This is a genomic window from Acinetobacter sp. 161(2023) (genome assembly GCF_037027805.1).
Lineage (GTDB): Bacteria > Pseudomonadota > Gammaproteobacteria > Pseudomonadales > Moraxellaceae > Acinetobacter.
Genome location: NZ_JAZEYD010000010.1, coordinates 1 through 115,343 on the forward strand (window position 1 = coordinate 1; position 115,343 = coordinate 115,343).

General features: G+C 38.0%; 108 protein-coding genes, 3 pseudogenes and 1 riboswitch (1 of these 112 running past the window's edge). Of the genes and pseudogenes, 87 read left to right on the forward strand and 24 right to left on the reverse strand.

Annotated features, from left to right (window positions below):
- The 7 genes from WA249_RS10890 to WA249_RS10920 form a co-directional block, all read left to right on the forward strand.
- Positions 1–771 (forward strand): efflux RND transporter periplasmic adaptor subunit (locus tag WA249_RS10890; protein WP_336168655.1); only part of this gene is annotated, 771 nt, incomplete at its 5' end.
- Positions 768–3,929 carry an efflux RND transporter permease subunit gene (locus WA249_RS10895; RefSeq protein WP_336168658.1) on the forward strand — a complete coding sequence of 1,054 codons (3,162 nt, stop codon included), beginning with the start codon at positions 768–770 and terminating at the stop codon, positions 3,927–3,929. The genes WA249_RS10890 and WA249_RS10895, both read left to right, overlap by 4 nt.
- 105 nt (positions 3,930–4,034) lie before the next feature.
- Positions 4,035–4,823 (forward strand): COG4705 family protein, encoded by a 789-nt coding sequence (locus WA249_RS10900; RefSeq protein WP_336168660.1) that lies wholly within the window; start codon positions 4,035–4,037, stop codon positions 4,821–4,823.
- 27 nt (positions 4,824–4,850) lie between these two features.
- On the forward strand, positions 4,851–5,291 hold the full coding sequence (locus WA249_RS10905; protein ID WP_336168661.1) for a hypothetical protein: 441 nt from the start codon (positions 4,851–4,853) through the stop codon (positions 5,289–5,291).
- 55 nt (positions 5,292–5,346) lie between these two features.
- Positions 5,347–6,012: a response regulator transcription factor gene (locus WA249_RS10910; RefSeq protein ID WP_336168664.1), complete on the forward strand. Its 666-nt coding sequence runs from the start codon at positions 5,347–5,349 to the stop codon at positions 6,010–6,012.
- Positions 5,988–7,331, forward strand: coding sequence for an ATP-binding protein (locus WA249_RS10915; RefSeq protein ID WP_336168666.1), 1,344 nt, complete (start codon positions 5,988–5,990; stop codon positions 7,329–7,331). Before WA249_RS10910 ends, WA249_RS10915 begins: the two co-directional genes overlap by 25 nt.
- Before the next feature lie 129 nt (positions 7,332–7,460).
- Positions 7,461–7,724 (forward strand): hypothetical protein, encoded by a 264-nt coding sequence (locus WA249_RS10920; RefSeq protein ID WP_336168668.1) that lies wholly within the window; start codon positions 7,461–7,463, stop codon positions 7,722–7,724.
- A 300-nt stretch (positions 7,725–8,024) separates the two neighbouring features.
- On the opposite strand, the gene WA249_RS10925 is transcribed toward WA249_RS10920, so the two are convergent.
- From WA249_RS10925 to WA249_RS10935, 3 genes are read right to left on the reverse strand one after another with little or no spacing between them, the layout of a single operon-like run.
- The gene (locus tag WA249_RS10925; protein WP_336168669.1) at positions 8,025–8,939 is read right to left on the reverse strand and encodes an alpha/beta hydrolase; all 915 of its coding nucleotides are present in this window, start codon (positions 8,937–8,939) and stop codon (positions 8,025–8,027) included.
- The gene (locus WA249_RS10930) at positions 8,923–9,822 is read right to left on the reverse strand and encodes an alpha/beta fold hydrolase (RefSeq protein ID WP_336168671.1); all 900 of its coding nucleotides are present in this window, start codon (positions 9,820–9,822) and stop codon (positions 8,923–8,925) included. Before WA249_RS10930 ends, WA249_RS10925 begins: the two co-directional genes overlap by 17 nt.
- Before the next feature lie 21 nt (positions 9,823–9,843).
- Complete coding sequence (locus WA249_RS10935; protein WP_336168672.1) at positions 9,844–10,896, reverse strand: sugar phosphate isomerase/epimerase family protein; 1,053 nt, start codon at positions 10,894–10,896, stop codon at positions 9,844–9,846.
- Positions 10,897–11,076: 180 nt separating this feature from the next.
- Between WA249_RS10935 and WA249_RS10940 the strand changes: the two genes are divergently transcribed.
- From WA249_RS10940 to WA249_RS10950, 3 genes are all read left to right on the forward strand, one after another.
- Complete coding sequence (locus WA249_RS10940; protein ID WP_336168673.1) at positions 11,077–11,676, forward strand: TetR/AcrR family transcriptional regulator; 600 nt, start codon at positions 11,077–11,079, stop codon at positions 11,674–11,676.
- A 778-nt stretch (positions 11,677–12,454) separates the two neighbouring features.
- The gene (locus WA249_RS10945; protein ID WP_442891966.1) at positions 12,455–13,006 is read left to right on the forward strand and encodes a TetR/AcrR family transcriptional regulator; all 552 of its coding nucleotides are present in this window, start codon (positions 12,455–12,457) and stop codon (positions 13,004–13,006) included.
- A gap of 44 nt (positions 13,007–13,050) precedes the next feature.
- The gene (locus tag WA249_RS10950) at positions 13,051–13,536 is read left to right on the forward strand and encodes a hypothetical protein (protein WP_336168675.1); all 486 of its coding nucleotides are present in this window, start codon (positions 13,051–13,053) and stop codon (positions 13,534–13,536) included.
- Here the strand turns inward: WA249_RS10950 and WA249_RS10955 are convergent.
- Positions 13,533–14,231, reverse strand: a complete 699-nt coding sequence (locus WA249_RS10955) for a DUF1826 domain-containing protein (protein WP_336168677.1) — start codon at positions 14,229–14,231, stop codon at positions 13,533–13,535. The two genes, WA249_RS10950 and WA249_RS10955, sit on opposite strands and share 4 nt — an antisense overlap.
- 450 nt (positions 14,232–14,681) lie before the next feature.
- On the opposite strand from WA249_RS10955, the gene WA249_RS10960 reads away from it, so the two are divergent.
- Positions 14,682–16,061 (forward strand): EAL domain-containing protein, encoded by a 1,380-nt coding sequence (locus WA249_RS10960; protein ID WP_336168678.1) that lies wholly within the window; start codon positions 14,682–14,684, stop codon positions 16,059–16,061.
- Between the two features lie 79 nt (positions 16,062–16,140).
- A pseudogene (locus WA249_RS10965) lies at positions 16,141–16,353 on the forward strand (TetR/AcrR family transcriptional regulator); the annotation flags it as partial.
- An 87-nt stretch (positions 16,354–16,440) separates the two neighbouring features.
- On the opposite strand, the gene WA249_RS10970 reads toward WA249_RS10965, so the two are convergent.
- Positions 16,441–17,343, reverse strand: coding sequence for a LysR family transcriptional regulator (locus tag WA249_RS10970; protein WP_336168679.1), 903 nt, complete (start codon positions 17,341–17,343; stop codon positions 16,441–16,443).
- A 112-nt stretch (positions 17,344–17,455) separates the two neighbouring features.
- Between WA249_RS10970 and WA249_RS10975 the strand changes: the two genes are divergently transcribed.
- The 7 genes from WA249_RS10975 (at position 17,456) to WA249_RS11005 (ending at position 22,475) form a co-directional block, all read left to right on the forward strand.
- Entirely contained in the window at positions 17,456–17,872 is a 417-nt protein-coding gene (locus WA249_RS10975; protein WP_336168680.1) for a GlcG/HbpS family heme-binding protein, read from the forward strand.
- Positions 17,869–18,651, forward strand: a complete 783-nt coding sequence (locus WA249_RS10980; RefSeq protein WP_336168682.1) for an SDR family oxidoreductase — start codon at positions 17,869–17,871, stop codon at positions 18,649–18,651. The genes WA249_RS10975 and WA249_RS10980 overlap by 4 nt, the downstream gene beginning before the upstream one ends.
- Positions 18,652–18,740: 89 nt before the next feature.
- Entirely contained in the window at positions 18,741–19,778 is a 1,038-nt protein-coding gene (locus tag WA249_RS10985) for an FUSC family protein (RefSeq protein WP_336168683.1), read from the forward strand.
- A gap of 366 nt (positions 19,779–20,144) precedes the next feature.
- Positions 20,145–20,849 carry a hypothetical protein gene (locus WA249_RS10990; RefSeq protein WP_336168685.1) on the forward strand — a complete coding sequence of 235 codons (705 nt, stop codon included), beginning with the start codon at positions 20,145–20,147 and terminating at the stop codon, positions 20,847–20,849.
- 222 nt (positions 20,850–21,071) lie between these two features.
- Positions 21,072–21,389, forward strand: coding sequence for a hypothetical protein (locus WA249_RS10995; protein WP_336168687.1), 318 nt, complete (start codon positions 21,072–21,074; stop codon positions 21,387–21,389).
- A 181-nt stretch (positions 21,390–21,570) separates the two neighbouring features.
- The gene (locus tag WA249_RS11000) at positions 21,571–21,765 is read left to right on the forward strand and encodes a hypothetical protein (protein WP_336168890.1); all 195 of its coding nucleotides are present in this window, start codon (positions 21,571–21,573) and stop codon (positions 21,763–21,765) included.
- 251 nt (positions 21,766–22,016) lie between these two features.
- On the forward strand, positions 22,017–22,475 hold the full coding sequence (locus WA249_RS11005; protein ID WP_336168689.1) for a hypothetical protein: 459 nt from the start codon (positions 22,017–22,019) through the stop codon (positions 22,473–22,475).
- An 85-nt stretch (positions 22,476–22,560) separates the two neighbouring features.
- Here the strand turns inward: WA249_RS11005 and WA249_RS11010 are convergent, their stop codons facing one another.
- From WA249_RS11010 to WA249_RS11025, 4 genes are all read right to left on the reverse strand, one after another.
- The gene (locus WA249_RS11010) at positions 22,561–23,448 is read right to left on the reverse strand and encodes a hypothetical protein (protein ID WP_336168690.1); all 888 of its coding nucleotides are present in this window, start codon (positions 23,446–23,448) and stop codon (positions 22,561–22,563) included.
- Complete coding sequence (locus WA249_RS11015) at positions 23,445–24,512, reverse strand: GNAT family N-acetyltransferase (protein WP_336168692.1); 1,068 nt, start codon at positions 24,510–24,512, stop codon at positions 23,445–23,447. Before WA249_RS11015 ends, WA249_RS11010 begins: the two co-directional genes overlap by 4 nt.
- A 9-nt stretch (positions 24,513–24,521) precedes the next feature.
- On the reverse strand, positions 24,522–25,961 hold the full coding sequence (locus tag WA249_RS11020; protein WP_336168694.1) for an aspartate aminotransferase family protein: 1,440 nt from the start codon (positions 25,959–25,961) through the stop codon (positions 24,522–24,524).
- Positions 25,962–26,039: 78 nt separating this feature from the next.
- Positions 26,040–26,795: a MipA/OmpV family protein gene (locus tag WA249_RS11025; RefSeq protein ID WP_442891967.1), complete on the reverse strand. Its 756-nt coding sequence runs from the start codon at positions 26,793–26,795 to the stop codon at positions 26,040–26,042.
- Positions 26,796–27,225: 430 nt separating this feature from the next.
- Here WA249_RS11025 and WA249_RS11030 point away from each other — a divergent pair, with 430 nt between their 5' ends.
- The 6 genes from WA249_RS11030 to WA249_RS11055 all read left to right on the forward strand — a co-directional run bounded on the left by WA249_RS11030 (position 27,226) and on the right by WA249_RS11055 (position 31,733).
- On the forward strand, positions 27,226–27,939 hold the full coding sequence (locus WA249_RS11030; RefSeq protein WP_336168697.1) for an MtnX-like HAD-IB family phosphatase: 714 nt from the start codon (positions 27,226–27,228) through the stop codon (positions 27,937–27,939).
- The gene (locus WA249_RS11035) at positions 27,936–28,820 is read left to right on the forward strand and encodes an alpha/beta hydrolase (protein WP_336168698.1); all 885 of its coding nucleotides are present in this window, start codon (positions 27,936–27,938) and stop codon (positions 28,818–28,820) included. Before WA249_RS11030 ends, WA249_RS11035 begins: the two co-directional genes overlap by 4 nt.
- Positions 28,817–29,176, forward strand: a complete 360-nt coding sequence (locus tag WA249_RS11040) for an EamA family transporter (RefSeq protein ID WP_336168699.1) — start codon at positions 28,817–28,819, stop codon at positions 29,174–29,176. The genes WA249_RS11035 and WA249_RS11040 overlap by 4 nt, the downstream gene beginning before the upstream one ends.
- Entirely contained in the window at positions 29,173–29,571 is a 399-nt protein-coding gene (locus tag WA249_RS11045) for a DMT family transporter (RefSeq protein ID WP_336168700.1), read from the forward strand. Before WA249_RS11040 ends, WA249_RS11045 begins: the two co-directional genes overlap by 4 nt.
- A 328-nt stretch (positions 29,572–29,899) precedes the next feature.
- On the forward strand, positions 29,900–30,844 hold the full coding sequence (locus WA249_RS11050) for a DUF4424 family protein (protein ID WP_336168701.1): 945 nt from the start codon (positions 29,900–29,902) through the stop codon (positions 30,842–30,844).
- Between the two features lie 91 nt (positions 30,845–30,935).
- Positions 30,936–31,733: an SDR family NAD(P)-dependent oxidoreductase gene (locus WA249_RS11055; protein ID WP_336168702.1), complete on the forward strand. Its 798-nt coding sequence runs from the start codon at positions 30,936–30,938 to the stop codon at positions 31,731–31,733.
- On the opposite strand, the gene WA249_RS11060 is transcribed toward WA249_RS11055, so the two are convergent.
- Complete coding sequence (locus WA249_RS11060; RefSeq protein WP_336168703.1) at positions 31,730–32,332, reverse strand: HvfX family Cu-binding RiPP maturation protein; 603 nt, start codon at positions 32,330–32,332, stop codon at positions 31,730–31,732. The genes WA249_RS11055 and WA249_RS11060 overlap by 4 nt on opposite strands.
- 164 nt (positions 32,333–32,496) lie before the next feature.
- Between WA249_RS11060 and WA249_RS11065 the strand changes: the two genes are divergently transcribed.
- From WA249_RS11065 to WA249_RS11125, 13 genes are all read left to right on the forward strand, one after another.
- A complete protein-coding gene (locus tag WA249_RS11065; RefSeq protein WP_039254988.1) occupies positions 32,497–32,805 on the forward strand; it encodes an HvfA family oxazolone/thioamide-modified RiPP metallophore in 309 nt (102 codons plus the stop codon).
- Positions 32,806–32,874: 69 nt separating this feature from the next.
- A complete protein-coding gene (locus tag WA249_RS11070; protein WP_336168704.1) occupies positions 32,875–33,738 on the forward strand; it encodes an HvfB family MNIO-type RiPP peptide maturase in 864 nt (287 codons plus the stop codon).
- A complete protein-coding gene (locus tag WA249_RS11075) occupies positions 33,689–34,450 on the forward strand; it encodes an HvfC family RiPP maturation protein (RefSeq protein ID WP_336168705.1) in 762 nt (253 codons plus the stop codon). Before WA249_RS11070 ends, WA249_RS11075 begins: the two co-directional genes overlap by 50 nt.
- Positions 34,447–35,067 carry an RNA polymerase factor sigma-70 gene (locus WA249_RS11080; RefSeq protein WP_336168706.1) on the forward strand — a complete coding sequence of 207 codons (621 nt, stop codon included), beginning with the start codon at positions 34,447–34,449 and terminating at the stop codon, positions 35,065–35,067. Before WA249_RS11075 ends, WA249_RS11080 begins: the two co-directional genes overlap by 4 nt.
- Positions 35,061–35,240, forward strand: a complete 180-nt coding sequence (locus tag WA249_RS11085) for a zf-HC2 domain-containing protein (protein ID WP_336168707.1) — start codon at positions 35,061–35,063, stop codon at positions 35,238–35,240. Before WA249_RS11080 ends, WA249_RS11085 begins: the two co-directional genes overlap by 7 nt.
- Before the next feature lie 91 nt (positions 35,241–35,331).
- Positions 35,332–36,243: a LysR family transcriptional regulator MumR gene (gene mumR, locus WA249_RS11090; protein WP_336168708.1), complete on the forward strand. Its 912-nt coding sequence runs from the start codon at positions 35,332–35,334 to the stop codon at positions 36,241–36,243.
- 342 nt (positions 36,244–36,585) lie between these two features.
- Positions 36,586–37,839: an NRAMP family divalent metal transporter gene (locus tag WA249_RS11095; RefSeq protein WP_003650999.1), complete on the forward strand. Its 1,254-nt coding sequence runs from the start codon at positions 36,586–36,588 to the stop codon at positions 37,837–37,839.
- Positions 37,840–37,873: 34 nt separating this feature from the next.
- Positions 37,874–38,638: a LamB/YcsF family protein gene (locus WA249_RS11100; protein ID WP_336168709.1), complete on the forward strand. Its 765-nt coding sequence runs from the start codon at positions 37,874–37,876 to the stop codon at positions 38,636–38,638.
- Positions 38,639–38,640: 2 nt separating this feature from the next.
- Positions 38,641–39,456 (forward strand): putative hydro-lyase, encoded by an 816-nt coding sequence (locus WA249_RS11105; protein WP_336168710.1) that lies wholly within the window; start codon positions 38,641–38,643, stop codon positions 39,454–39,456.
- 32 nt (positions 39,457–39,488) lie between these two features.
- Complete coding sequence (locus tag WA249_RS11110; protein WP_336168711.1) at positions 39,489–41,072, forward strand: urea amidolyase family protein; 1,584 nt, start codon at positions 39,489–39,491, stop codon at positions 41,070–41,072.
- Positions 41,072–42,790 (forward strand): acetyl/propionyl/methylcrotonyl-CoA carboxylase subunit alpha, encoded by a 1,719-nt coding sequence (locus WA249_RS11115; protein WP_336168892.1) that lies wholly within the window; start codon positions 41,072–41,074, stop codon positions 42,788–42,790. The genes WA249_RS11110 and WA249_RS11115 overlap by 1 nt, the downstream gene beginning before the upstream one ends.
- Before the next feature lie 303 nt (positions 42,791–43,093).
- Positions 43,094–44,314 (forward strand): chloride channel protein, encoded by a 1,221-nt coding sequence (locus tag WA249_RS11120; protein WP_336168712.1) that lies wholly within the window; start codon positions 43,094–43,096, stop codon positions 44,312–44,314.
- A 109-nt stretch (positions 44,315–44,423) separates the two neighbouring features.
- The gene (locus tag WA249_RS11125) at positions 44,424–45,332 is read left to right on the forward strand and encodes an SEL1-like repeat protein (protein WP_336168713.1); all 909 of its coding nucleotides are present in this window, start codon (positions 44,424–44,426) and stop codon (positions 45,330–45,332) included.
- Here the strand turns inward: WA249_RS11125 and WA249_RS11130 are convergent.
- A complete protein-coding gene (locus WA249_RS11130) occupies positions 45,318–45,815 on the reverse strand; it encodes a hypothetical protein (RefSeq protein ID WP_336168714.1) in 498 nt (165 codons plus the stop codon). The genes WA249_RS11125 and WA249_RS11130 overlap by 15 nt on opposite strands.
- A 979-nt stretch (positions 45,816–46,794) precedes the next feature.
- Between WA249_RS11130 and WA249_RS11135 the strand changes: the two genes are divergently transcribed.
- Entirely contained in the window at positions 46,795–47,349 is a 555-nt protein-coding gene (locus WA249_RS11135) for a TetR/AcrR family transcriptional regulator (RefSeq protein ID WP_336168715.1), read from the forward strand.
- Between the two features lie 53 nt (positions 47,350–47,402).
- On the opposite strand, the gene WA249_RS11140 is transcribed toward WA249_RS11135, so the two are convergent.
- From WA249_RS11140 to yddG, 3 genes are all read right to left on the reverse strand, one after another.
- Positions 47,403–47,636: a hypothetical protein gene (locus WA249_RS11140; protein WP_336168716.1), complete on the reverse strand. Its 234-nt coding sequence runs from the start codon at positions 47,634–47,636 to the stop codon at positions 47,403–47,405.
- Between the two features lie 418 nt (positions 47,637–48,054).
- Positions 48,055–48,486 (reverse strand): SRPBCC family protein, encoded by a 432-nt coding sequence (locus tag WA249_RS11145; protein ID WP_002114206.1) that lies wholly within the window; start codon positions 48,484–48,486, stop codon positions 48,055–48,057.
- Positions 48,487–48,614: 128 nt separating this feature from the next.
- Positions 48,615–49,547 (reverse strand): aromatic amino acid DMT transporter YddG, encoded by a 933-nt coding sequence (gene yddG / locus WA249_RS11150; protein WP_336168717.1) that lies wholly within the window; start codon positions 49,545–49,547, stop codon positions 48,615–48,617.
- A gap of 203 nt (positions 49,548–49,750) precedes the next feature.
- Between yddG and WA249_RS11155 the strand changes: the two genes are divergently transcribed.
- From WA249_RS11155 to uca, 4 genes are all read left to right on the forward strand, one after another.
- A complete protein-coding gene (locus WA249_RS11155; protein ID WP_336168718.1) occupies positions 49,751–50,701 on the forward strand; it encodes a 3-hydroxyacyl-CoA dehydrogenase NAD-binding domain-containing protein in 951 nt (316 codons plus the stop codon).
- A 284-nt stretch (positions 50,702–50,985) separates the two neighbouring features.
- Positions 50,986–51,081: riboswitch (guanidine-I (ykkC/yxkD leader) on the forward strand.
- A 28-nt stretch (positions 51,082–51,109) separates the two neighbouring features.
- Positions 51,110–51,850, forward strand: coding sequence for an urea amidolyase associated protein UAAP1 (locus WA249_RS11160; protein ID WP_336168719.1), 741 nt, complete (start codon positions 51,110–51,112; stop codon positions 51,848–51,850).
- Positions 51,851–51,865: 15 nt separating this feature from the next.
- Positions 51,866–52,519, forward strand: coding sequence for an urea amidolyase associated protein UAAP2 (locus WA249_RS11165; RefSeq protein WP_003651023.1), 654 nt, complete (start codon positions 51,866–51,868; stop codon positions 52,517–52,519).
- Positions 52,520–52,522: 3 nt separating this feature from the next.
- Positions 52,523–56,128 carry an urea carboxylase gene (uca, locus tag WA249_RS11170; protein ID WP_336168720.1) on the forward strand — a complete coding sequence of 1,202 codons (3,606 nt, stop codon included), beginning with the start codon at positions 52,523–52,525 and terminating at the stop codon, positions 56,126–56,128.
- Between the two features lie 40 nt (positions 56,129–56,168).
- Here uca and WA249_RS11175 read toward each other — a convergent pair whose 3' ends face one another.
- The gene (locus WA249_RS11175) at positions 56,169–56,705 is read right to left on the reverse strand and encodes an NAD(P)H-dependent oxidoreductase (protein ID WP_336168721.1); all 537 of its coding nucleotides are present in this window, start codon (positions 56,703–56,705) and stop codon (positions 56,169–56,171) included.
- Positions 56,706–56,798: 93 nt separating this feature from the next.
- Here WA249_RS11175 and WA249_RS11180 point away from each other — a divergent pair, with 93 nt between their 5' ends.
- A complete protein-coding gene (locus tag WA249_RS11180) occupies positions 56,799–57,149 on the forward strand; it encodes a winged helix-turn-helix transcriptional regulator (RefSeq protein WP_336168722.1) in 351 nt (116 codons plus the stop codon).
- Between the two features lie 73 nt (positions 57,150–57,222).
- On the opposite strand, the gene WA249_RS11185 is transcribed toward WA249_RS11180, so the two are convergent.
- Entirely contained in the window at positions 57,223–59,166 is a 1,944-nt protein-coding gene (locus tag WA249_RS11185; protein WP_336168723.1) for an AAA family ATPase, read from the reverse strand.
- Between the two features lie 265 nt (positions 59,167–59,431).
- On the opposite strand from WA249_RS11185, the gene WA249_RS11190 reads away from it, so the two are divergent.
- The 4 genes from WA249_RS11190 to WA249_RS11205 are packed head-to-tail and all read left to right on the forward strand — an operon-like array spanning position 59,432 to position 62,839.
- On the forward strand, positions 59,432–59,557 hold the full coding sequence (locus WA249_RS11190) for a hypothetical protein (RefSeq protein ID WP_114271554.1): 126 nt from the start codon (positions 59,432–59,434) through the stop codon (positions 59,555–59,557).
- A 4-nt stretch (positions 59,558–59,561) separates the two neighbouring features.
- Positions 59,562–59,996, forward strand: coding sequence for a CopG family ribbon-helix-helix protein (locus WA249_RS11195; RefSeq protein WP_001118705.1), 435 nt, complete (start codon positions 59,562–59,564; stop codon positions 59,994–59,996).
- A gap of 12 nt (positions 59,997–60,008) precedes the next feature.
- Positions 60,009–61,820: an allophanate hydrolase gene (atzF, locus tag WA249_RS11200; protein ID WP_336168724.1), complete on the forward strand. Its 1,812-nt coding sequence runs from the start codon at positions 60,009–60,011 to the stop codon at positions 61,818–61,820.
- On the forward strand, positions 61,817–62,839 hold the full coding sequence (locus WA249_RS11205) for an ABC transporter substrate-binding protein (protein WP_336168725.1): 1,023 nt from the start codon (positions 61,817–61,819) through the stop codon (positions 62,837–62,839). Before atzF ends, WA249_RS11205 begins: the two co-directional genes overlap by 4 nt.
- Before the next feature lie 51 nt (positions 62,840–62,890).
- On the opposite strand, the gene WA249_RS11210 is transcribed toward WA249_RS11205, so the two are convergent.
- From WA249_RS11210 to WA249_RS11225, 4 genes are all read right to left on the reverse strand, one after another.
- Positions 62,891–63,772: an ABC transporter ATP-binding protein gene (locus WA249_RS11210; protein ID WP_336168726.1), complete on the reverse strand. Its 882-nt coding sequence runs from the start codon at positions 63,770–63,772 to the stop codon at positions 62,891–62,893.
- Positions 63,772–64,716 (reverse strand): ABC transporter permease, encoded by a 945-nt coding sequence (locus WA249_RS11215; RefSeq protein WP_336168727.1) that lies wholly within the window; start codon positions 64,714–64,716, stop codon positions 63,772–63,774. Before WA249_RS11215 ends, WA249_RS11210 begins: the two co-directional genes overlap by 1 nt.
- Positions 64,717–64,818: 102 nt before the next feature.
- Positions 64,819–65,220 (reverse strand): hypothetical protein, encoded by a 402-nt coding sequence (locus WA249_RS11220; protein WP_336168728.1) that lies wholly within the window; start codon positions 65,218–65,220, stop codon positions 64,819–64,821.
- The gene (locus WA249_RS11225) at positions 65,213–66,553 is read right to left on the reverse strand and encodes an MFS transporter (protein WP_336168729.1); all 1,341 of its coding nucleotides are present in this window, start codon (positions 66,551–66,553) and stop codon (positions 65,213–65,215) included. Before WA249_RS11225 ends, WA249_RS11220 begins: the two co-directional genes overlap by 8 nt.
- 98 nt (positions 66,554–66,651) lie before the next feature.
- On the opposite strand from WA249_RS11225, the gene WA249_RS11230 reads away from it, so the two are divergent.
- The 25 genes and pseudogenes from WA249_RS11230 to WA249_RS11350 all read left to right on the forward strand — a co-directional run bounded on the left by WA249_RS11230 (position 66,652) and on the right by WA249_RS11350 (position 98,836).
- Positions 66,652–67,545: a LysR family transcriptional regulator gene (locus WA249_RS11230; protein WP_336168730.1), complete on the forward strand. Its 894-nt coding sequence runs from the start codon at positions 66,652–66,654 to the stop codon at positions 67,543–67,545.
- Between the two features lie 101 nt (positions 67,546–67,646).
- Positions 67,647–70,277, forward strand: coding sequence for a type VI secretion system Vgr family protein (locus tag WA249_RS11235; RefSeq protein ID WP_336168731.1), 2,631 nt, complete (start codon positions 67,647–67,649; stop codon positions 70,275–70,277).
- Positions 70,274–71,215: a hypothetical protein gene (locus tag WA249_RS11240; RefSeq protein WP_336168732.1), complete on the forward strand. Its 942-nt coding sequence runs from the start codon at positions 70,274–70,276 to the stop codon at positions 71,213–71,215. The genes WA249_RS11235 and WA249_RS11240 overlap by 4 nt, the downstream gene beginning before the upstream one ends.
- Before the next feature lie 4 nt (positions 71,216–71,219).
- Positions 71,220–73,997, forward strand: coding sequence for a T6SS effector BTH_I2691 family protein (locus WA249_RS11245; RefSeq protein ID WP_336168733.1), 2,778 nt, complete (start codon positions 71,220–71,222; stop codon positions 73,995–73,997).
- A complete protein-coding gene (locus tag WA249_RS11250) occupies positions 73,998–74,789 on the forward strand; it encodes a putative type VI secretion system effector (protein WP_336168735.1) in 792 nt (263 codons plus the stop codon). It abuts the gene before it with no gap.
- Positions 74,790–74,791: 2 nt separating this feature from the next.
- Positions 74,792–74,986, forward strand: a pseudogene (locus tag WA249_RS11255) (putative type VI secretion system effector); the annotation flags it as partial.
- Between the two features lie 740 nt (positions 74,987–75,726).
- A complete protein-coding gene (locus WA249_RS11260) occupies positions 75,727–76,416 on the forward strand; it encodes a hypothetical protein (RefSeq protein ID WP_336168737.1) in 690 nt (229 codons plus the stop codon).
- A gap of 16 nt (positions 76,417–76,432) precedes the next feature.
- Positions 76,433–76,936 (forward strand): type VI secretion system contractile sheath small subunit, encoded by a 504-nt coding sequence (gene tssB / locus WA249_RS11265; protein WP_199965092.1) that lies wholly within the window; start codon positions 76,433–76,435, stop codon positions 76,934–76,936.
- Positions 76,929–78,410, forward strand: a complete 1,482-nt coding sequence (gene tssC / locus WA249_RS11270) for a type VI secretion system contractile sheath large subunit (protein ID WP_336168739.1) — start codon at positions 76,929–76,931, stop codon at positions 78,408–78,410. Before tssB ends, tssC begins: the two co-directional genes overlap by 8 nt.
- Positions 78,411–78,459: 49 nt before the next feature.
- Positions 78,460–78,963 (forward strand): Hcp family type VI secretion system effector, encoded by a 504-nt coding sequence (locus WA249_RS11275; protein ID WP_336168742.1) that lies wholly within the window; start codon positions 78,460–78,462, stop codon positions 78,961–78,963.
- A 78-nt stretch (positions 78,964–79,041) separates the two neighbouring features.
- Positions 79,042–79,518 carry a type VI secretion system baseplate subunit TssE gene (tssE, locus tag WA249_RS11280; protein ID WP_002048404.1) on the forward strand — a complete coding sequence of 159 codons (477 nt, stop codon included), beginning with the start codon at positions 79,042–79,044 and terminating at the stop codon, positions 79,516–79,518.
- A 16-nt stretch (positions 79,519–79,534) separates the two neighbouring features.
- A complete protein-coding gene (tssF, locus tag WA249_RS11285; RefSeq protein ID WP_336168744.1) occupies positions 79,535–81,346 on the forward strand; it encodes a type VI secretion system baseplate subunit TssF in 1,812 nt (603 codons plus the stop codon).
- On the forward strand, positions 81,310–82,308 hold the full coding sequence (gene tssG / locus WA249_RS11290) for a type VI secretion system baseplate subunit TssG (RefSeq protein WP_336168747.1): 999 nt from the start codon (positions 81,310–81,312) through the stop codon (positions 82,306–82,308). The genes tssF and tssG overlap by 37 nt, the downstream gene beginning before the upstream one ends.
- The gene (locus WA249_RS11295; RefSeq protein WP_336168749.1) at positions 82,305–83,714 is read left to right on the forward strand and encodes a hypothetical protein; all 1,410 of its coding nucleotides are present in this window, start codon (positions 82,305–82,307) and stop codon (positions 83,712–83,714) included. The genes tssG and WA249_RS11295 overlap by 4 nt, the downstream gene beginning before the upstream one ends.
- Before the next feature lie 30 nt (positions 83,715–83,744).
- Complete coding sequence (tssM, locus tag WA249_RS11300) at positions 83,745–87,563, forward strand: type VI secretion system membrane subunit TssM (RefSeq protein WP_336168750.1); 3,819 nt, start codon at positions 83,745–83,747, stop codon at positions 87,561–87,563.
- Between the two features lie 37 nt (positions 87,564–87,600).
- Positions 87,601–88,560, forward strand: coding sequence for a type VI secretion system-associated protein TagF (gene tagF / locus WA249_RS11305; RefSeq protein ID WP_336168752.1), 960 nt, complete (start codon positions 87,601–87,603; stop codon positions 88,558–88,560).
- 2 nt (positions 88,561–88,562) lie between these two features.
- Entirely contained in the window at positions 88,563–89,330 is a 768-nt protein-coding gene (locus WA249_RS11310; RefSeq protein WP_336168754.1) for an OmpA family protein, read from the forward strand.
- A gap of 16 nt (positions 89,331–89,346) precedes the next feature.
- The gene (locus WA249_RS11315; protein WP_336168756.1) at positions 89,347–89,610 is read left to right on the forward strand and encodes a PAAR domain-containing protein; all 264 of its coding nucleotides are present in this window, start codon (positions 89,347–89,349) and stop codon (positions 89,608–89,610) included.
- 147 nt (positions 89,611–89,757) lie between these two features.
- The gene (tssH, locus tag WA249_RS11320; protein WP_336168758.1) at positions 89,758–92,439 is read left to right on the forward strand and encodes a type VI secretion system ATPase TssH; all 2,682 of its coding nucleotides are present in this window, start codon (positions 89,758–89,760) and stop codon (positions 92,437–92,439) included.
- Between the two features lie 21 nt (positions 92,440–92,460).
- Positions 92,461–93,555 (forward strand): type VI secretion system protein TssA, encoded by a 1,095-nt coding sequence (gene tssA, locus WA249_RS11325; RefSeq protein ID WP_336168760.1) that lies wholly within the window; start codon positions 92,461–92,463, stop codon positions 93,553–93,555.
- Positions 93,556–93,571: 16 nt separating this feature from the next.
- Entirely contained in the window at positions 93,572–94,936 is a 1,365-nt protein-coding gene (tssK, locus tag WA249_RS11330; protein WP_336168761.1) for a type VI secretion system baseplate subunit TssK, read from the forward strand.
- A 17-nt stretch (positions 94,937–94,953) separates the two neighbouring features.
- A complete protein-coding gene (icmH, locus tag WA249_RS11335; RefSeq protein WP_336168763.1) occupies positions 94,954–95,760 on the forward strand; it encodes a type IVB secretion system protein IcmH/DotU in 807 nt (268 codons plus the stop codon).
- 12 nt (positions 95,761–95,772) lie between these two features.
- Positions 95,773–96,372, forward strand: a complete 600-nt coding sequence (locus WA249_RS11340) for a hypothetical protein (protein ID WP_336168765.1) — start codon at positions 95,773–95,775, stop codon at positions 96,370–96,372.
- Between the two features lie 7 nt (positions 96,373–96,379).
- Positions 96,380–97,333, forward strand: a complete 954-nt coding sequence (locus WA249_RS11345; RefSeq protein ID WP_336168767.1) for a M15 family metallopeptidase — start codon at positions 96,380–96,382, stop codon at positions 97,331–97,333.
- Positions 97,334–97,678: 345 nt separating this feature from the next.
- Positions 97,679–98,836, forward strand: coding sequence for a winged helix-turn-helix domain-containing protein (locus WA249_RS11350; protein WP_336168769.1), 1,158 nt, complete (start codon positions 97,679–97,681; stop codon positions 98,834–98,836).
- Positions 98,837–98,874: 38 nt separating this feature from the next.
- Here WA249_RS11350 and WA249_RS11355 read toward each other — a convergent pair whose 3' ends face one another.
- Positions 98,875–99,330: a GNAT family N-acetyltransferase gene (locus WA249_RS11355; RefSeq protein WP_336168771.1), complete on the reverse strand. Its 456-nt coding sequence runs from the start codon at positions 99,328–99,330 to the stop codon at positions 98,875–98,877.
- Positions 99,331–99,441: 111 nt separating this feature from the next.
- On the opposite strand from WA249_RS11355, the gene pdxR reads away from it, so the two are divergent.
- Positions 99,442–100,926: a MocR-like pyridoxine biosynthesis transcription factor PdxR gene (gene pdxR, locus WA249_RS11360; protein ID WP_336168773.1), complete on the forward strand. Its 1,485-nt coding sequence runs from the start codon at positions 99,442–99,444 to the stop codon at positions 100,924–100,926.
- A 285-nt stretch (positions 100,927–101,211) separates the two neighbouring features.
- Here the strand turns inward: pdxR and WA249_RS11365 are convergent, their stop codons facing one another.
- Positions 101,212–101,871, reverse strand: coding sequence for an epoxyqueuosine reductase QueH (locus WA249_RS11365; RefSeq protein WP_336168775.1), 660 nt, complete (start codon positions 101,869–101,871; stop codon positions 101,212–101,214).
- Between the two features lie 445 nt (positions 101,872–102,316).
- Between WA249_RS11365 and WA249_RS11370 the strand changes: the two genes are divergently transcribed.
- The 3 genes from WA249_RS11370 (at position 102,317) to WA249_RS11380 (ending at position 103,862) form a co-directional block, all read left to right on the forward strand.
- On the forward strand, positions 102,317–102,610 hold the full coding sequence (locus WA249_RS11370) for a hypothetical protein (protein WP_336168777.1): 294 nt from the start codon (positions 102,317–102,319) through the stop codon (positions 102,608–102,610).
- A gap of 191 nt (positions 102,611–102,801) precedes the next feature.
- The gene (gene soxR / locus WA249_RS11375) at positions 102,802–103,269 is read left to right on the forward strand and encodes a redox-sensitive transcriptional activator SoxR (protein WP_336168779.1); all 468 of its coding nucleotides are present in this window, start codon (positions 102,802–102,804) and stop codon (positions 103,267–103,269) included.
- 158 nt (positions 103,270–103,427) lie between these two features.
- Complete coding sequence (locus WA249_RS11380) at positions 103,428–103,862, forward strand: I78 family peptidase inhibitor (protein ID WP_336168781.1); 435 nt, start codon at positions 103,428–103,430, stop codon at positions 103,860–103,862.
- Between the two features lie 74 nt (positions 103,863–103,936).
- Here WA249_RS11380 and WA249_RS11385 read toward each other — a convergent pair.
- Positions 103,937–104,048 (reverse strand): annotated as a pseudogene (locus WA249_RS11385) (hypothetical protein); the annotation flags it as partial.
- Between the two features lie 484 nt (positions 104,049–104,532).
- Here WA249_RS11385 and WA249_RS11390 point away from each other — a divergent pair.
- Positions 104,533–105,912 carry an L-serine ammonia-lyase gene (locus WA249_RS11390; protein ID WP_336168783.1) on the forward strand — a complete coding sequence of 460 codons (1,380 nt, stop codon included), beginning with the start codon at positions 104,533–104,535 and terminating at the stop codon, positions 105,910–105,912.
- Positions 105,913–105,954: 42 nt separating this feature from the next.
- On the opposite strand, the gene paaZ is transcribed toward WA249_RS11390, so the two are convergent.
- Complete coding sequence (paaZ, locus tag WA249_RS11395) at positions 105,955–108,057, reverse strand: phenylacetic acid degradation bifunctional protein PaaZ (protein WP_336168785.1); 2,103 nt, start codon at positions 108,055–108,057, stop codon at positions 105,955–105,957.
- 265 nt (positions 108,058–108,322) lie between these two features.
- Between paaZ and paaA the strand changes: the two genes are divergently transcribed.
- The 9 genes in view from paaA to pcaF are tightly spaced (at most 32 nt apart) and all read left to right on the forward strand, a layout consistent with a single transcriptional unit that may run on beyond the window.
- The gene (gene paaA, locus WA249_RS11400; protein WP_336168787.1) at positions 108,323–109,261 is read left to right on the forward strand and encodes a 1,2-phenylacetyl-CoA epoxidase subunit PaaA; all 939 of its coding nucleotides are present in this window, start codon (positions 108,323–108,325) and stop codon (positions 109,259–109,261) included.
- Between the two features lie 32 nt (positions 109,262–109,293).
- Positions 109,294–109,584 (forward strand): 1,2-phenylacetyl-CoA epoxidase subunit PaaB, encoded by a 291-nt coding sequence (gene paaB / locus WA249_RS11405; protein WP_309455440.1) that lies wholly within the window; start codon positions 109,294–109,296, stop codon positions 109,582–109,584.
- Between the two features lie 12 nt (positions 109,585–109,596).
- Positions 109,597–110,352, forward strand: coding sequence for a 1,2-phenylacetyl-CoA epoxidase subunit PaaC (gene paaC, locus WA249_RS11410; protein ID WP_336168790.1), 756 nt, complete (start codon positions 109,597–109,599; stop codon positions 110,350–110,352).
- Between the two features lie 16 nt (positions 110,353–110,368).
- Positions 110,369–110,869, forward strand: a complete 501-nt coding sequence (gene paaD, locus WA249_RS11415; RefSeq protein ID WP_078224502.1) for a 1,2-phenylacetyl-CoA epoxidase subunit PaaD — start codon at positions 110,369–110,371, stop codon at positions 110,867–110,869.
- 23 nt (positions 110,870–110,892) lie between these two features.
- On the forward strand, positions 110,893–111,954 hold the full coding sequence (gene paaE, locus WA249_RS11420) for a 1,2-phenylacetyl-CoA epoxidase subunit PaaE (protein ID WP_107881558.1): 1,062 nt from the start codon (positions 110,893–110,895) through the stop codon (positions 111,952–111,954).
- An 8-nt stretch (positions 111,955–111,962) separates the two neighbouring features.
- Entirely contained in the window at positions 111,963–112,736 is a 774-nt protein-coding gene (locus tag WA249_RS11425) for an enoyl-CoA hydratase-related protein (protein ID WP_336168792.1), read from the forward strand.
- Positions 112,736–113,527 carry a 2-(1,2-epoxy-1,2-dihydrophenyl)acetyl-CoA isomerase PaaG gene (gene paaG / locus WA249_RS11430; protein WP_174764898.1) on the forward strand — a complete coding sequence of 264 codons (792 nt, stop codon included), beginning with the start codon at positions 112,736–112,738 and terminating at the stop codon, positions 113,525–113,527. Before WA249_RS11425 ends, paaG begins: the two co-directional genes overlap by 1 nt.
- 2 nt (positions 113,528–113,529) lie before the next feature.
- Positions 113,530–115,068: a 3-hydroxyacyl-CoA dehydrogenase gene (locus tag WA249_RS11435; RefSeq protein WP_336168793.1), complete on the forward strand. Its 1,539-nt coding sequence runs from the start codon at positions 113,530–113,532 to the stop codon at positions 115,066–115,068.
- Between the two features lie 12 nt (positions 115,069–115,080).
- Positions 115,081–115,343 carry the start of a 3-oxoadipyl-CoA thiolase gene (gene pcaF, locus WA249_RS11440; RefSeq protein WP_336168795.1) on the forward strand. The gene runs 946 nt beyond the window's last position, so only the first 263 of its 1,209 coding nucleotides appear in the window; its start codon is at positions 115,081–115,083; its stop codon lies off the right edge, out of view.

The window sequence follows — 115,343 nt, forward strand, 5'->3', positions numbered from 1 at the left end:
ATGAATACTACACAAGCACAATCTGCCGTGGTATTTGCCCAAGGCGAACGCCAACGGGTTGCCAGTTTGGTGAATGCACGTTTGGCGACCCAGTCGCAACTTGCTACTGCTGAAAAAGCTCTAACTGACGCTAAGGCAGCATTAAATGCTTTGCAGCAACAGGGTGGAGCACGCAAAACACAAACTATTCATGCGACTGCTGATGCACAGGTCAACAGCATGAGTAATCAGGTGGGAGACCATGTACCTGCGGCAACTACAATTATGCAGTTGGGTAAAACTGCAATGCCGCAAGCAGTGATTGGGGTTGCTCCAGACATGCTGAACCGTTTACGGGTGGGGATGCCAGTGAGCATTAGCCCAGCACTTGCTACAGGGCAGACAGAATCTTTGCAAGGGAAGATCCTACGTATTGATGGTGCAGTCAATGCCCAGACAGGCCGTGTTGATATTCCAGTACAACTCAAACATAGTTTATCAGGACGCTGGCGTATTGGTGTTCCAGTTAAAGCCACCTTGCAATTAAACAGCTTGCAACAGAAGGGGCAAAATGGCTGGGTTGTACCACGCAATACAGTTTTGCAGGATCAACAGGGACATTATATTTATCAAGTGAAAAAAGATCATGCAGTGCGTGTGCCAGTGCAATTAGGTGTACAAACCAATAAAGAAAGCATGATTTATGGGCAGGTAGACCCTAACATTAAAATTGTAACCTTGGGCAACTATACCTTGAAGAGCGGCATGCGTGTACAGGAGCAAACTCGATGACTGTATCGCCACCACCAAATAGTCAGGACGAGAAAAGCGATGGCATAATGCAATGGATGCAACGGCATTACCGTTCCTTAATGTTTTTAGTCATTATCTTAGGGTTGGCTGGTATTGCAGCATCAGTCAAATTACCTGTTGCGTTATTTCCACACGTGGACTTTCCTCGAGTTGTGGTGTCTCTTGATGCAGGTGATCGCCCTGTTGAACCAATGACGCAAAATATTACCATTCCTGCTGAAAATGCCATTCGGCAAGTACCCAATATCACCAATATTCGTTCAGTGACCAGTCGTGGTAGTGCGGAAATTTCCGTCAATTTTGACTGGAATGTCGATATGTCGATGGCAACGTCACAAGTCAATCAAGCTATTGGTCAATTGGTGCCTAAGTTGCCAGCAGGCGTACAAGTTAATGTACGTCGTATGGATCCAACTGTTTTTCCGATTCTCGCCTATAGTCTACGCTCCGATACTTTGTCGCAATCTCAGCTGAGGGTACTTGCCTATAAACAGTTGCGACCAATGTTGGCGACAGTGTCTGGGGTGTCACATGTTGAAGTGGAAGGCGGTACACAGGATGAATATCAGGTCATGGTTGATCCTGCGGTCTTACAAACGATAGGCTTGAGCATTAATGATGTCTCTACTGCCTTGGCTTCTGCCAATGTCGTGACAGCAGATGGACGACTAGAAGATCAGTACAAACTCTTTTTGGTAATTACGAATACACCTCTTAAAGATGAAGCTGATATTGGTAATGTCGTAGTTAAATCTGGATCTGATGGCCTAGTTTTACTCAAAGATATTGCCACTATTAGTAAGCGTCCAGCACAGCAAGTGACGCGGGTAAATGCCGATGGTCATGATGCAGTTTTACTGAATGTCTATCAGCAACCTACGGGTAATAGCATTCAAATTGTCAAAGATGTGGCGGCTAAATTGGCATCAGCACAATTACCTTCTGGAGTACATCTGACGAGTTGGTACGATCAAAGTCAGTTGGTCTCTGCTTCTGCACGTAGTGTACTCGATGCTATTTTAATTGGTATGGCATTGGCGGGCATTGTACTGCTGATTTTTTTGCGTAACTTCAAAATTACTTTGATTGCTGTCGTGATGGTGCCTTTAACACTGGCGTTGACCACTATTTTACTCATGTATCTAAACATGAGTTTTAATATCATGACTTTGGGGGGGATGGCTGCTGCTGTCGGGCTGATTATTGATGATGCTATTGTGATGGTAGAACATTTAGTGCGTCGCCTACATGAGCGGGCCATCGTGTTGGGAGATGAACAGCAAACGGATCGAGAACAAGTCCGTCAGGGCATTATGTCTTCAGCACAGGAATTTTTGCGCCCGTTGGCTGGCTCATCAGCCTCTACGATTGTTATTTTTATTCCGTTGGCTTTTTTGACAGGTATTACTGGGGCATTCTTTAAAGCTTTATCACTGACAATGGCATCAGGTTTGGTTATTTCCTTTTTGCTGACTTGGTTTGTTGTGCCAATGTTGGCAGATATTTTTCTTAAAGATAAAGATATACGTCCGCATCAGCCGAGTCGTTTTGCTGAAATAATAATGAACCGTTATCAGCAATTACTACAGGCATTGATTTGCCGGCCACTGTTAGTGCTATTGCTGGTTTTACCCTTATTGGGATTGGGTGGTTTTGCGTTTACCAAGGTGGGTTCCGGTTTTATGCCTGCCATGGATGAGGGTGGTTTTATTTTAGATTACCGCACACCTGCGGGAACGTCGCTTACGGAAACAGATCGCTTATTGCATCAGGTTGAGCAGATTATTCAGAAGAATCCAAACGTATTGACCTATTCACGTCGGACTGGGAGTGGTTTGGGAGGCGGTCTGGTTGAACCCAATCAAGGAGACTTTTTTGTTCGTTTAAAACCGCAACCGCGCGAGCCAATTGAGGCGGTGATGGAAAGCGTGCGTAGTGAGGTTGAACAACAAGTACCAGGTGTTAATGTTGAATTGGCTCAATTGATGGAAGATGTAATTGGCGATTTAACTGCTGTACCACAACCGATTGAAGTCAAACTATTTTCAGATGATGCTGAACTACTTCAAAAGGTTGCCACCAAAACAGCTACAGCAATTTCGACAGTAAATGGTGTAGTAGATATCAATCCCGGCATTATTCCAGCGGGTGATGCCATTGAAATTCATGTCAATGCACCAGCCGCTGCACTGGCTGGCTTGACCACGGATATGATTAATCAAGCCGTACAAGATGCGATGTCAGGTCGGATCGCTACGCAAATTGCGCAATCTACCAGCAGTGTTGGTGAAACTCCAGTCCGTGTCTGGGTTCCAGAAGAACAAAGACAAACCTTACTGGATCTACAAAATCTTACCTTACATTCACCGAATGGCCCTATCGTGCGATTGCAGGATGTTGCAACGCTTGAACATGTTGCAGGGCAGTCTGAGGTTACACGTGAGCAGATGCAGCGTATGGTTGCAGTAACAGCGCGTATCAGTGGGCGAGATTTAGGTTCGGTTGTTGCAGATGTTGAAAAAGTTGTTAATGCGAAAGGCTTTTTACCCGCTCATGTTCGAGTTGAAATGGGTGGTTTATATGCTGAACAGCAAAAAGCATTTAAAGGGCTAATGGTGGTATTCGCTGCGGCTGTTTCTCTGGTTTTCTTACTGTTACTGTTTTTATATGAAAGCTTTCGTATCGCTTTCTCTGTATTACTTATTCCACTATGTGCTGTGTCGAGTGTTTTTATTGGTTTATGGTTAACCGGCATTGAGTTGAATATTTCAGCCATGATGGGTATGACCATGATTGTGGGGATTGTAACGGAGGTCGCTATTTTCTTCTTTTCAGAATATCAGCACTTGCGTTCTCCGTCAGAACAAAGCATGCGTAGTGAAGATGATCAACCATCAAGCCATTTAACGCAAATGTTTACCCTGATTGAAGCTGGGAAAAATCGTATGCGTCCTATCGCAATGACGACGTTGGCGGCTATTTTAACTTTACTGCCCTTAGCATTTGCATGGGGTGAAGGCTCTGCAATGCAACAGCCTTTAGCGATCGCTATTATTTCTGGACTAATTGTGCAGTTTCCATTGGTATTGATTGTAATGCCAGTGGTATTTAGTGTGTTATCTAAGCACCAGAAATAAGCCAAAAAGAAAAGGCACATATTCTTTATCAGAATATGTGCCTATGTTTCAGCTAAGTCAGCCTTATTAAACTGCTTGCAAGTCCATTTAGTTTGGTAAAACACTATGAGTAACTTGCAAATGGCCAATACTAGTGGTTGGCTGAATAAAGTTCCAGAAGTTACCTTGTCGTTCTGGATCATTAAAATTATGTCAACCACTGTGGGTGAAACAGGTGCTGACTTCCTAGCGGTGAATGCTGGCCTAGGTCAGAACATTACGTGCGCCATTATGGCGGCTTTACTGTTCATTGCCCTGACCATTCAGTTGCGTACTCAACGCTATGTACCATGGATTTACTGGTTGACCGTTGTATTGGTAAGCATTGTTGGTACACAAATTACTGATTTATTAACGGACGGTTTAAATATCAGTTTATATCTCAGCACATCTGTATTTTCAGTTGCACTCGCTGTGATCTTTTTCATTTGGTATCGAGTTGAGCGAACCTTATCTATTCATAAAATCGTATCGCGTAGACGAGAGCTGTTTTACTGGGCTGCTATTTTGTGCACTTTTGCACTTGGTACAGCAGCAGGAGATTTGGCAACTGAAGCATTAGGTTTAGGGTTCATCTGGGGCGCTGTGCTGTTTGGTACATTAATTGGCGGCAGTTTTATTCTGTGGCGTATGGGAGCAAATGCCGTACTCACTTTCTGGATAGCCTATATTCTAACTCGCCCATTTGGTGCTGCGCTCGGTGATTTCCTAACTCAAGATCATATATATGGTGGATTAGGTTTGGGAGCGATGTGGACCAGCATCATTTTCCTTTCTGTAATTGTTATTTTAGTCACCAAAGCTCAGTTTAATTCCTATGTAACACAGAACCAATCTGTTCAAGCCAAACACTAATTTTCTTTATTTTTTTAGGTGAAAACTATGAAAACACAACGCTCATTGATTCGTCCACTTGCAGTTGTTGCATCAACAATTATTGTGACCTTAGCTGTAGGATGTGCTAAACATTCTGGTACTCCAAATACAGATGCAAATGCTCAAGGTACTCAAGCTTCCCAAGCTCATACAGCGTCTAAGTTGGGTGATTTAACTTCATTTCGTAATATTGCATTTGAAGTCAATGTATTCGTTGATAAAGGTGATTTACCTGCTGCTAAAGCACGAATTAAAGATTTAGAGTTGGCGTGGGATTCTGCGGAAGCTGGATTAAAACCAAGAGCAGCAGATGATTGGCATGTGCTAGATAAGTCAATTGATCAAGCTTTAGCAGCAGTACGTGCCGATCCAGCTAAGCAAGCTGACTGTAAAAATGCCATGACTCAATTATTAAAAACTTTTGATATGCTTCAAGCACAAGGCTGATTTATAAGTATATATAGATGATCATTTGAATGGACAGATATAAAGTGGAGTTCCGATGCGAGTACTATTAGTTGAAGATGACCCGATGATTGGTGATGCAATTCAGAGTGCTTTAAAAGATGCCTCTTATGCAGTAGATTGGGTTAAAAATGGACAAGTGGCGCTCAGCACTCTGAACAGTCAACATTATGATGTCATTCTTCTTGATCTGGGATTGCCAAACAAAGATGGGTTAGACGTACTCAAAAGCATTCGTGCCCAGAACAATCCGATTCCTTTATTGATTATTACTGCACGTGACGGACTCAATGATCGTTTAGATGGACTCGATAGCGGCGCAGATGATTACGTATTAAAACCTTTTGATATGGCTGAATTGCTGGCTCGTATTCGAGCTGTGCTTCGGCGTAAAGTGGGCAATCCGACACCCACACTGGGTAATGGTATAGTCTTACTTGACCCAGTAACCAAAGAAGCATCCGTGGATGGTGGAGTTCCGACTCAGTTATCGAACCGTGAATTTGCACTACTTCATGCGTTACTGCTTAGACCAGGCGCGATTTTATCCCGTAGTGAATTGGAAGATCGTATTTATGGTTGGGGAGAGGAGGTTGAAAGTAATGCGGTTGAATATCTGATTCATGCCTTAAGACGAAAATTAGGAACTGAGGTCATTAAAAATATTAGGGGCGCTGGATGGATGGTATCAAAAAAAGTCTAAATAATTCGATTCAACTCAAATTATCCTTCACTTTATCTGTCTCAATTTTACTTGTTGCTCTGGTCGCAGGGGTTTGTTCATTTGTATTTGCTTTTGATGAAGCGCATGAGTTACAGGATGATATTTTGCGGCAAGTGGCTCAGCTCATTGACCAAAAACAGTTGTCATCTAGCCTTGCACCCATAACTCATCTCAACGGTAGTGATGCAGAGGCTCAAGTCATTATCCAGCACTTGAAAGCCAATCAGTCTAGTGTAGATAAAGATACAAGCGGAATTTTACCCATATCACCAACACTGCCCGATGGTTTACACACCCAAGAAGCTGGAGATAAAACTTTTCGTGTATTGGTCAAAACACTGATTAGTGGTGACCGGATTGTTGTTGCTCAGCCATCGAGTTTAAGAAATGAAATCGCGTATGACAGCGCCTTTCGTACAGTCATGCCTTTTTTAATTTTTATACCTGTCTTGCTGTTCCTTGTTTCCCATTTAGTCCGAAGCATGTTTCGGCCTATTGCCACACTTTCAAATGAAATAGACCAGCGAGCTGAACAAGATTTACGTCCAATTGAAAGCACTCATTTACCAACAGAAATACGTCCCTTTATTGTTGCGATCAATTCATTGTTCACACGTGTAGAACAATCTATGGAAACACAGCGCCGTTTTGTTGCAGACTCAGCCCATGAATTACGTTCACCACTGACAGCGCTATCTTTGCAAGCTGAAAGATTGTCAGATGCCGATATGTCTAATGTTGCTAGAGAACGCTTGAATGTGTTGCAAAAGGGAATTAAACGAGGACGAAGCCTGTTGGAGCAACTTTTAACTTTGGCTAAGGTTCAGACCAATGTTGAATCTCCGAAAGCATGGGTTTCGGTTCAGGGTGTTTATCGTCGCGTATTGGAAGATCTGATGCCATTGGCAGAAGAAAAGCAGATTGATATTGGTATTGAAGGCGTTTCAGATGCTCAAATATGGGCCAATGAGCTAGAGCTAATGACTGTTGTTAAGAACTTGGTTGATAATGCTATTCGCTATACGCCGTCGGCAGGGCGAATTGATTTGTCCGTACAACAAGAAAATCGACAAGTGATTTTGCAAATTCAAGATAATGGGCCGGGCATTCCTGTGAATGAAAGAGAACGAGTATTAGATCCATTTTACCGAATACTTGGCGGTGAGCAGGTGGGTTCTGGTTTAGGCCTATCTATTGTAAATACGCTTGCCGCACGTTGGGGAGCAAAAATCGATTTCAGTTTCACTGATAAAGAAACACAAACTGGACTACAGGTTAATATTTATATCCCTGTTTAGGGGGTGTTTAATTAGTGCGTAAACTTAAATCTCAATTTAACAATAGGTTTTAACAGATTATCACTTGTTCCTCGCTATGCATTTATGTATTACTTTAAATTCGGGTACTAGAATAAAAAGGAATTTATCATGAAGTACATTAAGTATATTTTAACCGCTTTACTGATCGCTTTTGCGGTCCCAACCTTTGCAAAAGACCATGCTTACCACGGTTCGCATTATGATCATGCCTATCATGGTTCGCATCATGGCTATGGTCATGCTTATCGTGGCTCACATCATGGTTATGGACATGATTATTATGGTTCACATCATGGCAAGGGTTACTATCACAATAAAGCACATGGCGATCATGGGTCTGATCGACATAGCCACGGACGTGGTCATCGATAATTTAATTCACTACAAAAATCCCGCAATATTCTGCGGGATTTTTTATGATGTAATCACCACTTTATAAACCCCTCTTTAATAATAATTCACTCATTATTTACTCTTATTTTAAATGGAACATTGCAGCTCGTCACAAAAGACAATTTAGCGGCTAGAGTTCAGTTCACGGTGTCATAAGCAGAACTTGGATAACCAACATCTATAGTCAAAAGTAAGCTGGGCCACTCCGAATGTTTAATTAAACAATTTTAAAGAGTGGTCCGACTAACCGAAATGCTTAAATGATGGAAATAAATCTATCTACATGTGAATTTTACTATAGATCGATTTTACCTTTTCGGGGCTAATTGCCAGCATGTGAATCGCGCCGTGAATCATTCCTTCCAACAAATGAAAGTTTACTTGAATACCTGCATCCCACAGTTTTTGAGCATATCTTTCGCCATCATCCCGAACAGGGTCATATTCACAAACAAAAATGGTTGCATCAGGCAGTCCCTCTAAAGACTGCGCGAGTAACGGACTTACAAGTTCATTCTGTTTTTCACTTTCATGTGGCACATATTGATCCCAGCAATAAACCATTGTAGATGACTCCAAACCATAACCTTCGGCGTATTGGTCATAAGATTTGCTACTCATCGTGGCATCTAAGGCAGGGTAGAAAAGAAGTTGATGGCTCACCTTAATTTCTGGGTGTTGTTTTGCCATTAGACATGCAGCAGTCGCTATGTTTGCGCCCGCGCTATCTCCACCTACAGCAATACGGTTTGGATCAATTCCAAATAGTGAAGCGTGCTCATGGATATAGCGAAATGCCGTAAAAAAATCATTTAAAGGGGTTGGGAACTTAAACTCTGGAGCCAAGCGATAGTCCACAGAAAATACAACCTGTTGAGTAGTTTCTGCTAATAACCGACACGAGCGGTCCCATGCGTCTAAACTTCCCAGACACCAACCTCCACCATGCGCAAAAACCAAAGCAGGCCTTTGCTCAGCATTTTCGAGTGAATAGGGAACATAAACACGAACTTCAATTTCGGCACCATCTGAAACAGCAACATAAAAACTTTGTTGATAGCTTGCATCATGCTGAATGCCTTGCTGATCAATAATGTCTTTATTTACTTGATCTCTGAGTTCTTGTAACGAGTTTGCAGCCTGTGTAGTTGGTCTAGACTTAAGCCAGCTTTCAATTTCAGCAAGTAGAGGCATGGCTTTTTTCCTGCTGCAAAAAATCTAAAATGAGCGAGCTAAATATTTCTGACTGTTCTTCCATAATGAAATGACCGCAGTCTTTTACAATTGCACTCGATAAATGCGGTGAAACCTTTTTCATGGTTTCATAAGGCGCATTATCGGTAGCATGTTCAGCGCCTATGGCTAAAACAGGCATGTCTAAACTTTTAGTTTCTCTGATTTTATTTTGACGAATGGTCTCTGGAATAGAGCGATAATAATTAAAACCCGCTGTTAAACGACCCGGAATTTTATAGGCTTCAATATAAGTTTCAGTCGCCACTTTATCTTTGTGCCACGACCATTTATCAAACATATAATTTAAATAAGTATCTTCGCGGCCCGCGATTAAGGCTTCGGGTAAGTCTAGGGTTTGGTTAAACATGAAATGCCAAAGAAAAATATTTTCACTCGGTTCAACAAAAATAGGTGGTGCGGGCGCTAAACCGGGAATCACTGCTTCTGTTACCGCAAGACGAGTCACTGACTCAGGAAAGTCAGATGCAAGTGCATAGGCAACCCACATGCCAATGTCGTGACCAACAACCGAATAAGTTGGATACTCAAGTTCAGTCATGAGCATTGATAAAATTTTAGCGATACGCCCCGTATCGTAACTTCCATCCAGTGGAGCTGAATTTCCTGTTCCGGGTAAATCAACAGCGATGGCTTGATAACCCTGTTTTGCCAGTTCAATCATGACTTTGTGCCACGCGTACCATGTTTGCGGCCAGCCCGGAATCAGTAATACAACTGGACCTTCCCCTAAGGTCACGTAGTGTAATTTTTTACTTTCGATGTGAATGTAATGATGTTGGAATTCGTTATGTGAGTTTTCATTGAATAATTGAGTTTTCATGTTGAGTTCTCTTACGGTTCCTTAAATCCCTAATAACTGATTAATTTGAGTCTGATTAACGGGAGCAGCCGCAAAGTCATCAAATACTTTATCGGTGACATGAATAATATTTTGCTTAATGAACTCGGCACCTTCGCGTGCGCCATCGTCTTTATTTTTTAGGCAACATTCCCACTCTAATGTGGCCCAGCCTTCGTAGTCGTAATGTGCTAACTTTGAAAAAATCGCTTTAAAATCAACTTGACCATCACCCGTAGAACGGAATCGAGCCGCTCGATTTCCCCAGCTTTGATAGCCGCTATACATTCCTTGGCGGCCTGTTGGGTTAAATTCGGCATCTTTAACATGAAACATGCGAATGAAATCTTTATAGATATCGAGATATTCCACATAGTTCAGTTGCTGTAAAACAAAATGGCTTGGGTCAAAAAGAATATGGCAACGAGGGTGGTTGTGAGTTCGCTCTAAAAACATTTCAAATGTAATGCCGTCATGCAAATCTTCACCGGGGTGAATTTCATAGCAAAGGTTGACGTCTTGTTCATCACAAGCATTCAAAATCGGAAGCCAGCGACGCGCTAATTCATCAAATGCCGTTTCGATGAGTCCAGACGGTCTTTGGGGAAATGGAAATACATAAGGCCATGCTAGCGAGCCAGAAAATGTCCCCATATCTTTAAGACCTAAACGGGCAGATGCTTGAATTGAAGCGAGCATTTGCTGTTTTGCCCACTCGGTTCTAGCTGCTGAATTACCATGCAAATGAGATGGGGCAAAGTTATCGCACATTGAGTCATAAGCAGGGTGAACAGCCATTAGCTGCCCAAAAATATGAGTCGTTAACTCACTAATTTTTAAGCCATGATTGCTTAAAGTACCTAATATTTCATCACAATAATCTTGGCTTTCGGCTGCCAAATTGACATCAAATAAACGTTTATCCCAAGCAGGAAGTTGTACTGCTTCAAAGCCTTGGTTTGCTGCCCAAGCAGCAATATCTTCTAGACGGTTAAAAGGGAAAACATCATCACTAAATTGAGCAAGATGAATACTAGGGCCTTTGATGGTTTTCATAATAAAACCTAATTAGTTGTTGATCGACAAACAATAGGCTTAATTTTTGATAAAAACAACTTTTTATTTGAAAATCAAAACAAAACGGAAGTATTTTGAATAAATCTTATTGATTTATTTGTGAAAATATTTTTTTCGAATAATAATAAAAAGACGTACTAAATTTGATAAAGGGTCATTATGGCTGGTAGACCAAGAGAGTTTGATCGAGAAGAAGCCCTCGTAAAAGCGAGAGATTTTTTCTGGCTTCATGGCTATGAAGGCACATCAATGTCAGATTTAGTTGAAGTTTTGGGGATCGCCTCAGCTCGAATTTATAAAGCATTTGGCTCAAAAGAGGCTTTGTTTAGAGAGGCTGTAAATCACTATGAAAAAAATGAAGGTAATTTCGCACTAAATGCTTTAAGGCAAAAAAATATTAAAGATGCAATAAACCAATTATTTCAAGATGCACTAGCGCTTTACACTCAAACCAACCATTCCTATGGTTGCATGGTGGTGTCAGCAGCGAGTGTGCTAGGCGAAGAAAACCAAGCTGTTTTGGAATGGATGAAAGCACAGCGTATTGCACGAGGCCAAAGTCTGGTCGATCGATTTGTTCAAGCAAAATCAGACGGTCAATTGGTCGCAGATGCAGACCCTAAAACTTTAGGGCAATATTACGCGCTCGTTCTACATGGATTATCTGTTCAAGCAAGAGATGGATATTCAAAAGAAGAACTTGCTCAAGTGATTAATTTTGCATTAAAAAATCTAGAGCAATATGTTGTGAGTGTTTGATTGATTTTGACATGTTTAATTTAAGATATGTTGGCAGAACTCCCAATATAAGAACTCTGCCTTTCTACCCAAGAATCCAATTTTGGGTATTTCAATACTTGGTGTCAGCTCACCATTAATAATTTTATATTCATAGCCATTTGACCTTATATAAGCATTTTATAAACCCCAATTTAACAATAACTCACTCATTATTTACCCTTACTTTTTAATGATCTATTTTAATACGATTGTCATTTCGTGTGCTTGACTGCAATAGGACAGAGCACTATCCTTTGCCTGCTGGCCTACATTGCCAGCCGGCTTTGACAGGCTGAATGAAAGATCGCATCAGAGTTATTCCGTCTGAGGAATAGTCTTATGTGTAAACTCCTCGTCTCCCTTTTTGTAGCGGTAGGACGGAAGGGGGACACCTTCGGGTGTGCTGGTTATATCTTTCACCAGTCTGTCAACCCTCTTTCGTTCTGCCACCATAATTTCTATTCATGTCGGCAGAACTCCAAATAAAAAGGAGTTGGCTTTGCACATCCATTATTTCTTGGCTCTCGATGCCAAAAGCTATAACGACACAGCTTAAAACTTTTAAAGCAGCTTGGTCACCCTAAGGTTTTCAGGCTTTAAGTCATTACGGCTCAAAAAAACTTGCATCAACAATAAAACTTGAGATGTGCCAAGCACAGTCTTTACGGCTTTGCTGTGCCTTTTTTTCTCCCAAAAAGGGCACAGGCTTTTTATCTCATTTAGAAACAACAAAAATTTATTTTAAAACGGTAAAACTATGCCAAATTTAATTCTTTCAACACGTGCCATACAGGTCGTAAATAAATCGATTCATTTGTTTCATCATCACGGATTTCATACCGTGGGTATCGATAAAATTATAAAAGAGTGCGAAATTACAAAAGCGACTTTTTATAACTACTTTCACTCCAAAGAGCGGTTTATTGAAATCTGTTTAATCGTGCAAAAAGAACGTTTGAAAGAAAAAGTAGTTTCAATTGCTGAGCACATGCACTACCCAAGCGCAATTGATAAACTCAAGGCACTTTATTTTTTACATACCGATGTAGAGGGGTTGTACTATTTATTATTTAAAGCCATTTTTGAAATTAAACTAACTTATTCAAATGCTTACCAAGTCGCAATTAAATATCGAACATGGTTAATCAATGAAATCTATAGTCAGCTCATAAAACTAAAAAATGATGCTACCTTTCATGATGCCAAACTATTTTTATATATGATTGAGGGCGCAATTATTCAGCTTTTAAGCTCAGATCAGGTGGATGAGAGAGAAAGGATGTTTGGATTGTTTTTTGGTGACAAGTGATGAATTTTGAAACGAGTATTGAAGCAACTTAGGAATAAAAGGATATGCTAATTCAATTAGAACTAATATCGGAAGTCGATATTGCGCAGTTGCGACAATATGATGATGAATATGACAACGAAATTAGTGTGTTGACTGACATTTGTGCTGAATTTTCTAAAAATAAACGCAATAACTTTAAGATTCTGGCTTTCTCAGCTGAGCTTTGGCCTGTAGATATCGAAACTGATTTGGTGGTTTTTTTAGAACAACTGCCTATTTGTATAAGAGAAATAAGCTTAGGGCAGGATTGTTCAATTGATTTATATGAGCAGGGAGTAAATAGAGAAATTTTATTTAAATTTAATCATGGAAACTATAATTGTTATGGGCAAAGTCATGATGGAACTTGGGTACCTAGCTATACAGAAAATATTAGCCAATCAGATTTGTTGAAAATGTTAAAAGCTTTTTTAGATCATTTCTTGTCAGCTTTAAAATTTAGGCATTCTAATAAATATCTCGTACAGTGGTTAAGCGATAATATTTAACATATTAATAGCAATCGATATTCACCATCTTTTTCAACGGGTGCCCGATGAACACACGGCAAAACTTTTTGAGTTGGGTGGTCGACTGCTAAACGCCAAATATGACCCGTGCCTAAATTTACAGGTTGGGCATCGGGTTTAGGCTGATAATGCAAATCAAAAAAATACTCTGCCAAAAAGGCTTCAAATTCAGCATCTGGGCCGTCATGTAATTCTTTGAGTTTTTCTCTGATTTCTGGAATTAAAACTTTTTGTTCAACCTGATCATTGGGCACAATATCGCTGGCAGCGCCGTGATAGGTACACAAGAATGTATCCGTTTCAATCGGGGAACGATCAACATGAAATGAATATACATCTGTTGAAATGAAATCTAGCTCTTCATCACGTTCGTAATGTTGAAGTAAATTTAGTACAGGTGAGGCGCCGAAATCAGATAACTGCTGGATATCTTCTAAAATCGTTTCCCGTGCCAGATTGCCTCTTTCTGAAAGCTCTAACGCTAAAAGATCTTCAATGGAAACTTCTGTAATATTCTCTTTTAAATCAAGTTTATTCACAATTTCTTTAAAGTCACCCGCCAAATTTCTGTGCCAGCAAAGCGCATTTGTCTTTCCTTCGAACTTTGTATCTATAAGTTCAGAAAAACTAGAAACTTTTCTAATTTGAGTGCTGTCAGAAAACGCATTCTTCATAGGAGAATTAAATAAAATAAAAGAGTATGGTTAATATTATAGCCTGAGCCTTTAGCTAAATAGCTAATCGACTGTCTGAAGCAAGGATTTATTTATATTTAGGTTCATAGCAAGAAGTTCACAAAATTAGAATTAAATATTTAAATTAAATAGAGATTTCAAATATTCTTAATATCAATAAATAAAACAATATATGTTAAAAACTGTACAGTTCTAATTTTTCACTATTTAAGCTCTGTACCTTAGTAGCAGAGGCATGTATCGTTAAGCGAAGATACTTTAAAATTAGAAAATGTTGGAAAGTCAAATCGTTCAATGAATAACCAGACTGCACCACCACGATTAAAATAACACCTAATCTCAAGATGAATAGTAAAAATAACAAGGGAATAAGACATGACGTTTTATTGAAAGATTGAAGTGGTGTATCAATGATCAAGATGGGGGTCTATGGCGAAATATTTTACGGTTGATTTAGTTATGGTAGCTTCCTCTTACTTCAAAAAACAAAAGAAGAATTACCACCCTGTAAAGGACCAGCAACTTACTATTGCAGCTAAAGCAAATATCTTTATTTGCCTTATATTCTGCTTGTTTTGGACAATATATTTCGCATTTGCACAAATGTGGCTGATTGTCTATATGGACGTGTTTTTCACTTTAGTATCCCTATTTAGTCTTTTTTTAATTTATAAACGTCGGATTTCAGCAGGTATTCTGCTATCCCAATTTGTTTTGCTTGTTTTCCCGGTCATTTTTTGCCTATTTCTTGATGTAGCAACAATTGATCGGCCTCGGGTAGCTCATTTATTTTTACCCGCAGGTGCGATATTAGGGTATTTAAATTACCGTAGAGACCCAAGTTTTTTACAAGTTGTTTTGATCCTACTGTCGATTGCATGCTTTATATTTTTTAGCGGCAGTTCTTTTACTATCGATAGTGCCATTCCTTTGTCGGAAAATATTCGTGATCATGGTGGATGGATTGCAACTTGTGTTGCCACACTCATGATTTGTATTTCAATTTACACCATGCAATTAGAGATACAAATAGAAAATAGTATGGTGCAAGATCTACGTTTAGCGCTTTCTAAAAAACAATTTGAACTTTTTTTCCAACCACAAATCAATTCTTCTGAAACCTTGATTGGGGCGGAAGCTTTATTAAGATGGCATCATCCTGATTTAGGATATATTCCCACAAAAGATTTTATTCCAGCGGCCGAAACTTTTGGGTTAATGCCCGAGATTGGGGAGTGGGTATTAGTTCAAGCCTGCAAAGTTTTACAAGATTGGAATAAACAAGAAGAGACCAAAGATCTTACGCTTTCAATCAATATTAGTGCTGATCATTTTATGCAACCAAACTTTGAGCAAACGGTAATTGATTTGCTTCAGAGGTATGACATCAATCCATCGCGGCTCATATTAGAAATTACTGAAACTATTGCTTTAATTAATTGCGTAAGCATGATCGAAAAAATGAATTTCTTGTCTAAACATGGCGTTCAACTTTCTCTTGATGATTTTGGTACAGGTTATTCATCTTTAAGCTATTTACAAAAAATGCCCATTAGCCAAATCAAAATTGATCGTAGTTTTGTACAGGCTGCTTTAGATGATAAACGCAGCAATAAATTAGTCACTGGTATTATTAAAATTGGTCTGGATTTGAACCTTCGAGTGCTAGTAGAAGGCATAGAAACGCCTGAACAATTTAATGCTTTTAAAAATAATGGGTGCACGGAATTTCAAGGTTATTTATGGGGCTGTCCAATGCCTTTAATTGACTTCATAAAACAATTGCCCCATTTCAATAAAAAAGTGTAAGGACAATTTCAATAAGAACCCAGAGTAACTAATATCCATAATTAAAAGTAAGTTGAGCCATCCCAAAAGTGTAATTAAACACCCAAAGGCCTATCAGACCGTAGTTGACTATCGAAATTGGTTTATTAATGAAATCTATAAACTGCTTTTAACAACCAACCCAAATGCTTCAAAACAAGATGCACACATGTTTTTGTTTGTGATTGATGGAGCAATGGTTCAGCTTTTAGACCCGAATAAACCAGATGAAAGAGAGCGGTTGCTTGAGTATTTTTTGTTGGGGTTTGGGTGAGGGACCAAAAAGAAAAATCTCAAAAAATAATTCTATATACATAGTAGATAGACCAAGGCTATTAAATTATATATTTCTTGAAGCAAATTAAGGTTGGATTGGCTTGAGTTTTCTCTTTATATATTCAATAGCCTGAGTCACTTTTGCTGATTTCGTATTTTTCTGTGTAGTAACTGCCCATATGTTCATGGTGCCAACATTCCAGTCATCGAGTACTTTAACGAGTTTACCCTCTGATAATGCTTGTTCAGCTTCAAATGTACTTAAACAACAAACACCATAGCCTTGTTCACACATTTTATGAAGAATTAAAGTATTGTTGGTAAGGTACTTGGGCTTAATTTCCGCATAGTAACTTGTGTAAGTTGATTCATGAAAAAAATATTTTTGAATCATCGTATCGTTAGTTGCATATTGTAAATGTAGCCAGTTTTCATCACCTAACTCATTAGGATGAGTGGGCATTCCATGTTTTTCTACCCAAGCAGGGGAAGCATAAAGTTTCATATGCATTTCAGAGATTTTGTGAGCAATAAATGAAGAGCTTGGCATTTCCCCAACACGTATAGCCAAATCAATCCGTTCTGTAATCAGATCGATATATTGATCTTGAACCTGAATGTTTAAATTAAGATGCGGTAGAGCCTGAGACCAGTCTTTTAAGCTTTCTATAAAATAATTTGATAAACCGACTGGTGCTGAAATTCGTAACTCTCCAAAAGGTTCTTTTTTTTCGGTATCTAATAATGCTTGAGCATTTTCTGCTGCTTGAGCAACTTGTTTGCAATAAAAATAATATCGCTGTCCAATTTCGGTTAAAGATAATTTTCTTGTTGAGCGATGTATTAAGGTAATTCCACTAATTTTTTCTAAATATCGAATTTGTTGACTTACAGCAGATGGGGACATATTGAGAATTCTTGCCGCACCACTCATCGATCCTTGTTCCACTACTTTAGTAAAAATAACCATACGTTTGTAATGATCCATTTTGAACCCTGGCTTCAAGCTGTTTGAACTTCAAAGCTACTATTATGAACTTACTTATTCAAATACTATTTTTATGAATCAAGAAGAGTATTCGATGGGAAGGTAAATCTTTATGAAACATATTTGGGCAAAGAAAATGATTTCATTCGCAGTAGATTTAGCCAGTCAACAGCAACTCAGCTTTTGTTTTGCAATCTATGATGAATCTGCAAATTTACTTGCTTTCCAAAGAATGGATCATTCAATGCTAGGGTCAATTGACCTTGCTTTGATGAAAGCTAAAACAGCGTGCTTATTTCGGACAGAAACTCAAAAGCTTGGACAGCTATCACAACCGAATATGCCCATTTGGTCTATAGAGTTTAGTAACGGAGGCCTAAGTACAATCGCTGGTGGTGTGCCACTTCTAAATCAGGCTGGAGAGTTTATAGGAAGTATCGGTGTCTCTGGTGGAACAGCAGAACAAGATAAAGAAATGGCACAAATGTGTTCAGAATATTTTCTAAAAAATGTAGGGTTTACGCAATGAAAAAAGTATTAGTAACTGGTGCTGGAACTGGATTAGGAAAATTAATGGCAATTGCGCTTGCTAAGGCAGGTAATCAGGTAATTGCTTCAGTTTACGCTGTATCTGAAATAGAAAGCTTAAAAGAATTTGCAGTAAAGCAAAATGTTAATTTAACAGTTGAAAAGCTAGATATTTCAAATGCAGAAGATCGAGAAAGGGCAGCCACTTGGAATGTCGATGTACTGATTAATAATGCAGGTATCGCAGAAACTGGTCCATTAGCAGAAATACCAATGGAACATTTTACAAGAAACTTTGAGATCAATGTTTTTTCAGCTTTAGCTTTAACGCAAAGCATTATTCAAAATATGGTGAAATCTAATATTGCTGGACAAATCATTTTTATTTCATCTGTTGCAGGGTTAATCACAAAAGCATTAACAGGTCCGTACTGCGCAACAAAACATGCCATAGAGGCAATGGCAGAAGTCTTGAGTGAGGAACTCAAAGACTACAATATTAAGGTGACGGTCGTTAACCCTGGGCCTTACGACACTGGCTTCAATGATGCCCAAATGCTAGAAATGAAAAAATGGTACGATCCAAAGAAAAACTTTACCCAGTTGACTGAAGACAGCTTCAAATTTCCTTTAGAACAGTATAGTCCTGAGGAACTTATTGAGCGTATTGTGAAAGTTGTGTCGGGTGAGGTGAAGCTATTTAGAAACTTATTACCTGAGAGTTTTGTTGATATTGTAAAAGACTATCAGGCTGATTTGTGGGTTAAAGAAAATAATTAAAAAAGAGCTGTTCCTCTAGTTAAATTAGTGGAACAGCTTTTAACTCAACATCCTGCATATACCTTACTTAATTTTATTTGGTAATAATAATGAGTAGATTTATCAAAATATTAAAACAAGAATTAATAGGATTATTTTTACTACAAAAAAGTGATCGGACTTGGGAACTTCCTTTAACAGCAGCCTTAGCAACAAGTTTACCAATTTTTTTAGCTATATATTTTGGACATATTGAATATGGTTTGATCTCAAGTTTAGGTGGAATGATATTTCTCTATACGCCGAATAATACACCTTTACACTACCGTTTTTTAACAATGACCTGTGCAACAGTAGGTATTAGTTTTAGTTATTTAGTTGGTTTACTGAGTCACTCATTAGAATTTCCTTTATTTATTATTTTTTCTCTGATGACATTTGTTATTTTGATGATATGCCGATTTTTTAGATTGGGTCCACCTGGTGGATTATTCTTTATTATTGCATTAAGTGTTGGCACAAACTCAAATATAGCGATTTCACAAATTCCATTTAATGTGGGAATGATGTTTTTGGGTGCACTATTTGCAAGCTTTTTAGCTATGATTTATAGCGTATTTATGGTGCAGAAAAAGAGAGAAAAATTATCTACACCTTCTTTTAATTATGATTTTAACTATGTAATTAGTGAGTCTATTATTATTGCTTTATTTGTCGGTATAGCAGTCTTCTTTTCTAAAATATTTGAGTTAAAAAATTATTATTGGGTTTCTGTAAGTTGTTTGATCGTATTGCAACAGTCTAATTTTAGAGATGTTTTTAGTAAAATTTTACATCGTGTACTTGGTACAATGATTGGAGGAGGAGTTACAGTTTTAATATTATCTCAACTATTAAATGGATGGGGCATCGCTATAGCTGTTATGTTGTTAATGTTTGTTGTTGAATATTTTATTACGCGGAATTATGCATTAGCAGTTATTTTTATTACCCTTTTAACTATTTTACAAGCCGAAGCTAATAATTTAATTTTAGAGAGTGCTAATTTTGATTTGTATTCAATAACCTTTACTAGATTTATAGATGTATTGCTGGGGTGCTTTATTGGTTTAGTTGGTGGATATGTTATACATAACCGAATGTCTTAATTTTAAAATATCTTATTCTTATTAAATGAAAAAATTGTATAAAAATCAAAAAACTAGCAATAATTTTAATACTTTTAGGCAATGGTCAGTCTTCAGTTCAGATTGTCATGAAATTTTAACTTGATATTTAGCACAGGTAATCTTAAAATCCCGCCAACTAATTTTTAGGAGCTTCATTGTGAGTACTTGCTCGAGTGACAGTAGTCGATCGGTAATAGTTTAAGTATCCACTGAAGTCTTTATAGACCTCTTTTTGTGGATACAAGAAGAGGTTTTTTATTTCCATCTTTTCATTTCTATTATTAACCCATGATCTAATCATGACTGGTTGCAGTACTTGCATATGCTCCCTCACTTATAGGAGTGATGCCAGTGTTATTTACTTTTAAGAAACGCTCACTTATTTCTGGTTTCTGCTTAATGGCATTATCTAATTCTGGCCATAGTGGACGTCCTATGGTTGTTGATGATGCAACCCTTGTTTCCCCAAAAACTTGCCAACTAGAAACATGGACGCAGCATAATTCTGACAGCAAAGAATATTGGGCAAAGCCTGCTTGTAATTTTGGCGGTAATTTTGAATTTTCTGCTGGCTTGGGAAAAGTAAACGATGATGCTGAGCACTTGAGCTATGCAACTGTACAAGGTAAAACCTTATTAAAGCCTTTAGAGACCAATGATTGGGGAGTGGGGTTTTCTTTTGGAACTCAAATTAATACGAAAGATTCTTCGAAGAAAGATTGGACTGCCAACGTTCCATTAAGTATTTCTACACTGGACGATAAATTTTTAATACATGCCAATGTTGGTTGGTTACGTGAAAATACTACACATAGAAACCAGACCACGTGGGGGATTGGCACGGAAACACAACTTGCTCATCCATTAACTTTCACTGCTGAAGTATATGGTAATGATCGGAACGACTCCTTTTATCAAACTGGTTTAAAATACATGATTTATAAGGACCTTGTTCAAATAGATGCAAGTTATGGCAACCGAATTTCTAATCACGATAATTCTTTTTTCTCAGTCGGTTTTGTATTTCAAACAAAACCATTTTTATATTAATTATTTAGAAATATCCTAATAAATTCTTTTTTAAAAAGTGCTCTTTTTAAAATGAAAGGGCACAATTTTTCCTTTTAATTGATGATGAAAATTTCACTTAATCTATCAATAAATGTGACAGAATCTAACTTTTTATATCGTGTAAATACCGCTATCTTGATTAGGCTTGAACACAACATCTTAAAGTGTTCCTCTTTTAGTTAGATTTTAGGTATTTAAAAAATGAATAAAATGCACGTAACTTTAGCGGTAATTATTGGCTTAATTATTGGTGGAGTATTAGGCTCTGTAGGTTACTCTAAAACTGCTGCGCGTTATGATGCTATGACCACAGCATGTGTCATGGTAAACCAAGCAGTTGAACATGGCATCTTGAAACCTGAACAGGTAAAAGAGCTAGGGGAGTTAACAGGTCAAAGTCTTAAAAAAGATTATGCATCAGTTGCATCTAAGTTCAAATTCTCTGAAAAGCAATTAGGTAACGCATCTGAAGGTTCTAATTGTAGTCAGTTTATTGTTGGGGTGAATGCCGCAAAATAACGCGTAGGAAGCCCACAGAGTGTGGGCTTTTTTATAAAACCTCTTTGGATTGGTTAACATAAGCGACAAGATCAACCGAACATATGATCTATAGGCTGCTATAATAATGATCACCGCAAAATTTAAGTTAAGCTTGCTCTAGGCAGGCTTTTTATATGTGCAAACCAATCTTCTAGGAAATATGAAACGTTATTTAAAACAAACTCAGCCCACTACTTCTCATTGGACCACAGAGCAAGACTGCTTCTTGATAGAAAATAATTCACTCTCAATTCAGAAACTCATCGAACATTTACCCTTTTCTGAAAAAGAAATAAGAGTACGTAGATCTGTTCTTGGTTTAGTCAGAAGAGATAAACAGATGAAAACATTTTAGTTTTACCAAACGGTAAAAATAATATGAAAGTAAATGTTTCTAATTATCTCTATTCAACCATTCATTTTGCGAAAGAGTTATCAAAACCATAATTTTTTTCGGTGTTTTTTTGGTGCAATTTACGTAAAGCTTTAATTACTTACAAACTACTCCCATAAGGCTACTTATAATTACATTGCTTTAAGCATAATCAAAGGCAGAAAACATTCATAGATCAGCACTTTATAACAATAGTACGGAGAGAGAGGTCAATGCCAAAGTATCTAGCTGTAGCCGAAAAGGTTTATAAAAATATTAAAAAAGATAGCTTATTCACTGATGACATTACTCAGAACCTTAACTGTTTAATGAGTCAGATTCGAAAAGCCATCAAGGGAACGGAGTTTAAGCTCAAGTACAATTATATAGACTTTGAAGAAAACTTAACCAAACCATTAAGTGAGTGCAAGGTCCAGATTGATCTGAGTGTTATGCCAAAGTTTGTAAATGAGGGTGAATACCTTCTTTGGTTAGCTGGTTTTATAGAGCGAATCACAGACGGAGGAAAACCTAAATTACCACCTATTTCTCAATTTCTGCCACCAGATTTTAAGATATCGAAAGATGTGTTTCCTGTGACTGTTAATCCTCCAAAAGAGGAGCATGCAGATATGATTATTAGCTATTTTAAATCGAAAGATTTTCTGAAAATCGAGAAAACTCCTTCATAAAAGAATATAGAAGTATTCGTCCACCATACTTCTATATAACTGCTGGTTTTTACTCAGCGACCGCCTTCTGGGGCGGTTTTTTTTATTAATCTGACCAAGCTGAATCTATGGCATTAATCAACCGTAAGTTCAACGCTTTCTGTTCTAACTGCCAATTTGAGAGTTCTTCGGCAGTCGGTTCTTGCTGCCCATCGGAGGCTGCTAAAAAACGTTTAAAATAATTTTTATAATGATAGGCAGAAACATCACCTGTAATATCCGCCGCAACTAAACGACCTTTACATGCTTCAATTAAGCTCTGCAAATGAATTTCCAAAAATTTCCCTTGGTCCCAGTTCGTCATTACGACTTCGCTTGAAAGTACATCCTTATCAATCGATAAATAAATAGCGGAGTCCGATGCTTTTATTTCGGTTAGAAATGCAGATAACAGTTCATCTGGATGATCAAAATTTTGCCATGCATTCTTTTTGCCTGTAAAACGAACCCATGAAGCATTTTGCTGGATACTCCAGTAATGCAGTTTCCCTTTATATAACGGCGACCAATGGTTTTCTACTGCATGCAGCCATCCAATATCACTTGAACTAATTCCTAGTACATCAATTCTGGCAACTTGTGGAAGCTTGCTTGCCCAATACACCCACGAACCACAGTGAATACCAAAAGGGTAACGCATATTGTCAGGATGATTATCACAGACAATCAGGTGAAGTGGTTCTTCAGTTGGCAGTCTTTCTAATAAGAGTTGGGTCACGTGATGGTAATCACCACTGCCTAAGAGGACACAACCCAATTTTTCAGGCAAATGTTGGTTAAGGTGAGCACGTAATTCGTCGAACTCTTTTAGTTTACAACCAAAGCGAATCACTTCTTGCCATGACGTTAGATCAATGCGTACTGCATCATCAGGATCACCAGCAGAATCATCAAAGTTTAAAACGATAGGTGTTCTGTTATTTACCAGATTCATGATCGTATTTCCTGTTTAACGTGCCAATGATGATCTGCTTCAAATAAAGGTCGTAATTTCTTTAAAATAAAACGTAAGACAGGGGAATGTATCCATACTAGATGTCGAGTAAATGTAAATTTAGCGCCTAGTTGAGCTTTGACTTCAGGATCTGTCCAGCCCGCAATGTAAAATTTGAGGTTATTGGCTAATGCATAATCTAAATTTACGAACCAGCTAATAAAATATAAATTGTATTCTTTTGCGAATGGGTAATTGAGCCCAATATATTTATCAACTAGATTGTCTTTATATTCATAACAAATGTTATAGCCGACTAGGGTTGTATCTGCCCAATATAAAAATACTTTACCGCCGCTGTTTGAATCTTGAAGAATTTCTGAAAAAAACTCAGGGCTGAGTAGGTCAAAATGTATTTCGCTTTGCTGATAAACGGCAAGATAGAGTTGATATAAATAGGTTCTAAACTCATGATTATTAAACTGTTCATCGCCCGTAGAAAATTGTTCAATATTTAATTCATTTAAACTTTTGAGTTTACGTTTAAAGTTTTTACGACGGGGTCTAGATAATCTTGATAGATATTCTTCACGGCTTGAAAAATCGATAGGAACGTAAGCTAAAGCTTGCCCTTCAACAGATAAAAAACCCTTTTTTTCTGCATCTTGAATAAAATTTTGACTGTAATTATTTTCAAGTTCGCTAAGTAAAGGTGAACCTAAAGGAAGATCTTTAATAATACCTAACTTAATTTTTTGGTCATTATTTTTTAAAAAATCTGTTATCGAGTCTAGAGAAAGTTCTTTAGGTAATAAGCTGTATTCTGTGACAGTTGTCCCGATAAAACATGTTTTAAAATGAAGAATTTTTCCCCAGATCGAATACCCTGGCAATGCTTTAATTTTTTTAAGAAGGTCTGTATCTAGAGTCGTTAATAAATCAAACTCTGTATAAAAATAAGGCAAAAAATTGTTAGGAGAATGAACCTGAAAACTTAAAGGTGGATGCTTTAAAAAAGCATCCACCACTGCCTGAGGTTCTAACTGATTCAGGTTTTTAGTCATAAAGTAATTTTATATTTCCCGTTTAGCTCGAATTAATACTTGGTCAAGTAAAACCATTGCTTGATCGATTTCGGCTCTCGAGATTTCTAGTGATGGTGCAAATGTAATAACGTTTTTGTAATAACCGCCTACATCTAACACCAAACCACATTGTTGTCCTTGGTATTCAAGGGTACCTGAAAGACCGATATCGACCATTTTATCCAATAATTCTTTGTTTGGAGTAAAGCCATCAGCCTGACAAATTTCTGCGCGTAATGCTAGTCCTAATCCATCAACATCACCAATTTCTGGATGACGTGATTGTAAGTCTTTTAGACCTTCTAGGAAATAGGCACCACTTTCCATGATTTGTTTTTCATAGTCTTTTTCAGCCAACATGTGCATAACTTCAAGACCAACTGCTGTACCAAGCGGGTTAGACGCAAAAGTTGAGTGAGTTGAACCAACTGGGAAAATTTCAGGATTAATCATTTCTTCTTTTGCCCAAATACCAGCAAGAGGATTTAATCCGTTGGTTAACGCTTTACCAAATGCAACAACGTCTGGCTTAATATCGAAATGTTCGAAAGACCATAGTTTACCAGTACGGTAGAAGCCCATTTGGATTTCGTCGACAACCAACAAAATACCGTGATCATCTAGAACTTTTTTCAAACCTTTATAGAAGTTCTTCGGTGGAATTACGTAACCACCAGTACCCTGAATCGTTTCAATATAGAAAGCAGCAAATTCACTTTCACGAACTTTAGGGTCCCAAACACCGTGGTATTCATTTTCAAAAAGACGTGCAAACTCACCAACTAACTTATCTGCATATTCTTCTGGTGTCATACCTTTAGGACGACGGAAAGGATATGGGAATGGAATGAATTGAGCACGCTCACCAAAATGACCATAGCGGCGACGGTAGCGATAGCTTGAAGTAATTGAAGATGCACCTAAAGTACGGCCATGGTAACCGCCTTCAAAAGCGAACATACGGCTTTTGCCTTTAGTAAAGTTACGTACAACCTTTAATGAGTCTTCAATCGCTTGTGAACCACCAACGTTGTAGTGAACACGGCCTTGTACACCTGTCTTTTTAAGAATGTCTTCAGCAATAACTTTACTGAGTTCAATTTTAGTTGGGTGTAAATATTGGCTGGCAATTTGAGGAAGCTCATGAATTTGCTTGATAAGTGCCTGATCTAAACGAGGGTTTTTATAACCAAAGTTGACCGCCGAATACCACATTTGTAAATCTAGATATGGAATATCTTGGTCATCAAAAATATAGCTGCCCTGACAATCCGTAAAAATCTTAGGTGGGTTTACATAGTGTACTGTATCGCCGTGTGAACAATACTTTGCCTCATCTGCTAAAAGTTGTGCCTCATTAAGTCGAACGCGGTCCTTCGAACTTGTTGCAGAAGTGCTTTCTTGCTTGAATGTATGATTGTTGTTCATACTTCTATTCCTTTTACGGTTGGTGTTTTCAGTGTGTATGTTTTAGATACAGAGGCTGAGTGAAAAAAGTTGTTATATTTAAAAGGTAAAGGTAAGACCCACAGCAGGAGTAATATCTGTGCGTTTTTTTACCATTGGACTTTTAAACTGTTCGTTTGATAGATAATTAAATTCGACAGAACTAAAAGCATTCACATGTTTGGAAAGTTGGTAGTTGGCTGTCATGCTCACAAAAGGCGATATGCTTTGGCCCGGTTGATATGCTGCAATACCACTACGTTTACTTTCAGCATCACTTACGCCGTAGTAGTATTGGTTATATTTTGCATTGTTCCACTGAAAACCTGCTTCCGGATAGACTGTTAAATTGCCTTTGTCTAGTTCCGCAAGGTAAGAGGCCCTTAAAATAGTTCCTTTACTACGGGATAAAACATCGGTATTAAGCCGTGCTTTAAATCCACCGTAAGGTGTAATTCGCATATAACTTGCACCAGCTAGAACAGACCATTTCCGTTTGTCTAGTAAACGTAGTTCGCCGCTTGGATCGTATGAGTTGCCATCATAGTGACCATCTATGCGTAATTGATTTTTGTCGTCTTTGAATAAGTAATAGCCGGCATCGTCGCCTTCAATATAGAATTTATCATTGTCATAGAAAATAGTAGGCAAAAGCGTTTGAGACGTTTTATGACCTTTATAAGCCTGGAAATTTACAGAATAGTTAAAACCCATTGTTAAATCTGGTGATGAGCTTTCTTCTGCATAAGCCGTATAGTAAAAAAAGCAGTTGCTTATTACTATTGCTATGGCGATTTTTTTCAATGGTTTAAGCATATTTAGTCTTTCTAGGGTGAAGAAAAAACGATGTTTAGTCGTGTTCTGTTCAAATTTTTTTTGAATATAAAAGTTAATTCTTATACAAATCTTAATAAAAAATTAAATCTAACTTAATTTTGTATTTTTTCGTCAAATCACTTATTTCGAATCAAAAATAGACTTTATAAGAAGGATGAATGATTCATTTTAGTGTGTATCCTAGTTTGAAAAACAATGATTAGTAAGTTTTTCTTTTAAATAAAAGGTGTTTTTTTGCAAATTTTAAATCATCTGGGCTCTATCTATACTTTTGTAATTGATGGAATAATATAATACTTTATTCAAATTTTTTTTGAAGACTTTTAATTAAAGAAATTTTAAGATTTGCATCCTAAAGTCAGAATGTAATTTTTATAAAAATTCTTAAATTATTTGTATGAGGCATTTTATGTTCATGGTCAACCAGCATTACTATACAGATCACACTGTACCTTGGCATATTTTATGTGACTTTGATGGGACAATCAGCTTAAAAGATACGACGGATTATTTGCTCGAAACTTATGCAAAAGCTGGCTGGGAAGAAATTGAAGAAGAATGGGAACAAGGGAAAATTGGTTCCAAAGTTTGTATGCAAAAACAGATTGAACTGCTGGATGTATCAATTGATGAGTTGCACCAATGTCTCGATCAAATTGAAATTGACTTGGGCTTTATCGAATTAGTCAAGATTACTGCTGAATATAAAATTCCTTTGACCATTGTAAGTGATGGACTCGACTTTGTTATTCGCCATATTTTAAAAAAATATAATCTAGAACATTTGCCTGTTATTGCTAATCACCTCGTTCAGACAGGTGAAAGGTCATGGAGACTCGAGTTCCCTAATCAGGAGGTGAACTGTGTAAGTGGAACATGCAAATGTAAGATTGCAAATCAAAAACCTCAAAAGCATATTGTTTTGATTGGTGATGGTCGTTCAGATTATTGTCTAGCAGGAAATGCAGACTATGTTTTTGCAAAAAAATCTTTAATAGACCATTGTATCGAAAACCAGATTTTTCATACAAAGTTCGAAAATTTTGCAGAAATTTACCAACCCTTGGCTAAGCTACTATGTAGTGATTTTGGAATAGATACACCAGTTACGGTGATTACATGATAAAAGATAATTCATTTTTTTTATCAGGCAACAGAACTGGTATTTTATTGATTCATGGTTTGACCGGCACGCCAAATGAAATGAGAGGAATTGCACGCGTTTTGCATCAAGCAGGTTATAGCGTGTATGGGGTACAGTTGGCTGGGCATTGTGGCGATGTCGAAGATTTGGTAAATAGCCAATGGGAAGATTGGTTTGATAGTGTAGTTGCAGGAGCAGAAAAGCTAAAAGAACATACAGATGAGCTATTTGTTGCAGGTTTATCGATGGGATCTTTGCTGGCATTAAAGTATGCATCAGCTTATCCAGTTGCTGGGGTGATTGCCTATAGTCCAACCTTTCAATACGATGGCTGGAGCATTCCTTTATGGTCAAAAATGCTTGCGCCTATTGTTTTGCCTAGTGTTCATTATTTAAATATTTTTCGTAAGAATACTTTTGATGAAGCTGAGCCTTACGGCATCAAAAATGAAGTATTGCGTTCGCGTATTGTTCAGGCCATGAATAGCGGTGAAAGTAGCGAAGCGGGGTTACCTGGTAATCCGTGGCATTCATTGTTTCAGTTACAACGCCTTTCGCGTAATGTTCGTAAAAATCTCTCAAATATTACTGCACCATGTTTGTTATTACATGCCTATGACGATGATATTGCTCACCGAAGAAATAGTGAGTTAATTTATGCCAAGGTGAAGGGGCCTAAGAGTTTAATCTGGCTTTATAATAGCTATCATATGATCACTATTGATAATGATCGAAAACAAGTAATAGAAGAATCCATTCGATTTATTCAGCAGTACGAACATCAAAAAAAGAAACCAGAGACTCCGTTAATGAGACAGGAAATAAAAGTCTCACCTGAAATGATTGGTAAATCCTTATGAATATTGTGGTGTTCAGTGTATGGATGCTAACCATTTTGATTGATACAGTGGGGCAGTTGGCTTTCAAGGCCGCTGCTCATGAAAGTAAAACCAATGAAGGGCTTGAACATTGGTGGTTCATGGCTAAACGCCCGTGGCTATGGGTTGGTATTGTTTGCTATATCTTTGAATTTGTCGTTTGGCTTGCCTTCCTCTCGCTGGTTCCTCTTTCTGTTGGGGTAATGCTAGGGTGCATCAATATTGTAGTGATCATGCTTGCTGGTCGTTTATTCTTTAAAGAAAAATTAACTCGAAATCGATTAATTGGTGTGATTCTGATTGGACTCGGAGTGACTATTGTTGGGATGGGTGCATGAAGAAATTTTATATCGTTGGTTTTTTAACATTAATGCTTTTCGATACTTTGGCCCAGATCAGTTTTAAGTTGGCTTCAAATCATGCGATGCCTTTAACTTTTGATGTCGATTGGCTAATAAGGGTGTTTAGCCATCCATGGATTTATGGGGCTTTCATTGGATACATAGGTGCCTTTTTTATCTGGATGAATTTATTAAAACATGCGCCTATCGGACCTGCTTTTGCAGCGTCACATTTAGAGTTAATCACTGTGATGTTTTTGTCGATTTGGCTTTTTAATGAACCGCTTACATTCACGAAAGTCACAGGCGCTATTCTTATTTTTGCAGGTGTTTGCTTCTTGGCTAAAGATGAAGAAGAGAGCCATAGTCATGAAGAAGTTGCCACAAAATAACCTGTAATCAATCAATTTTAAAAGCGGTTATGTCTACCGTATTGACTTCATGAAAGTCAGTACGGTGCTAAATTAACATTCTGGGTTTATAAGCAGTTTTCTGAGTTCTTCATTAAAAAATTAAAAGAAAGGCTAAAAAAAGAGCAATATATTGTTTTGCATAAAATAAAAAAGACGAATCTTTTAAAATTAAATATGAATAAATTTGTTCTTACTCAATTGATTTGCTTCCCATAAATAACATTTAAAGCGCTTACCTCAACAGTCTTAAAACAGCTATCATTTAGGTTGATATTTCATAATCAAAAAATGACATAGAGACTTTAAAATGAAAAAGCTTGCAATAACCTTAGCTGTTTTGGTTCCACTCTCAAGCTATAGCCTAGCCAATGACTCTACGGGTTATGTCGGCACAGGTGGCATTCAATATCTTAAAAATTCACAAGTTGCTATGCAGAGTGAAGATTTATTTATTAGTAAAAAAATCATTAAGGTCGACTATCTTTATAAAAATTTAAGCAGCAAGGATGTGACAGAAACTATTTTATTTCCGTTGCCACGTATTGATAATTTCTTTGAGTCTGATTTTGCAGATACAGAGGCACTTTTAAAAAGCTTTAAAATTGTGGTAGATGGTCAAAATATAAAACCAGAAATGCATGTTAGAACGTTTATTCAAAAAGATGACAAATCACCTTTGATGGATGTAACAGATGAGTTTAAGCAATGCGGTTTTACTGAAAAAGACATGCTTAATCCATGGACACCTACTAAATATGATTATGAATTTTATCTAGATAAACTAAAACAATGTAATAAACCACAAATGCAGAAACTTGTAGCTCAATTTGAAAAAGATGATGTGATCCCGTGGTCATCTCAAGTTATTTATAGTTGGAAGCAAACCTTTAAAGCCAATAGTTTGACCAAAATTCACCATGAATATAAACCTTTAGTCGGTGGGTCTGTTGCGCTATATCCAGACGAGGATAGCAAGCAATTTTGCATGGATAAACAATTTAAGCAGGGCCTCAAAAAAGCTCGGGCAGAACATTCGCCGTTTAGTGCCTTAGGTTATATTTTGACGACAGGCGCAAATTGGGCAAAGCCAATTGAAAACTTTAAGTTAACGATTGAACGTGATAAAGATGAACTGGTTTCATTTTGTTGGGATGGCCAAGTTAAAAAAATAAGTCCAACTCAATTTCAAATGAGCAAAACCAAGTTCGTACCAAAACGAGATTTAGATATTATTTTTGTTCAAGTTAGATAGCTTCATAACACTTTAAACTGTATAAAATTGCATCACTTTTAATTGTGTGTCATAACCTAACTATGGCGCACAATAACAAGAGGATGCCAATATGTTACTCAAGGGAAAAGTAGCAGTAATTTTTGGAGGTAGTGGCGCAATAGGCACTGCCATTGCAAAAGTTTTAATTCGTGAAGGGGCGCATATTTATTTATGCGCAAGAGATTTAAACAAACTGCAAAACATTGCGACACAACTACAAAAACATGAAGGCGTGGTACATACCGTTAGTGTTGATGTGTTAGATAGTCAGGCAACCAGTGAGGCAGTTGCTCAAATTGCCCAAGCGACGGATGGCTTAGATATCGTCATTAATGCGACCAGTTTTATCCATAACCAAGGCAAAGAACTTTTGGAATTAAACCTGAATGAGTTTATCGGGGGAATAAATCCATTTCTTACAGCTCAGTTTAATATATCCAAAGCTGCGGTGCCTTTTATGGGCGGTGATCGTGGCGGAACCATAATTTCAATTGTCGCGCCTTCAGCACGAATGGCGATACCGGGACATCTCGGGCATATTGTGGGCTGTGCTGGAATAGAGGCTTTTATTAAAGCACTTGCCAGTGAGCTAGGTTCTAAAAATATACGGGTATTGGGTGTACGCTCACATGCAATTGTTGATGCTGTGCAAGCGGGTTCTTACACACGTGAATTATTTGAGTCTAAAGCGCAGGCCATGGGGCTCAGCATAGGACAATGGCTTGAAGGTGCTGCTCAGAGTACCATGCTAAAACGATTGCCCACGCTTTCACAAGTTGCAGAAACTGTCGCTTTTCTTGCATCGGAGCATGCCGACTCAATGACTGCAACAGTGGTAAATATGACGGCTGGAGCAATAGTGGATTAGTGCAATTTATTTTTAATCCAATAATCTAAACTAAAATAACGGCCGCCTCCAAGTACAAGCAAGGCGAGCAGCATAACCATATAGGTCGCGGCAAATTCAATTCCGTTATTTAAAATAACAAACGAACCGCTAGAGGTAAGCCAGTCATAGTTACCATAGTTCTGTAAGATTTCTCGAGCTTTATCTAACTTTTCAGCAGAGGCTAATACTTGCATATTGGCGAAGGGCGCATGCGGATCAGCAATTGCTTGCCATCCATTAGGGAGATGTACCGTAAATATTGCGACCAACATGGTAATAATGAGTGGAATACTAATTAGACGGGTAAACAGACCTAATGTTAAGAGTATTGCACCTGCCAGTTCAGTTGACGTTGCAAGCACGGCCATTAAATATGGAAAAGGAAGGCCTAACCCTCCATCTGAATTACCAAACCATTCGACAATGTCATTGAAGTGCATCAATTTATTTGTCCCTGCCATCCAGAATATAGGAACTAGATATAATCGAAGCGCCAGCGCTGCAATGCCATCAACATGTTGTAGAGACTTACCGAGATTTTGATAATATTGAGATAAGCCATAAATAAAGTTCTTCATGATAATTTCACATCCAATGCGATTGAATAATAATTAGTCGGATGGAAACTGTATTTCTTACATAAAAATTTTTTTTATTTACGGTGTAATAAAAAAGGATTTGGTCCGTCTAACTTTATGTACATGTGTACAAACCGAGAAATTAGCATTAAAGGAATACGAAAATGAACAAACTCAACTCAATGACTTCAGTGGCAGCATTATTAGCACTTTCAGTTGCAGGTGCTACGCAAATGGCTGTAGCAGCAACCAATACGACAACTGAAGTACATGCAACTAAAGCAGCAGATGGTAAATGTGGTGAAGCGAAATGCGGAGCTAACAAAATGAAAAAACATGAAAAATCTGCGGAAGCAAAATGTGGAGCAGCTAAAAAAGCAGCAGAAGGTAAATGTGGTGCAACTAAAAAAGCAGCGGACGGTAAGTGCGGTGCAGATAAAAAAGTTGCTGATGGCAAGTGTGGCGCTAAGTAAACCATCTGATCATGGATGATGTCGGCCTTCTATTAAGTGTCGGCATCATTTCCAAAAGGAGAAGTCACCATGATGGAGTTGAATGGTGTAGGGCTTGGTTTAAGACGAGATTTCATAGATTCATTTCTAACGGCAAAAACATATCCCGACTTTATTGAGGTTGCCCCAGAAAATTGGCTTGGTTTTGGTGGCCGACATGCAAAATTACTGGCACAGTGTGCTGAAAAAGCGCCGTTAATTTGTCACGGCTTGTCATTATCTATTGGAGGGCCGCATCCACTTAATCTCGAGTTTATAGGTCGAGTAAAAAGCTTTTTAGAACAATACGAAGTGCCTATTTATTCTGAACATTTAAGTTATACAAATGATGGCGGCTATTTATATGATTTGTTGCCAATACCGATGACGGAAGCCGCTGTTAAATATGTGGCTGAACGTATTTTACGGGTACAGGATATTTTAGGGAAAAGATTGGTCATAGAGAATGTGTCTACTTACGTCATGCCGAATGCCCAAATGAGTGAAGCCGAATTTATTCGTGAAGTGATTCAACATGCTGACTGTGATTTGCTTCTTGATGTAAATAATGTCTATGTCAACAGTACCAATCATGGTAGCGATGCATTCGGATTTATTCAGAACATGCCAAAGGAACGAATTCGTTACTTACATATTGCTGGACATGAAAAAGTTCAGAAGAACTTATTAATCGATACCCATGGGGCGGAAGTTTGTGACCGTGTTTGGGAGTTATTGAGATATACCTATCAAGTATGCGGAATAAAACCGACATTATTAGAACGCGATTTTAATATTCCATCATGGCAAGAATTAGAAGAGGAACTCGCCAAAATTAAACTCATTCAACAACAGGAGAGTGGCTATGAAGGGAAATCAAATATCCTTCCAAACCATGCAGCAACAGTTTTGTGACTGGATTAGAGATCCTGATTTGGAACTGCCTCAAACACTTCCTGCTCAAAGAATGCAAATTTATCGGGATTTGCTTTTTAATAATGTCAGCTCATTTATTGACTTAGTTTATCCCGTAGCTCGTGCGATGTTGCCAGAGTTAAAGTGGCAACAATTGCTGTTAGAGTTTTTTCAAAAAGCTAAGAGTCGCTCACCTTTATATAATGATATCTCTTTAGAATTTAGAGAGTATTTGACAGACCAGCAGCACCCAATATTACAAGAATACCCTTGGTTGGCTGAGTTATTACAGTTTGAATGGCTTGAGTTGTATTTAGATACTGTTGAAATTGAAGATGTCGTTTTGCATGAAAATTACGCTTGGCAGTTAAGCACAAAAGTATGGGTATTGGTTTATCAATATCCTGTTTATACGTGGACGACTTTAACGACACAAGAACAAGTTGAGCTTGCACCAGGTGCAGTACTGGTTTGGCGTGATGATGAAGATAAGGTATGTATTGAACAACTTTCTCCATTGTTTGCTATGCTAATTGAACAGTTAACTCAAAATATAACGTTAACTGATCATGATATTTTTACGCTCATTCAATCTGTACTGACTGACTTGTCTAAGCCTGAAATTGATCTGCAAATTCAAGAACTAAAAAACCTCTTAACTCGACTACAATTAATTCAAATTTCCCATGATTTTAAAGAGGTACAAGGATGACTTCAGCCGCGGCATCAAGTTATGAGGACCTAGGGGATCAACTGCATAATCCAGCCTTTTTACAAGACTTAAGACAGCAAATGATTAAATTTGCTTTTTTACAGTTGTCTTCGCTTCCGCAAGCTGAAGATGTAGTGCAAGAGGCATTAACGAGCGCTTTTCAAAATTTAGATTCCTTTAAAGGGCGGGCTGCGTTCAAAACATGGGTATTCGCAATTTTAAAAAATAAAATTATTGATGTAGTTAGGCAAAAGTCACGCTTGGTCGCAATGTCTGAATTATTTAAAGATGAGGAAAGCGAGCTCAGTGTCGATGAGTTGTTCGATGCATCAGGACATTGGCATAAATATGAAGCACCTCAAGCATGGCAAAGCCCTGAAGAAATGATAGAGCAGTCAGATTTCTGGATAATTTTTGAAGCCTGTTTAGATCATTTACCTGCTAAATATGCTCAGGTTTTTATGATGAGAGAAGTGATAGAGCTGAGTTCTAACGAAATTTGTAGCAAGCTGGAATTATCTATTTCAAACTTTAATGTGTTGATGTATCGAAGCCGTACCCGATTACGGGAATGCTTAGAAAATAAATGGTTATTGAAGGAGGATTGTTCATGTTGACATGTCGACAAGCCACTCAATTGGTGTCGGAAAAGCAAGATAGAGCCTTGTTTTTACGTGAGAAGAGTAGTTTACAACTGCATTTATTGGCGTGTCGATCATGCCGTCGTTATGCAAAACAGATCAAAACAATCAGTCAGCTTTCTAAAGTATTTAAAAATTTGGATGGCTAACTTTCATTAAAAATTTATTTATTGCTAGCCTAACTCAGCAAAAAGCTCTCATACTATAAAAGTACAGGAGTTTTTTAATACAGGATGAAACGTGAATTTAAAGAATCTTGAAGCATTTTATTGGGTTGTGACTTTAAATAGCTTCAATAAGGCTGCGGCAAAATTGCAAACAACTCAGCCTGCGGTATCTCAAAAAATTACATCTCTTGAAAGTGAATTAGGTTTTAAAATTTTAGATCGTAGCTTGCGGCAGTTTAAACTGACTCATAAAGGCATGACCTTATTTAAGTATGCTGAAAAATTTATGCGTCTAGAAACAGATCTAGTGGCTGAGCTGACCGAAAACCAGCACCTGACTGGCACCATTCGTTTAGGCGTTTCTGAAACAATTGTCTATACATGGTTAGTTGAATATATTGAAAAGGTTCAACAAGAGTTTCCAAAAATTTCTGTAGAAATTGTGGTAGACCTGACACCTAACTTACAAGAAGGTGTGCGAACAGGGGACTTAGACATGGCCTTTTTGCTTGGGCCAACTTTAGCTTTTGAATGTATTGAACAGGCTTTGTGTGACTTTGAGCTGAGCTTTTTGGCTTCACCTTCATTTAAAGGTGGTGTTGCTCAAATGTCTTTTAAAACTTTAATGTCTCATACTATTTTAACCTATCCCAAAATTACCTATCCCTATAAAGAATTGAAAGCCAGAATGAAAGAACAAGGAATTGATGAACCACTCTCAATTACCAGTTATTCACTAGCAACTTTATTACGTTTAGCAGAGCAGGGTTTAGGCATTGCAGTCGTGCCGACCTTAACCGCGCTAAAAGAAATCATTGATGGCCGACTAGAAATATTAAATACGCCCATTCAATTAAAGACGTTTCATTTCACCTCGATTTACATTCAAGGAAACGATGTGGCATTGAAAGAAAAACTAACCGAGGTGGCTGTTAAAGTATCGGCGAGTGCCATGAAAAGTCTCAATGAAAAAATCCAAAAATAAGCTCTATTTTGATTTCTTATAAAATATTTTTTCTTATTTTATATAGGCTGCTTGACTGGAAAGCCATAAAAGCAGCTTATGAAGTTTGATAAGTAAAACTTATCCTGATTTTTTAATAAATATTAAATCATTTAAAATCAAATATTTGTGTTTTTAATTTTCTGTAAAAAGTCTTATTGTCCGTAGGGATTAGCTATGTTTTTATCTTAGATACAAGATTTGATCGCCGATTGTGTTAATTGGGGAACAGGGAATCTTTGTCATTTTAAAGGATTAAAGAATATCGTTTAGGAAAGAAATGGTGTTCTTGGTTCAACTTGTAAATAGCGTTGTTAAGCTCAAATGGATGAGGAACGCATTAATATGTCTTTACTGAAATCTTCTTTTTTATCAGATCGCCAATGGGCCATTGTAGCCTCAATCTTTATGATGGCGACCTCTGCAATGGGGCCAGGATTTTTAACCCAAACTGCTGTATTTACAGTCAAGTTAGGTGCAGCATTTGGCTTTGCAATTTTAGTTTCCATTCTGATTGATTATGTGGTTCAACAAAATATCTGGCGAGTGGTGACACTTACCCAAATGCGTGCCTCGGATATTGCCAATAAAGCAATTCCCGGCAGTGGTTACTTACTGGCTTTTCTGGTCATTCTAGGTGGTTTTTTCTTTAGTATTGGTAACATTGCAGGTGCAGCTTTAGGTCTAAATGCACTTTTTGGCCTAGACACAAAGTGGGGCGGTATTTTAAGTGGTGCATTAGCCATTTTGATTTTTGCATCAAGAAAAGCAACGCTTGCCATGGATAAAAGCATGATCGTGTTGGGATTGCTTAAAATCCTCCTGATTATTATTGTTGCCGTCATTGTAATGCCTCCTGTTGGTCAAGCTGTACATCAAACTTTTGCTCCAGATCAGATCGACTTTGCCATTATTACCACCATTGTCGGCGGTACAGTTGGTGGTTATATCTGCTATGCAGGTGCGCATCGTTTACTCGATAAAGGCGCGGTTGGTCCTGAAAATATTGATGAAGTTGCTAAAGCTGCAACTAAGGGCATTATTGTTGTCGGCATCATGCGCTACGTGTTGTTTTTAGCATTTTTAGGTGTGGTGGTGAGCGGTGCAAATATTGATTTAGCCAGCCATGACGCCAATCCGGCAGCTCAAGCATTCCAATATGCAGCGGGTACATTTGGTTTTAAATTATTTGGTTTAATTTTCTGGGCAGCCGGCATTAGTAGCACCATTGGTGCAGCATATACTTCAGTGTCGTTCTTTAACGTGTTTAAAAAGAACTTAACACCAAAACAAAACAACTATACGACCATTACCTTTATCGCATTGGCTTTATTACTCTATGTGTTATTGGGTGCAACTCCAGCAGGTCTACTCATTTTTGTGGGTGGTTTTAACGGTTTGGTGTTGCCAATTGGTCTTACAATTTTTGTGTATGTTGCTGCATGCCGTAAAGATTTAATGGGTAATTACAACTATCCAAAATGGTTGCTTATTTTGGGTGGATTAACATGTCTGTTGACGTGGTGGATGGGCTATATGTCGTTTACGACAGTGTTTAACTATTTGACCAAGCTTTAAGCCAGACTTTGTTACGTGATAAAGGAATAATGCCATGTTTGTAGATTTAAATAGTGATTTGGGTGAAAGTTTTGGCTCATGGAAAATGGGTAATGATGACCAGATTTTACCTGTCGTGACCAGTGCCAATATTGCTTGTGGCTTTCATGCTGGCGACCCGCTCGGCATTTTAAAAACGGTTCGTAAAGCAGTTGAGCTTGGTGTGACCGTTGGTGCTCATGTGTCTTATCCAGACCTTGTAGGCTTTGGCCGCCGTAATATGGATTTGTCACGTGACGAGCTTATTGCCGATGTGCTTTACCAAATTTCTGCACTCGATGGCTTGGCTAAAGTAGCAGGTTCAAAAGTGCAATACGTTAAACCGCATGGCGCGCTCTACAACACCATTGCCCATGACCAAGCTCAGGCAGCCGCCGTGATTGATGCCATTAAAATGTATAACCCTGAATTGGTTTTAGTGGCTTTAGCAGGGTCAAACTTGGTAGAGCAAGCACGTGTGGCTGGTTTAAAAGTGGTATCTGAGGCATTTGCTGACCGCGCTTATAACAGCGATGGTTCACTGGTATCTCGACGTTTAGAAGGTGCGGTTTTACACGACTCAGCATTTGTTGCGAGCCGTGTGGTTTCAATGCTTAAAAATGGTGGGGTCGAGTCAATTGATGGCGTATTTACCCCAATTCAAGCCGACACCATTTGCCTACATGGCGACACCGACGGTGCATTAGAGATGTCGGCAGCCATTAAAGCTGAGCTTGTAAAAAACAATATTGAAATTCGCCCATTTGTAAAAAAAGCATAAGGATGAGCACAATGTATAAGGATATTAAAGTCGACCCAGCTCAGCTTGACGCCGCGTTAGATGCGCGTTTAAAAATCCGTGCAGGTTTTGATAAACCAACAGCAGGTATGGCTGCGGGTATGACGCAGGTCAACATGATTTCGGTGCCAAAAGAGTGGGCATATGACTTTTTACTCTATGCGCATCGTAACCCACAAAGCTGCCCAGTGCTTGATGTGCTCGAAGAAGGCATTTATGCATCTAAGCTTGCCGCAGATTCAGACATTAGAACCGACTTCCCGCGCTATCGCATTTGGAAAGATGGCGAAATGGTTGATGAAGTGACCGATGCAAGCGAGATTTATAATGCCCATCCAGATTTAGTCACGTTCTTAATTGGTTGCAGTTTTTCATTTGAAACAGCTTTGCAAGAAGCTGGTATTGAAGTTCGCCATATTCATGATGACAATAATGTACCGATGTATCTGAGCAATATTCAGTGCCTGCCAGCAGGGCGTATTTCTGGAAATATGGTGGTTTCAATGCGACCAATTCCATCTCATCAAATTAGTGAAGCTGTAAAAATTACCGCGCGTATGCCAAGTGTCCATGGTGCGCCTGTACATATTGGGCATCCTGAAAGCTTAGGGATTTTGGACGTAAATAAGCCTGACTTTGGTGATGCTTCACGTATTGAAGCGGGTGAAATTCCAGTGTTTTGGGCTTGTGGTGTAACGCCTCAAGCAGCCGTTATGAACTCGAAAATTCCTTTTGCGATTAGTCATGCACCGGGTCATATGTTTATTACCGACATTCCTGACCGTGCTTGGATTGGCTAATTGGACTAAAGAAGAATTAAAAGGATAAGCAAATGCGTTTTTTATCGGTAAACGCCGATTGTTTTCTGATTGAGCTTGCGAGCCTAGAAGAAACTTTGGCGTTGTACAATAAATTGCAAAATACGCAATTGAATGGAATTAAAGACTTAGTCCCCGCTGCAAAAACAATTTTGGTTTTTTTTAACGAGATCGGAACCAATTTTAAAACGCTGGTTGCTTCAATTCAGAGCCTCAAGATTGATTCAGGATTTGAGCGTAGCAGCCAAGAAGTGATTGTACCGATTCGTTACGATGGTGAAGACCTTGCTCAAGTTGCTGAGTTACAAGGTTTGTCGATCGCCGATGTGATTAGAAAACATCACGAAAGCGTGTGGAATGTGGCTTTTATTGGTTTTGCGCCGGGCTTTGCTTATATGAGTAGTCCCGATCGACCTTTTACCGATATTCCACGCTTAACGGTTCCACGTAAGAAAATACCGTCAGGCTCTTTGGGCTTGGCTGGAAAATACTCTGGTATTTATCCAAAAGACAGTCCAGGTGGCTGGCAGCTTATTGGTACAACATCAGAAAAAATGTGGGATTTAGAGCGTAAAAATCCTGCATTGCTGTTACCGGGCATGACCGTACATTTTGAAGATGTTACGCATAGCCCAACAATCGTAAATGTACCACAGCAAATTACTCGTACGGTTGATCTTAAACAATCTACACCACTGTTTACGATCACTGCACCAAGTCTACAGATGCTCATTCAAGACGAAGGGCGTTTAAACCAGACCAATATTGGAGTTGGGGTTGCTGGTGCAATGGATTTATCTGCCATGCATAGTGCTAATCGTATTTTGGGTAACCCAATCGATACACCCGTTATTGAAGTTTTAAATGGCGGCCTAAAAGCCAAAATGCAGCATGCCGGCGTTATTGCAGTGGCTGGAGCTATTTCAAACATTCGTGTGAAATTTGCCGATGGTCAAACCGCAGATTTTGCAAGTTATCAACCGATTGATCTGGATGAAGGCGATGAATTTCAAATTCAGTTACCAACAGCAGGATTAAGAAACTATCTGGCAGTTCGCGGTGGTATAGATGTTGAACCAGTGCTCAATAGTGCCTCATTTGACAGCTTGGCGGTGTTAGGGCCAGAGCCTTTAAAGCTCGGAGATACCATTTACCAAGGGCAAATAAAGGCAGCCAATATTAGCGTAAATGAAGTGGGTAAAAGCGACTTGCCACAAGCTGGCGAAGTTGTTGAGTTAGATATTGTAATGGGACCGCGCACTGACTGGTTTGAACAAGACAGTATTGAACTATTGTGTCAGCAAGAATGGCTAGTGACCAATGAAAGCAACCGAGTTGGGCTAAGACTTTCAGGTGCAGAGCCTTTAACTCGAAAAATTACCCATGAACTGGAAAGTGAAGGCACGTGCATTGGTGCTTTGCAGATTCCACCGAGCGGGCAACCCGTTTTGTTTATGAACGATCACCCTTTAACGGGCGGATATCCAGTCATTGGCGCTGTTGCTAAACACCATTGGGATTTGGTGGCACAGATTCCAGCTGGTTGCCGCATCAAATTTAAAAAAATTGCCGAATTTACAGATTTTGAGAATGAATGATGAATACAGAAAAATTATTGATTGCTAACCGTGGTGAAATTGCCGTTCGTATTATCCATGCTTGCCGTGACATGGGAATTTCTTCAGTTGCGTTATATGCAGATGACGACATTGGCAGCATGCATGTCGAACTTGCAGATGAAGCATGGGGCTTGGCTGGTGCTACCGCAAGCGAAACCTATTTAAATATTCCTGCGATTATTGAAGTTGCAAAGAAATCGAAAGCGACCATGGTCCATCCGGGTTATGGCTTTTTATCTGAGCGTGCTGAGTTTGCTCAAGCCGTGATTGATGCAGGTTTAAAATGGGTAGGGCCATCACCCAGTGCCATTGAAAAACTAGGTGATAAAATCGAAGCACGTAAAATTGCTGCTTCGGTAGGTGCACCATTGGTTCAGGGTACACAAGATCCATTAAACAGTGGAGATGAAGCTTTAGAGTTTGCCAAACAATATGGTTTACCGATTGCAATTAAAGCCGCATTTGGTGGCGGTGGCCGTGGCTTAAAAGTTGCGTGGAAACTCGAAGAAGTTCAAGAGCTTTATGAGTCGGCAGTACGAGAGGCAAAAGCTGCCTTTGGTCGTGGTGAATGTTTTGTCGAGCAATATCTCGATAAACCGCGCCATGTAGAAGCGCAAGTGATTGCTGACCAGCATGGCAATATTGTGGTGCTTGGTACACGTGATTGTTCGTTGCAACGCCGTAATCAAAAGTTAGTCGAGGAAGCACCAGCGCCATTTATTAGTGATGAGATTTACCAGCAAATTTTGACCTCGGCAAAAGACATTTGTCAGGCTGCAAACTATGTGGGTGCAGGAACAGTTGAATACTTATTGAGTCGCGATGGCAAGCTTTCATTCTTAGAAGTAAACACGCGTTTGCAAGTTGAACACCCAGTGACTGAAGAAACCTCAAAAGTCGATTTGGTGGTTGAGCAAATTCGCGTGGCACAGGGCCATGAGCTTTCTATTAAAGAAACACCAAAATCCCAAGGCCATGCGATTGAGTTTCGTATTAATGCCGAAGACCCAGCACGTGGTTTCATTCCAGCCTTTGGTGTGTTGAGTTTATTTGAAGCGCCGTTTGGTCATGGTGTACGAGTCGACACAGGAGTTCGAACTGGATCATTGGTATCTAGTCATTTCGATTCACTCATGGCAAAACTGATTGTGACTGGTCCAACCCGTGAAGTTGCAATTGCCCGAGCTAAACGTGCTTTGAAGCAATTTAAAATTGAAGGCGTGGCTTCAGTTCTAGATTTTCACCGCGCGGTACTCAATGAACCTGACTTTACAGATGAGTTTAATGTACACACGCGTTGGATCGAAAATGACTTTAAACAAGAGTTAAAGCCGACTAAACGCGGCATTCCAAACCATCAACAACCGATGTTGCTGAGCTACATTGAAATTGATGGCAAGTTACACCGCTTAGGTTTACCTGCGGGTATGTTTGCGCAAGGCCCAGTAACCGCCGTTCAAGCCCAAACTGCCGAGCCAGAAGTGAGTGCCGAGCATTTACTTGCCCCAATTAATGGTGTGATTAGCGATTGGAAGGTCGAAAATGGTGAGCAAGTCACAGAAGGTCAAGTCATTGCAATTATGGAAGCGATGAAAATGGAAGTGCAGGTATTAGCGCATCGCAGTGGCGTTATTCAGATTAGTGCAGAGAAGGGCGCAACCTGCCATGCAGAAACTGTGATTGGTAGTATTAATTAAGTTTTGAATAGATAATTTGACCTGATTTTGTCTTTAATTTGATTAGGTCAAGTCGAATGCTTATTAATTAACTCAATCGGGCGTTTTTCAGGTTTTCATTAACTATTTACAACTTGAAAGCCTGTACGGGGTATGAGATATTTGTCACAGATTAGTGGTATAAATATTGATCACTGTATTTAAAGCTCGCTTGTGCGAGCTTTAATTTTTAGCCCAGTTTAAGCATTTCTCACTTAATGAGCTGGCGACATAAAAACAATTTGAGAATTTGGCACTCACTCAAAGGCGAATTGAAGAAAGCGAATGAAAATTCTACCTTCATCTGAATATGATCAAATTCTAAAATATAGTGTCTATTGGCTCGTCATCTCGATTGTGATTGGAGTCGTAGCAGGGTTGGCATCGACCTTAATTTTTGTCGCTTTTGATATTTCAAACAAAGTCCGAAGTCTGCATCACTGGCTCATCTACTTTTTGCCTTTTGTGGGTTTTGGCATTGGCTATCTCATTAAAAAATATGGTTCACCAATTGAACGGGGAACTCATTTACTCCTAGATGAAATTCACCAGCCCAAATCGTTTATTCCGAAACGAATGAGCCCCATCATTTTTATCACCTCAATTTTAACTCAGTTGTTTGGTGGTTCGGCAGGGCGTGAGGCACCAGCGGTTCAGCTTTCAGGCGCCTTAATTGACCACTTGAGTCATATATTAAAAGTCTCGGAAGACAACCGAAAAATTTGTTTAATTGCGAGTATTGGTGCGGGCTTTGCAGGGGTGTTTGGCTTGCCTCTGGCAGGTGCAATCTACGGTTTAGAAATTACTGCTTTAGGTAATTTAAGATACTCAGCTATTTTCCCATGTTTTGTATCAGCTCTTGTTGCATCAACTATTCCTGAGCTATTCGATATTGTTCATCCGCATATTTATTATGTGATTAGTGAGTTTCCAGCCATTCATTTTGGCACGCTCATGAGCTTGATTGCGGCTGGGCTAGTCTTTGGTTTAGCTGCGCGTTTCTTTATTGCTGCCATTCATTTGGCGAGTGATGTCTTTTATAAATACATTCGCTATTTGCCATTAAGAACAATGGTCGGTGGTATTGTGATTATGCTACTTACGTTGTTTACCGCGCATCAGCAATACAACGGTTTGGGTACAGATAAAATCATTGCATCTTTTTATGTGCCGATTGAGTTTTACGACTTTTTTAACAAGACCGTTTTTACTGCCATCACTCTAGGTTCAGGTTTTAAAGGTGGCGAAATCACGCCGTTGTTCTATGTTGGCGCGACATTAGGTAATGCTTTAGGGGCGGTTTTAAACTTACCACTTTCATTGCTTGCAGGCTTAGGGTTAGTCAGTCTGTTTTCTGGGGCAAGTAAAGCACCTTTAACGTCTATCATTTTAGCTGTTGAGCTATTTGGAATGAATGTTGCCACTTACGCCATCATTACTTGTTTATTAGCAGCGCTATTTTCTGGGAATTGTGGGTTGTATCGCCGTAAGAAGTTGATGGATTAGTGAGTGGTTTATAGGTAGGGCTTGGTTGGGTTTTGGGATAATTGTGTTTGAGAATTTATGCTAGAATCCCTTAGATATATTTATAGATAAATGTAATTTAATACTAATTATGCCTTTAATTTTAAAAAACAAGTTTCTTAAAATCGGTATCGTTTTCTTAACAATCAATTTATTAGCTTGTAGCCATCAACCAGATTTTAAAGATATTTCTCATTTGGCAGAAAGAGGCGATTCAGGAGCTCAAGCAAAACTTGGTGAACTATATGTAGAGGGGAAAGTTGTTGCTCAAGATTATAAAAAGGCCTTTGAATGGTATAGCAAAGCTGCTAATCAAGGAAATGCGGAAGCGCAGAATAATTTGGGAGCAATGTATGCTCTTGGACATGGGATAGAGCAGAATTATAAAAAAGCATTCGAATGGTATAGTAAAGCTGCTGGACAAGGGGAAGTGAAGGCACAGAATAATTTAGGTGCGTATTATGCAAATGGTGATGGTGGAGTTAAAAACTATCAGAAAGCATTTGAATGGTATAACAAAGCTGCTGCACAAGATAATGCCGAAGCTAAATACTATTTGGGCATACTTTATGAAGAAGGCTATGGGATAACTCAAGATTATAAAAAAGCTTTTGAATGGTACAGTCAGGCTGCTGCACAAAATTATGCTGATGCGCAAAATAATCTTGCAGCACTTTATGCACAAGGTAAGGGCGTAGAACTAAATAATAAAAAAGCCTTTGAGTTATATAGCAAAGCGGCTGAGCAAGGAAACTCAAAAGCACAAAATAACCTAGGGGCGTGTTATGCGCTTGGGCAAGGCGTAAATCAAGATTATAAAAAGGCCTTTGAATGGTATAGTAAAGCTGCTCAACAGGAAAACGATGAAGCACAATTTACTGTGGGCATGATGTACTTTAAAGGTGAAGGCGTAAAACAAAACAATGAATTAGCCGAAAAGTGGCTAAGAAAAGCAGCAGAAAATGGCAATAAAGATGCCTTATTACTATTTGAAGAATAGCCATTTTTCTATGTCATGGATTTGCTGTTTTGTGGCTTCAACTAGGTGAGGAGAATTCTCTGAAGTCCATGTTTCATCACACCAATCGCAAGCATCGTAGAAAGATTCGAGCCAAGTAGGGTAATAAATTATGTTGTCTGGAAGATTTCTTGGTGCGCCCATAAAACCTGTTTCTAAATTACTAAAAATAGTACATAGCTGAACTGGGCCTAGATTTTTTTCTTGATAATTATTTAAAATATCTAAAAAAAATCGGGCTGCTAATATTTCTGCTTCAATACAATTATATGAAAAACTAGGGTCTGTTAAGTTTATGATTCGAAGTAATAAAGAATTATAATCATTAAATGGTAGTAGTAGTTCGGTAAAAAAATCTATGTGAACATCTTCGTTTTCTTCAATATATTTATTAATCTTTTCCGTTCTTTCTTGAGCTGAATATTCTCCATAATAAAACTCGATATATAAAGAATTTAATGTCATTAGATAACTCTAATCATTTTTATAATGAAAATATATAATACTAAAAGATATTAGAAATTTCATAATGAACTACACCATAACCAACACTTATTAAATAACTTTTATTCTCCCTAATTATTCTAGTTTATTACGATTGTCTTGTCCTACGCTTGACGACAGCAAAAGTGAATAATATCCTTTCTTTCTGGTAGGGCGGAAAGAGGACATCTTAGGATGTGCTGGTCTCTTTGGCACCAGTCTGCTAACTCTTTTCCGTTCTACTACCATAATTATTTAGCAGAGATTGGTAGAATTATATTCACTCCTGAGTTTGTATTTAATTTTTATAACTAGACAAACAGATCCTAAATATCAATATTTAAATAGTTTTTAAATCTTCAAAACTTGAAAATAATTTAGAACCCAACCGCTCTACTTTAATACGATTGTCATGTCCTACGCTTGACGCCAACAAGAGCGAATACTATCCTTTGCGGGCTAGCCTACATTGCTAGCGGGTTTTAGCAGACCCTATTTAACAAAGACGATATTCGAAACCTAGTTTTGTGTATCGTGAACTCGTTCGCCCCCTTTTTCTCTACGGTAGGGCGGAAGGGGGACACCTTCGGGTGTGCTGGTTTCTTTGTTGCCAGTCTGCTAACCCTCTTTCGTCCTGCCACCATCATTTAGCAGTGATCGGTAGGATTTCTTTTGTTAACAAAGGAGTCCGCTATGCGTACTAATTCTTCTCAATTTTTGGCCTTTGCCAAAGTCTCTCTGCCCATACCAACTAATTGGTCTTTAAAACGCTTTAACCGTTTATAGGTTTTCTACGACCTTAAATCGTTACGACTAAAAAATCATAGCAACAATAAAACCGAGATAGGCGAGCACACCATTTTTGTGCCGCTTTTGCATGCCTGTTTTTAGCACTCATTTTAAGAGTGACGGCATTTCTATCTCTTTTAGATACAACAAAAAATTATTTTAAGCGGTATACATGAAAAATTTAGAATCTTCATTTAGAGCACTGCGCGTGCTTCACATAGCAAAAGATTTATTTAATCAGGATGGTTTTAATAAAGTTGGTGTCGACCGGATTATTGCAGAAGCCAAAATCCCCAAAGCTACTTTCTATAACGACTTTCACTCAAAAGCACGACTCATCGAAATGTGTCTCACTTTTCAAAAAGATGCGCTCAAAGTAAAAGTGTTTTCAATTCTCAAATCTTATCGTGAAGAAATGGTGCTTGATAAACTCAAACAGATTTACCTGCTACATGCCGATTTAAATGGCTTTTATCGTTTACCCTTTAAAGCAATTTTTGAAATTGAAAAGCTCTACCCAAAAGCCTACAGCGTGGTGATTGAATATAGAACTTGGCTCATAAACGAAATCTATAAACTGCTTTTAACCGTCAAAACTACGGCTTCAATGAAAGACGCTCACATGTTTTTGTTTGTGATTGATGGGGCAATGGTTCAGCTTTTAAGTAAAAACAGTGTAGATGAGCGAGACAAGCTACTCGAGTATTTTTTAATAATGCTGTCTTAGCAATGAACCTAAACACACTCTAAAAGGAAAAGCTCGTAATTGGGCTTTTTTATTTATTCGAGTTCAAGTTGATCATCATCTTTAGTGACTTTGATCTTCATCTTTCTATATTTACGTTTGTTTGGATCTAAAGCAGAGTTTGATACTTCATCAGCAAATTTTGGATTTTGCATGAGTTTTGCATAGGCTCTGTAACCTATGCGAATTCGGGTAGGCGGACAATCTGTTCTTTGGGAATAATATTCAATTAGTGAATTTAATTCCTTTAACAAACTTTGAGGTTCCATTGGATTGATTATTTTCTATTAATTAGTAGGTTATTTCAGCATACTAAACTTTAGAAAATTTCTAAAGATCTAGTTGGTATACATTATCTTTAATAAGTGTTGTTTATTTTGCGTTAATTGCACAAATAGTGAATTAATTTACTTTTTTCTTTGCATTTTTGATTTTTTTTTAATCAAATAGTCATAATTAAGGGTTAAATTAATTTTAGAAAAAGAAAATAGATAGAAGATTGCCACGAACAAGAACTATTTAAGCAATTTTCTCAAACTGTAGTATTCAGCTGACTTTAACGAGTCGGCTTTTGTTTTTGTGGTTAGACACTCGAATTCCCTATTTGTAGAAATCGATGCAGCAGTTCATCCATACATCTACTTAAAAATAAAAGCCCGATAAAGGGCTTTTTATTTGATATTTTGATTAAAATTTGAGTTTTTTAAGCCCACGACTCACGCCATTTTGTAAGGCTGCCTTAATAATCGGGCCAATAAAAGGAACGCGACCTTTAAAGCTAATGGTGTAATCCAAACGAGTACGGTTATTTCCCAAGTCTGTAAATTTCATGACACCCCGGTGACCCTTAATTGGACTAATCCCGCTCGTGATCGCGTACTCGATCAGTTCATTTTCTTTGTAGACTAAATTTGTTTCTACAAATGACGGAGTCAGTGGAATAGACATTTTACGAGCAGAGCCAACACCATTACGGGCGTCTTTGCCGTTGCTAATACGAGTCACTTTAGCAGGAGCGAAAAGTTTGCTTAAGTTTTCATGCTCACTTAAGGTTGCAAAGACTTTGTCTACGGGTGCATCAAATTCTTGTACGATGTTGATTTTTTGAGTTTTTAACATCTTATTCCCTCTATAAATTATTTTGACATTGCTGATTGTCAGAATTTGGATATTAGCATGCTTTGGGTAATGGGGGAATTCTTCTTCGTCGGAGTTATCTTAAGTCCGAAAAAAGCATTGCGATCAATCTACAATACTTTTTGGTCTTTTCTTAATTTTTTAAAGAAGGGCTGAATCACAGACCAATTCGTTGAAACCCAGCAAATAAAGGAACCCGCCGTCACCATTGCTGTTCCTTGCCAAAAGCTCATCGATAATTGAGTTTGTAAAACAAACATAGCCAAAATAGACGAGATAATCGGGGTGAAATAAGAGGCCACCACAAGCACGGTAATGTTTCCATGAATGATGCCAATGTTCCAAGCAGCATAACCAAAACCCATGGCAGCAGATGCCACTAAAAGGGTGAGGAGAGCTGGAATATCCATTGAAGGAATAGCAAAGTGCCCCGATACAAGCAGCTTGAACCATAGTGTTAGCGCGACACCAACAAAGAAAATAGAAATTGGATTTTGCCCATTACTTAATTTTTTGGTGATTACACAGTAAAAAGCCCAAATGATGGCACCTGTAAATGCCAAAATATAGCTCAGTGGGTTGCTATGAAAATTATCGATAATACTATTTAAACTAAAATCACCGCTTCCAGTTTGAATAAAAATAATGCCAGAAATTGAAATAAGTAAGCCAAGAATAATAAGAAAATTAAACTTTAATTCCTTAAAAATCACGAAAGCCAGAACCGTTAAACTCGGCCACAAATAGTTAACAATACTAATTTCAATGGCTTGTCTTGCTGTCTGAGAATAAGCAATCGCAAATGAAAAGCACACCTCATAAGCCACAAATAGAATTGTGCCAAATATTAAGTATTTTTTAGAGATCTGTTTAAAGTCTGGGACTTTGAAAATGGCCAGCAACAGTAGCGCACTTAAAGAATAAATAAGCGTAACACCTAGCTCCGGTCCAAGGGCGGCGCTGACTTGCTTCATCAGACCGACCAGAGATGCCCACATGAGAATGGCGCTTAAACCAATCAATGTTGCTAGATTTTTTGACATAAAATTCAGTAAATAACGGTTAAAAAATGGTAAAAGATTAAGTTGTACTAATGAAAGGAATCAATTTTCAAGCTAAGAAATATAGGACAAATTATATAAAATATAAACAATTAAATTTATTGATTGGTTGAATCTGCTATGTTTATTGAGCATTCAATTGAGTAAAGAAATTTCGAATAAAACAACATTTTTACGAGGAAAATATGGAAGTCATTAAAACAGTTGGTGTTGTTGGAGCAGGTGTAATAGGTGCGAGTTGGACGGCCTTATTTTTATATAAAGGATTTAAAGTTAAGGTTTACGACCCGTATCCTATAGATGAAGCGGTCTTTAAAAATAGAATATCTGCAAATTTAAATGATTTATTGGCTTTAGATCAAAGCGCTGAACACGCCCATTCTTTATCAGATGTGCTGCTTCATCTGGAAATTTTTAATAATTTAAAAGATGCAGTTTCAGACGTAGATTTTATTCAAGAAAATGCCCCTGAACGTCTCGATGTCAAACAACAGCTATATCAAGAAATCACAGGATATTGCCCTGAACATACTATTATTGCTTCAAGTTCATCGGGCTTAAAAGTGTCTGATTTTCAAAAAGAGGCGCAACATCCTGAACGTATTTTATTAGGTCATCCTTTTAATCCGCCACATCTTTTACCTTTGGTCGAGATTGTCGGTGGTAATTTGACAGATCCTCAAATTTTGAAACAGGCTTCTGAGTTCTATAAAAAACTGGGCAAGAATCCAATCGTTTTAAATAAAGAAGTAAAAGGGCATGTCGCAAACCGTTTGCAGGCTGCGCTATGGCGAGAAGCTTTTTCATTGGTTGAACAAGGAGTGTGCTCTGCTGAAGATGTCGATGTCGCGATTACCAGTGGACCGGGTTTAAGATGGGCGCTATTTGGCCCCTACATTAATATGCAGCTGGCAAACCAAAAGGGCTTTAAAGAAGCAATTCATCATTTAGGCCCACCAATGACAGAATGGTGGAATGATATGCATGCATTTCAACATTCAGATGAGGCAACAGAGTTATTGGAAGCAGAAACCAACCAGCTGTTAACACAATATAAAGATATCGATTTATATCAAACCAGAGATAAAGGTCTGGTCGATATCTTAAAGCTCAGACAACAACTTAAACTAGATTAATTCAAACTCTTAGAGTAGAGCCAATCATTTTACTGTAGAGATGATTGGCTTTTTGTTAGATCAATAAGAAAAACATTCCTAATTAAAATTGCTGTGCATTCGTTAATTGTTACTCAAATATCTATAGAGACAATTACTGCGGTACTGATACTTTGAAATGCACAATTTTTAGTGCAGCTTTTTATTTTTGAACTTAAATTGCACCTAAACAGCTCAAGTTTAGTATTACTTTTAACCAAAATCGTAATACTAATCTGGCATGTCCTTTGCATAGTCTTAAGCAATCAAAAGTGATCTAGGGTTCCGATACTTCATGTATGACTGGACCGAGAGTTCACGGTTCCTAGCGAACTACACGGAGGGATAAAAGCCCGGGAGGAAGTCTAAAACTATCCGACAGGAGTAGCTATGAACACTGCAAGTTATCATAACAATCAGGCGATTTGGACCGAACTTTTACCCGGAGGACATCACTGGTCGGGTCGTATTCAAAAAGGAACTATTCTTAGATTTACATCGCTTGGCGCTCAGGCAAATGTTTCTTTGTTTTGTGTAAATGCTGCCGATGTGCTTGAACGTTTTAACATGCCCGACAGTTTAAAAGGACAACATACCGCTTATTTAAAAGCTTCCAATGTGCTCTATTCGGACCTTGGGCGTGTGATGGCTTCTATTGTTCGTGACGACCATGACTGGAATGATGCACTTTGTGGCCCAAGCCGACCTGAACAAATTGAGAAGCAATTCGGCAATCGCACATTTCAAGATGCCCGCAATGATATGTATCAAAACGGTTTAGACAGCTTACTCATTGAAATGTGTAAATACGGACTTGCCAGCCAAGACCTGAGTGCCGCGGTTAACCTATTTTCTAAAGTTGTGCCAGATGAAAACGGCGCTTTGTCTTATGCCAGTTCTGACAACACCAATCAAAGCATTGAAATGCGCTTTGAAATGGACTGCTTAATATTTTTATCTGCTGCACCGCATGGTTTAGACACCAGCCCAATCTATCAACCTGCTGATATTCAACTCAGTCTATTTAAAGCCAACTCTCTAACAGACAGCGATATTTGTCGTGATGCATGTTCGCAAAATCAGCGCGCGTTTCAAAACACAGCCCGCTACTACGCGCTTAGCAATATTTAAATCAGGAGAAGCATCATGACAGTTTTACAATCATTTGAAAAAGCAGTTTTAAATGAAGTTTGTCCTGCGGGTGAAGCGTGGATGTGCGAGGTTAAAAAGGGCCAATATTTTCGAATTATTGATCTGGAGGGAAACCAAGCGGTTGATACTTTGTTTATGAGTGCCGAAAATCCAACTGAGCGTTATAGCGCAATGGACACTTTGGCCATCAACCAACATATTTATTTAGAAAAGGGCACCAAGCTTTACAGTAACTTTGGCCGACCAATTGCGGTTATTCATGATGATAATTGCGGGCGCCATGACACTATTGGCGGGGCTTGTTCATGTGAAAGTAATACGGTTCGCTATGCACATGAAACTTACCCAATGCATAGTTGCCGGAACAACTTTATGTATGCCTTGGCAAAACACCCGATTGCAAAAAAGCATGGCTTAAATGTCCGTCACATCGGCCCAAACATTAACTTTTTTATGAATGTGCCAGTAACACCAGACGGTCAGCTTAAATTTGATGATGGAATTTCAGGTCCGGGTAAATATGTCGAAGTTCGGGCGGAAATGGATTTGATTGTTTTAATTTCCAATTGTCCGCAGCTCAATAACCCATGTAATGCCTATAACCCAACCAAAATTCAATTGGTTGTCCGTGAAGCGGAAGGGGTGTAAAGCATGTTTAAAAAAGTTCTGATTGCCAACCGTGGTGCAATTGCCTGTCGTGTAATTCGCACCCTTAAAAAACTCGGGATCGCTTCGGTGGCTGTTTACTCCGAAGCCGACCGTGATTCGTTACACGTGACTTTGGCCGATGAAGCTTTCCTAATTGGTTCTGCGCCTGCTCATCAAAGTTATTTAAATATTGAAAAAATCCTTGAAGTTGCAAAACAGTCGGGAGCAGAAGCCATTCATCCCGGTTATGGTTTTTTGTCTGAAAATGCCGAGTTCTGTGATTTGTGTGAAAGCCAAGGAATTGCTTTTATTGGGCCAACTTCAAGCCAAATGCTCGACTTTGGTTTAAAGCATACTGCGCGTGAGCTGGCTATTAAAAGCAATGTACCTTTACTTCCGGGCAGTTCGCTACTTGCCGATGAAGCTGAGGCTTTAACCGAAGCTGCCCGTATTGGTTATCCAGTCATGTTGAAAAGTACCGCAGGCGGCGGTGGTATTGGCATGCGTTTGGTCTGGAATGAAACCGAATTAAAAGATGCCTATCAAACTGTGTCTTATTTAGCACAGGTCAATTTTAAAGATGCGGGTCTGTACTTAGAGAAATTTGTACAACATGCACGCCACATCGAAGTTCAAATTTTTGGTGATGGGAAAGGACAAGTTTTAGCGTTGGGTGAGCGTGATTGTTCGGTACAACGCCGTAATCAGAAAGTGATTGAAGAAACACCTGCACCACACTTAAATGAACAGCAACGTGACTATCTTCAAAAAGTTGCGATTCAACTGATGCAGTCGGTGAACTACCGCTCGGCAGGCACAGTTGAGTTTGTAATGGACACTGAAACCCAAGAATTTTATTTCTTAGAGGTCAACACACGTTTGCAAGTTGAACACGGCGTGACTGAGCAAGTGTTTGGTGTCGATTTGGTTGAGTGGATGGTGACATTGGCAAGTGGTGACTGGTCAGCACCCACTGAAAAGTTAGAACCGACAGGACATTCTATTCAGGTTCGTCTTTATGCCGAAGATCCGATTAAACAGTTCCAACCCAGTGCAGGCTTACTCACACATGTCAAATTTGACCCGAAAGCACGAGTCGAAACATGGGTAGAAACAGGTTCAACGGTATCGTCTTTTTATGACCCAATGATTGCCAAAATCATTGTGACTGCTGCAACACGGGACCAAGCCATACAGGCAATGACTGCTAGTCTTGCCAACACGCAAGTCGCTGGTATCGAAACCAATCTGGAATATTTACAAAATATTATTGCTTGTGATGTGTTTGCTTTGGGTACTCAAACCACCCGATTTTTAAATACGTTTGGATGGAAAACTCAAAAAATTGAGGTGTTGCAAGCTGGTATTCAAACCGCCATTCAAGATGTAACAGGTCGGTTAGGTTATTGGGATGTTGGTGTACCACCATCAGGTGCTATCGATCCACTCAGTTTAACTGTGGCAAACCAGCTTTTAGCCAATGAGCTAAATACCGCAGGGCTTGAATGTACCTTGCAAGGGCCAACTCTAAAGTTTCACTGCGACAGCCAAATTGTCATTACGGGCGGTGATATGCCGTCAAAACTTGATGGTGAACTTGTACCGATGTGGCAAACCATTAATGTGAAAAAAGGCCAAGTTTTAAAATGCGGACTTATCCGTTCAGGTTGCCGTAGCTATATTGGTGTGAAAGGTGGTTTCGATGTTCCTGACTATTTAGGGTCACAGGCAACTTTCACTTTAGGGCAGTTTGGTGGGCATGCAGGCCGTAATTTATTAATTGGTGATATGCTGCCGATTACTGAATATTCCGCTCAATCGACCACAGCTTTAGCTCAAGCACAAATTCCAAGCTTTACCCAAAACTGGGAAATTGCAGTCATGTATGGGCCACATGGCGCGCCAGATTTTTTCACCAAACAAGATATTGATACCTTCTTTGCCAATGAGTTTGAAATTCACTATAACTCAAGCCGTACAGGCATTCGTTTAATTGGGCCAAAACCTGAGTGGGCACGTGAAGACGGTGGTGAGGCAGGCTTACATCCTTCCAATATTCACGATAACGCTTATGCCATTGGTGCAATTGATTTTACGGGCGATATGCCAATTATTTTGGGGCCGGATGGTCCAAGCTTAGGTGGCTTTGTTTGCCCTGCGGTAGTGATTCATTCTGAGCTTTGGAAAATCGGGCAGCTGAAAGCCGGCGATAAGGTCAAATTTGTGCCTGTGAGTTACGCGCAAGCAAAAGCACTCGACCAAAAATATCATCAAAGCTTAACCACGGCTGATACGACTCAGATCGATTTCAACCCAATCATTCAAGCAGAGCCCGACACTTTACAAGATGCTGTTTTGGCCACTTTAGACGGTAAAGCTGACTTACCAAGCGTGACCTATCGACCAGCAGGAAATAGCTATTTACTGGTGGAATATGGCGAGTTAGTACTCGATCTAAATTTACGCTTCCGTATTCATGCGCTTATGCAATGGGTCAAAGATCAAAACATTCAGGGCATTATCGACTTAACACCGGGCATCCGTTCACTACAAATTCATTTTGATTCAATTCAACTCGATCAACTGGAGCTTTTAGAGAAACTTCAACAAGCGGAAGCCGAGTTACCTAATATTCAAAATATGCAGGTGCCTTCACGGACGGTCTATTTGCCTTTGGCTTGGGAAGACTCGCAAACTCAACTTGCCACCGAGCGCTACACACAAATTGTTCGTCCAGATGCACCGTGGTGCCCAGATAACGTCGAGTTTATTCGTCGTATTAATGGCTTAGCTTCTAAGCAAGCAGTTAAAGATGTGGTCTATAGTGCGAACTATTTAGTAATGGGTTTAGGCGATGTGTATTTAGGCGCTCCCGTTGCAACACCGCTCGACCCACGCCAACGTTTAGTGACCACAAAATATAATCCGGCACGAACTTGGACACCTGAAAATGCCGTGGGCATTGGCGGGGCGTATATGTGTGTATACGGTATGGAAGGACCGGGTGGCTACCAGTTTGTCGGTCGCACGACCCAAATGTGGAGCCGTTACCGTAAAAATGCCGACTTCGAAGAAGGTAAACCGTGGTTATTACGCTTTTTTGACCAAGTAAAGTTTTATGAAGTTTCTGAGGCTGAACTTTTACAAATGCGTGAAGACTTTAAGGCGGGCCGACTAAAACTTCGTATTGAAGATGGTGTGCTCAACTTAAAAGAATACAACGAGTTTTTAAAGACGCATCAAGACAGCATTCAAGCCTTTAAAGATATGCAACAAGCTAACTTTGAGGCTGAACGCCGCCGTTGGCACGAAGCGGGCTTGCAAGAATATATTTCTGAAAGCCTAGATGCTGTTGATGAAGGTGAAACCGTAGTTATTCCTGAAGGCGGCTGTGCAGTCGAATCACACATGCCAGGCTCAATCTGGAAAATCGAATGTGCATCGGGTGATATTGTTGAAGAAGGTGCAACCCTTGCAGTCATTGAGGCAATGAAAATTGAAATTCCAATTATTGCGCCCGAACGGATGAAGGTCGAAACCATTACCATAGAAAAAGGGCAAACTGTAAAAACGGGACAAGTGCTATTTACCTTGGCACCAGTTGCTTAAACCTAAAAGAGAGCATCAATATTGATGCTCTCTTTTTATTTTATGCTTCGTTCAAATGCTTTAATACTTTATGACCATGTTCAACCGCTTTTAACTTAATTTCAGACTCTGAATGACCTGATAACGGAGAAACGTCATAAAGCAAGTAGGTGGCGCTTAACTGCATTTGTGTATATTGAATTGAATATTGAACCGCTTTTAAAAAACTATCCGCTAAGTTTTCTCGGTCATTCACCATATCGGCTTCTTTTTGCCCGACTGTCATACTAATAATGACTTTTTTATCTTTTAATTTATCGCCTTGAGAGCCATAAGCAAACTGATAAGTAAAAACTTCATCAAACCATAACTTTAAAATTGCCGGCATATTAAACCAGAACATTGGATATTGCAGAATGATGGTGTCATGGCGTAATAACGCTTCTTGTTCAGCACTTACATCAATTTTATAGTCTGGATAAAGCTGAAAAATATCTCGCACTTCAAGGTCCGGATAGGTTTTTATAAGTTCATTCACTATCGTTTTATTTGCAATTGATTGAGCGTAGTAGGGATGAGCTAAAATCAGTAAAGCCATGAGAATACCTTTAAACTATAAAAATAATAGTCACTATAATTTTTATAGTATTGGCGTACAATAACTATCAAAGTTGATAGGTAGCGTTTAAAAATGGCAAATACTGAAAATACATGTGAAGTCACAGTAAATGGAAAAACTTATCCATGCCATATCAGTATGGCTATGGACTTGGTGGGTGGAAAATGGAAATGTGTGATTTTGTATTATTTAAAAGATAAGCCGAAACGCTTTAATGAAATCAAGCAACTCATTCCTACAATTACTGAAATGACATTAAGTCTTCAACTCAAGCAGTTAGAGCAAACCGGCTTAATCTCTAGAACGGTTTATGGTGAAAAAGCACCAATCAAAGTTGTCTATGAAATGACAGATTTTGGAAAAACGTTTAGGCCAGTTTTAGATTCTTTATATGTATGGGCTCATAGTTTGATTAGTCGGTAATAATAAAGATTCACTTTGTTTTAGAAGAGACTCTTTTAAAATAAATTTAGTTTTAAAAGAGCTCTTATTTAATTTACGAAGTTTTAGAAGCATCATTACTGGTACTAATATGAATAAAAATTTTTTCACAAAGCTCTCTTGCCGATTGAGTTAGTTCCCAGTCCACATGATCCATAAGTGTTAAAATTAAACGGCAAAATTTTAATTTTTCTTTAATTGTTCCTGATTTATCAGCGAAGCATCTCTTGGGTTTGTCATCTGAAGTTTGAGGTTCATCTACTTTGATGTGGTTATCTATTATTTGTCCAATACCATGTTCTTGATGAAAATAACTTACATTTTTTGATAAACGACTAATATCAAAACCTTCTTTACTTGAATCTTGCATACCATCAATATACAAATAATCACTAAGTATATTTTTTAAATTTTCATCTGTAGCTAAAGCTTCTTTTAAACCGGAAAATTTAATATGACATGCTAAATTTACTAGACTTGTATGAATTGTATTTTCTGTCTCTTTACATTCTAATAATAAAAACTTATCACCTAAACTTTGGTTTAGTTGTCCTACACGGTTGCTTTTATTTTTTATATCGCCATCTGCAATTAATAAAACACTGCTTGTAGTAAGTAAGGCATTCATGCCTCGGTCATCTAAGTGCTCTGTAAATTCATCACTAAAATCCCAATGAACTAAATTACTTCCAGCGTACTCGACAAAGGTATAGTGATAATTGGGCATAAAACGACGATACTGTTTATATAATTCTGTATTTGCTGTTTTTAATTCACTTAAGAATTTCTCCATATATTTTGTGATATAAAGCCGATCAGTTATGCCTTCAACCCAAATTGTGCAGTTGGCTAAATAGACTGAAGAGGGTTTTACACCTAATGAAGCAAGTAAGTCTCGATCTCTATCACAACGATAAATTTTAAATTCAAATTCTTTTGGATCTTCAGATTTAGGCTGTTTAACAAATTTTTGGATAATAACTTGGTCCGATTCATCTGCCATATCTAAAAGATGATTCGAGTGTGTAGTAAAAAAATAATAATGTTTAGTTTCATTTAAATAAAAATTCATGAGCTGGCGAACCATGCCAGCATGCATATGTAATTCAGGTTCCTCTATAAAAAAGGAATAGATTTCATTTTTTTTAGTGAAAGCTTCATAAGTTAAAATAATAGCTTGTTGTAAACCGTCGCCTAACTGTGAAATAGGGAATTGCTTATCCCTTCCTATTTTAATATTAACAACATCTTGATCGTGTTTAGGAATGAGAGAGACTGGCTCGTTATCAAAAAAATATTGGCTAAGCTTTTCTTCATAATTTTTAATTAAATCACGTTGCTCGGGTTCACCAAGTAGATGGACTTTAAGCTCGTAATAAAGACATTCCCCAGTAATGATATTTTTTTCATTAACCTTATGAATATCTTTAAAATAATCTTTTTGAGCTCGCTCAATATATGGCTGCTTATTTTCTATTTCTGTAACAGGGCGCATTCCTCTGAGTGTAGGAATATAGAATTTTTCAGAGTCTAAACTTAGATTGGAACTATCTTGATACTGTTCCTTAAATTCATTCTTTAAATTAATAGAGTGTTGATTTGGACCAAATTTATGTACAAGTCCCATACTATTTAAGTAATCAAGGCAGTATTTAAATTGTTCGGCAGAACTATTGACAGAATAATTTAAGGCTTCTTGAAAACCGTTTAATTGAGAAAGGAAATCACTATATGAGCCTCTCTCTTTTAAATATTTATATTCATCTTTTTCTTGAAGTTCTTGTGAAACAGATAAAAGTTGTCTAAATAGTTTTATTTGATAACGGTGGGATGGTGTTTTACTACTAAAAAAATTTCTTAGAAATCTACTTTTACCAGCATTATTTTTACCAATAAAAAAATTTAATCTTTTTATTTCAAGAATTTTATTATAGTTATCTTCATTGTCAGAAGTATAATTATCAACGTTTTCAGGCCAATAATATAATTTATTATTCATATTTCAAAAGTGATAAAGGCTTAATTGTTAAATATATGATATTACAAAATAATTTTAATTTAAAATTTATTTGACCAATCGTACAATGTTTTTTATTTCACTTTTTTATGCCCTAATTTTGTACAAATTTAAATAATTTGCCCAAAAACTACTCAAAAATCTCCCCCCAACCCATCAAAACTACGCTTAAAAACTGGCACATTTTCTGCATCTCATATCAGTAATACAAAAACTGAATTTGGTAATACCAAGCTCGAGGTGAGATATGAACGATGTAAAACCTGTGGTTCAACCAAAGCCAACTTTAAAAGCTTTTTTAGTCGAATTGCTCAGCATACGTGCAGGCGTATATATCAAACAAAACAATCAGCCGCCTAAAACGAAAGGATAAGACTGTGGCAAAACAAAAGTTGGCTCGAATCAGTATTACTGTACCTGAAACGACCCTCAACGCACTCGACCAAAAAATTGTCGAGCAGAACTATGAAAGTCGCTCGCAAGCCATTGTCGACATGATTAATAAACACCTAATTGCAGAGCAGGCGCAGGCCAATGAAGTCATGGTGGGAACCTTGACGCTACTTTATGACGCGAGCCAAATGACCTTGCGTAATCAATTGGTTGATTTACAACAACAGTTTTTAGCACAGGTCATTAGTTCACTTCATATCCAGCTCGACCAACAAAAGATATTGCAAGTCATGTTAATGCAGGGTGCGAGTTCTGAACTCAGACAAATTAGCCAGCAATTTATTGTGCTTAAAGGGGTGATTAAAGGGCATTTAGAACTGATGGATGCCGTGATGCCGCCTATACAGCAAAATGACTAAATGAGGAGTAGCGTGTTGAAAAATTTATGGACAATTCAAGACTGGAAAACAGCATATCAAAACGGGAAAATCCATCTTGAAGATCTGATTACTTATGTTGCAGAAATTAAAAATGATGACCATGCATGGATTGAAATTGCATCGAACGAGCAGATTCAATCGCAAATTGATGTTTTAAAAGACCAGAATATTGCTGACCTACCTCTATACGGTGTGCCGTTTGCAGTCAAAGACAACATTGATGTTGTTGGCTTTCACACCACTGCTGCCTGTAAAGAGATTCAATATTTAGCTAAGAAAGACGCTACCGTAGTTGCCAAGCTGAAAAAAGCTGGGGCGATTGTGGTGGGTAAAACCAACCTCGATCAGTTTGCAACAGGACTGGTTGGTGTTCGTTCTCCCTATGGCGCAGTAAAAAATAGTTTTAACCCTGAATATATTAGCGGCGGTTCAAGCTCTGGTTCTTCCGTAGTGGTTGCCAACGGCATTGTGCCTTTTAGTTTGGGGACAGACACGGCGGGGTCAGGGCGTGTACCTGCGGGCCATAACAATATTGTGGGCCTTAAGCCGACAAAGGGCTGGTTTTCTACCACAGGTTTAATTCCTGCATGTCGGACTATTGATGTCATTTCTATTTTTGCGCTGCATATTGATGACGCTTGGACAGTTGCCAATTTAATGCAGGGCTACGATGAAACAGATGAATATTCACGAGCGCATCCAGCCAATGTACCGACTCAATTTTCTAAACGAAAAATAGCTATTCCAGCTCAGCTTGAGTTTTATGGTGATTTTGAATCTGAAAAAGCCTTTTTAGTTGCAATTGAGCGCGTAAAAAAACTGGGCTATGAAGTTGAGAGTATTGATTTCAGCGCATTCAATGAACTTGCTGCCGCACTGTATAACGATGCTTGGGTAGCGGAAAGAACAGTCGCCGTTGAACGCATGACAACACGTGAAAAGGCTCATCCAGTCATTGCTCAAATTATTGCGCAGGCAGATAAATTAAAAGCAACAGATGCACTTCAAGCCGAATATAACCGTGCCGTTTTGGCTCGAAAAATTAATTTGGCCTTACAACCTTTTGATGCCTTGTTGGTTCCGACAGCGCCAACCATTTATACCATTGCCGAAGTTGAAGCCGACCCGTTGACTAAAAACGCGCACATGGGGGCCTATACCAACTTTGTCAATTTTGCAGATCTTTCTGCACTGGCCTTACCAAATGTACTGCGTGAGGATGGTCTACCGAGCGGGGTCACCTTTATTGCATCAGCTTGGCACGATCAGGCACTGGCAAATTTTGCACAACTCTGGCAAGCCGAAACACTGCTGAGTTTAGGTAAATCAACCCAACATTATCAAAAAAGTATAGACATCCAATCGAGTCATTCAGTGCAGCTTGCCGTTGTGGGAGCGCACTTAACAAGCATGCCGCTTAATTTTCAGCTCACTAGCCGTAATGCCACTTTGCTCAAGAAAACACAGACCGCAGAGACTTATAAACTCTTTGCCTTAAAAAATACCACGCCACCAAAACCGGGGCTGCAATGCGATGCAGCAGGGACATCAATTGAAGTCGAAGTGTGGGATGTTCCTTTAGCAAATTTTGGAGCCATTGTGGCTGAAGTTGCCGCACCACTTGGTATAGGGAACCTGAAACTAAAAGATGGCACATGGGTCAAAGGCTTTATTTGCGAAGCTTATGCCATTCAAAATGCAACCGATATTAGCCATTTTGGAGGCTGGCGAGCTTACATACAGTCACTCAATCAAACCGCTCAAAGTGTTGTTAGTAAAAATGTTGGGGAAGTTTCTATATGATTAAAAAAGCGTTTTTATCCGTATCTATTTTATCGGCAGTTGTATTGGGTGGTTGTGACAATACCGCTAAAGTGCCCGAGGCTAAACAAGATGCTCAGGCAGCCACAAATACAAAACCAATTACCATTGGATATAGTGATTGGCCGGGCTGGGTGGCTTGGCAGGTGGCTATTGAAAAGGGCTGGTTAAAAGAAGCAGGGTTAAATGTAGAATTTAAATGGTTTGATTATTCGGCTTCTCTTTCGGCCTTTTCAGCAAATCAGCTTGATGCTGTGTTGGTCACCAATGGCGATAACTTGGTAACCGCTTCGGGTGGTACTCAAGGCATGATGATCATGGCAACAGATTATTCTGCGGGTAATGATGTCATTATTGCCAAAGAAGGTATTAACACTATTCAAGATTTAAAAGGAAAATCGATTGGTGTCGAAAAAGGCTTGGTTGATCATCTTTTATTAGCAACAGCTTTAACCGACCATAACATTAAAGCGAATGACGTGAAGTTAGTAAATTCAGCGACGAACCAATTACCTCAAGTTTTTAATAGCCCAGATATTTCTGCGATTGCTGTTTGGCAACCTGTTGCAGGTCAGGCATTAAAAGCAGTGGCAGGCTCTAAAATTATCTATACCTCTAAAGACAAGCCGGGTTTAATTTATGACACTTTGACCGTCAACATGAGCCACTTAACTGCTCATCAAGAAGAATGGAAAAAAGTCATTCAGGTATGGGACAAAACAGTTAAATATATTAATGACCCTGCAACCTATGCCGATGCAGTTAAAATCATGGCAAATCGTTCAGGGGTCGACCCAAAACAATATGAGTTGATGGTCAGTGGTACGCATCTATTAGATATCAATGCCAATAAAAAAGTATTTGCTAAATCTCAAGGCTTTGACTCGATTTATGGCTCTACTTATCACGTCAATAAATTTAACGTTGAAAATGGCATTTATAAAACTGAACAAAACGTAGATGGGCTGATTTATCCAACACTCATAGAACAGCTCAAATAAACCTAGTAAACAAAAAAGCCCAAGTTCAACTTGGGCTTTTTAATGTGTTTCTTATTTTTCTGTACTGACCTGAGTCATACGCGGTATTTTGGGTAAGTCTTGTAAAGCTGGGTCAAGCTCATCTTCTTCAGCGTGAACTAAATAATCTACCCGTGAACGAAGTTGTTTAAACTCAGGGGTAGTCATTAAGTCGAGTGAGCGTGGACGGGGTAAATTAACTTCAATAATTTCCTTAATTTCACCGGGGTTGGCTTTGAGTGCCACAATTCGGTCTGCCAGTAAAATGGCTTCATCCATGTCATGGGTCACAAAAATAATGGTGATATCAATGTTTTGCCATAAATCCATTAAGTGCTTTTGCATTTTTTGACGGGTGTGTGGGTCGAGTGCACCAAAAGGTTCATCCATGAGTAAAATTTTAGGTTGATTAACTAAAGCTCTAGCAATCGCAACGCGCTGTTTCATGCCACCAGAAAGTTGGTGTGGATACTGATTTTCATATTTTTCTAAACCAATAATATTGATCCATTCACGTGCTTGCGCTTCGGCTGTCATTTGACTGGCACCGCGCATTTGCGGACCAAACATCACGTTTTCTTTTACAGTTTTCCACGGAAAAAGGGTATAGCCCTGAAACACCATGCCGCGTTCAGGACATGGCCCCGTAATGCATTCGCCGTCTACTAAAACTTCTCCACTATGGTACGGGTCCAAACCTGCAATAACACGGCTTAGAGTCGATTTGCCGCAGCCAGAAGGACCAATCACACAAATAAATTCTCTTTTATGAATTTTTAAATCGAGCTTATTTAAAACAGTGCGTTCGCTTTGACCATACTTAAACACTTGGCTCAGTTGTTTAGCTTCTAAAATAACAAGACGTTCATAAATTTTTTGAAAGTATTCATGCGCGTTAAATGTTGAATCATTCATTATTTTTCTCCCACTTTCCAAGTGAACATCCGCTCACCTAACTTCATTAATACCCAGTCACATACCAGACCAATCACCCCGATAATCAAAATAGCCGCATAGACATTGTCAAAGTTTTGATAGCGTGCCTGTTGGGTAATAAACCACGTAATACCCGAGGTCGTACCGATCAACTCGGAAACAATTAAATAGGTCCAAGCCCAGCCCAGTAACACACGTAAGTCACGGTAAATATCAGGTAAGGCAGCAGGAATCACCACATGAAATAAACTTTTGAGCTTATTGGTGCCAAGCGTATAGCCAGCTTCAATTAAGCTTCGATCTACCATTCGGGTGGTATTGGCAATAATCAGAATTTGCTGAAATAGCGTACCAATCACAATAATGGCAATTTTAGGTGCGTCATTAATCCCTAAAATTGCTACTGCAAGTGCGCCAAAGGCGGGAGCTGGTAAGTAACGGAAAAACTCGACAAAAGGTTCCGTCAATAAGGATATACGCTTAGAAAAACCACACAAAATACCCAGTGGAATCCCAATCAAGGAAGAGATAAAAAAGGCTGAAAAAACCAGTTTGATACTGTGCCATAAACTTTGGTGAAACCACGGTGAATCAGGTTGTTCTGGTGGTGTGGTAAAGGCCGTGACCAAAGCCTTAGCGACCTCATGGGGAGCGGGTAAATAAATCGGATTGACTAAAATACCTTGTGGTGGTGCAGAATTTCGATTGACTGCATTTTGTGCTTCGAGATAGAACACATTTTTATCAATGCGACTTCCTACTTGTAAGTAAGAAACACTTCCCGAACTCGTGATTTGTACTTGAGGATGCCAAACAAAAGGTAAGTAACTGATTGCGCACCAAAGACATATTGGAATAACGAAAGAACAAATACTGAGAATCAGCTTGTTCTTTCGCGTAAATTCCTTTGCAACATAACCCATATCAAGAGCTCCCCATTTTGATCAGTATTACGATTTTCATAAAACGTAATATTATTAAGCAAAATAAGTGCCATCTTTAAGGTGAGTGATATGACTTAGTTTTTAGTTTTGGAGTGGAACTAAAGTTTCATGCAAATAAGTCCAATAACATTTTTCGCCTTCTACTTTAATGCAGGCTGTGGAAGTGCGTACTGTCTCGGTTTCATCAGTTTGCTGATGTTCCTGATATTGCACCCAACAATAATTCTCAAATTCGTATAAAGCTGTGCTCTTAAGAATGGTAATTTTTAAAGAGGGTTTTTTCCCAACATTTTGGTTAAATAAACTATTCACTTCGGCTAAACCAATGCTGTGACCTTGAACCGTTACCATCTTAAAATTTTGATCAAAGCTATCTAAAAGCGGGCTCAGACTTCGCTCTGCATTTTTTCCTGTAAATACATTTTCTATTAAAACATGTAGGTCAATGACACTTTGAATGGCTTGATCCATTTGTTTAGACATGGTTTTTCTCCTTTAAAATGGGAATGAGCGAAAGTAAGCAGAGCAAAGCTGTAATTAAAAAAGTATGTTGATAGCGAAGCAGATCGCTTGAGCCAGACATCAAGTTATATATCGAAATCAGAACAACAGTACCGATACTAAATGAAACTTGTCGATTAATATTCCAGAGCACACTTCCTTGTAATAAATCTTGGCCTGAAAAATCAATCAATGAGCTAATTTGGGCAATATTGGCGCTTAGACCGCCACCCATACCCATTAATAAATAAGCAATCACTAAAAAGCTCAAAGGGCTAGTGTTTGAAATACAAAACAAAAGAAATATGCCAAAGCTATGTAGGGTTATTCCAATAATAAGAAGAGACTTTTTTCCTAACCGTTGATATAGCAGGCCGCCACTAATCATGGCTGCGAGTGCCCCGGTTGCATAGAGCAACATGAATAAACCAGTTTGTTTTGCATTAAAGCCAAAGTTAAGCTGTAAATTAAAAATATTGAGTAAATTAACGCCCGTAAAAATACCTGGAACGGCGTAATAGACAATAAATGCATTACGTAAATTTTTATTTTTTAATAACTGAAGATTAAGAACAGGATGGCAAATTTTTTTCACATGTCGAATGTAAAAAATCAGCATTCCCACCGAAATTAGCAAACTGCTTACAGCCCACGTGAGATTGTGATAATCCCCATAGAATGAAAATGAGAGTAACAAACATAACAGGCTTATATTAAAAATAACCAAGCCTTTTATGTCTGGTTTTTCACTCGACACATTCTCTGTTTTTTTAACCCATAGCCATGCTAAAAATGAAGCAAGTAAAGAAAAAGGAAGATTAGAAAAAAATACCCATCGCCAACTCAATGAATCAATAATCACACCACCAAGGGCGGGTGAAAAAGCTGGAGCTATTAAGGCAATTGCCATAATCATGGTAGAAATGCGTTGGCGTTCTTGATTGGGAAATAAGGCATATACGAGAGCTTGCCCGACTGGAATTAATAAACCTCCAGCGATACCTTGAATAAATCGCCAAAAAATTAAGCTATAAATCGATTCACTAAATCCAATAAAGCAAATACTTATCGAAAATAACAGCATCGAATAACACAATAACTTTTGGTTCCCAAGTTTGGTGGCTAACCATAAACTCATGGGCATAATTAAAATGAGGCCGAGAATATAAGCATTTGTTACCCAAGCGACCATGGATTGGCTAACTGAAAATGATGATGCAATATTAGGCAATGCAATTGCAGACATAAAAATGTTGATGCAATCAATAAAGAACCCAAGTAAAAACACTGTTGCTATTTTATATCGATAAGACATACCTACCTCCGTGCAGGCAGGGTAAGATCCAGCTCTTTTATTGTCGATGCAAGCGAAGTAAAATCATTGTTTAATAATTTCAAACAATTGGCTTAATTGTGCAAAAAAACCTCAAGCAAATTAACAGTTTTTTACAAGTCGTTGACTCTGGTTCTTTTACTAAGGCTGCTGAAATTTTAGGCTTAAGCCGATCAATGGTGAGTATTGATATAAAACAATTAGAAAAGCAGCTCAATACAAGCCTATTAATTCGCAACACCCGTAATATTGCATTAACTGAAATTGGTCAGCATTTTTATGAGGATTTTAAACAAATCCAACTTCAGATTGATGAGGCATTTGAACGAAGCCAACACTTAGGTACAAGCATTACAGGCACTTTACGGTTTTCGTCTACCAATGAATTTGGCCAACGTTTCATTTTGCCTTTACTTCCTGAGTTTTGTCGGCTTTACCCACATTTACGTTTACAGTATTCGTTTAATTCATCTCTCGATGATTTAGTGACTGAAAAATTAGATCTGGTTATTCGACTAGGGAATTTAAAAAACTCATCTCTAAAAACTCGAAAAATCGGGGAATATCCAATTTACATTGTTGCTACACCGCAGTTTATAAAAGACCATCCTATAGAAAATATATCTGATTTAGCGGATGTTCCTTGGATTGGTCATACCTTATTAAATTGGCAAGATTCACAATATATTTTGCAAAATAGTTTAGGGGAGCAATATTCATTACCTTTTATTCGAAGTCAGTATGAATCAAATTCGGTAACAGCAATTCATCAAATGGCTCTTTCATCTTTAGGTGTTGCGATTTGTCCTGCATGGTTAGTTGATGAAGATATTCAACAAAATCGGCTAATTCGGTTATTTCCTGATTTTTCGTTACCGTTACAAAGTATTCAATTACTTTATCCTAATACCTCTAATTTACCGGCTAAAACAAGGGCATTTATAGATTTTCTAGTGGATCGTTTTACCCATTGATAAAATAAAAAAATGTAAATGAGGTGATTTAAAGCTATGTGAATAGACAATTCTGTCTATTTTTTATAAAATATCGATGATTATGACTCAGTTTTATAATAATGATGTCCCATAAAATATTTCAAATTTTAGATAGTTTAGGTTTGGTCGCACAGAATCGTGTACTTCATGTGCAATTTTCCAACTCATCATTAAACAATCAAGTCTTCTTGCAACGTATTGAGGGCGAACATACCCTTAATCAGGGTAGCGTTGCTGAGTTACTGTGTCTGTCGACGAGCGCGCATATTGCATTAAAACAATTTATTGGCTGTCAGGTTGCCGTCGATCAGGTGACGGATGCAGGCCAATTTTTTAGAACGACAGGCATTATTACCAAAGCGAGCCAAGGGCAAAGCGACGGCTCACTCACCATTTATAATTTAACTTTAAAAGACCCAACCGCACTCTGGCATAAACGCCGTAATAGCCGCGTGTTTATGAATAAAAGCGTGCGGGATATTAGCGAAATTTTGTTTAAAGAATGGCAGGGCAAAAGCCCACTGTTTGCTTCAAGCTTAACGCTCGACACATCTGGCTTAACGAAAGACTACGATGTGCGTCCATTTGTGATGCAGTCAAATGAAAGCGATTATGACTTTTTAACCCGTTTGTGGCGTAGTGAAGGTATTAACTGGTTAGTCGATGAATCTCAGCTTTTAGTCACTGACCCGAATGCTTCCATTCAGCCACAAGTGCTACGTTTAATTGATGAAAATCAGAATTATAAAGCCCTTGAACGCCGTAACTTACGCTACCAACGCAGCAGTGCGACAGAACAGTTCGATACCATTACTCAAGTTAAAGCTGAGCGCAGCTTACAGCCGACTTCGGTACATGTGCAACGCTGGCAAGCCGATGCTCTACAGCAAGAAGAAGGCAGTGGCAGCGTACAAGGCACCCAAAAGCACAGCGAACACTATGACAATGCTAGTCTAAACCTTGAAGATGCATGGCACGTCAGCCCCGCGTGGATGCAAGACCTAAAAGGCGAAGACCAAGCTACGGCTTCAGGCAACAGTCAAATTGAACAGCTTAACCAACACATTAACGCTTACCATCACCTGAGTTCTAAACAGTTTACCGTTTCAGGCAATGTCCGTGATTCACAAGTGGGTTACTGGTTTGAACTCAATGACCATCCAGAACTTGACCAGCATGACAGTGCCGACAAAGAATTCTTAATCTTAACCAAGCACTACTATAACCAGAATAATTTACCGAAAGAATTACAACAGCAGCTTGAGCGTCTGTTACCAAAAGACAAACTCAAGGCAGCCGAGCTAGATACACAAAACCCAGAGCAGCGCCACTTTGCTGAGCTGAATGTCGTTCGACGCAATGTTAAAGCTGTGCCTGAATATAACCCGCTAGAGCACCGACCAGCAGCTTACCCGCAGCGCGCTAAAGTCGTGGGGCTAGAAGGGGAAAGCATTCATGTTGACCAGTGGGGACGTATTAAAGTCCGCTTCCTGTTTACCCGAGCCGACGACCATAGCCATGACGGTGGAGCAGGGAGTAACGACAATGACACCGACTCCGCTTGGGTGGATGTGCTGACCCCGTGGGCGGGTGCAGGTTATGGAGCACGCTTCTTACCTCGTGTGGGCGAGATCGTGGTCATCGATTTCTTTGACGGCAACATTGACCGCCCGTTTGTGGTGGGCCGTATTCATGAGGCTGAACGTCACCCAACGCAATTCGACCAGAAAGGCCAACTACCAGACACCAAAAAGCTGAGCGGCATTCGCTCCGAAGAAGTCGACGGTAAAGGTTTTAACCAACTCCGTTTTGATGACACGACAGGGCAAATCAGTGCCCAACTACAAAGTAGTCATGCAGCTAGCCAACTAAACCTCGGTAACTTAAGCCATCCAAAAGACAAGGCGGAAAGCGACGGTCGTGGTGAAGGCTTTGAACTCAGAACTGACCAGTGGGGCGCAGTTCGAGCTGGCAGTGGCTTACTCATTAGTACCCATAAACAAGACCAAGCTCAAGGCGTACATCTAGAGGCAGCTGAGCCCAAACAACAAATCGAAGGTGGGCTTAGCAATGCCAAAGCACTCAGTGAAGTTGCCAAAAATCAGAAAACTGACCCATTGGATATGCTTGAGAATATCCAGTCATTTATTGAACTTCTCAAACATGAAGATCCTAAAAAAGCTGCTGAGTTCCAATCAGCAGTGATGGTGTTGGCATCTCCAAAAAGTATTGCTGTAAGTAGTAATGAAGATATCTATCTCAGTGCAAATGGTCAGCTCACTCAAAGTGCTGGTGACAGTATTAATCTCAGTACACAAAAAAGTATAGTGAGCCATGCGAGTCAAAAAGTTAGTCTATTTGCCGCTCAACAAGGAGCACGGCTCTATGCGGGCAAAGGGAAAGTTGAAGTCCAGGCCCAAGGTGATGCTTTAGATGTGATTGCTCGAAAAGGTGTGCAAATTACTTCAACTGAAGATACAGTTTTTATTACTAGCCCAACTGAAATTAATTTGACTGCAAACGGATCTCAAGTAAAGCTGAATGGTTCAGGTATTTTCCCTGTTACGGGTGGTAAGCTTGAGGTGAAAGCAGGGCAGCATTTATTTATGGGGGGCTCATCAATAAATCCACCTGCATTAGATTTACCAGACTGTTCTGCTAAACAGACTCAAGCTGCTCAAAATGGTTCGGCTAAGGTAGATTTATCATGAGTTTACCTGTTTTTAATACAATCCAATATGATGATTATTCGAAAGATATTACTTCTAAAATTGAAGAACAGTGCATCCAAATTCTGAATGAATATGGTCAGATCATTTTTTTATTAGATACGACATTGAATGATTCTATTTTTAACGAGGTAATAGATAATTTATCAAACAAAAATATTGCATATATCCCTTTAGCGTATAAAAAAGAAATTGCAAAATCAAACCTCTTTTTTATTTGTATTGATGATAAAAAAATATTTGAGCAGGTCAAAGAGGATTTATTGCAAAATCTATCGAGAAATAAAAATATTACCAATGATTGTTATTTTGTTCATGGGTTTGGCGTGGCGAAGACACGTTCACTTGAGGAATTACGAGATCAGATAAAAACTAAATTAGTAATTGCTGATCAAGGTAAAAAAATTCTTTTCCGTTGGTACGATCCTAGAGTCATGATCTACTTAGATAAGATTTTTAAAACTGAATATGTAGGTAGCTTATTAGATGGCTTTAAAGAATGGCATTTTTTGCATCCAAAAGGTCTATTTAGCTTTAAGTCTTACGATGAGTCGCGATCAATCTTGAATCTAACAAAAGTTAACCTTGAGCAATCTATAGATTTAGATTTAATTGAAATTGCTAATAATGTATTTCAACAATTAAATGAATTTGAACAAGTTGATCTAATAAAAATTCATCCAGTTGAAATCCATCAAAATCTTAAAGAGGCTTACCATGATTATGGTATTCAAAAACATTTAGATTTAGTCACATATGGTCTGTACAGCCAAATTATACATAAAAATTTTATACAGCATCCTACGGTAACCAATGTGCTCTACGACCATTGTGTAATGAATAAAATGTCTTTTACGGACGCTATGGATTATGTAACGAAAGACTTATATGAACAGATAGCTAAAGAATTGAATGGATAAAAAGATGTCAGAAAATCAAAAAATGATATTGGGCAAGTCAAAATCAAATAATTCATTTAATGAAATGATTGCTCAGCAAAAACAGAAGCAGAGTAAAATTCCTGTTATGGGAAAAACCGCACCAGTGGGTGATATGCGTAACCCAACAGTTGCTAAAAATATTAATAAGAAGATTGAAGAAAGTGAAATTGCAAAGTCAGCAAAACAGTCAACTGCTGCAAACATGCAAAATAGTAGTGCGGGGCAGTCACAGAAAGAATGTTCAAATTTTTGCCGCAAAAAAGGCTTTAATATTTTACCTTTACGATACACCATTGTTAAAGATAATCCACCTGCTTTACCTGCAACCTTAGGTAAAAATGTCAAAGATATTCAGTTAAGCCATCTCAAATATGCAGTTGAGATGATTAATACTGGTTATATCTATCGCTTAGTAAAAAGAACATCTGGAGCTTTGGAGTGGGCTGGGTATAAAGTTACTCCAAATGGACATTTGTCTTATTTTTCTGTGGGTAAAGAAGCTCCTAAAAGTGTTCCAGAGTTCGCATGTAAAGGAGCAGGTCATAGTTTTAATTCATCTGTGATAGCTGTAGAAAGTAATCCTAAAGATGAGGCGAAGATTGCATATATTATTCATACGCATGTGCCTATGAGTAAAGCCAAAATATCCGAGTATGAAAAAAATGCTGATAAGTTTGTAACAGAAGGAAAATGGCAGAAAATTTTAATCAATGGTGGAAGTGCACAAGAACATTGTATTGCTGCAAGCCAATTTAAAACTACGGTTTATAATCTAAAGAGTTTTGGTGAAAACCGTATCGATGCGACATTAAATAAATTCAAAGATGAGCCTAAATCGCTTGCCTGTATGGCTTTATATGATCCTGTAGGAATTACAAGAAAATTAAATACATTGCGTAATTCAGAATTTAAAAAAGTAATGGATTTTTTAGCAAAAAAAGAAGGGGATTTTACAAACGAGCATCGTTTACATAGTTCTCAATGTATTGATAGTATTAAAATTTGTTTAGAAAATAGATTGTTAAATGAACGTGGCCAATTGAGCATTCAGGTAACCAAAAGTCAAGTATTAATGGGTTTGTGGGATGAATTACCAAAAAACTTATCAGATGCTGATGATATTAATTATGAGTTAGAAAAAATATATAAAAGAAAGTCAAAAGAAGAACAAGAAAGGCTATTAAAGAAAGCTCAAGAGAAGCAAACGGCAAATAAAGGTATTTATACTGAAGATATGGGGAAATTAAGTAGGAGGGACGGAGAACAGATTTGGATTCAAAAATATAAGCCAAATTTAGATATGGTGGCTAAATCAAATTTTGATAAAAAAATTAATGTATTAATTCAAGAATGTTTAGCTGGAGCAAGAGCCATAGGAGATGATCATATTAAATGGTTATTGTCTAAAGCTGTAATAAATGCCCTTCATGCTTATGATGATCAAGTGCAAGTTCCATATGGAAATATTTTTTATGTTCATGCCATGGATATGATTAATGGTATGAGTGGGGTGCCAAGTGGACAGGCATTGCTTGAAACTTGGTTAGGGGTGGAAAAAATTGCCAAAGAAAATATTTATATGAGGGCAATTTGTTATAACCAAGAAAGTTTAAAAAATAAATATAATGCAGCCGCACCAAGTATTATCGATATCTCTTGGGATGATGGACAAAATGCAGCTAAAACTGCGATTGCAGCATTTGTTGCTGCGGATAAAGCTTGGCAAGAATGGGCGGCAGATAAAACCAATAACGGTTATATGTTACATGGGCAAAAATTTAGCTTATTAAAAACGTTTTACTGGATGTCTGAACTGACCCAAAGTGCAGTGAAGTGGAGCATGAAATATACACCAGGCTCAGAATTTGCAAAAAAATTAGGACGTTTAACATTTTATACATTTGCCCATAGTGGGGCATTGGTTGAGCATGTTGCAAAGAACTCTCTGTATTATCTTATCCCAGTTCAAACTTTAACGGGTAGGGTTAAGCTGACACCTGAAATGGTGCAGAACAACTGGAAAAAGTATTCTTCATCCGCAACCAACCCAAGTAAAGCAGCCAAACAAATTGATCGGATAATTGCAAATAGTTCACCAAGTGCAGGTCTGCGTGTATCTGGTGTGGTAGCTATTTTTGAACTGATTAATTTTGGAACACAAATTTCCAAGTTTAATATCGATCCATCAGTAGATAATACTTTGTCATTTATGTCAGGCATGATGGCAACAACAGCTGCTATTTTAGAAGTGGGTAGTAGCTCAATGGAGAAGTTTTCATTTGCAGAACGTGCTGCCTATATTGCTAGGACTGGCGCATATTTCGCGATTGCAGGTGCAACAATTTCATTGATTATTGATTTAAAGAATTTGGGTAAGTCTATTCAAGAAGGTAATTATTATTCTATAGCGTTAGGACTTGGTAAGTCTGTAGTTTCATTTTTAACTCTTGCTGTAGGTGTGAGTGTTCTTCTAAATCTACCACTCATGAAAAATACGTCGTTATATTATAATGTTGAACGTTATGCACTTGGACGAGCGATTTTGGGTATACGGGCTGTCCAAGCTGGAGCAATGCTAAGTCTAGCTGGGATTGCACTTGTTGCTTTGGAAATTTATTTAAAAAATTATGTTTTGGACAATTCAATGCAAGACTGGTGTCAAAAATGTGCATTCAAGTTAAAAGCGGAAAATGGTGAAGATGCTTTTAAAGATGTTAAAGAAGAAGAAAAAGAGTTTAATAATGCAGTAGTGAGTGTCTAAATGGAAAATTTAAAATTAAACCTTAAGCTAGTTAAAGGTCCAATACATTCTTTAGAAAAAGCAAAGTCTAAAATTCCAGTAAATCAGAATATTGGTGGAATTGCGGCTGGGACCGCTTTTGCTGGTGTACTTGCTGAGAGTAGTTCGTTGCTTACCAGCGCACCTATATTAGTAATGGCCGCTAAGGCTAAAGATGGTATAACTTTTATTGGCGAAATAGAAAGGTATCCATTAGTAGGACAATTTACGACAGCACGTTTTGAAGAAAATGATGAGTTGATTGCAGTAATTAGTGATAAACCTGTAGATGGACGTCACCAGGTCTATGCAATTGTCGACCCTAAATTAGGCTTATTGTATATGATTTATGAGATGGGTCGTTCAATAAAAATGGGTTATAAAGCTATTTTTATGCAGACTTATTATTTTACATTGTTGTCATGGGGTTTTCTCTTAATTTTTATTTTATTTTATTTTATTTTTAATTTTTCCTATTCTGTGAATACCATTTTATATTTTCTAGAGGTTGTGGGCATTTCTTTATTTGTTACTGTAGCAATTTCTGGTTTTGTTAATTATTTTGGTTATAGGAAGTCGTATGAAAATTTTGGAGCATTATCAGAGCAAATATTTGAAAAGCTAGGATTTGAATATCCCAAAGAACAGGATTTCTATAATGATTTTTTAACTGATGACGGTGTCCAGATTAGTGTAATGAAGTATCGGAAAAATTTAAAAGGTAATGATCCTTACCCTCAAGATTATTTTAGTAAGAATACAATAAGCGAATAGTAGTGGTAGTTAAATTAAACCTTAAATTGGTTCAGGGCCCAATCCACTCTCTACATAAATCCAAATCTAAAATACCTGTAAATCAGAATCTGGGCGGCATCGCAGCAGGGACTGCGTTTGCAGGTGTACTTGCTGAGAGTAGTTCATTGCTTATCAATGATTCCACTTTATCAATGTCGTTTAAAATTAAAGATGGCAGAGCTCTTTATTTCTAAGGTTCATGATTTGTTATTTGGGGTAGGGTGTATTTTGAAGGAAATTAAGCGTCTTAGCGTTAAAAAAACGATACTCAAATTAGTTCTTATAAATATAGATTAAACTTATAAATGAAATTTTAGGCTATGAAAATATAGAAAAACTATAGTGGTTAGCTAGAATTCATTTTCTATCTTAATTTTGATACCAGAATTGAAAAAATGTATAGGAAGATTCTTTTATAAGATACCACCTTATGGTAGTTAGTAAGTTATTTAAAATAAATAGACAGATTAGTCTTGACAAATTTATTGGTTTTTTGTAGGAAGGTTTTTCTGTAAGTTTAGATGGGTTGTTACTAACCAAATAGAATTAACTCCAATGTCACATAAGATTAAATATTCTTAAGAAATTGTTTCATAAGTTATGAAAAGGTAATATTTAAGATAAATTTATTTTTATATTTATTTTAGTAAAAAATAATATAAATCAGCAACTTGCTTTTATTTACAAAAAATAACAATATTATTTTTTTGTTAGAAAAACTTTATTAAGCTGTATTTTATAAGCATCTAAACTATTTACTTTTAGTTTATTTTGATATGATTTTTATATAAAATATGTTTATTTATATGATAAACTACATCCAAATTTTTTGAATATAAGGGTTTAACTGGATTTTTTGATATTTATAAAATGTTAATTTTTCAGTAAGACCTTGATTAAATAAGAAGATAGAGGAATGAAAGTTGTGTTAAAGCAAAGTGTTTTGATACTTTTTTTAATTGGTAACTATGTTGGTTTATCTTGTGCACAAGCTGCAGAAATAGAACCTATAAAACTAAAGAAAAGTTGTATTAAGAAAAATCCTATAATCGAAGGTCAAACTGATCCTGAGTTGTTAAGTCTTTTTAAACAAGTATGCGATACAGATAATTCTACTCAAAAGAATGATTTATTAGCTAAAGCAGCTATGAGATTTTATCAGACCAACCAACCAGTTAAAGCGTTAAATTTGGCTAATCAATTACAGAGCCAAAATATTCGAGGTTCATTGTTAACAGATGTGTTGTTTTTATCTGGTGTAAGCATTGCAAATAACTCATTGCAACAAATGCGTAGTCAGGAAATGCGATATTTAACTAATGATGTAACATACCCTCCTGCAAAGCAGTTAATTGAAAATATTCATACAGCGATGCCAGTTCCTGATCCGTCAAGTTTTAAAAATAGTTCGGAAAGTAACTCGGCTGATAATGAAAAAAGAAGTTATAGAAAACAAAATGTAGTACGTAACCGAGTTGTAACTCCTCGAACGACAACTAAACATGCAGTAACTCCAGTAAAAACACCTGCGGTTAAACCAAAAACTGCGCCTGTTGCGAGTGTTAATAAATCAAAAAGTTCGCCTTTTGACCCTTTAACTAAATAATCTGGGATAGAACCTTATGGCTAAGAGAGAAAGCGTACAAAAGAAACTTCAACGAATTCGACCTCCACGTGTTCAGCTTACATATGATGTTGAAATTGGTGATGCAAAAGAAGCGAAGGAACTTCCATTTGTTGTAGGTGTAATGGGAGATTTTTCGGCTGCATCGGAGCTTGAGCGTACAAAATTAAAAGATAAAAAATTCATTAATGTCGATTTAGAAAATATTGATGAAGTTATGGAGTCGTTGTCTCCGAGAGCTGCTTTTCAGGTAGATAATACGCTGACTGAAGAGGGTGGCAGAATTGCAGTTGATTTAACATTTAAGTCAATGGAAGATTTTCGCCCGGAAAATGTTGTTCAGCAAGTTGATCCATTAAAGAAACTGGTTGAAGCGCGTGAGCGTTTAACAGATTTAAGAAATAAGATTTCTAATAGTGAGCGTTTAGAAGATTTGCTTGATGAAGTGCTGAAGAGTACTGATCAGATTCGTAAATTAAGTGCGGAGGCAGATCATGAATAATACTCAATCTGCAGCAATGCCACTTGTTGAGAATGAACAAGTTAATCTTTTAGACTCGATTGTTGAAGAAAGCCGTATTGCCCGAAATGAAGAAGAACATTCACGTGCAAAAAGCTTAATCGGTGAGCTTGCCAAAGAAGTGATGGCAGGAACAATTACAGTGTCTGAAAATATGACTTTATCAATTGATAAGCGTATTGCAGAAATTGATGCACTGATTTCAAATCAATTAAGTCAGATCATGCATAATGAACAATTCCAAAAGATTGAGTCAACTTGGCGTGGTCTTTATTACTTCTGTCAAGAAACACCATCTAATCCTCTCATTAAAATTCGTATGTTAAATACGACTAAAAAAGAGTTGGTGAAAGATTTTCAAGGTGCTACAGATTTTGATCAAAGCACTTTGTTCAAAAAGATCTATGAAGAAGAGTATGGGTCTTTTGGTGGTGCGCCATATTCAGCACTTATTGGTGATTTTGAGTTTGATCGCACACCTTCTGATATGTATTTGCTTGAGCAAATCTCTCACGTTGCTGCCGCAGCTCATGCGCCATTTGTTTCTGCTGCTAGCCCAAGCATTCTTGGTCTTGAGTCATTTACAGATATTGATCGTCCTAGAGATGTTTCAAAAATCTTTGAAACGGCTGAATATGTTCAATGGCGTTCATTCCGTGACACTGAAGATTCTCGTTATGTCGCATTAACATTGCCACATGTGCTTGGTCGTCTTCCTTATCATCCAAAAGAAGGAACCGCTACCGAAGGGTTTAACTTTGCTGAAGATGTTTCGGGTGCAAACCACAACGAATATTTGTGGATGAATGCTGCTTATGCTTTCGGTACTCGTTTAACAAATGCATTTGATATGCATGGTTGGTGTGCTGCAATTCGCGGTGTTGAAGGTGGTGGTTTAGTCGAAGGCTTGCCAGTTCATACTTTTAAAACACAAGATGGCGAAGTGGTGTTTAAGTGCCCAACAGAAATTGCAATTACTGACCGTCGCGAAAAAGAATTAAGCGATTTGGGCTTTATTCCTTTAGTACATTGTAAAAATACCGATTACGCTGCTTTCTTTGGTGCGCAATCAACTCAAAAACCTAAAAAATATGACAACGATACAGCAAATGCTAACTCTGCTTTATCAAGTCAAATTCAGTACATCATGGCCGTTTCACGTATTGCTCATTATTTAAAAGCAATGATGCGAGATAAAGTGGGTAGCTTTGCTTCTGCTGGAAATGTTGAAGCATTCTTGAATGAGTGGTTGTCACAGTATGTATTGCTTGATGATGGTGCTTCTCAAGAAGCGAAAGCTCAATATCCTCTACGTGAAGCGTCTGTAAAAGTTGTAGAAGATCCTGCTCAACCAGGTCACTACAAGTCTGTGGTTTTCTTAAGACCACACTTCCAGCTGGATGAGTTGTCAGTTTCTTTGCGACTTGGCACTGAGTTACCTCAGTCCTCAAATTAATAAAGGTCAGCGAAAGAATAACTTTAAATTAAAAATAGGAAAGTTCTAAATGAAAGATATATACGTTGAGTTTCGCGGTAAATATAAAGTTGATGGCGAGTCTCGTGACTCTGAGCACAAAGGCTGGTTAGAAGTTAACTCTTGGTCTCACAACATTCGTCAACCTAAATCTGCTACTTCAAGTAGTGTTGGTGGTCATACTGCTGAACGTGTTGAACATTCAGATATGATTTTTATTAAAGATCTAGATGCAACTAGCCCGAAATTATGGGAAGCGTGTTCAGCTGGTTATACATTTGATGAAGTACAAATTGATTTTTATCGTGCGAATGGCGATAAACGTATCAAGTACTTACAAATTAAATTGAAGCATGTTCTAGTTTCAAGTGTAACTCCAACAGTTAACGAAGAAGGTGTTCCAACTGAAGCGTTTGGTTTGAAATACGCAGCTGTTGAGTGGACATATAACCAACAAGATATTAATGGTACTGCTAAAGGTGCTGTTACTAAGAAATGGTCACTTTCTAATAATACTGCTTCTTACGCAGCATAATTATTTAAGTGAATATTTGGCAGAGGCTGACAAAAAGTTAGCCTCTGCTGTCTTTAAGCATACTTATTGTGAACTCGAATGAATTTAGATCGGCTTTATCCATATGGATTTCGCTCAACTTTGTTTGACCGCTTAATTCCTGAAAGTGAAGACTATGCAAAAGGTCTTTCTATTCAGCAATTAAGAGAATCGGTAGCAAAAGATTTAGAAGACTTGTTGAATAGTCGGGTCGCTAAATTGGATCACGTGGTCGATGATTATCCGCTAGTTAAAAAATCTATACTTCAGTTCGGGATTATTGATTTTGTGGGGCTTTCTACAGCTAATCCGCTAGATCGAGACAAGATTTGCCAATCCATTGAACAATCAATAGCAGCTCACGAACCTAGATTAAGACAAATACGGGTAGAGATGTTGTTAGATGGACACAATATGGGGGCATTATGTTTAAGTATTCAGGCTTATCTAAATATTCATCCACTGTATGAACCTGTCGTTTTTGATGCATTGCTAAAACCGACAACGCAGCAATATGTAATTTCAGCGAGAACCTAAGCGTAGTGGGTGTGTTGTGATAGAAGAGCTTTTACCGTTTTACGAAAAACAACTACAAGAATTTGGTCAGCAATCTCGTGAATTTTCGCAAAAATATCCGAAAATTGCTCAGCGCTTATCTTTAAATCAAGAGCAGATTGATGATCCGCATATTGAACGTCTTATACAGGCGTTTTCATTAATTGCTGCTCGTATTGATAAAAAACTTGCTGACAGTTATGACGTATTTACACGTTCTTTATTTGAGGTGATGTTTCCTCAATACTTACGGCACTTTCCAGCTTGTTCTGTGATAAGTTTCGAAGATATAAATAAAATTAAGCAGCTCACAGAAGCTCATGTTGTGCCTGCACATACGGTTTTGAAATCTCGTAGTTTTAAAGGGGTTCAATGTGAGTTTAATACTACTCAAGAAGTCAAATTACTTCCAATAACGTTGCAAGCGCTAGAGTTTAAAAGCACGCCAAGTGCACATATGCATTTGAGCCAAAATGCGACTTTAAATTTTAAGTTCGAAATTTTTAATCATGCTCATCTATGTTTAATAAATGAAAAACTCCCTATTTATTTAGATGCAATTTCTAATTTTCCGCTTCAAGTACTAGATAGTATTTTTAAGAAGGGAACAACTTTTGCAATCAAAATAGGGCAGAAAGTTGTAACGCTGGATAAGAATCCATTTGAGTTAACTGGTTTTTCAGAGCAAGAAAGTCTATTACCACTCGATCAACATACTCATCATGCGTATCGTTTGCTTATGGAGTATTTCTGTTTCCCAGAAAAATTCAATTATCTTAAGCTCGATTTAGACTTTTTAAAGCGTCTATCTCCAGAAGATGGTGAGTTTGAACTGCTGATTCATTTTAAATTAAATTTAAATGATCAAGCTGTAGTTCGAAATTATTCTGAGTTGAATGTCGCTAATTTTAAATTATTTACTACACCAGTCATTAATTTATTTGAAAAATATGCTGAACCTCAAAAAATCGTACACAAGCAATTAGAATATCCATTAATTACAGATGCGCATCATCCGGAGTTTTATCAAGTTTATTCAATTACTGAAATGAATATGGTGCGTGAGAAAACGAGTCAAGAAGAAAGCTACGTTCCTGTGTTGCCTTTTTTTGCGATGAGTCACTATCATGCTGACACAGCTCGATTTTTCTATTCGGTAAACTATCAAAAACTACAACCGAATTTCGTTGAAATGGGATATTCAATTATTTCTAAAAATTTAAACCCTTCTTCAACGCGATCAGATTTTATTAGTACAAAATTATTATGTTCAAATCGTGACTTGCCACATGAAGCATTGGGGCAGTCTAATAATATATTGAATTTAAATGATAGTAGTCTGGCTCGCCGTGCCATTGTTTTAAAAAGACCGACTAAACCTTATCAATTTGGACAAAGCCAGAGTGAGCAGTGGCGTGTTATTTCACACCTTTCATTAAATAGTTTAGCTTTAATGAAAGGTGACGCTGTATCTCATATTAAAGAATTACTTGCTTTATATAACTTACCATCATCAAAAGAAAATTATCTAATTATTGAGTCAATTAAGCATCTTGAATTTTCACTTACTCACAAACTGGTAGATGGTAAACCCTTCCCAATGTTTGTAAGGGGAGTGAAGGCCGAGTTGCAAATTGATTCATCTGTATTTAGAGGGCACAGCCTATACATTTTTAGCCAATTATTAAGTCGTGTTTTTAATTTAAAGGTTCAAATTAATAGTTTTGTTGATTTGGTTGTTAAGGATTATTCATCTCAGCAGGAGTTATACCAATGCAGTCAGAACGTTGGTGGCAAGACTCTTCTATAACAGCTGAGCTGTTTACAAAGCCAAAGTCTTTTGAATTTATCCAAGCAACACGGCTATTAAGGCACGATTCAATTCGTGCAGTTAGTTCATCTTGGAGTGATCATTTCAAGTTTGAGACATCCTTTAATTTAAATTTCCCTGCTACTGAAATTGAAAATTTAGAATTATCGGATGAGCGAGTTTATATCACTAATTTGATTGTTGGCCTTACTGGTATACAAGGTGCTTTACCTTATACATATACGAATAAGATTAAACAGGCTTCGCGTCAGCAAAGAGCTGAAACTAAAGAGTTTCTGAGCTTATTTAACCATAAGCTTACTGCTCAATATGTAGAGTCGAGCATTACCTATAATCTGCCGATTCGATATGAGACCGAGCATAAAAATGATTATCTAGATATTCTGCATGCATTGAATGGTTATGTACGATCGCAACATCAGCAAACAGAGCTTGATGACTATTTTGCAGAGTTTTCTGGACTAATGCAGGGGCAGAATAATACAGTTCATGCCTTAAAAACGATGCTGTCCTGTATTTTTAAGCATGAAATTACGATTAAAGAGTTTATACAAGAATCTTTTAAGTTAGCGAGTGACCAATTAACCACTTTAGGTGGAGCTCAGCCTAGCCTACTTGGTGTTAATACATTTTGTGGTGAAACCATTCAGCAAATTGATGGAAAAATTGAAATTCAGATTGGACCACTGAAACGTCAGCAATATTTGAATTTCCTCCCAAATCAAGAGTTAAGTTTAAAACTAAAAAAAATTGTAGAAACTTGGTGTAGTCCAACTTTATCAATAGATCTTCGACTCGTGTTAGATGAGTCTGAAATACAACCTATTTGCCTAACTCATCATAATCAGAGTGGGCTGGGGCAAGGTTCTTTTCTTATATCAAAACAACCGAAAGTGCATAGTCATGAAACTTGCTATAGCCTTATTGGAGAGACAATATGATTAAAAAAATATTACTCTCGTTTATTGCTATTTTTACAGTGGTTAGTGGAATTATTATTTTCTACTGGCGTGACGTTCAATATAACCCTGATAAGGGTGATTTTTTCCTTTATTTCTTGCTATTACCAGCAATTATTACCTTGTCGATCTTATCTCCTTGGTTAATTTATAGTGCCTATAAAACTTACAAAGACAAGAAAGAACAGGCTATAAATCAAGATAAAAATGATGCTAATCAAAAACAAAATGCGGTAACAGATGCGCCCCTCGAACAGCTAAATTTTAATATTTACTCTTCTTTTGCTGTACATGCATTGGGTGAGAATGAAAGCATTATTGCGGAGCTACAAAACTTTAAAAGTCCAGAGCTGGATGATCAACTGTTAAATTCTTATGGATTGCCTCTTTTATCTTACCGTATTAAAGACTTGGATGAAGATAATCATGAGGAGAGCGAGTATGCATCTCCACGACAAGTTCGTATGATCTCATTAATACAACAGCAATTAGAACAAAATATAGAGAACTTATATCTTATTGCAGAGCATTTAAAACGTTCAACTTTATTTTATGAGTCGCAGCAAGCACGTGAATATCATATGCATCCGGCATGGGTTGATCCTGAGTCTGAATATGATGATGTTCAAATGCAGATAGTAGAAGTTTATCGTTTAAATCGCTTAAATCTACATATCCTTCTTTCCGAGGATTTATTACATATCTGGAATGATGAACAAAGTAATGAATTAATTTTAGAGTTCTTTACTGAGATTGGTATTGTTCCGCAAAAGCTTCATATTGAATATCATTTCTTTGGAGAGCAATTAGCTTACCAAGAGTTAATACATTTATTAAAAGGTATTCATAAAAGAGAACATGAGATGTTCTTTTTAGTCGTGGCTGATTCGGAAATCGATCAAGACCTAGTCAATGAAAAATCTTGGATGATTAAAGATTATATTCCTGCTGAATTTGCAGCAAGCTGTTTAATTGCAGATCCTTTAATAAAAATTCAAGAATTAGAACCTACTAAAAATTTGAAAGTTGTCGTAGGCCAACAAGATGCAGCGAAGCTTTTTACTAATTTTGAATTTCATGATTTACCTCAGTATGAAGGTGAGGCGCCTTATGTGCTGATATTGTCAGATCAGATGGATATAAAGTTTTCGAAGAAATTGCAGCAACACTTTCTTCAAACCTCTGTAGAACCACATCACTATATTTATGTGAAATCTTCATTGGGGCATACCCAACATTTAGCTGATATTTACGGCTTTATGCTGAGTATGCATTTTCCTGAACATATCATTCCTTTTGTCTTTGGTGAGAATACGGTGTCAGCACATACATTTGTGCAGAGTGTTACCGAAAATTCAGAAGATGATGTGATGGTGTTGAATAACTAATTTAAACTTTGGACTTAGAACGAGAATAGAATGCATACAATTTTAGGCTACTTGTGGCAGTACATCACGAATCCTAAAGCAATTATCGCCTTGTCATTGTTCGTGGCATTGATGTCTTCATATACTTCAATTCCTCGCCATATATTCTGGGCTTTAGCAACTGCCTATGCTTTGGGTCTTATTGTTTATGGTATCTATTGGCTTATTCAACGAAGAAAGCATGCTGCTCAGGGTGAAGAGTTAGCTGAAGCGATTGAAAAAGATAACCAAGCTGAGTATGGCAAAAATAAAGATAAAGAAGAGCTTCAGCTTGTTAGCCAACAAATGAAAGAATCAATCCAACTGATTCGTAAATCTAAGTTGGGTGATAAAAAAGGGAATGCTGCATTATATGAACTTCCTTGGTATATGGTTATTGGTAACCCAGCTGCAGGTAAAAGTTCAGCTATTTATAATTCTGGTTTAAAGTTTCCTTTTGAAGAAACGCATCAAAAAATGGTATCTGCTGGTTTAAGCGGTACTCGAAATTGTGACTGGTTTTTTTCTACAGAAGGTATTTTACTCGATACAGCGGGTCGCTATTCTGTTTATAGCGAAGACCATTCTGAGTGGTTAGGTTTCTTAAATATTTTAAAGAAGAACCGCTCTAAAGCGCCAGTTAATGGTTTGATTTTAATTGTCAGTATTGCTGAGCTGATTAGCCAAAGTCCTGAAAACTCGTTAAAGCTTGCTAAAAATTTACGTGCTCGTATTCAAGATTTAACAGAACGCTTAGAAGTAGTTGTGCCTGTTTATTTAGTCTTTTCAAAGATGGACTTAATTGCAGGTTTTACCGAGTTCTTTGAATTTTATGAAGCTCAAGAATATAACCAAGCTTGGGGAGCGACTCTTCCTTATGAACAGAGCTCTTCTCATAACGCGGTAGATTTGTTCGAAAAACATTACACCATTCTTTACGATGGTCTAAAAGGGGTAAGTTCGACTCACTTAAGTCGTCGTCATTCGCAAAATATCTCACCAAGCGTAATGACGTTCCCCTTAGAATTTAAAACCTTAAAACCAGCTTTAAAAAGTTTTATTGGTACACTTTTTGAAGATAATCCATATCAATTTCAGCCTGTTTTCCGTGGGTTCTATTTCACTAGTGCTTTGCAAGAAGGTGTCATTGAAAGTCCAATGACAGAACAAATTGCACAAGAATTCCAGCTGACTCAAATTGCTCAAAGTGATTTAAAAGATCATTCAAAAATTAGCCCTAACCATGGTTATTTCTTAAATGGTCTATTTTCAGATGTTATTTTAAAAGATAAAGATCTTGTTAAGCAGCATGTAAATACGGGTAGAAAACGTCAACGCTACATTGCATTTATTGGTGCTTTGGCAGGTGTTTCAATTATTCTTGGTGTATGGGTTTGGTCATATCGTAATAATCAGCAATTGGTTGCCGAAGTCCAAGCTGATTTAAACAAGGTTGTTCAGTTAGAGAAAGCTTCGGGCCAGCAATTGTCAACTCAGTTAGAAGCTTTACTTATTTTGCAAAGACGTCTACAGCAGTTAGATGAGTTTGACGAAAATAGACCACTTAAGTTTAGTTTTGGTTTATATCAGGGTAATGAACTTCGTGAAAAGTTAAAAGCCGAATACTTAAAAGGCGTTAAGCAGATTGTCTTAACACCGACACAGCAAAATATTGCCCAATATTTGCAACGCGTAAAAAATAATGAAGCAACATTAAAAGCAAATCATACAAATGTTGAAATTAAGCAAACAGCTCAGACTCAACAATATTTAGAGCCTTCAGATACAAATCCTCAAGATGCTTATAACGCATTAAAAGCGTATTTGATGATGAGCAATCCGCAATATATGGATGCTAGTCATCTGAGTGATCAGGTTACGCGTTTCTGGCGTTCTTGGTTAGATGCAAATAAAGGTCAAATGCCACGTGCAGATATGATTCAAGAAGCTGAACAGGTCTTGTCATATGCCATGACTTTAGCGAATGATAAACAGTTCCCAATTTTAGATGCAGATTCACAAATTGTTGATCAAACACGCCAAGTATTACTGTCTGTTGTTAGAGGAATGCCCGCGCGTGATCGTGTTTATAACGAAATAAAAATGCGTGCTGCGGTACGTTTCCCAGCTTTGACTGTAAGTCAGATTGTGGGTGAGGCAAATAAAAATGTTGTTTTGGGCAGTTATGCATTACCTGGTGTATTTACCCAAAAAGCATGGAGTGGCTATGTAGAAAAAGCAATTGAAGAAGCTGCAGATAAACCAACAGATAGTAAAGACTGGGTGCTAAATAGCCGTCAATCTGATGATTTAACTTTCTCAGGAAGTCCTGAACAAATTAGAAAGCAACTGACAGCACTCTATAAGCAAGAATACATTGCGGAATGGAGAAAATTCTTAAGTGGTATTCATTATGCTAAAGCTGGCCAATTTGCTCAGCAAGTCAAAAATATTGATGTTTTAGGTGAACCACAGAACTCTCCAATTAGAACTTTAATTGAAAGAGTAGCGATCGAAACAAACTGGGATAACCCAGTTGTTCAAGCTGAGCTAGCGGCTCCACAAAAAGGATTTGTTGCGTGGTTTAAACGTAAAGTTTTAAATCATGATGATAAGGTTGCTAATCAAGTGGCAACGAATGCTCAGGGTGCTATTTCTCAAGAATATCAAATGTTCTATCAGTTGGTTCGCAAACGCGATGATCAACAAGGTAAATCATTGCTTGATGAATATATGACAAATTTAGCTCTAGTTCGTAGCAAGTTTAATGAACTTAAGAATGCAGGCGAAATTGGTCCTAATGCGATGGCATTGGTCAAGCAAACACTCAACGAGCAAACGTCGGTATTTAACCAGACGCAAAAAATTGTAGATGAAAAGATGGCGGTTGGTTTCAATGAAATTGATCAGCGATTACTACAAAAATTAGTGGTTAGCCCACTTACACAATCTTTCGAGAGTTTAATTACACCTACGCAAGATGAAATTAATAAATTATGGGTCATGCAAGCCTATCAGCCATTTACAGCAAATCTTGCTAAGAAATATCCATTTAATTCATCAGCTTCTTTGCAGGCGACAAGCAGTGAAATTGGTCAAATCTTGGGTGAGAACGGTAGTATTTCACGCTTTGTAAAAGAAAATCTTGATCCATTTGTGATTCGTCGTGGTTATACATTAACGTCTAAGACATGGAAGGATTTAGGAATTAGTTTAAATCCTCAATTCGTCATGAATTTCCAAAGATATGTTACTCCATCCAATGGCATGGCAACAGGTGAGTTGAATAGCCAAGCTCCTGCTGCACCTGCAACTAATCAATCTAACTTCCAGTTCTACCCAATTCCAAATCCACAGTTGCTTTCATATACCGTGGATATTGATGGTCAGCGCATGACTTATGAAAATGGTGTGCAACAGTGGGTTAACTTTATTTGGCCAAATCAAGGCAGTATTCCGGGTGCTCGTATTACCGCTGTAGATTTACAAGGCCAAACACATACGATTTTTGATGAGCCGGGTGAATACGGTATTAATCGTTTAATTGATAGTGCTCAGCGTAAAGAACAAAATGGTGGATTTGAAATGCTTTGGCGTAGTAAGACCGACCCATCATTATTTGTAAAAATGAATTTCCGTCTAATCAGCAGTAATTCAGGCAGTATTGGTTCAAGCCGTGGTTATGCGGGTATGCAATTAGTTGATAAAGTCACTGCCGATAACGCAGCTCGTGTGGTTTCTGCTCAGCAGGCACCAGCTCAAGCAGCTCCAGCAAAAACACCAAATCCTGTTTCAGTACTCACTCAGCCTTCTGCGGGAGTTAAACCATGACATGGAAAATAATCTCTACGCGAAAGGAGGAGCAATAATGCAAACATTAAAAACTACTCCTCTGTATTACGGCAAAAGTCCTGCACGAGGCGACTTTTTAAAAACAAAAGGTCAGAATGCTCTAATACAGTTACTTGATCAGTGGATTACTGAAGCATTGGAATATGCAATGCAATCGGGCAGCTTTAAAGAAGCTTATAGCACTTTGCCTTCACTGGATTTCTTTATTGCGAATCCGAAAGAAAATATGTTTTTAGTGGCGAACTTGCTTGCAAGTGAAGATAGTTCAGGTCGATCTTTTCCAATGGTACTGAGCCATTTACTAGAAATTGATTTGCCGTATGAGAACTTGTTATATGCGCCCTATAGCTATAAACATGTGCTCGTTGATTTATTTCAAAACAATCGTACTTTAAAAGGAATTAAAGATTCAGATTTGTTACTTGGAAAATTAAGTCACTTACAAAATCAAATTCAGGTTTTAACTGAGCGAGAGTGTATTGGTTTTTATGAAAATCATACGATGCACTCATTTGCTCAGTTAATGAAACTAAGTATTTATGAGTTAGCTCAAAGTATGATTGGGCTGGGATTATTACTTCAGCCAATTTTACAAAATGGAACTAGTCGTTTAAATAAAGTTTTGATTTTGCCTATTAATAACCCAGCTTACAGTTATGAAATAGCAGCCTTTTGGGTCAGTATTATTTGTCGCTTTTTAAAGGAACATAATACTGAGGTGCTTATAGGCTTGTTACATCGAGAGCAACCGGTATTATTCTTCGGTTTTCAAGGTGCTGATATTTTAGCCCTTAGCGATATTTTTACTCAGAATATGGATAGTAAACATTGGGTTTCTTTAATAGAAGCTCAGTGGATTGATACTTATTTGGAGCAGAATGCTGGTTTAGCTACCCTAGAACAATCATTATGCCAACGCCAATTGAGTTTGAATCAAGGCTTAAAACTATTTAGACAGACTTTTTGGGGTGAATAATAATGAATCAAAAATATCAAACTAAACTTTCACAGCTCATAAAAGGTTGTTTTATCTATGCCATTGCTAATTATGCTTTGGCTCAGCCTATTGTTGTAGAAGGTGTAGTTCCTAATGAAGCCAGTAAGCAGGCTATATTACAAAAAATGCAGTCTGTTTATGGTGCAGATCAGATTGTAGATAAAATACAAGTGAGACCCGTAGCTGCTCCAAATGGATGGAGTGATTCTGTTACACGAGTTATCACATCTGACCTTAAAAAAGTATCGCAAGGTAAATTAAGCGTAAATGGTACTCGATTTGAATTGAGTGGAAAAATGCTAAACCCAACAGATATTCAATCTACCATTCAGTCTTTTCAAGGGTTAGTACAGCCACCATATCAACTCTATTCACAGTTATCAGTCAATCAGGCTGAGCAAAAAATTATTGATGATGCACTTAAAAATCGCATTATTGAGTTTGAATCTGGAAGTGCGGTTTTAACTGCTGCAGGTCAAAAAATTCTAGATGAGATGGCTGTTGCCTTAAATAAAGTTGGTGGCAAAAAAGTCAAAATCGTGGGACATACAGATAGTTCAGGCGATGCGACTAAAAACTTAAAACTTAGCCAAGATCGTGCATTAGCAGTAAAAAACTATTTGATTAGTAAGAGTATTCCGGCAGACCATTTATCTGCGGAAGGTTTGGGTTCTTCTAAACCAGTCGCTGATAATACTTCTCCAGAAGGCAGAAAGAAAAACCGTCGAATTGAGTTTACTGTTCTATAAATATAAGGAGAAGAACATGGCTAGCCCTTACATTACGATTGGATGCCCAACCACAGGTGGTGGGCAAGTCATTTCTGGTAATAGCACGTTTTTAATTGATGGAATTGCAATTTCCTGTGTGGGAGATAAGGCTACTTGCCCGGCACATAAAACGGTTTCTACGATTGTATCGGGAGACCCGAATATGCTTGTTATGGGTAAATCAGCAGCGCGCGTAAATGATTCATTATCATGCGGCTGTAAATTATTGCCCAAACAGAGTTTAGTAAATCAAGGGTAAGGGCAGAGATATTTTATATAGCTATAAATATCTACTAAAACATATTAATGCTTGAAATGATGAGTAGTTTGTCTGATAAAGCTGAATTTTGTTAATATACAGGCATTATGATTTTAAGCATTAAATTATTTAAAAATATTGAGAGTAATGATGAGTAATTTAAAAATTTTAATTACAAAACTTTCTACAGTTTCGCGAACTGCTTTAGAAAAATCGGCTAATGCTTGTGTTATTCAACAAAATTACGAAATTGAAATTGAGCATTTATTCTTAGAGTTACTTAATCAATCTTTAGAGAATGATTTAAAGATTTTATTAAAGAAATATAAAATTTCATCTGAAGCTTTAGCTGATGATTTAAAAGAAACAATTTCTCAATTACCTAAAGGTAATTCACGAACACCTATTTTTGCTAAATCTATTGTTCGTTTGTTTGAACAAGCATGGTTATTGGCTTCGGCTGAGCAAAATCCAGTTATTCGCAGTGGTCATTTATTAGTTGCGTTATTAACTGCACCTGATTTATATCAAATTGCGACTCGTGCTTCGAGTTTATTTGATCTCTTACCAATTGATTCAATGAAACATAAGTTTCTTGAAATTTGTGAAAAGAGTGCTGAACAACAAGATGAAACAAAAACACCTTCTGCTGCAGCTGAACCAATAGACGAGACTGTAGCAAATACCAAAACTGCTAAAACACCAGCACTTGATCAATATACGATTAATTTAACTGAAAAAGCGAAACAAGGCGGTATAGATCCGGTTATTGGGCGTGAATATGAAATTCGCCTAATGCTCGATATTTTAATGCGTAGACGGCAAAACAACCCCATCTTAACTGGAGAGCCAGGGGTTGGTAAAACAGCTGTCGTGGAAGGTTTAGCTTTAAAAATTGCTCAAGGTTTAGTGCCTAACGCCCTAAAAAATGTCCATTTACATGTATTGGATATGGGACTTTTACAGGCTGGTGCAAGTGTTAAAGGCGAATTTGAAAATCGTCTAAAGCAAGTGATTCAAGAGGTTCAAGCCTCGGTGCATCCTATTATTTTATTTATTGATGAAGCGCATACTTTAATTGGTGCAGGTGGACAAGCAGGGCAAAATGATGCTGCAAATCTTTTAAAACCAGCGCTTGCACGTGGTGAGTTACGTACGATTGCTGCGACAACTTGGGCAGAATACAAACAATATTTTGAAAAAGATGCTGCATTGAGCCGACGTTTTCAGGTTGTAAAAGTAGAAGAGCCAACCGAAGACGTTGCGGTAGACATGTTGCGCGCGATGATTCCAGTCATGCAGCAGCATTTTAAATTACAAATTGATGATGAGGCGATCGTTACAGCGGTTCACTCTTCACATCGATATATTAGTGGTCGTCAACTTCCAGATAAAGCAGTTAGTGTGCTTGATACGGCAGCAGCACGTGTCGCGTTGACCCAAAATGCCCAACCTGTAAAGCTTGACCAGTTAAAAGCCCAAGAGCATAACTTAAAGCTTGAACAGCAAATTTTAGAAAATGAACATCGTCAGATTCCAATTCATCATGAACGATTAGAAACTTTAAAAGCTAATTTAGAATCTTTGCAAAAAGAGATTCATGAAACTGAAGAGCAGTGGAAAAAAGAATTAGAACTTGTTCATAAAATTCAGGAGTTAGAAGCACAAAATCATTCTAATGAATCTGAAGCTTATGACCAGATTAATTTACTGCGTAAAGATCTTGCTGAAATTCAAGGCCAGCAACCACTAGTATTTGAAAGAGTAAACTCTCAAATTATTAATGAAATTATTTCTGATTGGACCGGAATTCCTGTTGGAAAAATGGTTAATGATGAAATTAAACAGATATTAACGCTTGAAGATAAATTGGGCGAGCGTGTAATGGGGCAAGATTATGCACTTACACAATTAGTTCAAGGCATTAAAACTTCAAAAGCAAGACTTGAAGATCCGAATAAGCCACAAGGTGTTTTCCTTTTGGTGGGACCAAGTGGTGTTGGTAAAACTGAAACGGCATTAACGTTAGCAAATGAATTATATGGTGGTGAGCAGCATTTAATCACTATCAATATGTCTGAATATCAAGAAGCACACACAGTATCTTCACTTAAAGGTGCACCTCCTGGGTATGTGGGATATGGTCAAGGTGGTGTTTTAACAGAAGCTGTTCGCCGTAATCCTTATAGTGTTGTATTGCTTGATGAAATTGAAAAAGCACATAGTGATGTTCAGGAACTGTTCTATCAAGTATTTGATAAAGGTACTTTAGAAGATGGGGAAGGACGAGTAATTGACTTTAAAAACACTACTATTTTGTTGACTTCAAATGCTGGATCAAGCGCGATTATGCAAGCGTGCTTAAATACGCCTGTAGAAGAATGGCCTACAGCTGAAGAGTTGATTGACCATTTAAAACCAAGTTTATATAAGCAATTCAAACCTGCATTTTTAGGCCGAATGAGAGTTGTGCCATATTTCCCATTGCATGACGACCTACTCGTACGAATTATTAAACATAAGTTAGGCAAGATCACTGCAAGAATTGAGAAACAATACGGTACACAAGTCCAATATTCTGATGACTTGGTAGAGCTACTCTTAAGCCGCTGTACAGAAGTGGATAGTGGTGCTCGTAACGTTGATAATATTTTAAATTCTACGGTGTTACCTGCACTGGCTACAGAAATTTTGGTGGCTTTAGCTGAGCAAAAGTTGCCAAAAATTATCATGATTGATGCTAAAGATGACGAAATTCAATATTTACTAGATCCGGTTGCAAAAGCTGCTAAAAAAAGGACCAGTAAAAAGTTGAAGTCAGAAGTTTAAATTGAATAGAGCTAAAATTAGATGAATATTGATATTTCTGAACTCCTTGAACCCATTAGCAATAGCTTACCTTGTGGTGATGACTTTTCATTTTCTAATGAATTTCATGAAATCAAAAAAGCGAAAACACAAGATGATTTATTGTTAGATCAAGGTGATTGGGTTGCTGAGCGCAAACAAGCCGACTGGGATTTTGTATCAAATAAAACGAGTGTTTTGCTAAAAGAGAATACAAAAGATATTCGTCTATTAACTTGGCTCTTAGAAGCTTGGACGCATCTTTATGGTTTTAATGGTATGGCTAAAGGTTTAACTTTAAGCCATACCATGCTGAATCAATACTGGCAGGAAATTCATCCTGTTATTGAAGATGATGACTTAGATCAACGCATTGGTTTATTACAGGGTTTAATTAATCAACTACCAATGTTGTTAAAGAAAGTCTCTTTAACCAATACAGCTCCTTATTATAATTTGCTTGATTACGATAATTTTCTTTATCACGAAAATGTTCGCCGTAAACAAACTGAAGATTACGATAGTCAGTCTGGACCTTCGGAATTAGAACAATTCGATCAAGCAATTTTCAATACGTCTAAAACTTTCCAATACTCTAATTATCAAGATTTTAGTTCAGTCTTAACCGAGTGGGATGCTCTAAAGCAAACCCTTGACCATTTAATGGGATTAGACTCACCGAGTTTTGGTGCAATTGATTCAGCATTTGAAACAATTCACAGCACATTACGCAAGATTTATAAAGCAGAGGCTTTTGGTACTGAGCTTACTCCAATCCAAGAACAGACTGCGATCATTACAAGCTCATCTATGGAAAATCAAGTGCCTGTACAAATTGTGTCAGATCAGCCCGGTTTTCAGCCTCAAGCCCAAACTCACTTGGCCAATCGTGAGCAAGCAATGAAAGTGTTGCAAGAAATCGCAGATTACTTTCAAGCAAACGAACCTCATAGCCCTGTGAGCTATATGCTTCAAAAAACCATTAAATGGAGTCAAATGCCGTTACATGAATGGCTAGCACAAGTCATTAAAGATGAGCATCCATTGCAAATGGTTCAGGAAATGTTAGGTGTGCAGCCTAAAAATGAATACGAATAAAGATTGGTAAAGACATATGTTTAAAGCTGAAAAAGTCCTATGGGGCGAAGGTTTATTTTTAAGACCTCAACATTTCCAAATTCAAGATACCTATCATGAACAACGGTTGAATCATACGGTTCGTGCAGTTGTACCTTTTTCATATGGTGTTCAAAAACTCAGTTTCGATGAAGCTCAATTGAGCACGCATATTCTTGCTCTAGAGTCTGTAGAGATGATTTGGCAAGATGGAGAAATTTATCAGGCGCCTGCATATGATCTATTGCCTGAGCCAATTTTATTGGATGATCTTAATTTACGTGGAGAGATGCTAATCTATTTAGCATTGCCACTCTTACAAGCAAATAAGCAAAATTTAATTGATCAAAACCAGGCACAAAAGGGTAGATATCAATCTCACCTTGTCGAAACGCATGATCTTTTTACTAACGCAACCGAAGCGGATATTAGTTTGCTCCGCCGCCGTGCTGTTTTTAAATTATTAGATGTACATAGTAATCCTGACCATAATTTAGATGGTTTTTTATATTTACCTATTGGAAAGATTAAACGTCAAAGTTCGGGTGCTTTTGAAATTGACCGAAAGTTTATTCCGCCAATTTTGCATGTAGATGCATCTGAAACACTTATCTCAAATTTAAAAAGAACACTGAACGTTATTAAGGCAAAAATTAAGACGATTCAAACTAATAATAGAGAAAATGAACAGAAATTAATTGAATTTCGTTCAGGTGATATTGTTTCGTTCTGGTTAGTGAATGCTTTAAATACAGCTCATGCTGGTCTGAATCATTTTGTGCAATATCCACAAATCCATCCAGAACGTTTGTTCTTCGAATTATTGCGTTTAGCAGGTTCATTATTAACTTTCTCGACTGCCTATGATGTCGATCAGTTGCCTGCTTATAAACACCATAATTTACAAGAAAGTTTTTCGCAGTTAGACACGATTTTACGTGATTTACTCGATACGATTATTTCGAGTCGTTACATCAGCATTGCGCTTAAAGAAATCCGACCTTCATATTGGGTAGGAAGTATTGAAACCGATAAAATTACTCGAGACACTCGACTTTATATTGCAGTATCAAGTAGCGCAATGCAGACACATGAATTGATCCAGATTGTGCCTTTACGATTCAAGATTGGTAGCACTTTAGATGTAGAGCAGCGTGTAGTTGCTGCATTACCTGCGATTCCATTGCATCACTTAATTCAAGTTCCAACTGCGATACCTGTACGTTCTGGCGTGAGTTATTTTGAAATTGAACCGCATCATGAGCTTTACCAACGTATGTTAGATTCAGAAACGATTTGTATTTATGTTCCGGCTGGTTTCCAAGATATCAGTATTGAACTGATTGCGGTCATGAACGCTTAACGGTAAAGGAGAGAAAAATGTCACAATCCACAGGTGCTCCTTCTTTATTTGATGATGGGCAGATTGGAACGGGCGGGAACAATAATAGCCAGTCTCAAGCAAAACTACAGGCAATCAATCTTATTGATTTACTGCATGATGGTTTTTATTTGGTATTTCTGATTCGAAATCAGTATGTGCCGGCAGACGCTCAGCAGTTTCGTGAAAAAATCTTAAATTTACTCAATCAATTTGAGCAACAAGCCAAAAAGTTGCAATTTTCAGCTGATGATATTCATGATGCTAAATATGCATTTTGTGCTTTGATTGATGAAACGATCGTAACGCAACAAGACCCAAGTTATTTTAATTTGCAAAATGCTTGGTTAATTAGCCCATTGCAATTGAGCTTGTTTGGTTCTCAGTTAGCAGGTTATCGCTTCTTTGAAATATTGGAACAATTACGTAGCCGTGGAAAAGATCGTTTAGCTGCTTTAGAGGTATTTCATTACTGCCTTTTATTAGGCTTTCAGGGTAAATACCGAATTGAATCTACGGAAAGTCTCAACCATTTAGTATCAAGAGTCGGTGATGAAATTGACTATTTGAAAGGGAAAAAGGTCGCATTTTCGCCGTTCTCTGCCATTCCCGATCAGATACGAAATATTATTCATCGAGAAGTACCTTTCTTCTGGATTTTGATATTTTTATTGATTTTTGCATTCCTTACCTTTGCAGGGCTAAGGTTTATGTTGAATAATCAAAATGATAAAGCATTATCTAATTATCAAAATGTGATTTCTGCTCCTCAAGAGCAAGCACATATTACAATTTATTTACCTTGATGATGGTACGAAATGGCTCAGGAAAAACCAACTTCTATTCGAGTTTTACAGTCGAATAAAAAAAAGCCGAAATCACCCATACTTTATATTGTGATTGGTGTTATTGCTGGGGTGTTTGTAAGCATCTCACTATTCCTGTTCTTGTCTCAACCGTATTCGTCAGATCCTACAACTGTTGAGAATAAATCAAATCAAGATCAGGAACATGATCAAGTATTAATGTCGAACTCCTCTGTACATGGACAAGCTGCAGCGGATCAGCAAGAGCAAGCTGATCCAGTGAGCCATGACGGTTTTGATCAGCCTAAAGAAAATGAACTGAGTGGTATTTTTAAACCTGCTCCTCATAAAAATACAACTCCGAATCAACAACGGGTTTCACCTTTTGATGCCCAGTTAACAGGGGAACGGGTAGCACCTAAGCAACAAGTTGTGGTTAATTCTACTCAACCAATACAGCCAGCTCAGAAAAAAACTATTACTCAACCTAAGGTCGCTCAAGTGAAACCTGCTGAGGCTAATAAGGCTCAAGTTGAACCAGAAGCTGAGATAGAGCCACCAAAAGCTTCGGTTGACATTAAAATTACTCGTAGTCCGTTTGCGGTGAATTAGTAAATTCATGATGATTTTTCTAATTTTCTTTTGTTTTGCCTGCCTTGCTATAGGGCTGGCATTTTTAATGTCATACGAATTAAGAAGTAAGGGTAGAACATTTGTTTTATCGTTATTACCTCAGGGACGCAGGCAACTGAATCAAGTAAGGCAATTTGCCCAAACCATGAATCAGGCAGCCGCACCTGAAAAATTACAATCCCATTGGCATTTACAGCAATGGTGGATTGTGATTGCAGGATTTTTTTTATTTGCCAGTATTTTAGTTTTTGCCTTTACTCGCCCGATCAGCTCAACTCGGATTGAAGCTGAATATCTTAAAAAAACGGATCCTCAAATTTATACATTATTAAATGGAGAAATTTTATCACCTCCGCCTGAAGTTGATGAAGGTCTGATTGCAGCAGCAATTGTTGAAGCGACGCAATTGGAACAGCAGCATGCTTCTCAAGATGGTGGCGTGGTTAATTCTTCACCTATTGATAAAGTAAGTTTCGATGGTCGTGCAATTTTAGATACAAACATGGTCAATCGTAAGTGGGACAAAATGAATCCACGCTATAAGCAACGTTTGCTTATGGTCTTTAAAATTATGAAAGAGCAATATGGCTATGAGCTTGTGCTGCTTGAAGGTTATCGCAGCCCCGGACGCCAAAATATGTTGGCAGGTAATCCAAATACAACCAAGGCAAAAGGGTATCAGAGTTACCATCAATTTGGTTTAGCAGCAGATGTGGCATTTAAACGGAATGGTAAAGTGGTTATTTCTGAACGTGATCCATGGGCTATGCAAGGCTATCGTTTATATGGGCAAGTTGCTGAATCAGTTGGGCTCACGTGGGGCGGACGTTGGAAATCTATTCAAGATTATGGCCATAGTGAATTCCGTATGCCTGGATTGAGAAAAACTCAAGAAATGGCAGAAAAACTTATTGCCGAAAGTTTGAATGATATAAATTAAAAAGAGTAAATATGTTTACGGAACCTAAAATATAGAACATAAAAATCGATTCAGTGATTAGCCCAAAACAAATCGCAAAATTATGTTTTAAACCTAAAGCGTTTTTCTTAATGTTCGCGAAATGGATATGCCATATATCCATTTCGCGACTTATCTTGCTGCAAAAATAATATTCTCAGCGAATAAGCGTGCGATTTTATGGTTTTTGGCATTACCTTTGGTATTTTTTCTTTTGCTCTTATTGCAATGTTTAGTGTATTTGCAGGAAACTGATTTCACTTGAGCCAATCTCATATTCGTATGACTACTAGCCCATATCAATATCATTAGCCAATTGAGCTTTCTATGACCTCTTTTTTAAAACAGCTCACTTTATTTAATCAAGGCTTAGGAAAGACTAGTCCGTTTGCCAAAGGTATGGACGGAACTCTACAAGCTATTGAACATTTAGGTTATGTGCAGATTGATACTATATCGGTTGTTGAGCGTGCTCATCACCATATATTGTGGAGCCGAGTGCCTGATTACGATCTAAGTCATTTAAATAATCTTGTTCGAGAGCATCAGATTTTTGAATATTGGTATCACGCGGCGTCTTATCTTCCTATGAAAGATTATCGCTATGCACTGCCTGCCATGATGTCTGTCAGAAAAGGAGAAAGCCGTTATTTCAATAGAGGTGATCAACACCTCATGAATGAAATTCTAGCCCGTGTTCGTGCGGAGGGTAGAATTCGATTACGAGATATTGATAAGAATAATAAAAAGAGTTTGGGGAGTTGGTGGAATACAGGTCCAGGTCGCCGTGCTTTTGAGCAGTTATATATGCAGGGTGACCTGATGATCTGTGAGCGTAATGGAATGGAAAAAGTCTATGATTTGACTGAGCGTTGCTTGCCTGAGAATATTGATTTGAGTATGCCTACGCTTTATGAATATGCACATTATTTATTTAATACCACACTACGAGCACATGGTGCATTTACATGGAAGCAATTGGTTCATTTAAAGGGAAAAGCTTTAAAAGAAACTATGCGTGTCGTACTTAATGAGCAGATTGATGCAGGTGCGGTATCAACAATTAAACTTGAGTATGGTCAAACGCTATATGTTGATGTGGCGGCAATAGAACAAACGGTTGTTAGTGATTTTGGTTTAAAAATACTTTCGCCTTTTGATAACTCGCTTATTCATCGTGACCGCTTAACTTCTTTATTTGAGTTTGATTATCGAATCGAATGCTATGTGCCAGCGGCCAAACGAATATATGGTTATTTTTGTTTACCTATTCTTTATCAAGATGAGTTGGTAGGCCGACTAGATTGCAAAGCACATCGGTCTATAAAAGAATTAGAAGTGATTAGTCTGCATCTAGAAAAAACAATCAAAGATAAAGAGCATTTCTTTTTTGAACTAGATCAAGAGCTCAAACGTTTTGCAGCATTTAACCAATGTTTAACTGTTAATGACAAAGTGATTAAGCTTATTCTTACTAAAATTTAAACACCAAAAGAACTCCAGCTTTTGGTGTTTTCACTTTTTTAGTTCAAGGGCATACGATATTCAATTATTCCTGGCTTTTGTGCAATCCAGTCATAGAGTTTTTGAGCCGTGTGATTGGTTTCTTGAGTGTGCCAATATAAACGATCACAGTTGTACTCAATTGCCTGCTTTTGTACATACTCAATGAGTTGCTTACCAATGTGTTGACCACGCGCTTCAGGTGAAACAAACAGGTCTTCTAAATAACAATAATTATTTTCTGCCCATGTTGAGCGATGAATAACATAATGCACAATTCCCAAAACTTGCTCGCCTTGTTTGGCAACAGCACAATAAACGGGTTCATTTTTATCGAAAAAACGTTCCCAAGTCACTTTTGTGACATGAAGGGGTAAATTTACCTGATAAAAATTTTGATAAGCAAGCCAATATTTTTCCCATTGTGAATAGTCCTGCTGTTGAACAGGGACAATCTGAATATCTTGGTTTTGCATAATAATTACACTCTGTTTTAAAGTTTTAGAAAGTCGACAACTAGAGTGTAGTTTTGATAGTGGTATTTTTATAAGATACACTTTTGATATTTTCTAAAGTACCACTTTGTCATGGCAATTTCGATTTCTGCATCTTTTCCACATTTGATTTTGCCAAAGGGTCAGATTAAAGATGGACTATATTCGGCTTTACGAGATGCCATTTTAGATGGAAGGCTTATTGCTGGAACAAAATTACCCTCAAGTCGTGCTTTAGCAGAAATGATGTCGATTTCACGAAATTCTGTATTGGCTGCGCTTGAACGCTTACTTGATGAAGGATATTTATTTACAAAACCGAGTTCTGGTACATATGTCGCTGAGGTTGTGCCAGATCAGTTAATACATATCAAGGAAAAATCAAAAAAAACTACACTAGCCAATCAGTATTTGTTAAATATTAATCCGAATATGGAAGCGTTATTAACTTCATGGCGAGAGCAGTCATGGTCGAGTCCAAAGAAAAAAATGTTCCATGTGGGAGTAGGATGTGTTGATTTATTTCCTCATCAACTTTGGGGGAAGTTATTAGCTCAAGCTTGGCGGCAGTCTTATTATCAGCTTGGTCAATTTCACGACCCAAGGGGTTATTTACCTTTGCGTCAGGCAATTTGTGAATATGTTCGCTCAACCCGAGGCCTAAACTGCAACGAAGAGCAAATTATTATCGTCAATGGAACGCAGCAGGCCATTCATCTAGCTGGCTATGCTTTACTTCAAGCAAATGATGAGGTGTGTCTAGACGAACCAGGTTATGACGCAGCTTTTAATATTTTTAGAAGTTTTGGTGCTCAGGTAAATTTTATTGAAAGTGATGAAGAGGGAATGCAAATTTCGGACATTATTCATCATTATCCAAAAAGCAAACTTGTTTATACCGCGCCTTCACATCAGTTTCCTGTAGGCGGAATTTTAAGTTTAGCTCGCCGTTTTTCATTACTTGATTGGGCATCTCAACAGGGAAAATGGATTTTTGAAGATGACTATAATAGTGAGTTTCGCTATGGCACACATCCCATTCAAGCTCTACAAGGCTTAGATCAGCAGCAAAGAGTTATTTACTCTGGTACTTTTACCAAAATGATGTTTCCTGAGTTTCGTTTAGGTTTCATGGTTGTGCCTGAAGCATTGATCGAAACATTTAGTGCAGCCAAATATTATACCGATGTTCGAAGTTCTTATTTAGAACAAGTGGCTTTGTCTCTATTTATACAAAAAGGCCACTATGCTCGGCATGTACGTAAAGTTCGAAAAGCTTGCTATGAGCGTCAACAAGCATTGACTAAAGCTATTAATGACAATCTTTCAAATGTGCTTAGTGTTCAACCAACAGATTCAGGTATTCATGCAGTGTGCTGGTTAAAAGGTGCATGGACAGAGCAAAAATTTATTGATCATTGTTCGGCTTTGGATTTAGCGATTCAGCCATTATCAAGATATTGTCAGATGCCGAACAAGAAGGCCGGTGTACTTATTGGCTATGCTGCACATCAACCTGATGAAATTATAGAAAATATTAAGAAACTAGCCTTTAGCATCAAAAAGGAAAATAGTTAACTTTTTCAATATTGTATATAAAATATAGACTAATTTTATTTTTAATGAAGACGGTGAAATATTGAGTTGAATTTAATAATTTCATGAAATTTAATTAAAGTTAAAAATATTTTAAATTTAAAAAGTTGTTAATCTTATTTTAAGCTAGCTTAATTATTATAAAAACATCAAAGCTCGTCTAAGTACACCTTTTAGCCACATTCTCCAGATGTGGCTCTTTTTTTATTTACGGCTAAAAAATTAGAAAACTAATTAAATATTTATTTTTAAATACCTATAGAATTTTTAATCTTCTTCCATGGCATTACTATAAAATTTAACACCAAGTTTAATTCGATCACGCCCATTACCCATGCGCCAGCGGTTAGTATCTCGTAAAGAATATACGCAGCCACAATATTCTTGTTGATAAAATTCTTCTCGTTTACTAATTTCAATCATCCGGCTTGAACCACCATTTTTACGCCAGTTATAGTCCCAGTAATGAATTTCAGGATAATGAGCAGCGGCACGAATTCCACAGTCATTGATTTGCGCCATATTTTTCCAACGCGAAATTCCGAGTGAACTACTGATGAGACTAAAGCCGTGTTCATGTGCGTAAAGGGCAGTTCGTTCAAATCGCATATCGAAACACATGGTACAACGAATACCACGTTCGGGTTCATCTTCCATACCTTTTGCTCGAGCAAACCAATTGTCGGTGTCATAGTCTGCATCGATAAATGGGATATTATGCTTTTCTGCAAAACGAATATTTTCTTCTTTACGGATGAGATATTCTTTTACTGGATGAATATTAGGATTATAAAAAAATATTGAAAATTTAATTTCTGATTCGATCAAGGCTTCCATAACTTCTCCTGAACAAGGAGCACAACAAGAGTGAAGTAATAATTGATCGTGTCCTGACGGCAGTTCTAATTTTAAACGTTGAGTTGACATAATAAGAAAATTAAATTGTAATGCTATTAATTATATATTTATTTTTTATATAAAGTGAAATGAATTATTTTCAATTTTAATGTGAAATTAATTTGGTATTTAAAGAGGGTTTTATTTTTATAATTATTTTTAAGTTAAATATAATTAAATAAATGTGTTTTTAAATGTTAAAATTATATCTGTAATTAAATTAGAAACTATTGTTATATATACTATATAATTAAATAAATTATAGATTAGTTTTATATTTTTAAAATAATAAAACTTAATTTTTTTTGATAAGTTATTGATGTATCTGAATATAATTTTAAGTTTTTATTGTGATATGTGTCACAAATAAACCTTATTTTTTCAATTAAAATATTTCTTTACATTTGTAGCTTTAATAAATTTATACTATAAAATCCAGTGTGTTTTTTAATTTAAGCGTGTGATAATTTGAGATATGGAAGATTGGCAATGTAAATATTGTAATGGTTATATTATGGTTAATCATTCAAAGATCAGCGTAGGAGAAAAAGTTTACTTTTTGGTGTATAAATTTGATGCAAAGAATGAAAGGAAAAAATTATATAAAAAAGGAATTGTGGTCGCCCGTTACGATAATATACTTCACATTGAGTCACGTAAAAAAATTTATAAGATTGAGCATGTAAAAGTCTATCCATTAGGCGCACCAATGCCTTTCGTTTACAACATGTTTTGGATTTGTGGATGTCCTTGTACTCTGCAACACTAATTTCTTAAATTTAACTGCTAGTAAGTTGTTTTATAGATTGAACTGAATTATTACATCCATTTTTTGTTATCAGCACAGTTAAGACCTACAGCTTGATAAAAGCGGCTCATAACATATAAGAAAATCATCGTTATTTATTTGACAAAATAAAAGCTCCCTCTTATAAACCTCAAGTAAAGTTAAGATTAATCATGATGAGTGAAAATAAAAAAGCTGAACCTAGTCGAATTTTGACTGTGGGTGAAGTTGCAAAAAGAAGTGGAGTTCCTGTTTCGACCCTTCATTTTTATGAGGCGAAAGGACTTATAAAAAGTATAAGAACAAATGGTAATCAACGTCGCTATCCCTTAATTATTTTAAGATATATTGCGATTATTAAAGTCGCTCAAAGGGTGGGTATTCCTTTAAATGAAATTAAAGAAGCTTTGAGCCAATATCCTGTAGGTAGCAAATTAACAGCTAAGCAATGGAAAGATCTATCGAGTCATTGGCGAGAAAATCTGGATGATCGAATTCAAAAATTAACTCGGTTAAGAGATGAAATGGACTGGTGCATTGGCTGTGGTTGTTTATCACTAGAGCAATGTCCATTAAGAAATCCTGAAGATATTTTAGGACAAGATGGAGCAGGCCCTCGAATTTTAGAAAGACCTGAATAGAATATTTTAAAAATAGCTTTTAATGGGGAATATCTTAATTTCCAATAAATTAAATTTATTTTTCTAGAACATTCAAGTGAGTTTTTTATTGTAAACAAGTCATATGGAACATGAATTTTTTTGATATCTTTAGTTTTTTTAGTAAGAAGCAAAAAATTATGAAAAAAATTCTTTTTCTTGGCTTAGCACTTGTTTCGTTAACGGCTTGCTCGTCTATACAACATAAAGATCTAACTCCACCAAAAATTGGTTCACCAAATCCAGCTAGTCAATATTGTGTTGAACAAGGCGGAAAATTAGAAATTAGAAATGAAGCAAATGGTCAAGTTGGCTATTGTCATTTACCAAATGGGCAGGTTGTTGAAGAATGGAAATTATTCCGTGACAATCAAGCGAACTGTGTAGCACAAGAAGCTCAAAAATTAGTGGGTCAATCAGGTCTTACTGATGATCAAATTAAGCAGAAAACTAAGTCAGAAATTGTGCGCAAAGTTGCTCCAGGTCAACCAATGACTATGGATTATCGTACAAACCGAGTTACAGTTACCATTGATCCAGCCTCTAAAAAAATTACCAATGCAACATGTGGCTAATTTTTTAATTAAAATTTGCTAGTTCAAATTAAAGTAATAAAAAGCCTGCTGAAAAGCGGGCTTTTTATTACTTTAATTTTGATGAGAAAAATAACAACTTTATCTTGGCTCGTTTGCTTTGTAAGAAGCTCTTTCTTGATCGTTAATTTCACATCCAATAATTTTTATATTTGCAGGATTAAAGCTTCAGTCATTTCTATTTTTATAGAACTATCTAAAAACACTGCTATAAATTTGATATATCAGGTTTTAAATCAATAATAAAAAAAGCCTCTAGCGGACTAGAGGCAGAAAAACATCAGATGCAAGAACAGGTGAATTATGCATCTGAGTTAAGTAGGTTGTATCAAACCATGTAAAACACTTTACCAGCAAAAATGAATAAAAATAGGGAGGTGCGACTAATGGCTAATATTTTTGGTTTTTTATTTATACAAATTGGCGCGCATTTTTTAAATGCGAGTTCTAGAACATCTATTCGGGGATAAAATCTTCACAATTTTTATTTTTAATTAAACTGAGTGATGTTGATTGCTCAACCGTTCTCTTTTTGTGCTACCGCCTCATAGTTATTCGTGATTTGTAGCAGACTTAATGATAATTTTAATGTCATCCGAAAGGACACAATAACGACGAACATATGAATAATAATGATTGAAGGTAGGACCCAGTGTTTATTAGTGTATTTGATCTTTTTAAAATTGGTATTGGTCCATCTAGCTCCCATACAGTTGGGCCAATGCGAGCGGCGTACAGTTTTGTTGATGATTTATTGAAGCAAAATGATCTACAAAGAACAGTGAAAGTTCAGGTTAAGTTATATGGTTCGCTTGCAGCAACAGGTGTTGGTCATGCGACAGATAAGGCTATTCTTTTAGGCTTAATGGGTTTTGATCCTGAACATATCGATACTCAAGTAAGTACAAACTTGATTGAAGATGTTTTAGAAAATAAAGCCATCCAGCTTCATCAGCAAAAGAGTATTTCTTTTGACTATAAGCGTGATGTGCTTTTTTTAGATGAATCTTTGCCTTATCACCCCAATGCAATGGAATTGATTGCGTATAACGAGGTTCAAGAAATCTTATATAAAGAAACTTACTATTCGGTTGGTGGCGGTTTTATTGTTAGTCAAAGACAATTAACACAAACCCAATCTGAAACCGACGACGTTAAGGTTCCATATCCATTTCACAGTGCGGCTGAACTTTTAAAATTATGCAAAACTCATCATTTATCAATAAGTGAGTTAATGCTTGAAAATGAAAAAAGCTGGCGTAGTGAAAGCGAGATTCGCAATCAAATTATCGAAATCTGGAAAGTGATGCAGCAGTGCATTCACAACGGTTTAATCAATGAAGGAATATTACCGGGGGGATTAAATGTTAAACGTCGAGCCAAAAAAATTCACGATAAGTTATTAAATAATAAAAACTCAAACCTGATTGTGACGACTTTCCATGCCATGGAATGGGTCAATTTATTTGCCTTAGCGGTAAATGAAGAAAATGCTGCTGGTGGTCGAGTGGTGACAGCTCCCACAAATGGTGCGGCAGGAATTATTCCGGCAGTTTTATATTACTACGTGACTTTTTCTAAAGATTTTTCCGAAGATAAAGTGGTTCGCTTTTTTCTAAGTGCAGCAGCAGTCGGCATTTTATGTAAACTCAATGCATCTATTTCTGGTGCAGAGGTCGGATGTCAGGGCGAAGTAGGCTCAGCTTGTGCGATGGCTTCAGCAGGTTTAGCGGAGATTTTAGGTGGATCCCCTGAACAAGTAGAACATGCGGCTGAAATTGGGCTTGAACATAATTTGGGTTTAACCTGTGACCCGATTGGTGGTTTGGTTCAGGTGCCTTGTATTGAGCGAAATGCAATTGCAGCCGTAAAAGCCATTAATGCAGCACAAATGGCACTTCATGATGAGGGGGAGCATTTTGTGACGCTAGATAAAGTCATTCAGACTATGAAAGAAACAGGCAGGGATATGTCTGAGAAATATAAAGAGACTTCAAAAGGTGGTCTTGCTGTTAACACAATTGAATGTTAAAAAAATGAGATGGGGACGAGGTGCCCCATCTCATTTTAAACATTAAGCCTCGCGAGCAACTAAAGTTAAAATGTCGTAAGTTGCGACAAGTTCACCACGTTGGTTTTTGACTTTAATATCCCACACCACAACGCCATGTGCAGGCTGAGATGGGTCTTTTTGTGGTTTAGGGGTTTTCTGTTTACAGGTGAGTTCAACCTGAATCGAATCACCAATTTTAACTGGTTCAACAAAGCGTAAGTTGTCCATACCGTAATTGGCAATCACAGGGCCTTGTGCTGCATCTACAAATAGACCAGCTGCGGCAGACACAATGAAGTAGCCATGTGCAACACGCTCACCAAAGAAAGATTCGGCAGCTGCAATTTTGTCGGTATGCGCATAGAAATAGTCACCGCTTAAACCAGCAAAGTTAACAATATCTGCTTCGCTTACGGTGCGACGCGCCGTTAATAAACGTTCACCAATCACTAATTCATCAAAAGACTTTTTAAATGGATGTACACGGTCTTCGTTAACTTTCGAGCCAGCAGTCCACGAATGGGTAATTTGCGTCAAGCTATTTGGAGAACCTTGAATTGCAGTGCGCTGCATATAATGTTTAACAGCGCGAATACCACCTAACTCTTCACCGCCACCTGCACGACCAGGACCGCCATGTACTAAATGCGGAAGTGGTGAACCATGTCCTGTACTTTCTTTTGCTGACTCTGCATCGAGTACATGCACACGTCCATGCCAAGGTGCAATTTTTTGAATAATCTGTTCAATGTTCTCATCGTTATTTTTGACGACTGAAGCCACTAAGCTACCTTCACCACGTGAAACAAGATCAGCTAGTTCTTCAATGTTGCTATATGGCATGAGTGTACATACCGGACCGAAAGCTTCTGTGGTATGAACATGTGTCGCTTGTAAAGGTTGTTCGCACAGCAATAAAGTTGGAGCGAAAAAAGCACCTTTTTCAGGATGGTCGGCATTAAATTTAAAGGACTCGCTGCCACCAAAAACAATTTTTGCGTCTTTGCTGAGCTCGGCAACTTTTTCTGCAACGTCATGTTTTTGTTTAAGGCTCGCTAAAGCACCCATGGTGGTTTGTTCTTTTTGCGGGTCACCCACCACAACTTTAGCAAGTTTGGCAGTTAGCTTTTCTTGTACTGTCACTAACAAATTTTCAGGAACGAAAGCGCGACGAATCGCAGTACATTTTTGGCCTGCTTTTGTAGTCATTTCACGGAAGACTTCACGCACAAATAAATCGATAGTTTCTTCATTTGCCTCAGGGCTTAAAATTGCACTGTTTACCGAGTCGGCTTCCATGCTAAATGGAATCGAATATTTATTGAGGTGAGGGTGGTTACGTAGTTTTTGACCTGTGTAAGCAGAACCTGTAAACGTAACGCAGTCTTGTGGGCCTAAGTGGTCGAACAAGTCATAAGTCTGACCGCAAATCAGTTGTAGCGAACCTTTTGGTAATACATGGGCTTCTTCAATCGCTTTTACAACCGCTTGAGTTAATTGAGAGCCATCGGTTGCAGGTTTAACAATACATGGCACACCTGCAAGTAGCGTCGGTGCAATCTTTTCAAGCATTCCCCAAATTGGGAAGTTGAATGCATTAATGTGAACGGCAACACCTGCTTTAGGACTTAAAATGTGCTTAGCACCGAAAGTTCCATTTTTAGATAATTGAATCCAGCTATCTTCAGTAATAATTTTTTCGTCATTGAGTTCACGACGAACCAGACTTGAATAAGCAAATAATGTCTGGATACCACCTTCAATATCAATCCATGCATCTTTACGAGTTGCACCTGTTGCATAAGCAAGTTTGTAGAACTCTTCTTTACGCTCAAGTAAATGTTGGGCAATTTGTTTTAATGCATTCGCACGTTGGTGAAACGTCCAGTTAGCCAGTTCTGAACCATTTTGTTTGGCATATTGAACAACACGTTTCATATCAATGCCATGACTACTTACGGCATAAATCGATTCACCTGTAATGGCATGATAAACAGGACGTAGTTCTTCACTCGTCGAATGCCATGTTCCATAGACATAAGAAGCAAGATGAGACAGTTGATGCTCAGACTGCTGAAAATCTGTGTCAGTTGAGGTTCCTTCTAGGTGTGCTTGTTCAAGCATGACCAAACTCCTTTTTTATGTGATACATCAATTATAAAAATTGCAAAAATATGATTCATAATTTCAGATTAATTTGTCTAAAAGTCAACTTTATTTTGATTTATAAAAGTAAAAAGGTTTTTTGTTTCCAATTAAATTTTATTTATTTCAATTATTTGATGTGTTTTTATGAGTCTAATTTAATTTGATACTAAAAAAGTGATTGACTTTGTTTTTAGTGTATCGAAAAATAGATTTAAGGGTGATACCTACAGGGAATGAAAGAATGGAACACAACTACCAGAAATTTGAACAAAATATTGCCAATGAAATTACGATCGAGGCTAAGGATCAAATGCCCGATGCTTATCGCAAAACATTGATTCGTCAAATCGGGCAACATGGCCATTCTGAAATTGTAGGTATGTTGCCTGAAGGGAACTGGATTACTCGTGCGCCAACTTTAAAACGTAAAGCGGTTTTGTTGGCGAAAGTACAAGATGAAGCTGGGCATGGTTTATATCTGTACAGCGCGGCAGAAACCTTAGGTGCTGACCGTGATGACATGATGGAAAAATTAATTGATGGGAAAATGAAATACTCATCAATTTTTAACTATCCAACTTTAACTTGGGCAGATGTTGCTGCAATTGGATGGCTTGTCGATGGGGCAGCTATTGTGAACCAAGTTGCGCTTTGCCGTACCTCATATGGGCCATATGCACGTGCAATGGTACGTATTTGTAAAGAAGAAAGTTTCCATCAACGCCAAGGTTTTGAAGCCATGATGGCTTTAGCAGGCGGTACACCAGAACAAAAACAGATGGCACAAGATGCGGTAAATCGTTATTGGTGGCCTGCACTCATGATGTTTGGCCCAAGTGATGAGCATTCTCCAAATAGCGCACAAAGTCTGGCGTGGAAAGTCAAACGCTTTGGTAATGATGAATTACGTCAAAAGTTTGTCGATAACACCGTACCGCAAGTGTTGCAGCTTGGCTTGGAAGTACCAGATCCAGATTTAAAACTTAATGAAGAAACAGGTCACTACGAGTTTGGCGAGATCGACTGGCACGAATTTAATGAAGTGATTGCCGGACGTGGACCGTGTAATCACGAGCGTATCGAAGCGCGCCGTAAAGCATGGGAAAACGGCAAATGGGTTCGTGATGCAGCAGTGGTCTACGCTAAAAAACAGCAGCTAGAAGCGAACAAAGTGGCTTAACAAGATTTATGGAAAAATTTGAGGAAATCAAAATGGAAGATAAAAACAACTGGTCACTCTACGAAGTATTTGTCCGTAGTAAACAAGGCTTAAGCCACCGTCATGTGGGTAGCTTGAGAGCACCAGATGATGAAATCGCACTTCAACATGCACGCGATGTTTACACTCGTCGTAATGAAGGGATTAGCATTTGGGTCATCCGTTCGGAAATGATTAGATCTTCACAACCAGATGAAAAAGCAGAATTTTTCGATCCTTCTTTAGACAAGGTTTATCGTCATCCGACTTTTTACCATATTCCAGATGGCATTGAGCATATGTAAGGAAGAATGGAAATGAATAATACAGTTTTATCTAAATTCTTATTACATATTGGCGACAGTCAATTGGTTTTATCGCAGCGTTTGGCTGAGTGGTGCGGGCATGCACCTGAGCTTGAAATTGATATTGCTTTAGCCAATATCGGTTTGGACCTGTTAGGTCAGGCAAGAAACTTTCTGACTTTGGCTGGGCAATATGATGAAGCTAAACGTGACGAAGATCAGCTTGCATATTTCCGTACAGAACGTGAGTTTCTAAACTTATTGTTATGCGAACAACCCAATGGTGATTTTGCACAAACGATTGTACGCCAGTGGTTGATGGATCATTACCATCTTCATTTATTGACTGCTTTAACACAGAGCTCGCTTCCTGAAGTCAGTGCGCTTGCCGTGAAATCTTTAAAAGAAGTGAAATACCACATCCGTTTTTCGACTAGCTGGATGGAACGTTTAAGTTTAAGCACCGATGAAGCGCATCAACGTGTGCAAGAAGGCTTAAATAATTTATGGCGCTTTACCGCTGAGTTATTTGAACTTAATGCAGACGAGCAAACATTAGTCGCACAGGGTGTGATTCCAGATTTTTCAAATGAAAAAGAACAATGGGATAAAACTATTACAGATGAGCTTAAGCGTTTTGAATTAAACGTTGCTGTGAACGGTGCTTATCGCCGTGGTGCAAAACAAGGATTGCATACCGAGCATTTAGGTTATTTGTTGGCTGAAATGCAAAGTATTCAAAGAACTTATCCGGGCATGACCTGGTAAGACAAGGAGGTGAGCCATGCAAATGATTCGTCATTGTATCGACCAATGTTGGGATGTTCTACAAACGGTAAGTGACCCTGAAATTCCGGTTTTATCTGTTGTGGATTTAGGCATGATTCGCGGTGTAGAGATTAACGATCAACAAGAAATTATTGTTCGTTTAACGCCAACATATAGCGGTTGTCCAGCAACGGATATGTTGAAAGCACAAATTGCTGAGGCATTTACCGCAGAAGCTTTAACACCAGTCAAAGTAATGGTCGATTTGTCAGAAGCATGGACCACGGACTGGATGTCTGAAGCGGGTAAAAAGAAACTGCAAGTCTATGGCATTGCACCACCAGAAGGATTGGCGCATCAGTGTGGTACTCACGTTCACTTAAAAGATGGTGTCGAGTGCCCACGTTGTAAAAGCCGACATACCCGACTGTTAACAGAGTTTAGTTCTACCGCCTGTAAAGCACTTTATAAATGTCAGGACTGTCTTGAGCCTTTTGATTACTTCAAATGTATTTAAGTCTTTAGATAAGGAAATCAGCCATGAGCCAATTTGTACCATTAAAAGTAAAAAGTATTACACCTCAAACCGATCAGGCAATTTGTATTGCATTTGATGTTGTACCTGAACAACAAGAACAATTTCAATTTCAACCGGGGCAACACTTAACCATTCGCCATTTAACTGAAGCTGGTGAAATCCGCCGTTGTTATTCAATTTGTAGCTATGCGGCAAAAGAAGACATCAGTATTGCGGTTAAAAAAATTGATCAGGGTCAATTTTCAAACTGGGCAAATGACCATTTAAAAGTGGGCGATGTGCTTGAAGTGATGCCACCACAAGGCGTGTTTTTTCAAAAAGCAGCCAAGATGGGTGGACAAAATTATTTAGGCGTTGCTGCGGGCAGTGGTATCACGCCAATTTTATCGATTGTGAAGCAAGTTTTATTTGAACAACCTGAAGCTAAATTTACGTTGCTCTATGGCAATCGTTCATGGAAACAAACCATGTTTGCCGAGCAAATTATGGATTTGAAAGATCAGTTTAAAGAACGTTTTCAGCTCATCAATATTTTTTCTCGTGAGTTCAACGACAGTGAACTAATGAATGGTCGTATTGATGAAGAAAAGCTTAAACAACTTTTTGATTTTGATGTGCTTGAAACAAGTTTTGACCATGTGTTTGCCTGTGGTCCAGACGAAATGATGAATGCCGTAGAAAGTACTTTGCCAAACTATGGTATTGCAAAAGAAAAAATTCACACCGAACGTTTCCACACAGGGCAGGCTCGTAAACGTAGTGCTGAAGCTGATGCAAATCGTAAAGAAGAAAAAGTAAACATCATTTTAGATGGTCGTGAACTGATTGTTTCTGTGGCTCAAGATGATGAAAGTATTCTTGATGCGGCTTTACGTGCAGGTGCTGACTTACCGTATGCCTGTAAAGGTGGGGTATGTGCGACTTGTCGTTGTAAAGTTGTTTCTGGTGAAGTCGATATGTTCCTTAACTATAGTCTTGAAAAAGACGAAGTCGAAAAGGGCTATGTACTTAGCTGTCAAACCTTACCGAAAGGCCCAAATGTTCGTTTGAGTTTTGATGAGTAGAGGCTGTCATGCAAGATTTGATCAAAGCCAGCACGGCAACTGACGGTGTTTTGTTATTAACCCTAAACCGTCCAGAAAAAAGAAATGCTTTAAACAATGCAACATTGCAGTGTTTATGCGAGTTGCTCGAAGAAGCTGAGCACAATGCTCAAGTTAAAGCAGTGGTTTTAACGGGTAACGCTCAATGTTTTGCGGCTGGGGCAGATCTTAGCGAGCTGGCTGCAATGGACGCCGTATCTTTGCAACTCGATATTCGTCCGAAGCTTTGGCAAAAAATTGATGCGTTTAGTAAGCCGCTCATTAGTGCAGTGAATGGCTATGCCTTAGGCGCTGGATTTGAGCTGGTTTTGCATTCAGATATGGTGATTTGCGGTGAAAATGCCCGTTTTGCTTTACCTGAAATTGGCCTTGGTATGTTACCGGGTGCAGGCGGAACACAGCGTTTAGCACGCTTGGTTGGGCAACAACTCACTATGCGGTGGGCCATGACAGGTGAGATGATTTCGGCAAAACAGGCAGAGCAACATGGTATTTGCAGTCAGGTTGTACCGACTGAATTAACTGTTGAATATGCGGTTCAACTTGCAGCCAAAATTGCGAAACAAGCGCCTTTAGCGATTCGCGTGATTAAACAATCAATTAAAAGTATTCATGAAACGACTTTAAGTCAGGGACTCAAGTTTGAACGTCAAAACTTTGTCTGGTTGGCGGCTACAAAAGATCGAAACGAAGGGATTAATGCTTTCTTTGAGAAAAGAAAGCCAGTGTTTAGAGGTGAGTGATGGACTATCAAAATATTATTGCTGAAGAAAAAAATGGTGTTGGCTACCTAACATTTAACCGCCCAAAAGCACTGAATAGCTTTAACGTTGATATGCACCGTGAAGTGGCTGAGGTTTTAAACCAGTGGACCAAAAATCCAGATGTTCGCTGTGTTGTGATTAGTGGCGAAGGTCGTGGCTTTTGTGCAGGGCAAGATTTAGGTGACCGTGTAGTTGACCCAAATGCTGAAGCTCCAGATTTAGGATATTCCATTGAAACTTACTATAACCCGCTCATTAAAACGATTGTAAATATGCCAAAACCTGTGATTTGCGCTGTAAATGGTGTGGCAGCAGGTGCAGGGGCAAATATTGCACTGGCGTGTGACTTGGTGATTGCAGCTAAATCGGCAAACTTTGTACAAGCATTTTGCCGCTTAGGTTTGGTTCCCGACTCTGCAGGTACATGGTTTTTACCACGTGCTGTAGGTCATGCACGTGCTATGGGTTTGACTTTATTAGGTGACAAGCTCCCAGCAGAAACCGCAAAAGAATGGGGCATGATTTGGGATGTGGTTGAAGATGCCGAGCTTAAAGCAAAAGTCACTGAACTCGCTGAACGTTTAGCGAAACAGCCTACGTTTGGTCTATCTCTCATTAAAAAAGCCATTCATCAATCAAGCAATAACACCTTTGATGAGCAAATGCTGTTAGAGCGTGATTTACAACGTATTGCTGGACGCTCGGAAGATTATCGTGAAGGTGTTCAAGCCTTTATGAATAAACGTGAACCAAATTTTAAAGGGCGCTAAGCATGACAGATTTAGATTTATCTCGTGCGCGAATTGCCGTCATTGGTTCTGGCACCATGGGCATCGGCATTGCCCAGTTAGCCATCGTCAATGGGCACTCGACCATTTTGTATGATCTTGACGCTCAAAAAGCGCAACAAGCCGCTCACGGCTTAGAGCAGACGTTTAAAAAGCTGGTTGAAAAGAGCAAGCTCACACAGCAGCAAGCTGAAGAAGCATTAGCGCGTTTAACTGTAGTGAATCAAATTGAAGCGTTGCACAATGCTGACTTGGTCATTGAAGCGGTGGTTGAGAAAAAAGAAGTTAAACAATCTTTATTTAAACAACTCGCTGAAATTTGTAGCACGCAAACTATTTTTGCAAGCAATACATCTTCAATTTCAGTGACTGCAATTTCGGCGGGCATTGCTCACCCTGAGCGCGTGGTGGGATTACACTTTTTTAACCCTGCGCCAGTCATGAAACTGGTTGAAATTGTACAAGGCTTAAAAACACCTAACAGCTTATGTTTGGCTTTAAAAAACTTGATGCTCGGCTGGAAAAAAATTCCAGTACTCACCAAGTCGACTCCTGGATTTATTGTTAACCGAATTGCACGTCCGTTTTATGCAGAAGGTTTTAGAGCACTGCAAGAACAAGTCACCAGCTATGACCAGCTAGACTATGCGTTAAAGCAGTGTGGCGGTTTCGCGATGGGGCCGTGTGAACTCACAGACCTCATTGGTCAAGACGTTAACTTTTCAGTGACCCAAAGCGTTTATCAAGAATTTTTTTACGAGCCACGCTACCGTCCAAGCCTCATTCAAAAAGAATTAGTCGATGCGGGCGCTTGGGGCCGTAAATCAAAACAGGGCTTTTATAGCTATAACGAAAAAAATCAGTACGAGACATTTCAGCCTAAAGCTATGACTGCCAAGCCAGTCGATGCCCATATTCAGCTAAAAGGTGCTTGGTCTCAGCTACCTGCTTTTCTAGCGCGTTTAGGTTTAAAAAGCGGATCTGCGAGTGATGACAATATTCTTCAAATTGATGATATCGATTTACGCTTAAGCCAAGGTGAATCAGCCAATATTCATTACCTGAGCCGTAAAGTAGTTTTGATGGATTGGCATCATGATTTTGAGCAGGCACAGGCTTTAGTACTCAGTCATAACGAACTGTGTGAAGCAAGTGATCTAGCTAAAGTTGAAGCTTACTTTGCGCAGTTTGGTATTAGCGTGATGTGGATTAAAGACCATCCGGCACTGTTAACCTTACGTACCATCGCTTTACTCATTAATGAAGCATGTGAAGCAAGTTTACATGGTGTTGCGAGTCTGGAAGATATTGATAATGCCATGAAATATGGAGTGAATTATCCTAAGGGTCCTTACCAGTGGTTGACACAAATGGGCGGTGCTTATGTGCTCCAAACCTTAAATAACTTATATGCACTGTATGGAGAGGAAAAATATCGCGCGAGTATCTACCTCAAGCAATATGTAGCAAAAACTCAAAACATTGCTACTCAATATTCACGCGATATGACCGAATTTGCATAATCAGGAGTCAACATGGAAGACGTTTTAATTTGCGATTTTATTCGTACCCCAATTGGACGATATGCAGGTGCCTTAAGTGCAGTACGTGCAGATGATTTAGCTGCATTGCCCATCAAATATTTAAAAGATAAACACCAGAACTTGCCGTGGAATACTGTAGACGAAGTATTTTTAGGATGTGCCAACCAAGCAGGTGAAGACAACCGTAACGTTGCACGTATGGCAACACTCTTGGCAGGCCTACCTGACTCTGTGCCGGCCATGACAGTCAATCG

What these genes read in the sequence shown, in the direction of transcription:
- WA249_RS10895 (WP_336168658.1), top strand. Translation starts at nt 768, where the DNA reads ATGACTGTATCGCCACCACCAAATAGTCAGGACGAGAAAAGCGATGGC.
- WA249_RS10900 (WP_336168660.1), top strand. Translation starts at nt 4,035, where the DNA reads ATGAGTAACTTGCAAATGGCCAATACTAGTGGTTGGCTGAATAAAGTT.
- WA249_RS10905 (WP_336168661.1), top strand. Translation starts at nt 4,851, where the DNA reads ATGAAAACACAACGCTCATTGATTCGTCCACTTGCAGTTGTTGCATCA.
- WA249_RS10910 (WP_336168664.1), top strand. Translation starts at nt 5,347, where the DNA reads ATGCGAGTACTATTAGTTGAAGATGACCCGATGATTGGTGATGCAATT.
- WA249_RS10915 (WP_336168666.1), top strand. Translation starts at nt 5,988, where the DNA reads ATGGATGGTATCAAAAAAAGTCTAAATAATTCGATTCAACTCAAATTA.
- WA249_RS10920 (WP_336168668.1), top strand. Translation starts at nt 7,461, where the DNA reads ATGAAGTACATTAAGTATATTTTAACCGCTTTACTGATCGCTTTTGCG.
- WA249_RS10925 (WP_336168669.1), bottom strand. Translation starts at nt 8,939, where the DNA reads ATGCCTCTACTTGCTGAAATTGAAAGCTGGCTTAAGTCTAGACCAACT.
- WA249_RS10930 (WP_336168671.1), bottom strand. Translation starts at nt 9,822, where the DNA reads ATGAAAACTCAATTATTCAATGAAAACTCACATAACGAATTCCAACAT.
- WA249_RS10935 (WP_336168672.1), bottom strand. Translation starts at nt 10,896, where the DNA reads ATGAAAACCATCAAAGGCCCTAGTATTCATCTTGCTCAATTTAGTGAT.
- WA249_RS10940 (WP_336168673.1), top strand. Translation starts at nt 11,077, where the DNA reads ATGGCTGGTAGACCAAGAGAGTTTGATCGAGAAGAAGCCCTCGTAAAA.
- WA249_RS10945 (WP_442891966.1), top strand. Translation starts at nt 12,455, where the DNA reads ATGCCAAATTTAATTCTTTCAACACGTGCCATACAGGTCGTAAATAAA.
- WA249_RS10950 (WP_336168675.1), top strand. Translation starts at nt 13,051, where the DNA reads ATGCTAATTCAATTAGAACTAATATCGGAAGTCGATATTGCGCAGTTG.
- WA249_RS10955 (WP_336168677.1), bottom strand. Translation starts at nt 14,231, where the DNA reads ATGAAGAATGCGTTTTCTGACAGCACTCAAATTAGAAAAGTTTCTAGT.
- WA249_RS10960 (WP_336168678.1), top strand. Translation starts at nt 14,682, where the DNA reads ATGGCGAAATATTTTACGGTTGATTTAGTTATGGTAGCTTCCTCTTAC.
- WA249_RS10970 (WP_336168679.1), bottom strand. Translation starts at nt 17,343, where the DNA reads ATGGATCATTACAAACGTATGGTTATTTTTACTAAAGTAGTGGAACAA.
- WA249_RS10975 (WP_336168680.1), top strand. Translation starts at nt 17,456, where the DNA reads ATGAAACATATTTGGGCAAAGAAAATGATTTCATTCGCAGTAGATTTA.
- WA249_RS10980 (WP_336168682.1), top strand. Translation starts at nt 17,869, where the DNA reads ATGAAAAAAGTATTAGTAACTGGTGCTGGAACTGGATTAGGAAAATTA.
- WA249_RS10985 (WP_336168683.1), top strand. Translation starts at nt 18,741, where the DNA reads ATGAGTAGATTTATCAAAATATTAAAACAAGAATTAATAGGATTATTT.
- WA249_RS10990 (WP_336168685.1), top strand. Translation starts at nt 20,145, where the DNA reads ATGCCAGTGTTATTTACTTTTAAGAAACGCTCACTTATTTCTGGTTTC.
- WA249_RS10995 (WP_336168687.1), top strand. Translation starts at nt 21,072, where the DNA reads ATGAATAAAATGCACGTAACTTTAGCGGTAATTATTGGCTTAATTATT.
- WA249_RS11000 (WP_336168890.1), top strand. Translation starts at nt 21,571, where the DNA reads ATGAAACGTTATTTAAAACAAACTCAGCCCACTACTTCTCATTGGACC.
- WA249_RS11005 (WP_336168689.1), top strand. Translation starts at nt 22,017, where the DNA reads ATGCCAAAGTATCTAGCTGTAGCCGAAAAGGTTTATAAAAATATTAAA.
- WA249_RS11010 (WP_336168690.1), bottom strand. Translation starts at nt 23,448, where the DNA reads ATGAATCTGGTAAATAACAGAACACCTATCGTTTTAAACTTTGATGAT.
- WA249_RS11015 (WP_336168692.1), bottom strand. Translation starts at nt 24,512, where the DNA reads ATGACTAAAAACCTGAATCAGTTAGAACCTCAGGCAGTGGTGGATGCT.
- WA249_RS11020 (WP_336168694.1), bottom strand. Translation starts at nt 25,961, where the DNA reads ATGAACAACAATCATACATTCAAGCAAGAAAGCACTTCTGCAACAAGT.
- WA249_RS11025 (WP_442891967.1), bottom strand. Translation starts at nt 26,795, where the DNA reads ATGCTTAAACCATTGAAAAAAATCGCCATAGCAATAGTAATAAGCAAC.
- WA249_RS11030 (WP_336168697.1), top strand. Translation starts at nt 27,226, where the DNA reads ATGTTCATGGTCAACCAGCATTACTATACAGATCACACTGTACCTTGG.
- WA249_RS11035 (WP_336168698.1), top strand. Translation starts at nt 27,936, where the DNA reads ATGATAAAAGATAATTCATTTTTTTTATCAGGCAACAGAACTGGTATT.
- WA249_RS11040 (WP_336168699.1), top strand. Translation starts at nt 28,817, where the DNA reads ATGAATATTGTGGTGTTCAGTGTATGGATGCTAACCATTTTGATTGAT.
- WA249_RS11045 (WP_336168700.1), top strand. Translation starts at nt 29,173, where the DNA reads ATGAAGAAATTTTATATCGTTGGTTTTTTAACATTAATGCTTTTCGAT.
- WA249_RS11050 (WP_336168701.1), top strand. Translation starts at nt 29,900, where the DNA reads ATGAAAAAGCTTGCAATAACCTTAGCTGTTTTGGTTCCACTCTCAAGC.
- WA249_RS11055 (WP_336168702.1), top strand. Translation starts at nt 30,936, where the DNA reads ATGTTACTCAAGGGAAAAGTAGCAGTAATTTTTGGAGGTAGTGGCGCA.
- WA249_RS11060 (WP_336168703.1), bottom strand. Translation starts at nt 32,332, where the DNA reads ATGAAGAACTTTATTTATGGCTTATCTCAATATTATCAAAATCTCGGT.
- WA249_RS11065 (WP_039254988.1), top strand. Translation starts at nt 32,497, where the DNA reads ATGAACAAACTCAACTCAATGACTTCAGTGGCAGCATTATTAGCACTT.
- WA249_RS11070 (WP_336168704.1), top strand. Translation starts at nt 32,875, where the DNA reads ATGATGGAGTTGAATGGTGTAGGGCTTGGTTTAAGACGAGATTTCATA.
- WA249_RS11075 (WP_336168705.1), top strand. Translation starts at nt 33,689, where the DNA reads ATGAAGGGAAATCAAATATCCTTCCAAACCATGCAGCAACAGTTTTGT.
- WA249_RS11080 (WP_336168706.1), top strand. Translation starts at nt 34,447, where the DNA reads ATGACTTCAGCCGCGGCATCAAGTTATGAGGACCTAGGGGATCAACTG.
- WA249_RS11085 (WP_336168707.1), top strand. Translation starts at nt 35,061, where the DNA reads ATGTTGACATGTCGACAAGCCACTCAATTGGTGTCGGAAAAGCAAGAT.
- WA249_RS11095 (WP_003650999.1), top strand. Translation starts at nt 36,586, where the DNA reads ATGGATGAGGAACGCATTAATATGTCTTTACTGAAATCTTCTTTTTTA.
- WA249_RS11100 (WP_336168709.1), top strand. Translation starts at nt 37,874, where the DNA reads ATGTTTGTAGATTTAAATAGTGATTTGGGTGAAAGTTTTGGCTCATGG.
- WA249_RS11105 (WP_336168710.1), top strand. Translation starts at nt 38,641, where the DNA reads ATGAGCACAATGTATAAGGATATTAAAGTCGACCCAGCTCAGCTTGAC.
- WA249_RS11110 (WP_336168711.1), top strand. Translation starts at nt 39,489, where the DNA reads ATGCGTTTTTTATCGGTAAACGCCGATTGTTTTCTGATTGAGCTTGCG.
- WA249_RS11115 (WP_336168892.1), top strand. Translation starts at nt 41,072, where the DNA reads ATGAATACAGAAAAATTATTGATTGCTAACCGTGGTGAAATTGCCGTT.
- WA249_RS11120 (WP_336168712.1), top strand. Translation starts at nt 43,094, where the DNA reads ATGAAAATTCTACCTTCATCTGAATATGATCAAATTCTAAAATATAGT.
- WA249_RS11125 (WP_336168713.1), top strand. Translation starts at nt 44,424, where the DNA reads ATGCCTTTAATTTTAAAAAACAAGTTTCTTAAAATCGGTATCGTTTTC.
- WA249_RS11130 (WP_336168714.1), bottom strand. Translation starts at nt 45,815, where the DNA reads ATGACATTAAATTCTTTATATATCGAGTTTTATTATGGAGAATATTCA.
- WA249_RS11135 (WP_336168715.1), top strand. Translation starts at nt 46,795, where the DNA reads ATGAAAAATTTAGAATCTTCATTTAGAGCACTGCGCGTGCTTCACATA.
- WA249_RS11140 (WP_336168716.1), bottom strand. Translation starts at nt 47,636, where the DNA reads ATGGAACCTCAAAGTTTGTTAAAGGAATTAAATTCACTAATTGAATAT.
- WA249_RS11145 (WP_002114206.1), bottom strand. Translation starts at nt 48,486, where the DNA reads ATGTTAAAAACTCAAAAAATCAACATCGTACAAGAATTTGATGCACCC.
- yddG (WP_336168717.1), bottom strand. Translation starts at nt 49,547, where the DNA reads ATGTCAAAAAATCTAGCAACATTGATTGGTTTAAGCGCCATTCTCATG.
- WA249_RS11155 (WP_336168718.1), top strand. Translation starts at nt 49,751, where the DNA reads ATGGAAGTCATTAAAACAGTTGGTGTTGTTGGAGCAGGTGTAATAGGT.
- WA249_RS11160 (WP_336168719.1), top strand. Translation starts at nt 51,110, where the DNA reads ATGAACACTGCAAGTTATCATAACAATCAGGCGATTTGGACCGAACTT.
- WA249_RS11165 (WP_003651023.1), top strand. Translation starts at nt 51,866, where the DNA reads ATGACAGTTTTACAATCATTTGAAAAAGCAGTTTTAAATGAAGTTTGT.
- uca (WP_336168720.1), top strand. Translation starts at nt 52,523, where the DNA reads ATGTTTAAAAAAGTTCTGATTGCCAACCGTGGTGCAATTGCCTGTCGT.
- WA249_RS11175 (WP_336168721.1), bottom strand. Translation starts at nt 56,705, where the DNA reads ATGGCTTTACTGATTTTAGCTCATCCCTACTACGCTCAATCAATTGCA.
- WA249_RS11180 (WP_336168722.1), top strand. Translation starts at nt 56,799, where the DNA reads ATGGCAAATACTGAAAATACATGTGAAGTCACAGTAAATGGAAAAACT.
- WA249_RS11185 (WP_336168723.1), bottom strand. Translation starts at nt 59,166, where the DNA reads ATGAATAATAAATTATATTATTGGCCTGAAAACGTTGATAATTATACT.
- WA249_RS11190 (WP_114271554.1), top strand. Translation starts at nt 59,432, where the DNA reads ATGAACGATGTAAAACCTGTGGTTCAACCAAAGCCAACTTTAAAAGCT.
- WA249_RS11205 (WP_336168725.1), top strand. Translation starts at nt 61,817, where the DNA reads ATGATTAAAAAAGCGTTTTTATCCGTATCTATTTTATCGGCAGTTGTA.
- WA249_RS11210 (WP_336168726.1), bottom strand. Translation starts at nt 63,772, where the DNA reads ATGAATGATTCAACATTTAACGCGCATGAATACTTTCAAAAAATTTAT.
- WA249_RS11215 (WP_336168727.1), bottom strand. Translation starts at nt 64,716, where the DNA reads ATGGGTTATGTTGCAAAGGAATTTACGCGAAAGAACAAGCTGATTCTC.
- WA249_RS11220 (WP_336168728.1), bottom strand. Translation starts at nt 65,220, where the DNA reads ATGTCTAAACAAATGGATCAAGCCATTCAAAGTGTCATTGACCTACAT.
- WA249_RS11225 (WP_336168729.1), bottom strand. Translation starts at nt 66,553, where the DNA reads ATGTCTTATCGATATAAAATAGCAACAGTGTTTTTACTTGGGTTCTTT.
- WA249_RS11235 (WP_336168731.1), top strand. Translation starts at nt 67,647, where the DNA reads ATGATGTCCCATAAAATATTTCAAATTTTAGATAGTTTAGGTTTGGTC.
- WA249_RS11240 (WP_336168732.1), top strand. Translation starts at nt 70,274, where the DNA reads ATGAGTTTACCTGTTTTTAATACAATCCAATATGATGATTATTCGAAA.
- WA249_RS11245 (WP_336168733.1), top strand. Translation starts at nt 71,220, where the DNA reads ATGTCAGAAAATCAAAAAATGATATTGGGCAAGTCAAAATCAAATAAT.
- WA249_RS11250 (WP_336168735.1), top strand. Translation starts at nt 73,998, where the DNA reads ATGGAAAATTTAAAATTAAACCTTAAGCTAGTTAAAGGTCCAATACAT.
- WA249_RS11260 (WP_336168737.1), top strand. Translation starts at nt 75,727, where the DNA reads ATGAAAGTTGTGTTAAAGCAAAGTGTTTTGATACTTTTTTTAATTGGT.
- tssB (WP_199965092.1), top strand. Translation starts at nt 76,433, where the DNA reads ATGGCTAAGAGAGAAAGCGTACAAAAGAAACTTCAACGAATTCGACCT.
- tssC (WP_336168739.1), top strand. Translation starts at nt 76,929, where the DNA reads ATGAATAATACTCAATCTGCAGCAATGCCACTTGTTGAGAATGAACAA.
- WA249_RS11275 (WP_336168742.1), top strand. Translation starts at nt 78,460, where the DNA reads ATGAAAGATATATACGTTGAGTTTCGCGGTAAATATAAAGTTGATGGC.
- tssE (WP_002048404.1), top strand. Translation starts at nt 79,042, where the DNA reads ATGAATTTAGATCGGCTTTATCCATATGGATTTCGCTCAACTTTGTTT.
- tssG (WP_336168747.1), top strand. Translation starts at nt 81,310, where the DNA reads ATGCAGTCAGAACGTTGGTGGCAAGACTCTTCTATAACAGCTGAGCTG.
- WA249_RS11295 (WP_336168749.1), top strand. Translation starts at nt 82,305, where the DNA reads ATGATTAAAAAAATATTACTCTCGTTTATTGCTATTTTTACAGTGGTT.
- tssM (WP_336168750.1), top strand. Translation starts at nt 83,745, where the DNA reads ATGCATACAATTTTAGGCTACTTGTGGCAGTACATCACGAATCCTAAA.
- tagF (WP_336168752.1), top strand. Translation starts at nt 87,601, where the DNA reads ATGCAAACATTAAAAACTACTCCTCTGTATTACGGCAAAAGTCCTGCA.
- WA249_RS11310 (WP_336168754.1), top strand. Translation starts at nt 88,563, where the DNA reads ATGAATCAAAAATATCAAACTAAACTTTCACAGCTCATAAAAGGTTGT.
- WA249_RS11315 (WP_336168756.1), top strand. Translation starts at nt 89,347, where the DNA reads ATGGCTAGCCCTTACATTACGATTGGATGCCCAACCACAGGTGGTGGG.
- tssH (WP_336168758.1), top strand. Translation starts at nt 89,758, where the DNA reads ATGATGAGTAATTTAAAAATTTTAATTACAAAACTTTCTACAGTTTCG.
- tssA (WP_336168760.1), top strand. Translation starts at nt 92,461, where the DNA reads ATGAATATTGATATTTCTGAACTCCTTGAACCCATTAGCAATAGCTTA.
- tssK (WP_336168761.1), top strand. Translation starts at nt 93,572, where the DNA reads ATGTTTAAAGCTGAAAAAGTCCTATGGGGCGAAGGTTTATTTTTAAGA.
- icmH (WP_336168763.1), top strand. Translation starts at nt 94,954, where the DNA reads ATGTCACAATCCACAGGTGCTCCTTCTTTATTTGATGATGGGCAGATT.
- WA249_RS11340 (WP_336168765.1), top strand. Translation starts at nt 95,773, where the DNA reads ATGGCTCAGGAAAAACCAACTTCTATTCGAGTTTTACAGTCGAATAAA.
- WA249_RS11345 (WP_336168767.1), top strand. Translation starts at nt 96,380, where the DNA reads ATGATGATTTTTCTAATTTTCTTTTGTTTTGCCTGCCTTGCTATAGGG.
- WA249_RS11350 (WP_336168769.1), top strand. Translation starts at nt 97,679, where the DNA reads ATGACCTCTTTTTTAAAACAGCTCACTTTATTTAATCAAGGCTTAGGA.
- WA249_RS11355 (WP_336168771.1), bottom strand. Translation starts at nt 99,330, where the DNA reads ATGCAAAACCAAGATATTCAGATTGTCCCTGTTCAACAGCAGGACTAT.
- pdxR (WP_336168773.1), top strand. Translation starts at nt 99,442, where the DNA reads ATGGCAATTTCGATTTCTGCATCTTTTCCACATTTGATTTTGCCAAAG.
- WA249_RS11365 (WP_336168775.1), bottom strand. Translation starts at nt 101,871, where the DNA reads ATGTCAACTCAACGTTTAAAATTAGAACTGCCGTCAGGACACGATCAA.
- WA249_RS11370 (WP_336168777.1), top strand. Translation starts at nt 102,317, where the DNA reads ATGGAAGATTGGCAATGTAAATATTGTAATGGTTATATTATGGTTAAT.
- soxR (WP_336168779.1), top strand. Translation starts at nt 102,802, where the DNA reads ATGATGAGTGAAAATAAAAAAGCTGAACCTAGTCGAATTTTGACTGTG.
- WA249_RS11380 (WP_336168781.1), top strand. Translation starts at nt 103,428, where the DNA reads ATGAAAAAAATTCTTTTTCTTGGCTTAGCACTTGTTTCGTTAACGGCT.
- paaZ (WP_336168785.1), bottom strand. Translation starts at nt 108,057, where the DNA reads ATGCTTGAACAAGCACACCTAGAAGGAACCTCAACTGACACAGATTTT.
- paaA (WP_336168787.1), top strand. Translation starts at nt 108,323, where the DNA reads ATGGAACACAACTACCAGAAATTTGAACAAAATATTGCCAATGAAATT.
- paaB (WP_309455440.1), top strand. Translation starts at nt 109,294, where the DNA reads ATGGAAGATAAAAACAACTGGTCACTCTACGAAGTATTTGTCCGTAGT.
- paaC (WP_336168790.1), top strand. Translation starts at nt 109,597, where the DNA reads ATGAATAATACAGTTTTATCTAAATTCTTATTACATATTGGCGACAGT.
- paaD (WP_078224502.1), top strand. Translation starts at nt 110,369, where the DNA reads ATGCAAATGATTCGTCATTGTATCGACCAATGTTGGGATGTTCTACAA.
- paaE (WP_107881558.1), top strand. Translation starts at nt 110,893, where the DNA reads ATGAGCCAATTTGTACCATTAAAAGTAAAAAGTATTACACCTCAAACC.
- WA249_RS11425 (WP_336168792.1), top strand. Translation starts at nt 111,963, where the DNA reads ATGCAAGATTTGATCAAAGCCAGCACGGCAACTGACGGTGTTTTGTTA.
- paaG (WP_174764898.1), top strand. Translation starts at nt 112,736, where the DNA reads ATGGACTATCAAAATATTATTGCTGAAGAAAAAAATGGTGTTGGCTAC.
- WA249_RS11435 (WP_336168793.1), top strand. Translation starts at nt 113,530, where the DNA reads ATGACAGATTTAGATTTATCTCGTGCGCGAATTGCCGTCATTGGTTCT.